The organism is Sorangium sp. KYC3313, assembly GCF_052075895.1.
GTDB lineage: Bacteria > Myxococcota_A > Polyangia > Polyangiales > Polyangiaceae > Sorangium > Sorangium cellulosum_B.
In genome coordinates, this window is the sequence record NZ_CP197255.1 from 10,023,187 (window position 1) to 10,138,529 (window position 115,343).

Annotated in this window: 91 protein-coding genes and 5 pseudogenes (2 of these 96 only partly in view); 63 read left to right on the forward strand and 33 right to left on the reverse strand. The window is 72.8% G+C overall.

The features are described from left to right. The 4 genes in view from ACSRUE_RS37970 to ACSRUE_RS37985 are tightly spaced (at most 9 nt apart) and all read left to right on the forward strand, a layout consistent with a single transcriptional unit that may run on beyond the window. Positions 1 to 1,882, forward strand: partial view of an iron-containing redox enzyme family protein gene (locus tag ACSRUE_RS37970; protein WP_441287841.1) — the 3' portion only. 395 nt of this gene lie to the left of the window's left edge; 1,882 of the gene's 2,277 nt are visible here — the last part of the coding sequence; its start codon lies off the left edge, out of view; its stop codon occupies positions 1,880 to 1,882. A gap of 9 nt (positions 1,883 to 1,891) precedes the next feature. Then, the gene (asnB, locus tag ACSRUE_RS37975) at positions 1,892 to 3,934 is read left to right on the forward strand and encodes an asparagine synthase (glutamine-hydrolyzing) (protein ID WP_441287842.1); all 2,043 of its coding nucleotides are present in this window, start codon (positions 1,892 to 1,894) and stop codon (positions 3,932 to 3,934) included. Next, positions 3,931 to 4,896 carry a diiron oxygenase gene (locus ACSRUE_RS37980; protein ID WP_441287843.1) on the forward strand — a complete coding sequence of 322 codons (966 nt, stop codon included), beginning with the start codon at positions 3,931 to 3,933 and terminating at the stop codon, positions 4,894 to 4,896. Before asnB ends, ACSRUE_RS37980 begins: the two co-directional genes overlap by 4 nt. After that, entirely contained in the window at positions 4,893 to 6,317 is a 1,425-nt protein-coding gene (locus tag ACSRUE_RS37985) for a phospholipase D-like domain-containing protein (protein ID WP_441287844.1), read from the forward strand. The genes ACSRUE_RS37980 and ACSRUE_RS37985 overlap by 4 nt, the downstream gene beginning before the upstream one ends. Positions 6,318 to 6,322: 5 nt before the next feature. Here ACSRUE_RS37985 and ACSRUE_RS37990 read toward each other — a convergent pair whose 3' ends face one another. Both ACSRUE_RS37990 and ACSRUE_RS37995 read right to left on the reverse strand, forming a co-directional pair. Beyond that, positions 6,323 to 7,111, reverse strand: coding sequence for a CPBP family intramembrane glutamic endopeptidase (locus tag ACSRUE_RS37990; RefSeq protein WP_441287845.1), 789 nt, complete (start codon positions 7,109 to 7,111; stop codon positions 6,323 to 6,325). Positions 7,112 to 7,326: 215 nt separating this feature from the next. Continuing rightward, a complete protein-coding gene (locus ACSRUE_RS37995) occupies positions 7,327 to 8,640 on the reverse strand; it encodes an MFS transporter (protein WP_441287846.1) in 1,314 nt (437 codons plus the stop codon). A 360-nt stretch (positions 8,641 to 9,000) separates the two neighbouring features. Here ACSRUE_RS37995 and ACSRUE_RS38000 point away from each other — a divergent pair, with 360 nt between their 5' ends. From ACSRUE_RS38000 to ACSRUE_RS38025, 6 genes are all read left to right on the forward strand, one after another. Then, a complete protein-coding gene (locus tag ACSRUE_RS38000; RefSeq protein ID WP_437769058.1) occupies positions 9,001 to 10,284 on the forward strand; it encodes a hypothetical protein in 1,284 nt (427 codons plus the stop codon). A gap of 155 nt (positions 10,285 to 10,439) precedes the next feature. Further along, positions 10,440 to 11,660, forward strand: a complete 1,221-nt coding sequence (locus ACSRUE_RS38005; protein WP_437769059.1) for a hypothetical protein — start codon at positions 10,440 to 10,442, stop codon at positions 11,658 to 11,660. Then, entirely contained in the window at positions 11,661 to 12,692 is a 1,032-nt protein-coding gene (locus tag ACSRUE_RS38010; RefSeq protein WP_437769060.1) for a diacylglycerol/lipid kinase family protein, read from the forward strand. A 122-nt stretch (positions 12,693 to 12,814) separates the two neighbouring features. Further along, positions 12,815 to 14,473, forward strand: coding sequence for a protein kinase domain-containing protein (locus ACSRUE_RS38015; RefSeq protein ID WP_441287847.1), 1,659 nt, complete (start codon positions 12,815 to 12,817; stop codon positions 14,471 to 14,473). A 7-nt stretch (positions 14,474 to 14,480) separates the two neighbouring features. Next, complete coding sequence (locus tag ACSRUE_RS38020) at positions 14,481 to 17,099, forward strand: Kelch repeat-containing protein (RefSeq protein WP_441287848.1); 2,619 nt, start codon at positions 14,481 to 14,483, stop codon at positions 17,097 to 17,099. After that, entirely contained in the window at positions 17,096 to 18,109 is a 1,014-nt protein-coding gene (locus ACSRUE_RS38025; RefSeq protein ID WP_441287849.1) for a hypothetical protein, read from the forward strand. Before ACSRUE_RS38020 ends, ACSRUE_RS38025 begins: the two co-directional genes overlap by 4 nt. 15 nt (positions 18,110 to 18,124) lie before the next feature. On the opposite strand, the gene ACSRUE_RS38030 is transcribed toward ACSRUE_RS38025, so the two are convergent. The 8 genes from ACSRUE_RS38030 to ACSRUE_RS38065 all read right to left on the reverse strand — a co-directional run bounded on the left by ACSRUE_RS38030 (position 18,125) and on the right by ACSRUE_RS38065 (position 25,414). Then, on the reverse strand, positions 18,125 to 18,601 hold the full coding sequence (locus ACSRUE_RS38030; protein WP_437299106.1) for a hypothetical protein: 477 nt from the start codon (positions 18,599 to 18,601) through the stop codon (positions 18,125 to 18,127). 367 nt (positions 18,602 to 18,968) lie between these two features. Continuing rightward, positions 18,969 to 20,099: a hypothetical protein gene (locus tag ACSRUE_RS38035; protein ID WP_441287850.1), complete on the reverse strand. Its 1,131-nt coding sequence runs from the start codon at positions 20,097 to 20,099 to the stop codon at positions 18,969 to 18,971. Between the two features lie 138 nt (positions 20,100 to 20,237). Then, positions 20,238 to 20,612: a response regulator gene (locus ACSRUE_RS38040; RefSeq protein WP_441287851.1), complete on the reverse strand. Its 375-nt coding sequence runs from the start codon at positions 20,610 to 20,612 to the stop codon at positions 20,238 to 20,240. Between the two features lie 42 nt (positions 20,613 to 20,654). Beyond that, positions 20,655 to 22,019: a HAMP domain-containing sensor histidine kinase gene (locus ACSRUE_RS38045; RefSeq protein WP_441287852.1), complete on the reverse strand. Its 1,365-nt coding sequence runs from the start codon at positions 22,017 to 22,019 to the stop codon at positions 20,655 to 20,657. After that, entirely contained in the window at positions 22,016 to 22,702 is a 687-nt protein-coding gene (locus ACSRUE_RS38050) for a response regulator (RefSeq protein WP_437769067.1), read from the reverse strand. The genes ACSRUE_RS38045 and ACSRUE_RS38050 overlap by 4 nt, the downstream gene beginning before the upstream one ends. A 58-nt stretch (positions 22,703 to 22,760) precedes the next feature. After that, the gene (locus tag ACSRUE_RS38055) at positions 22,761 to 22,997 is read right to left on the reverse strand and encodes a hypothetical protein (RefSeq protein WP_441287853.1); all 237 of its coding nucleotides are present in this window, start codon (positions 22,995 to 22,997) and stop codon (positions 22,761 to 22,763) included. Positions 22,998 to 23,011: 14 nt separating this feature from the next. Beyond that, positions 23,012 to 23,554 carry a Spy/CpxP family protein refolding chaperone gene (locus tag ACSRUE_RS38060; protein ID WP_437769069.1) on the reverse strand — a complete coding sequence of 181 codons (543 nt, stop codon included), beginning with the start codon at positions 23,552 to 23,554 and terminating at the stop codon, positions 23,012 to 23,014. A gap of 276 nt (positions 23,555 to 23,830) precedes the next feature. Then, complete coding sequence (locus tag ACSRUE_RS38065; protein WP_441287854.1) at positions 23,831 to 25,414, reverse strand: hypothetical protein; 1,584 nt, start codon at positions 25,412 to 25,414, stop codon at positions 23,831 to 23,833. A 281-nt stretch (positions 25,415 to 25,695) separates the two neighbouring features. On the opposite strand from ACSRUE_RS38065, the gene ACSRUE_RS38070 reads away from it, so the two are divergent. The 4 genes from ACSRUE_RS38070 to ACSRUE_RS38085 are packed head-to-tail and all read left to right on the forward strand — an operon-like array spanning position 25,696 to position 30,048. Continuing rightward, positions 25,696 to 26,217, forward strand: coding sequence for a hypothetical protein (locus ACSRUE_RS38070; RefSeq protein ID WP_437985617.1), 522 nt, complete (start codon positions 25,696 to 25,698; stop codon positions 26,215 to 26,217). After that, the gene (locus ACSRUE_RS38075) at positions 26,214 to 27,791 is read left to right on the forward strand and encodes a GMC family oxidoreductase N-terminal domain-containing protein (RefSeq protein WP_441287855.1); all 1,578 of its coding nucleotides are present in this window, start codon (positions 26,214 to 26,216) and stop codon (positions 27,789 to 27,791) included. Before ACSRUE_RS38070 ends, ACSRUE_RS38075 begins: the two co-directional genes overlap by 4 nt. 59 nt (positions 27,792 to 27,850) lie before the next feature. Continuing rightward, positions 27,851 to 28,936: a low-specificity L-threonine aldolase gene (ltaE, locus tag ACSRUE_RS38080; RefSeq protein WP_441287856.1), complete on the forward strand. Its 1,086-nt coding sequence runs from the start codon at positions 27,851 to 27,853 to the stop codon at positions 28,934 to 28,936. Then, the gene (locus tag ACSRUE_RS38085; RefSeq protein WP_441287857.1) at positions 28,933 to 30,048 is read left to right on the forward strand and encodes a tetratricopeptide repeat protein; all 1,116 of its coding nucleotides are present in this window, start codon (positions 28,933 to 28,935) and stop codon (positions 30,046 to 30,048) included. The genes ltaE and ACSRUE_RS38085 overlap by 4 nt, the downstream gene beginning before the upstream one ends. A gap of 40 nt (positions 30,049 to 30,088) precedes the next feature. On the opposite strand, the gene ACSRUE_RS38090 is transcribed toward ACSRUE_RS38085, so the two are convergent. After that, a complete protein-coding gene (locus ACSRUE_RS38090; RefSeq protein WP_441287858.1) occupies positions 30,089 to 30,475 on the reverse strand; it encodes a hypothetical protein in 387 nt (128 codons plus the stop codon). A 248-nt stretch (positions 30,476 to 30,723) separates the two neighbouring features. On the opposite strand from ACSRUE_RS38090, the gene ACSRUE_RS38095 reads away from it, so the two are divergent. From ACSRUE_RS38095 to trxA, 8 genes are all read left to right on the forward strand, one after another. Continuing rightward, positions 30,724 to 31,566 carry a hypothetical protein gene (locus tag ACSRUE_RS38095; RefSeq protein WP_441287859.1) on the forward strand — a complete coding sequence of 281 codons (843 nt, stop codon included), beginning with the start codon at positions 30,724 to 30,726 and terminating at the stop codon, positions 31,564 to 31,566. A 38-nt stretch (positions 31,567 to 31,604) separates the two neighbouring features. Next, complete coding sequence (locus ACSRUE_RS38100; RefSeq protein ID WP_441287860.1) at positions 31,605 to 33,569, forward strand: FHA domain-containing protein; 1,965 nt, start codon at positions 31,605 to 31,607, stop codon at positions 33,567 to 33,569. Next, positions 33,566 to 35,374 carry a Stp1/IreP family PP2C-type Ser/Thr phosphatase gene (locus ACSRUE_RS38105; RefSeq protein WP_441287861.1) on the forward strand — a complete coding sequence of 603 codons (1,809 nt, stop codon included), beginning with the start codon at positions 33,566 to 33,568 and terminating at the stop codon, positions 35,372 to 35,374. The genes ACSRUE_RS38100 and ACSRUE_RS38105 overlap by 4 nt, the downstream gene beginning before the upstream one ends. Positions 35,375 to 35,390: 16 nt before the next feature. After that, positions 35,391 to 36,485 (forward strand): S1 family peptidase, encoded by a 1,095-nt coding sequence (locus tag ACSRUE_RS38110; protein WP_441287862.1) that lies wholly within the window; start codon positions 35,391 to 35,393, stop codon positions 36,483 to 36,485. Next, on the forward strand, positions 36,485 to 38,086 hold the full coding sequence (locus ACSRUE_RS38115) for a trypsin-like peptidase domain-containing protein (protein ID WP_441287863.1): 1,602 nt from the start codon (positions 36,485 to 36,487) through the stop codon (positions 38,084 to 38,086). The genes ACSRUE_RS38110 and ACSRUE_RS38115 overlap by 1 nt, the downstream gene beginning before the upstream one ends. A gap of 16 nt (positions 38,087 to 38,102) precedes the next feature. Then, on the forward strand, positions 38,103 to 39,632 hold the full coding sequence (locus tag ACSRUE_RS38120) for an ABC transporter permease subunit (RefSeq protein ID WP_437769080.1): 1,530 nt from the start codon (positions 38,103 to 38,105) through the stop codon (positions 39,630 to 39,632). Next, complete coding sequence (locus ACSRUE_RS38125; protein ID WP_437769081.1) at positions 39,629 to 40,621, forward strand: ABC transporter permease; 993 nt, start codon at positions 39,629 to 39,631, stop codon at positions 40,619 to 40,621. Before ACSRUE_RS38120 ends, ACSRUE_RS38125 begins: the two co-directional genes overlap by 4 nt. Positions 40,622 to 40,783: 162 nt before the next feature. Beyond that, a complete protein-coding gene (gene trxA, locus ACSRUE_RS38130) occupies positions 40,784 to 41,425 on the forward strand; it encodes a thioredoxin (RefSeq protein WP_437745484.1) in 642 nt (213 codons plus the stop codon). 75 nt (positions 41,426 to 41,500) lie between these two features. Here the strand turns inward: trxA and larC are convergent, their stop codons facing one another. Together larC and larB are read right to left on the reverse strand one after the other, a co-directional pair. Next, positions 41,501 to 42,904, reverse strand: coding sequence for a nickel pincer cofactor biosynthesis protein LarC (gene larC, locus ACSRUE_RS38135; RefSeq protein WP_441287864.1), 1,404 nt, complete (start codon positions 42,902 to 42,904; stop codon positions 41,501 to 41,503). 68 nt (positions 42,905 to 42,972) lie between these two features. Then, positions 42,973 to 43,725, reverse strand: a complete 753-nt coding sequence (gene larB / locus ACSRUE_RS38140) for a nickel pincer cofactor biosynthesis protein LarB (protein ID WP_441287865.1) — start codon at positions 43,723 to 43,725, stop codon at positions 42,973 to 42,975. A gap of 165 nt (positions 43,726 to 43,890) precedes the next feature. Here larB and ACSRUE_RS38145 point away from each other — a divergent pair, with 165 nt between their 5' ends. Together ACSRUE_RS38145 and ACSRUE_RS38150 are read left to right on the forward strand one after the other, a co-directional pair. Then, complete coding sequence (locus ACSRUE_RS38145; RefSeq protein WP_441287866.1) at positions 43,891 to 44,664, forward strand: hypothetical protein; 774 nt, start codon at positions 43,891 to 43,893, stop codon at positions 44,662 to 44,664. Between the two features lie 91 nt (positions 44,665 to 44,755). Beyond that, positions 44,756 to 46,138 carry a TldD/PmbA family protein gene (locus tag ACSRUE_RS38150; RefSeq protein ID WP_437769085.1) on the forward strand — a complete coding sequence of 461 codons (1,383 nt, stop codon included), beginning with the start codon at positions 44,756 to 44,758 and terminating at the stop codon, positions 46,136 to 46,138. A 241-nt stretch (positions 46,139 to 46,379) separates the two neighbouring features. On the opposite strand, the gene ACSRUE_RS38155 is transcribed toward ACSRUE_RS38150, so the two are convergent. The 3 genes and pseudogenes from ACSRUE_RS38155 to ACSRUE_RS38165 form a co-directional block, all read right to left on the reverse strand. Beyond that, complete coding sequence (locus ACSRUE_RS38155) at positions 46,380 to 46,859, reverse strand: DNA-binding protein (protein ID WP_441293175.1); 480 nt, start codon at positions 46,857 to 46,859, stop codon at positions 46,380 to 46,382. Positions 46,860 to 46,898: 39 nt separating this feature from the next. After that, a pseudogene (locus tag ACSRUE_RS38160) lies at positions 46,899 to 47,009 on the reverse strand (DNA-binding protein); the annotation flags it as partial. 199 nt (positions 47,010 to 47,208) lie between these two features. After that, positions 47,209 to 48,819: a lamin tail domain-containing protein gene (locus ACSRUE_RS38165; RefSeq protein WP_441287867.1), complete on the reverse strand. Its 1,611-nt coding sequence runs from the start codon at positions 48,817 to 48,819 to the stop codon at positions 47,209 to 47,211. Between the two features lie 78 nt (positions 48,820 to 48,897). Here ACSRUE_RS38165 and ACSRUE_RS38170 point away from each other — a divergent pair, with 78 nt between their 5' ends. After that, complete coding sequence (locus tag ACSRUE_RS38170; protein ID WP_441287868.1) at positions 48,898 to 49,242, forward strand: helix-turn-helix domain-containing protein; 345 nt, start codon at positions 48,898 to 48,900, stop codon at positions 49,240 to 49,242. A gap of 42 nt (positions 49,243 to 49,284) precedes the next feature. Here ACSRUE_RS38170 and scpB read toward each other — a convergent pair whose 3' ends face one another. Together scpB and ACSRUE_RS38180 are read right to left on the reverse strand one after the other, a co-directional pair. Next, a complete protein-coding gene (gene scpB, locus ACSRUE_RS38175; RefSeq protein WP_441287869.1) occupies positions 49,285 to 50,892 on the reverse strand; it encodes an SMC-Scp complex subunit ScpB in 1,608 nt (535 codons plus the stop codon). Further along, positions 50,879 to 52,411 (reverse strand): segregation/condensation protein A, encoded by a 1,533-nt coding sequence (locus ACSRUE_RS38180; protein ID WP_441287870.1) that lies wholly within the window; start codon positions 52,409 to 52,411, stop codon positions 50,879 to 50,881. The genes scpB and ACSRUE_RS38180 overlap by 14 nt, the downstream gene beginning before the upstream one ends. Before the next feature lie 125 nt (positions 52,412 to 52,536). On the opposite strand from ACSRUE_RS38180, the gene ACSRUE_RS38185 reads away from it, so the two are divergent. The 4 genes from ACSRUE_RS38185 to ACSRUE_RS38200 all read left to right on the forward strand — a co-directional run bounded on the left by ACSRUE_RS38185 (position 52,537) and on the right by ACSRUE_RS38200 (position 57,475). Beyond that, positions 52,537 to 54,873 (forward strand): protein kinase domain-containing protein, encoded by a 2,337-nt coding sequence (locus tag ACSRUE_RS38185; RefSeq protein ID WP_441287871.1) that lies wholly within the window; start codon positions 52,537 to 52,539, stop codon positions 54,871 to 54,873. Between the two features lie 10 nt (positions 54,874 to 54,883). Next, positions 54,884 to 55,726 carry a hypothetical protein gene (locus ACSRUE_RS38190; RefSeq protein WP_441287872.1) on the forward strand — a complete coding sequence of 281 codons (843 nt, stop codon included), beginning with the start codon at positions 54,884 to 54,886 and terminating at the stop codon, positions 55,724 to 55,726. Between the two features lie 129 nt (positions 55,727 to 55,855). After that, positions 55,856 to 56,704, forward strand: coding sequence for a MaoC/PaaZ C-terminal domain-containing protein (locus tag ACSRUE_RS38195; protein ID WP_437769092.1), 849 nt, complete (start codon positions 55,856 to 55,858; stop codon positions 56,702 to 56,704). A gap of 51 nt (positions 56,705 to 56,755) precedes the next feature. Then, positions 56,756 to 57,475, forward strand: coding sequence for a peptidylprolyl isomerase (locus tag ACSRUE_RS38200; RefSeq protein ID WP_441287873.1), 720 nt, complete (start codon positions 56,756 to 56,758; stop codon positions 57,473 to 57,475). A gap of 72 nt (positions 57,476 to 57,547) precedes the next feature. Here the strand turns inward: ACSRUE_RS38200 and ACSRUE_RS38205 are convergent, their stop codons facing one another. After that, on the reverse strand, positions 57,548 to 58,708 hold the full coding sequence (locus ACSRUE_RS38205; protein WP_437769094.1) for a DUF6599 family protein: 1,161 nt from the start codon (positions 58,706 to 58,708) through the stop codon (positions 57,548 to 57,550). Positions 58,709 to 58,872: 164 nt separating this feature from the next. Between ACSRUE_RS38205 and ACSRUE_RS38210 the strand changes: the two are divergent. The 10 genes and pseudogenes from ACSRUE_RS38210 to gcvPA all read left to right on the forward strand — a co-directional run. After that, positions 58,873 to 59,025 (forward strand): annotated as a pseudogene (locus ACSRUE_RS38210) (pilus assembly FimT family protein); the annotation flags it as partial. After that, positions 59,026 to 59,556 (forward strand): pilus assembly FimT family protein, encoded by a 531-nt coding sequence (locus ACSRUE_RS38215; RefSeq protein WP_441293176.1) that lies wholly within the window; start codon positions 59,026 to 59,028, stop codon positions 59,554 to 59,556. It abuts the pseudogene before it with no gap. After that, positions 59,553 to 60,158 (forward strand): type IV pilus modification PilV family protein, encoded by a 606-nt coding sequence (locus ACSRUE_RS38220; protein WP_441287874.1) that lies wholly within the window; start codon positions 59,553 to 59,555, stop codon positions 60,156 to 60,158. The genes ACSRUE_RS38215 and ACSRUE_RS38220 overlap by 4 nt, the downstream gene beginning before the upstream one ends. A gap of 62 nt (positions 60,159 to 60,220) precedes the next feature. Further along, positions 60,221 to 61,528, forward strand: a complete 1,308-nt coding sequence (locus ACSRUE_RS38225) for a PilW family protein (RefSeq protein ID WP_441287875.1) — start codon at positions 60,221 to 60,223, stop codon at positions 61,526 to 61,528. Then, positions 61,522 to 62,121, forward strand: a complete 600-nt coding sequence (locus tag ACSRUE_RS38230) for a hypothetical protein (protein ID WP_441287876.1) — start codon at positions 61,522 to 61,524, stop codon at positions 62,119 to 62,121. Before ACSRUE_RS38225 ends, ACSRUE_RS38230 begins: the two co-directional genes overlap by 7 nt. 16 nt (positions 62,122 to 62,137) lie before the next feature. Then, entirely contained in the window at positions 62,138 to 65,761 is a 3,624-nt protein-coding gene (locus ACSRUE_RS38235; protein ID WP_441287877.1) for a pilus assembly protein, read from the forward strand. Beyond that, positions 65,758 to 66,300: a hypothetical protein gene (locus ACSRUE_RS38240; RefSeq protein ID WP_441287878.1), complete on the forward strand. Its 543-nt coding sequence runs from the start codon at positions 65,758 to 65,760 to the stop codon at positions 66,298 to 66,300. The genes ACSRUE_RS38235 and ACSRUE_RS38240 overlap by 4 nt, the downstream gene beginning before the upstream one ends. A gap of 96 nt (positions 66,301 to 66,396) precedes the next feature. Then, positions 66,397 to 67,518 carry a glycine cleavage system aminomethyltransferase GcvT gene (gene gcvT / locus ACSRUE_RS38245; protein WP_441287879.1) on the forward strand — a complete coding sequence of 374 codons (1,122 nt, stop codon included), beginning with the start codon at positions 66,397 to 66,399 and terminating at the stop codon, positions 67,516 to 67,518. Between the two features lie 88 nt (positions 67,519 to 67,606). Beyond that, entirely contained in the window at positions 67,607 to 68,008 is a 402-nt protein-coding gene (gcvH, locus tag ACSRUE_RS38250) for a glycine cleavage system protein GcvH (RefSeq protein WP_441287880.1), read from the forward strand. A gap of 56 nt (positions 68,009 to 68,064) precedes the next feature. Beyond that, positions 68,065 to 69,429: an aminomethyl-transferring glycine dehydrogenase subunit GcvPA gene (gene gcvPA, locus ACSRUE_RS38255; RefSeq protein WP_441287881.1), complete on the forward strand. Its 1,365-nt coding sequence runs from the start codon at positions 68,065 to 68,067 to the stop codon at positions 69,427 to 69,429. A gap of 193 nt (positions 69,430 to 69,622) precedes the next feature. Here the strand turns inward: gcvPA and ACSRUE_RS38260 are convergent. The 3 genes and pseudogenes from ACSRUE_RS38260 to ACSRUE_RS38270 form a co-directional block, all read right to left on the reverse strand. Then, positions 69,623 to 70,074: pseudogene (locus ACSRUE_RS38260) on the reverse strand (adenylosuccinate synthetase). A 450-nt stretch (positions 70,075 to 70,524) separates the two neighbouring features. Continuing rightward, positions 70,525 to 70,694, reverse strand: a pseudogene (locus ACSRUE_RS38265) (adenylosuccinate synthase); the annotation flags it as partial. 105 nt (positions 70,695 to 70,799) lie between these two features. Next, positions 70,800 to 71,003 carry a hypothetical protein gene (locus ACSRUE_RS38270; RefSeq protein ID WP_441287882.1) on the reverse strand — a complete coding sequence of 68 codons (204 nt, stop codon included), beginning with the start codon at positions 71,001 to 71,003 and terminating at the stop codon, positions 70,800 to 70,802. 50 nt (positions 71,004 to 71,053) lie between these two features. Here ACSRUE_RS38270 and ACSRUE_RS38275 point away from each other — a divergent pair, with 50 nt between their 5' ends. Further along, positions 71,054 to 77,779 carry a DNRLRE domain-containing protein gene (locus ACSRUE_RS38275; protein ID WP_441287883.1) on the forward strand — a complete coding sequence of 2,242 codons (6,726 nt, stop codon included), beginning with the start codon at positions 71,054 to 71,056 and terminating at the stop codon, positions 77,777 to 77,779. An 8-nt stretch (positions 77,780 to 77,787) separates the two neighbouring features. Further along, complete coding sequence (locus ACSRUE_RS38280) at positions 77,788 to 78,177, forward strand: hypothetical protein (RefSeq protein ID WP_441287884.1); 390 nt, start codon at positions 77,788 to 77,790, stop codon at positions 78,175 to 78,177. A gap of 303 nt (positions 78,178 to 78,480) precedes the next feature. Here the strand turns inward: ACSRUE_RS38280 and ACSRUE_RS38285 are convergent. The 4 genes and pseudogenes from ACSRUE_RS38285 to ACSRUE_RS38300 all read right to left on the reverse strand — a co-directional run. After that, positions 78,481 to 78,707, reverse strand: a pseudogene (locus ACSRUE_RS38285) (adenylosuccinate synthetase); the annotation flags it as partial. 246 nt (positions 78,708 to 78,953) lie between these two features. Further along, a complete protein-coding gene (locus tag ACSRUE_RS38290; protein ID WP_441287885.1) occupies positions 78,954 to 79,520 on the reverse strand; it encodes a hypothetical protein in 567 nt (188 codons plus the stop codon). Between the two features lie 37 nt (positions 79,521 to 79,557). Next, positions 79,558 to 80,331, reverse strand: a complete 774-nt coding sequence (locus ACSRUE_RS38295; RefSeq protein ID WP_441287886.1) for an esterase/lipase family protein — start codon at positions 80,329 to 80,331, stop codon at positions 79,558 to 79,560. A gap of 107 nt (positions 80,332 to 80,438) precedes the next feature. Continuing rightward, positions 80,439 to 82,490, reverse strand: coding sequence for a hypothetical protein (locus tag ACSRUE_RS38300; RefSeq protein ID WP_441287887.1), 2,052 nt, complete (start codon positions 82,488 to 82,490; stop codon positions 80,439 to 80,441). Between the two features lie 62 nt (positions 82,491 to 82,552). Here ACSRUE_RS38300 and ACSRUE_RS38305 point away from each other — a divergent pair, with 62 nt between their 5' ends. From ACSRUE_RS38305 to ACSRUE_RS38315, 3 genes are all read left to right on the forward strand, one after another. Then, positions 82,553 to 83,080, forward strand: coding sequence for a tetratricopeptide repeat protein (locus tag ACSRUE_RS38305; protein ID WP_437769109.1), 528 nt, complete (start codon positions 82,553 to 82,555; stop codon positions 83,078 to 83,080). A gap of 44 nt (positions 83,081 to 83,124) precedes the next feature. Next, positions 83,125 to 84,522 carry a Si-specific NAD(P)(+) transhydrogenase gene (gene sthA, locus ACSRUE_RS38310; protein WP_441287888.1) on the forward strand — a complete coding sequence of 466 codons (1,398 nt, stop codon included), beginning with the start codon at positions 83,125 to 83,127 and terminating at the stop codon, positions 84,520 to 84,522. Between the two features lie 161 nt (positions 84,523 to 84,683). After that, entirely contained in the window at positions 84,684 to 85,328 is a 645-nt protein-coding gene (locus ACSRUE_RS38315; RefSeq protein ID WP_441287889.1) for a Uma2 family endonuclease, read from the forward strand. Positions 85,329 to 85,384: 56 nt separating this feature from the next. Here the strand turns inward: ACSRUE_RS38315 and ACSRUE_RS38320 are convergent, their stop codons facing one another. After that, complete coding sequence (locus tag ACSRUE_RS38320) at positions 85,385 to 86,146, reverse strand: hypothetical protein (protein ID WP_441287890.1); 762 nt, start codon at positions 86,144 to 86,146, stop codon at positions 85,385 to 85,387. Next, entirely contained in the window at positions 86,143 to 86,454 is a 312-nt protein-coding gene (locus tag ACSRUE_RS38325; RefSeq protein WP_441287891.1) for a hypothetical protein, read from the reverse strand. The genes ACSRUE_RS38320 and ACSRUE_RS38325 overlap by 4 nt, the downstream gene beginning before the upstream one ends. 252 nt (positions 86,455 to 86,706) lie before the next feature. On the opposite strand from ACSRUE_RS38325, the gene ACSRUE_RS38330 reads away from it, so the two are divergent. The 11 genes from ACSRUE_RS38330 (at position 86,707) to ACSRUE_RS38380 (ending at position 100,592) form a co-directional block, all read left to right on the forward strand. Beyond that, positions 86,707 to 87,468: an SDR family NAD(P)-dependent oxidoreductase gene (locus ACSRUE_RS38330; protein ID WP_437769874.1), complete on the forward strand. Its 762-nt coding sequence runs from the start codon at positions 86,707 to 86,709 to the stop codon at positions 87,466 to 87,468. Next, complete coding sequence (locus tag ACSRUE_RS38335; protein ID WP_441287892.1) at positions 87,465 to 87,896, forward strand: RidA family protein; 432 nt, start codon at positions 87,465 to 87,467, stop codon at positions 87,894 to 87,896. Before ACSRUE_RS38330 ends, ACSRUE_RS38335 begins: the two co-directional genes overlap by 4 nt. A gap of 32 nt (positions 87,897 to 87,928) precedes the next feature. Beyond that, positions 87,929 to 88,471 (forward strand): MarR family winged helix-turn-helix transcriptional regulator, encoded by a 543-nt coding sequence (locus ACSRUE_RS38340; RefSeq protein ID WP_441287893.1) that lies wholly within the window; start codon positions 87,929 to 87,931, stop codon positions 88,469 to 88,471. A 46-nt stretch (positions 88,472 to 88,517) separates the two neighbouring features. Next, on the forward strand, positions 88,518 to 89,399 hold the full coding sequence (locus ACSRUE_RS38345; RefSeq protein ID WP_441287894.1) for an enoyl-CoA hydratase family protein: 882 nt from the start codon (positions 88,518 to 88,520) through the stop codon (positions 89,397 to 89,399). Beyond that, complete coding sequence (locus ACSRUE_RS38350; RefSeq protein WP_441287895.1) at positions 89,396 to 90,694, forward strand: acyl-CoA dehydrogenase family protein; 1,299 nt, start codon at positions 89,396 to 89,398, stop codon at positions 90,692 to 90,694. The genes ACSRUE_RS38345 and ACSRUE_RS38350 overlap by 4 nt, the downstream gene beginning before the upstream one ends. 2 nt (positions 90,695 to 90,696) lie before the next feature. After that, the gene (locus tag ACSRUE_RS38355; RefSeq protein WP_441287896.1) at positions 90,697 to 92,181 is read left to right on the forward strand and encodes an oxidoreductase; all 1,485 of its coding nucleotides are present in this window, start codon (positions 90,697 to 90,699) and stop codon (positions 92,179 to 92,181) included. Positions 92,182 to 92,183: 2 nt separating this feature from the next. Then, positions 92,184 to 93,887, forward strand: coding sequence for a benzoate-CoA ligase family protein (locus ACSRUE_RS38360; protein ID WP_441287897.1), 1,704 nt, complete (start codon positions 92,184 to 92,186; stop codon positions 93,885 to 93,887). 3 nt (positions 93,888 to 93,890) lie between these two features. Next, positions 93,891 to 94,685, forward strand: coding sequence for a creatininase family protein (locus ACSRUE_RS38365; protein ID WP_441287898.1), 795 nt, complete (start codon positions 93,891 to 93,893; stop codon positions 94,683 to 94,685). 565 nt (positions 94,686 to 95,250) lie between these two features. Further along, entirely contained in the window at positions 95,251 to 97,137 is a 1,887-nt protein-coding gene (locus ACSRUE_RS38370; protein WP_441287899.1) for an SUMF1/EgtB/PvdO family nonheme iron enzyme, read from the forward strand. Between the two features lie 180 nt (positions 97,138 to 97,317). Beyond that, positions 97,318 to 99,345, forward strand: a complete 2,028-nt coding sequence (locus ACSRUE_RS38375; RefSeq protein WP_441287900.1) for a L,D-transpeptidase family protein — start codon at positions 97,318 to 97,320, stop codon at positions 99,343 to 99,345. A 62-nt stretch (positions 99,346 to 99,407) separates the two neighbouring features. Next, on the forward strand, positions 99,408 to 100,592 hold the full coding sequence (locus tag ACSRUE_RS38380) for an acyl-CoA dehydrogenase family protein (RefSeq protein WP_441287901.1): 1,185 nt from the start codon (positions 99,408 to 99,410) through the stop codon (positions 100,590 to 100,592). Positions 100,593 to 100,700: 108 nt separating this feature from the next. Here ACSRUE_RS38380 and ACSRUE_RS38385 read toward each other — a convergent pair whose 3' ends face one another. The 4 genes from ACSRUE_RS38385 to ACSRUE_RS38400 form a co-directional block, all read right to left on the reverse strand. Beyond that, a complete protein-coding gene (locus ACSRUE_RS38385; RefSeq protein WP_044968202.1) occupies positions 100,701 to 101,318 on the reverse strand; it encodes an SAM-dependent methyltransferase in 618 nt (205 codons plus the stop codon). Between the two features lie 69 nt (positions 101,319 to 101,387). Continuing rightward, the gene (gene rplC / locus ACSRUE_RS38390) at positions 101,388 to 102,086 is read right to left on the reverse strand and encodes a 50S ribosomal protein L3 (RefSeq protein WP_441287902.1); all 699 of its coding nucleotides are present in this window, start codon (positions 102,084 to 102,086) and stop codon (positions 101,388 to 101,390) included. 368 nt (positions 102,087 to 102,454) lie between these two features. Then, entirely contained in the window at positions 102,455 to 102,862 is a 408-nt protein-coding gene (locus ACSRUE_RS38395) for a cupredoxin domain-containing protein (RefSeq protein WP_441287903.1), read from the reverse strand. Positions 102,863 to 102,992: 130 nt separating this feature from the next. Then, on the reverse strand, positions 102,993 to 103,739 hold the full coding sequence (locus ACSRUE_RS38400; RefSeq protein WP_441287904.1) for a Bax inhibitor-1/YccA family protein: 747 nt from the start codon (positions 103,737 to 103,739) through the stop codon (positions 102,993 to 102,995). A gap of 167 nt (positions 103,740 to 103,906) precedes the next feature. Between ACSRUE_RS38400 and ACSRUE_RS38405 the strand changes: the two genes are divergently transcribed. From ACSRUE_RS38405 to ACSRUE_RS38440, 8 genes are all read left to right on the forward strand, one after another. Continuing rightward, positions 103,907 to 104,548, forward strand: coding sequence for a hypothetical protein (locus ACSRUE_RS38405; RefSeq protein ID WP_441287905.1), 642 nt, complete (start codon positions 103,907 to 103,909; stop codon positions 104,546 to 104,548). Next, entirely contained in the window at positions 104,545 to 105,666 is a 1,122-nt protein-coding gene (locus ACSRUE_RS38410; protein WP_441287906.1) for a DUF4419 domain-containing protein, read from the forward strand. Before ACSRUE_RS38405 ends, ACSRUE_RS38410 begins: the two co-directional genes overlap by 4 nt. 286 nt (positions 105,667 to 105,952) lie before the next feature. Further along, entirely contained in the window at positions 105,953 to 107,206 is a 1,254-nt protein-coding gene (locus tag ACSRUE_RS38415) for a hypothetical protein (RefSeq protein ID WP_441287907.1), read from the forward strand. Between the two features lie 45 nt (positions 107,207 to 107,251). Further along, on the forward strand, positions 107,252 to 108,370 hold the full coding sequence (locus tag ACSRUE_RS38420) for a hypothetical protein (RefSeq protein ID WP_441287908.1): 1,119 nt from the start codon (positions 107,252 to 107,254) through the stop codon (positions 108,368 to 108,370). A gap of 25 nt (positions 108,371 to 108,395) precedes the next feature. After that, positions 108,396 to 110,831 (forward strand): DUF2169 domain-containing protein, encoded by a 2,436-nt coding sequence (locus tag ACSRUE_RS38425; protein WP_441287909.1) that lies wholly within the window; start codon positions 108,396 to 108,398, stop codon positions 110,829 to 110,831. After that, positions 110,828 to 112,567 (forward strand): pentapeptide repeat-containing protein, encoded by a 1,740-nt coding sequence (locus ACSRUE_RS38430; RefSeq protein WP_441287910.1) that lies wholly within the window; start codon positions 110,828 to 110,830, stop codon positions 112,565 to 112,567. The genes ACSRUE_RS38425 and ACSRUE_RS38430 overlap by 4 nt, the downstream gene beginning before the upstream one ends. A gap of 10 nt (positions 112,568 to 112,577) precedes the next feature. Beyond that, complete coding sequence (locus ACSRUE_RS38435) at positions 112,578 to 113,267, forward strand: DUF3540 domain-containing protein (RefSeq protein ID WP_441287911.1); 690 nt, start codon at positions 112,578 to 112,580, stop codon at positions 113,265 to 113,267. A 12-nt stretch (positions 113,268 to 113,279) separates the two neighbouring features. Beyond that, entirely contained in the window at positions 113,280 to 114,347 is a 1,068-nt protein-coding gene (locus ACSRUE_RS38440; RefSeq protein ID WP_441287912.1) for a S41 family peptidase, read from the forward strand. A gap of 19 nt (positions 114,348 to 114,366) precedes the next feature. Here the strand turns inward: ACSRUE_RS38440 and ACSRUE_RS38445 are convergent, their stop codons facing one another. After that, positions 114,367 to 115,343, reverse strand: the end of a protein-coding gene (locus ACSRUE_RS38445; protein WP_441287913.1) for a hypothetical protein. The gene runs 1,054 nt beyond the window's last position; only the last 977 of its 2,031 coding nucleotides appear in the window; its start codon lies off the right edge, out of view; it ends in the stop codon at positions 114,367 to 114,369.

Consider the following 115,343-nt stretch of genomic DNA (forward strand, 5'->3'; position numbering starts at 1 on the left):
GCACCACGGCGCCCTGTACGGCGCCGCGCTGGCCGCCGCGGGGCTCGCGCTGCCCGATCTCGCGAGCCCCGCCTTCGAGCGCTCCGTCTGCCTCGCCGACGCGGACTTCGCGCTCGCGATCCCGGGGCTCCGCGCCGCGCAGCGCGGGACCGCGAGGCTGCCCGAGGCGCTGGGCCACCACGCGGCGGCCACGGTGCTGGGCCCGCCCGCCGCGGTGCGCCGGGCCGCGTCGCGCGCGCGCTGCGACGGCCTGTATTTCGCCGAGCACGCGGAGGGCGCGGAGACGGCCCGCCGGGCCCGCGATCTCGCGCGACGGTGCCTCGAGGCGCACGCCGCGGGCGGGGCGCCGGACTGGCCGCGCGTGTGGCGCGGCGCGTGGTCGCTCTGGGCCGCGCGGCGCGCGTGGCTCGCGTCGCTCCGGCCCGCCGCGGCGCCCTCCGCGTGGGAGGCGATGCTGGCGCTCGTCGAGGAGAAGGCGCGCCACGCGTTCGGGTTTCACGGCCGCGTCCGGCTCGACGGACAGGCGCTGGATGACGCGCTCGATCCGGCGCGCCTCGACGCGCGCGGCATCCTCCTGCGCCTCGCGCGCTCGCGATGGATCGTGCCGGGGAGGCCCGACGAGAGCCCGCTCGTCACCCGCTCCGTGCAGTTCGGCGGCCCGATGTTCGGCGTGTTCACCGACGTTGAGGTCGACGTGATGCGCGCCTGGATACGCGCGCTGATCGAGGCGCCGGAGCCTCCGGCCGCCCTCCGCGCGACGCGCGGCGCGGACGAGCGCGCCGGCTCGCCGCGCGTCGCTCACGATGAGGCCTCGATCGACGGGAATCGTCGAGGATCCACCCCTCGCGCGCAGGAGCGCGCAGGGCTCCCCTTGCCGGAGCTGTACCACCGGCTGCTCTGCGCCCGCGGGCCCGGGGACGTGGACAGCGACGCGGGCGAGCTCGCGCAGGCGCACGTCGAAGGGGTGCTCCGCGAGGTGCACGGCGAGGTGACCCCCGCCCGGCTCGCCGCGGACGGGCGCTGGCCCTGGTCCGCCGCGGGGCTCTCGCGCTGGGTCGACGCGCGGCTGCGCGAGCAGATCTTCGAGGAAGGGCACGCCCACGCCCGGTCCACGGCGGGACCGCACGCGGCCCCACGCCCCGCGCGCGACCGCGCGCAGCCCACCGACGACGCGGGCATCGCGCGAGAGATCACGCGCGACGAGGCCATCTGGCTGCTCACCCAGCTCGCGCCGGCGGCCGTGATCGACGGCGCATGGCTCCAGGGCGCGACGGCCCCGGGCGCGTTCCACACGCCGGTCGCGGCGCTCCTGCTCCGGATCTACCGCGACGAGCTCGGGGCGGGCGTGCCCGCCCAGCACCACGGCAACGTGCTGCGCAGGGCGCTCGCGGAGCAGGGCGTGACGCTCCCGCCGTGCGACGCGCGCGCGTTCATCGAACGGCCCGACCTCCTCCCGCAGGCGTTCTCGATGCCCGTGCTCTGGCTCGCGTTCGCGCAAGGGTCCATGGCGCTCTGGCCCGAGCTGCTCGGCCTCAACCTGGCCATCGAGATGGCCGGCATCGGCCGCGGGTACGCGATGGCCGCCGCGCTCCTGCGGCGCCACCGGATCGACCCGTACTTCTTCGACCTGCACAACACCATCGACAACGCCGCGTCGGGCCACACCGCGTGGTCGATCGAGGCCATCACCCGGTTCATGGACGCCTGCGCTGCGCCCGGCGACGCGCTCGCGATCGAGCGCGCAACGCTGCGGATCTGGCGCGGGTACGCCGCGTACGCGCGCGCGAGCCGGCCGCTCGTGCGCGCCGTCGCGGTTCGCCTCGGCCCACGGCTCGGCTGGCGCTGGCTCCGGCGGCATCTGCTCGGGGACACGGGGAGGTAACGCTCGATCATGTGCGGCATCGTCGGAGCGCTGGACCTCGCCGGGCGACGCACGTTCGATCCCGCGCGCCTCGACCGCATGGCGGCGAGCGTGCGGCACCGCGGTCCGGACGACGGCGCCTCCTTCTCAGCGCCAGGGATCGCCATGGCCACGCGGCGCCTCGCCATCGTCGACGTCGCGGGCGGCCGCCAGCCGATGGCCGACGCGGGCGGCCGCGTGTGGGTCTCGTACAACGGCGAGCTGTTCAACCACGCCGAGCTGCGCCGCGAGCTCGCCGCGCGCGGGCACACGCAGCGCACGCGGTGTGACACCGAGCTGTGGCCCGGGCTCTACCTCGACGCCGGCGAGGGCGCCTTCTCCCGCGCGCGCGGGCAGTTCGCCGTGGCGCTCTGGGATCGCGAGGCGCGCACGCTGCTGCTCGGCCGCGACCGGATCGGGATCTGCCCGCTCCACTACGCGGTGGCGGACGGCTGGCTCCTCTGGGCCTCGGAGATCAAGGCGATCCTGGCGAGCGGGCTCGTGCGCCCCGAGGCCGATCCGGCAGGGATCGACCACGTCTTCTCGCTGTTCGCCGCGGGCACGCAGCGGACGTGCTTCCGCGGCGTGCGCTCGATCTGGCCCGGGCACTACCTCCGCGCGCAGGGCGGCGCGGTGGAGCAGCGGCGCTACTGGGACCTGGATTTCCCGGCCCAGGGCGAGGAGCGGCGCGTCGCCTCGCTCGACGCGCTGATCGAGGAGACGCGCGCCTGCCTGCGCGACGCCGTGCGGCGCCGCCTCGTCTCCGACGGCCCGGTGGCGACGTACCTGAGCGGCGGGCTCGACTCGACGCTGGTGCTCGGCCTCGCCCGGGAGGCCCGCGGCGACGCGCCCATCGCGTCGTTCACCGTGGGCTTCGACGGCGCCGGGCCCGACGAGCGCCGCCGCGCGACCCGCAGCGCGGCGCGCCTGGGCGCGCGGCTCGAGACCCTGGTGCCCTCGCCTGCGGAGATCATAGAGACGCTCCCGCGCTTGGTGGAGGCCGCCGAGGGCCCCGTGATGGACACGGCCGACGGGTGCGTGCTCCTGCTGGCCGAGCGCGCCGCGCGCCGGGGGTTCAAGGTCGTGCTCACGGGCGAGGGCGCGGACGAGGCGATGGGCGGCTACGTCTGGCACAAGACCCACCGCGCCATGGAGCGCCTCGCCCGCGTCCACCCCGCCCTGCCGCGCGCGATCCGCAACACGCTGGCCGAGCTCGCGGCGCCCGGCACACCCGCGCCCACGTTCCAGGACCATTTCGGCGACGTTCGCCCGAGCCTCCTCGACCTGTACGAGCCGCTCTCCCGCGCGCGCTGGCTGTTCTATTCGGATACGATGGCCGAGCGCGTCGCGGGCCACGATCCGTTCTCCGAGCTCGACATCGCGCCAGCGCGGATGCGCCGCTGGGATCCGCTGAATCGGTCGCTCTACGTGGAGTACAAGCTGATGCTGGCCGGACACCTGCTGGTGGGCAAGGGCGACCGCGCGGCGATGCGCTCGGGCGTGGAGCACCGCTACCCCTTCCTCGACGAGGCCTTCGTCGACCTCGCGAGCGGCCTCTCGCCGGCGTACAAGCTCCGCGGGCTGCGGGAGAAGTGGCTCCTCCGCGAGGTGGCGCGGCGGGTGCTCCCGCGCGACGTCGCCGACCCGCCCAAGGGCATGTTCAAGGCCCACGCGCTCTGCGCGCTCGGGCCCCAGCCCCGCTGGATCGCGCAGCTCGTGAGCCCCGAGTCGCTGCGCAAGACGGGCTACTTCTCGCCCGCGAAGGTCGCGCGCGAGCAGCGCTTCCAGCGGATCCTGCCCGCGCTCGCCCCGCGGCGGATCGTCGCCGACGGGAGCTACACCGCCGTGGTCACCACGCAGCTGTGGCACCACCTCTTCCTCGGCGGCGGGCTGTGCGAGCTGCCCGCGTGGTCGCCGCCGGCGCCCGCGGCCGCAGACGAGCCCGCGGCCGCAGACGAGCGCGCGGCCGCAGACGAGCGCGCGGCCGCAGACGAGCGCGCGGCCGCGTCGACCGAGAGGACGGTCCCATCGTGAGCCTCCAGCTCTCCGCCGATCCCGCGCTCGCGGGCCACGAAGGCGGCCCTCGCACGCCGCCCCACGACGGAGAGGCCGCCTCGAGGGAGGACCGGCTCCACACGGCGGTGCGCCGGCGCTGGGACCGCATCGACTGGACGCGCCCGATCCCGCCCGGAGCGCTGGTGATCCCCGAGGCGCACTACATGGACGTCGCGGACCTCGGGCTCACCGAGCGCCAGCGCGTCGCGATCAACCGGCTGTTCGCGTGCTTCACGTGCGAGCTGTTCATCCACTTCGAGGGCTACGTGATCCGGTACCTCGAGCGGTCGGCCCACCGCGCGCCGTACCTGTCCGCGCCCGTCGTCGCCCGCTTCGTCGCCGAGGAGCGCACGCACGCGGAGATGTTCCGCCGGCTCCTGCACAGGCTCCGGCCGGATCTCTACCCGGCCGACGCGGCCCCACCGCGCTTCCTGCGCTGGGGCCGGGGCGACGACGCGGCGCTGCGCCTCGCCCCGGCGGGCACGTTCTTCCTGCTCGCGTGGTACTTCGAGGAGATCACGCTCTTCGTGCCGCGGGCGATCGAGGCCCGGCCCGATCAGAGCGCGGCGCTCGTCGCCGAGATCATGGCCCTGCACGCGCGCGAGGAGGCGCCGCACGTCGCCATCGACGAGCGCGTGCTCCTGCACCTGAACGAGCGCTGTCCGCGCTGGCTCGCCGCGATCCAGACGGCCCTCGCGCTGCCCTTCCTCGCGTACGTCGACGGCGTGGTCGGCGCCGCCTGGCGCCGCCTGGTGGCCTCGGCCGGCAGCGAGCTGGGCCTCGACGCCGCGCAGCGGCGGCGGCTCGGCGCGCGCGCCCCGACGCAGTCCGATCGCTGGGGCACCGAGAGCTTCACGCGCAAGCTGGAGGGCCGCGGGCTCGCGGGAGCACGGCCCCTCTGCTGGGCGCTGCGGCGCGCGCTGCGCCCGGACGCCGCGTGAGCTCCGGGCTCGCGTACATCGGCGACAGCCACGGCATCCTCTCCGCGTGCCGCGACCTCATCGAGGCCGCCGAGCGGAGCGTCGTCCTGCAGATGTACCTCTTCGCGGCGAACGGCGACCAGACAACGCTGCTGCCGCGCCCGGGCGCGTTCCCCTACGCCGACACCGTCGCCGACTGGCTCATCGCCAAGAAGCGCGCGCGGCCCGACGTGACCGTCGTCGTGCTCCTGGACAGCAACACGCCCGCGAACCCCGCCCTGACGCGGCGCCGCGGCGCGCTGGTGCGGAGGCGCCTCGCGGACGCGGGCGTCCTCGTGCTGAACGCCTGCCTGTTCGGCGCGCGGTTCGACCGGCGCCGCCGGCTGCTGCCCCGGATGAACTTCCACCTCGACCACGCGCGCGTGCGCGTGCCGATCGAGGACTGGGTCGAGCGCCAGAACCGCTGGCAGGTGCTGCACAACGTCGAGGACCACCGGAAGAACCTGGTGATCGACGGCGGGCGCGCCGGCGCGATCACGTCGCACAACTTCATCGACGCGGCGTTCGACTGGCACGAGAACCTGTTCTGGCTGACGGGCGCCGTGGCCCGCCGGCTCTGGTGCGTGGCGATGGCGGCGATCGGCGAGGCGCTCACCATTCCGCAGGCGATCGGTGACGAGGGCCGCGCCGCGCTCCACGCGCTCGTGTCCGACGCCGCGCGCGCCGCGCGCGGGCCCGACGATCTCGGGACGGAGGGCGCCTCCCCGACGCCCACGCTCGCGCCGGTGCCGGGGTACGCCGGCGGCCTGCGCGTCCCCCTCCCGCCGCCCGGCGCGTTCACCGTCGTGGGCGACGAGACGTGCGCGCTCGTCGAGCACGAGGCGATCCGCGCGCGCCTCGCGGACCTGTTCGACGGCGCGGAGGCGGGCGACGAGCTCCTCGTCGCGACAACGTACCTCTCGGACCTGCCGGTGCTCGAGACGCTCGAGCGCGCGGCGGCGCGCGGCGCCCGGGTGCGCGTGCTGATCGACTCCATCGACGCGCTCCCGCTGCCGCCCGCGGCGGCGTGGCTCATCCGCAGCCTGGTCAACCACCACGGGATCACCCGCGCGATCGAGGCCGAGGCGCGGTGGCCGGATCGCTTCGCGCTGCGCGTGCACGACTCGCGCGGCGGGGCGATGATGCACCTCAAGACCGCGGCGCGGCTGGGCGCTCGGCCGATGCTCGTGGGCGGCCAGGCCAACTTCACGCCCAACTCGTTCTCGCGCGCGTGGCTCGAGACCGACCTCGAGACCCGCGATCCGGCCTTCGTCGCCGCGTTCGCGGCGCACTTCGAGCGGCTCTGGGATCTGCCCGCCTCGCGGCGCGCGCCCCGCGGCCGGGGGGCGTGGGCGCGCTCGGCGCTCCTGGGCGCGTTCGAGCTGCTCGGCCTCCGGCCCTGACGCGCTCAGCGGAGCATGCCGATCACCAGGGCGGCGATCGTCGCGTCCGCGACGACGTGCGCGAGCACGGGCGCAAGGAGCCCGCGGGAGCGCTGCCGCAAGAGGCCCAGCATCACGGCCCAGCTGCCCGCCAGGAAGACGCCCAGCAGCCCCCGCGGGAACCCGTGCGCGTGCTGCGCGCCGAACGAGGCGGCCTGCAGGACCACCGCGACGCGCGCGCCCCACGCCGCCGCGAGGCTCGGCTGGAGCACGCCGCGCCAGATCACCTCCTCCAGCGTGGCGTTCAGCACGGCGAAGAGCGCGCCTCCCGCGATGAGCACCGGCGTCGACACCTGGAGCAGCTCCGACCCGGTGATGTCGCGGAGGTCGGGCCGGGCGAGCGCGAGCCACCCGACGAGCGCGACCGGCGTGACGCCGCCGACGAGCGCCGTCCAGCGCTTCGGGAGCCCGCCGGCCGCGCGCCAGCCGTCGGGCGGGCGCAGCGCGGGCGCGAGCCGCGCGAGGCCGCCGTAAGCCGCGAGCGCCAGGATCATGGCGAGCTGCCAGACGACGCCGAGGCGCATCGCCACCACGATGCACGCCACGAGCGCCGCGACGGCGCGCGCCGGCCCCTGCGCCGCGCGGGCCGCGAGCAGCGCCACCAGGGCCGCGGCCGCCGCGACGGCGAGCGTCGCGCGCGGGAACGCGGGCGCGTCGAGCGCGGCCTGGAGCGCCAGGAGGCCGAGGGACACGAGGCTCAGCGCGCGGTCGGCGCGCGCCGCCGGCTCGGAGAGGGCGGACGAGGGCTCTTGCATCGGGATCGCGCGGACGAGTCCAATCTACCTGGTTCCACTCGCCAGAAGGCCGGCCAGGGATCCGGAGGGAGAATTCAACGCCAAGGCGCCAAGGCGCAAAGGCGCAAGAAAGACAAATGTCCTGCATTTTTGCGTCTTTGCGCCTTGGCGCCTTTGCGTTGAGCTCTCTCTCCGCTCGCGACGCAGATCCCTCGTGGGATTCCGACCCGCGGGAACTAGTCGCGCGGCACCAGGCGCGACAGGACGACCCCCGGGATCGACGCCGCGAACGCGATCGCGAAGAACGCCGTGAACCCCGCGCTGGCGGCCAGGTAGCCGCTCGCGCTGCCGGCGAACGTCGCGGAGACCGACATGAGCGCCGAGCCGATCGCGAAGTGCGACGACTTGTACCCGTCCACGCAGCGCCGCATCAGGAACACCGCGAGCACCGCAGTCCCGACGCCGGCGGCGAGCTGCTCGAGCGTGACGAGCGCGACGATCCACGGGAGCGCCGGCCGCGCCCACGCGAGCGCCACGTACAGCAGGATCGCCAGGCTCTGCACGAGCGCGATCGGGAAGATGGTCCGCGCGAGCCCCCACCGCTTGATGATCACCCCGCCGAGGATCGAGCCGGCGATCGAGGCGACCGTCCCGACGCCACCCACGTTGCCTCGCGCCGCCGTGTCGAGGCCGAGGCTCTTCAGCAGCGGCGACGACATCGCGAACATGAGCGCGTCCCCTGCCCGGTAGCAGAGGATGAACGCCAGGCTCGACGCGATCTGCGGCTGCCGCAGGTACACACGGAACGGCTCGATGTAGCGCCGCAGCCCGGTCGCTCCGGGCGCGGCGCCGGCTCCGGGCGTCGCGGCCGGGCGCGGCAGCCCCGCGGCGTGCGCGATCGCGAGCAGCGCGAGCCCGCCTGCCGCGACGGCGAACGCCGCGCCAAAGGACGCCCAGCCCGCGAACGCGACCAGCAGCGCGCCCGCGAGCAGCGCGAGCCGGTACGCGCCGACCCGCAGCCCGGAGAACGCCGCCTGCGCGTCCTTGTCGAGCGCCTGCAGGTAGAAGCCGTCGACCGCGATGTCGTGCGTCGCCGCGGCGACCGCGACCGCCCCGAACAGCGCCGCCACGAGCCATATCGCGCCGCTGTCCGCCGCCGCGGCGAGCCCGAGGACGATCGCGGCGAGGGCGATCTCGACCGCCACGAGCCAGCGCCGCGGGCTGCCGTGGAGGTCGACCAGCGGGCTCCAGAGGAACTTGAGGTTCCACGGGAGCCCGTAGAGCGACGTCAGCCCGATGATCTCCAGGCTCGCCCCCGCCGCCGTGAAGAACTCCCCCGCCACCTTGTGCGCGATCGCGTAGGGCAGGCCCTCGGCAAAGTAGGTCGACGAGATCCACAGGCCCCGGCTCGCCCCTCCCGCCGCCGCGTCGGGCGCCACCGCCGCGCCGGGCGCCTCCGAGGAGGCGCCACGCCTCGGCGCCTCCGCTCCCGGCTCGGGCAGCGCCGCGCGCGCCGGGGCCGCGGGCTCGACGGGCTTGTGGGATGTCACGGCAGCCTCCACGCCTTCTCCGGACCCTTACACGATGCGCCCCGGCACGGAGCAAGTTCCAGGACGCCCGACCGCGGCGCCCGACCGTGGAAGCAAACACGACGCCGTGAGGCCGCGAGGCCGCGAGGACGCAGCGGACGCCATCGCGAGCGACGCTGTGGTATCGGTCCGGCATCTGGTTTAAACGGTGAACTGCATGCGACGGGCTCACGCTCCCTCGGTGTCCCCCTGCCGTCACGGCGGCGACGCCGATCGTGGCGCTTCGTGCCGCTCCGGCCGTGCGGCCGCGCTCGCGCGCGCCGACCTCGCGCCGACCCGGCCGGCGCCTTGCCCATCTCCGGTCTTTCCGAGGGAGCCAGCGTGAACGAGTACACCCGGCGCGAGGAGGTCCGCGCCACCTTCATCGCCTCGGCCATCCTCGTCCTGTGCATCGCCGTGGCGGTCCTCCGGCTCGTCACCGTGGAGGGCAGGCTCGTCCCCGACCCGGGCGCGCGGCGCCAGGCCGAGGAGGCCGAGGCCCGCGTCGCGCCCGCGCGGGCGTGCGCCCTCGCCGGCGAGAAGCTGATCGTCGAGATCGACCTGTTCAAGGCCGCCGCGAAATCGGCGCGCATGCCCGACCCGGGCGCGGCGCCCCCCGCGCCGCCGCCGCCGCCGGCGACGACCACGAAGGGGCGCGCGCCCCGCAACGCGCCGCCGCCGCCGAAGCCCAAGGAGCCGGACAAGCAGGGCGCGTGGGCCTCCGCCCAGCCGCTCTACAAGCAGGTCAAGACCCTCGCGGGCTGCCGCGAGGCGACCGAGGCGCTCCTGGGGGCCCGGGTGAACGCCATCCCCGCCTGGGAGGCCATCACCAAGGCGGCCGCGATCACGCCGCCAGGCGCCGCGGAGGCCGAGCAGTTCGAGGCGGCGAAGCAGCTGCTCTCGCTCGTCGCCGACATCCCGGCCGACAAGGTCGCGCAGGCCACGAAGGACGCCGAGGCGGCGTTCAAGGCGAACGCGGAGCGCGACCGGGATCGCGCGGTCACCGCGATGGTCCGCGAGCCCCTGCCTCAGGGCGTCTTCTCGCGGCGCGTGGCCGTGAGCGTCGGCGTCGGGCTGACGGTCTGCGCCCTCTTCATCAGCTACCTGGGCGTGCGGGCCGCCTCGATGCGCCGCCTCGCGACGCTGCTCCCGCTGCGCGACGCGGTCCGCAGCGGACGCCCGGGCATGCAGGCCGCGGAGATCCTGAAGACCGCCGCGGCGCACAACAGCGGCGAGCCCGGCCTCGTGATCGGCGCCGCCATCGGCGGGTTCTCCGCGGCCCTCCTCGCCCCGAGGGACGCCGACCTGTTCGTCGCGGGCGTCATGGCGGGCCTCCTCATCGGCCTCGGCGCGCAGTGGGCCTTCCGCCTCGCCCTCGGCGCGGGCCGCTGGCGCGCCCGCACCACGGAGCTCGCCGAGGTCGAGAAGCCGGCCATCCCCATCGTGCTCGTCCTGAGCGGCGTGAAGCCCGGCCTCGAGCTCGAGTTCATCCAGTTCCTCCGCTCGCTGCCCCCCGGCGACGCCGCCGCGGCGGTCGAGAAGCTCGCCTCCCAGGCCGAGGAGCGCATCCTCGCCGCCGCCGACGCGGGCGCCGCCCTCACCCACGGGAAGCCGCCGCCAGGGTGACGCCGCCTGTGTGACGCCGGCCGGCGCAGGGGGCGCGCCTGCCCCTGCACGACCACGGAGCTCCCGCGGGGTGTCCCCGCGAACACAGCGCGGCGGCGCCCCTGCACCGAGCGCTCGATCCGCACGCCGTTCCATGGAATGGAGGCGCTCCCGACATGAGACACCCCCTGCAGGCCCGCCGGCCGTCCGGGCGATGGGCGCTCCTCTCGCTGCTCGCCGCCACCTGGTGGCTCGCCGCGCCGCCTGCAGCGGCGCAGGACACGGCCGCTCCGAACGCCGCGCCGCAGGCCGACAACGCTCCGCCCGCGACGCACGCCGCCTCGCTGCAGGCCGATGGCCCTCCGGCCGCGGCGCAGGCCGACAGCCTTCCGGCGGAGGGCGGCACGCCCCCGACGGACGGAGCCGCCGGGGCCGGCGCGCCGTCGGGCGGCGCGGGCGGTGCCGGCGGCGCGGGCGGCGCGACCTCGGACGCGCGCGATCCGGCCGAGCGCAGCGCAGCGCGGCGCGACAGGCCCGGGGCGACGAGCAGCCGCGCCACCCCCTCGAAGAAGCGCCGCGGCGACATCAACCCGTGCATGACGCCCGATCCGGGCTGGGGCGTCTACGACCGGTGGTCCCGCGCGCCCTCGATCGGGCAGATGATCATGCCCCACCGGGGCGGGGTCACGAAGCGCGGCGGCTTCGACGTCATCATCCACTTCCACGGCCACGAGGCGCTCCGGAAGGAGTTCGTGAAGACCGCCGAGGGCGCCGTCCTCGTCGGCATCGACCTGGGCATCGGCTCGGGCGCGTACTCGAGCGCGTTCTCGGCGCCGTACGTCTTCGAGAACCTGCTCGACAGCATCGAGCGCGCCGTCGCGAAGAAGACCGGCAAGAAGAAGGCCTACATCCGCAAGCTCGGCCTCTCGTCGTGGAGCGCGGGCTACGGCGCCGTCGAGCAGATCCTGCGGCAGCCGGCCGGCAAGCGGGTCGACGCCCTCGTGCTGCTCGACTCGCTCCACGCCGGGTACGCCGACGAGCGGCAGCACAAGCTCAAGGTCGCGCAGATCGAGCCGTTCATCGCGTTCGCGAGGCGCGCCGCGGCGGGCGAGGCGTTCATGTTCATGAGCCACTCCTCCATCCTGCCGCCCGGCTACGCGTCGACGGCGGAGACGGCGAGCTTCATCGTGCGGCAGCTGCGGGGCAAGCTGAGGGGCTCCTCCCGCGCCGACGTGCTCGGCCTCGACATGATCCAGCGCTTCGACCGCGGCGACTTCCACGTCCGCGGGTACACCGGCGACGACAAGCCCGATCACTGCGCCCACCTCGGCCTGATGGCGGACGTCGTGCGGGTCCACCTCAACCCGCGGTGGAAGTCGCCGCGAGGCCGGCGCTAGATGGGCGGCATCGGCGTCATCATCAACCCCCGCTCGCGCCAGAACCTGAGCGATCCCCGCGCGGCGGTCCGGCTCGCGCGCGCGCTCGGCGATCACGGCGTCGTCCGCACCGCGCGCTCCCGCGAGGACCTCGCCCGGATCGCGGAGGACTTCCGGAAGCTCGACATCGACGTGCTCGGCATCTCGGGGGGCGACGGTACGAACCACGTCACCATCACCGGCTTCCTCGACGTCTACGAGGACGAGCCGCTGCCGCCGATCGCCTTCCTGCGCGGCGGGACGATGAACACCGTGGCCAACGCCGTGGGCGTCCCCCGCGGGCGCCCCGACGGCCTGCTCGCGGGGCTCATCGCCCGCTACACCGACCGCGGCCGGCACCCGCTGCGCTGGGTCGAGCGCCACGTGATGCAGATCGGCGCCCACTACGGCTTCATCTTCGGCACCGGCTGCGTCCACGGCTTCATCGCCGAGTACAACCGCAGCGAGGAGCGGAACGCGCTCTGGGCCGCGAAGGTCCTCGCCAGCGCGAGCGCCGCCGTGCTCCTCAAGACCGCCACCCAGGTCGCCGCGCGCTGGGAGGGCCGCGTCCACTTCGAGGACGGCTCGGCGTTCCCGGACCGCGACTACCTCGCCGTCGCCGCCGGCACGGTGGACCAGATCGGCCTCGGGTTCCGCCCGTTCCACCGCCACGACGAGCGCCCGGAGAGCTTCCACATGCTGGGCATCCACACCTCCGCGCTGGGCTTCGTCAGGAAGCTGCCCGACATCTGGCGAGCGCGGCCGATGGGCGAGGCGCACACGTTCGAGAAGATCGCCCGGCGCGCGGTGCTCGAGGCCAGGTCGGGCGTGGTCCACTACGTCTGCGATGGCGACGTGCACGAGCACGCGGGCCCGCTCACCGTGCGCATCGGCCCGCGGGTGAAGATCCTCGTGGAGCACAAGGCCGGCCATCGCCCCGCCCGCGCCCGGCGCACGTCGCACGATGTGTGCACCCGCGGCGAGCGCGCGCATCCCTGCGGAATCGTACGCTGATCATGCATGGATCATGCGCTGACCATGCGCCGGCGGCGCGCCGGCGCGCGGGCAGGCAGCGACGTACGGGTGCGCGAGACCATGGCTGTGAGAGGCCAGCAAAGTTAGACTGCGGTCGCTCCATGCCGCCGCGCTCCTCCTCCGCGCCCGCCTCGACCCCGCGGCCCGAGGGCGCGAGCCGCTCGTTCGCCTCTTCGGCGGCGTTCCCGCGCGCCAGCGCTCCGGACTCGCTCGACCCGGAGCTGCTCGATCCGTCCCTCGTGACACCGCCTCCGGAGGCCGGCGCGCCGTCGCCCGCTCCGGGACGGGCGGCGCGGCGCATCTACCGTGAGGGAGACGTGATCGGCGGCAAATACCGCCTGCGCTACGTCCTCGGCGAGGGCGGCATGGGCATGGTGTGGCTGGCCCACAACGACGTCCTCAACATCGACGTCGCCATCAAGTTCATCCGGCGCGAGGTCAGCTCGACCGAGGCGACGGTGCGGCTCCACCAGGAGGCGCGCGCCGCCGCGCGGATCGATCACCCCTCGATCGTCCGCGTGATCGACTTCGGGGAGTCCGAGCACCGCGACCCGTACATCGTGATGGAGGTGCTCCGGGGAGAGCAGCTGGTCGAGGCGATCGAGCGCAGGAAGCGCTTCTCCCCCGCGGCGGCCCTCCGCATCCTCCTGCCCATCGCGAGCGCCGTCGCCGCGGCGCACGACCGCAGGATCGTCCACCGCGATCTCAAGCCCGAGAACATCTTCCTCGTGAAGAACGATCGCGGCGACATCACCCCGAAGATCGTCGATTTCGGCATCGCCAAGGTGTGGAGCGAGACGGCGAGCGGCGAGATGACCAAGGCGGGCACGGTGCTCGGCAGCCCCGATTACATGTCGCCCGAGCAGGCGCGCGGCATCACCGACGTCGACGGGCAGACCGACGTCTGGGCGTTCGCCGTGGTGCTCTACGAGACGATCACCGGCCAGAAGCCGTTTCAGGGCGGCAACTACCACGACCTCGTGGCGGCGATCCTCGTGAAGGATCCGACGCCGATCACCGCGCTCGGCGTGGGCGACGAGGCGCTGTGGGCCATCATCGCGCGCGGCCTCGGGAAGGAGCGCTTCAACAGGTGGCGGACCATGCGCGAGATGGGCGTCGCCCTCGCGCGGTGGGCGACCGAGAACGGCGTCGTGGAGGACGTGACCGGGACCTCGCTCGCCGTGCACTGGCTGAGCGACGGCGAGCAGCGGCCCCTCTCCGAGCGGCCGGCGGTGCGGGCGCAGCAGCGGCGCATCTCCGAGCGGCCGGCGGCGCGGGCGCGGAGGAGCGGCGAGGACCACCAGGAGGTCGCTGTACATCCTGTCCACCAGGAGGCCGCGCGCCAGACCGCGGATCGGCGGCGCGCCGCCGTCGTCGCGGCGGCGGGGCTGGCGACGCTCGTGATCCTCGGCGCCGCGCTGTTCTCCCTGCGCGCCATGACCGCGCGGGACGGCAGCGCCGAGCCCGCGCCCGCGGCGCCGCCCGCGGCGTCGCAGGGCCAGCCGCAGGCCGCCGCCGCACCATCGACCGAGCAGGGCCCCGCGCCCGAGAGCCGCCCCGAGCCGGCCCGCACGGCCGAGCCGCAGCCCTCGGCCGGCGCGGCCCGCGTCGGACCGGCGGAGAGCCCCACCGCGAGCGCCAACGCGCGGGAGCCCGCGCCGGCGCCCCGGAGCGCCGGCTCGCGACGGACCGCGCCCTCACGGGCGGGCGCGAAGACCTCTGGTGCTGCCTTGCCGGTCCCGGCCCGGCCGAACTTCTAGCGTCGCGATGTCTTCCAAGGAAAGCCCCGCGCGCGAGGCGCGACATCGAAGGCCCACGACCGGCGCGCGCTGGCCGCTGCTGCTCGCGCTGGCCGTGCTCACCGGCGCCTGCTCGCTGCTCGCGGAGAGCGCCCTCTCCGACAAACCTTCCGAGGGCGGCCAGGGCGCGAGCTCGACGGGCGGCGGCTGCGCGCCCGACTGCCCGGACGGCGCCTGCTGCGGCGGTACGTGCGTCGCGCTGGACATGGACCGGGAGCACTGCGGCGCCTGCGGCAACGCGTGCGGTGACGGGGAGTCGTGCTGCGGCGGGTCGTGCACCAACGTGCTGAACGATCCGTCGCACTGCGGCGCGTGCGGCGTTCCGTGCCCGCACACCCTCTGCGTGGGCGGCCACTGCTCGTCCGAGTGCGTCTTCGGCTTCGACAACTGCGACGGGAACGTCGTCACCAACGGCTGCGAGGTCGATCTCAAGAGCGATCCCGAGCGCTGCGGCGGCTGCTCGCTCCGTTGCCCCGCAGGCGCGATCTGCGACGGGGGGCAGTGCGCGTGCGCGCCGTCGCTCCTCGACTGCGACAACCTCCACGACACGGGGTGCGAGATCGACGGCTCCTCGGATCCCGCGAACTGCGGCGCCTGCGGCGTCACCTGCGGGCCGAACATGGAGTGCCGGGCCGGCGTGTGCGGGTGCGCGCCGGGGCACGCCGACTGCAACGGCTCGCCCGACGACGGCTGCGAGGCCACGCTCGGGACAGAGGCGGACTGCCGGGCCTGCGGGGATGCCTGCGCGAGCGGCATGATCTGCGATGGCCGCGGCGGCTGCGCCTGCGCGAGCGGGCGCCTCGACTGCGACGGCGCGCCCGGCTGTGAGGCGATCGCCATCGACCCGACGACCTGCGGCGCGTGCGACGTGCGGTGCACGCCGGAGGCGGCCTACTGCGACGGCGCGGCGTGCGCGGCCGGCTGCGCCGCCGGCCTCACCGCGTGCGACTCCTCGTGCGTCGACACGCAGGTCAGCCCGTTCCACTGCGGCGCGTGCGGAATCGCCGCGGGGCCGCACCAGCGCTGCGACCGAGGCGCGCTGGTGTGCGACGAGGGCTTCGCGGACTGCGACCCGGTCGCCCCGGGCTGCGAGTCCGATCTCACCAGGGATCCGCGGCACTGCGGCGCGTGCGGCACCGCCTGCAAGCCGGGCGCCGTGTGCGCCTCCGGCGCGTGCGCGTGCGGGGCGCTCACGCCGCGCGACTGCGGCGCGGCGTGCCGCGCCTGCTGCTCGGACGAGGACTGCTCGGACGGCGACGGCTGCACCGCCGACGTGTGCGAGGACGGCGGCGCGAGGTGCAAGAGCACGGGCTGCGCCGGCGGAGAGCAGTGCTGCAGCCTCGTCGCGTGCCGCCAGTGCTGCACCAGCGCGGACTGCAGCGGGGGCGAGATCTGCTCCGGCGGCGCCTGCATCCCGCCCTGCGGAGGCGGCCTCGTGGCCTGCGAGGGCGCGTGCGTCAGCCTGGGCTCGGCCGAGCACTGCGGCGCGTGCGGGAACGCCTGCCTGAGCGGGCGCGAGTGTCGCGCCGGCGAGTGCACGCCCGCGTGGGCCCCGATGACGAGGACCGGCGCGCCCGCGCCGCGGCAGATGGCCGCGGCGACCTGGATCGGGAACGCGCTCTTCCTGTGGGGCGGCCGCACGTTGGTCGGGGACGTGGGCGACGGGGCGCTCTACGATCCGGCGCGCGACACGTGGTCGGCGCTGGGCAACGAGGGCGCCCCCTCGCCTCGCGTGCTCGCGACCGCGGCGTGGACGGGCTCCCGGGTGCTCGTCTGGGGCGGCGGCTCGTTCGGGAGCCCGCTCGGGCTGTCCACCGGCGGCGTGTACGACCCGGCGGCGCGGACCTGGCGCGCGATGAGCACCACCAACGCCCCCGCGGCGCGGCGGATGCCGATCGGCGTGTGGACCGGCACGCGCCTCCTGATCTGGGGCGGCTCCTCGGGCGGCGCCCCGGTCGCCGGCGGCGGGCTCTACAACCCGGTCGCCGACGCATGGACGCCGGTCTCCAGCGCCGGCGCGGCCCCTGCGCGCGAAGGCGTCGCGTGGGCCTGGTCGGGCACGGAGCTCTACCTGTTCGGCGGGGAGGCCGACCAGGCGATCACGAACGAGGGGTACGCCTACAACCCCACCACCGACGTCTGGCGGTCGCTGCCCAGCGCCGACGCGCCGAGCCCGAGGACCGAAGCGTTCGCGGTCTGGATGGGCGATCGGCTCCTCGTCTGGGGCGGGCAGGACCAGGCGGGCGTCGCCCGCAAGGGCGGCGCGATCTACGATCCGGCGGCCGACGCGTGGCGCGGGATCGACGACAAGGGGGCCCCCTCGGAGCGCAGCCGCGTCGAGCGGCGCACCGGCTGGACCGGGTGGACCGGCGCGCGCGCCCTCGTCGCCGGCGGGCGGAGCGGCGTGACGCTCAGGCGAGACGGGAAGCTCTACGATCCGATGACGATGGCGTGGGGAGCGAACATGTCGGCCGCGAGCAAGCAGCACGCCTACGGCGTGGGCGTGTGGACGGGGACCGAGCTCATCTTGTGGTCCGGGCTCGAGGGGTTCTCGCTGGTGCCCGACGGGGAGCGGTTCAGGCCGTGACGCCGCGGCGGACGCGCGCGCCCTCGGGCGTCCTGGCGCTCCTCGTCGCGGCCGCGATGCTCGCCGCGCCCGCGCCCGCCGCGGCCCAGAGCGCGGCCGACGTCGCCGTCGCGCGCGAGATCTTCATCGAGGCCTCCGAGCTCGCCAGGCAGGGCCGCTGGGAGCAAGCGCGGGAGCGGTACGAGCGCTCGCTCGCGATCAAGCGCGCGCCGATCACCCTCTACAGCCTCGGGGTGGCCCAGCAGCAGACGGGGCAGCTCGTCGAGGCGCTCGAGAACTTCCGCGCGTTCCTGGTCGAGCCGTCCGCGCCTGCGACAAAAGGGTACGAGAAGCTCGCGCGGCAGGCGATCCAGGAGCTCGAGCACAAGGTCGCGGCGCTCGAGCTGCGGCTCTCCCCGGGCGACGCCGTCGGCCTCGAGGTGAAGATCGACGGCGTCGTGGTGCCCGCGGCGGCGCTCGATCGCCCGCGCCCGGTCAACCCCGGGGATCACACGGTGACCGCGAGCGCGCCGGGCTACCGCGACGCCGAGCGGAGCGTCGCAGCGGCGCCGGGGAGCCGCGCCGTCGTCGTGCTGAGCCTCGAGCGCGAGGTCGTCGCGCCGGCAGCGCCCGCCGGGCCGAGGGTGTCCTCGACGAGCGCTCCGGCGAGCGTCGCGCCGGCCAGACCGGTCCTGCGCGGCGCCGCGCCGGGCTCCGCGCCCGACGCTGCGTCGAGCCGCGTGGTGCCGATCGTGCTGCTCGCCGGCGGTCTGACCACCGTGGCGGCCGGCGCGGCCATCGGGCTGCTCGGGGTCGCGAGCGCGTCCGACGCACCGACGCGGGACGGGGACGCCGCCGACGCCGCGCGCGCCCAGGCGCTCGCGGGCGACATCGTCGCTGGCGCCGGCCTCCTCGCGGCGGGCGTCGGCGTGCTCGTGATGGTCTTCGACCGCGATCCCGCCGGCGCCCCGCGCAAGCAGCCCCCGCCGCGCGCCTCCCTCGACCCGTTCCGCCTCACCGTGCGCTTCTGACCTCCGACGCGGGAGCTAGGCCTTCGGCATCTCCCTGCGGTCGAGGTTCACCACCACGAACGCGCCGTAATTCAGGACCGTGAGCGAGTCCTCGTCCACGATGAGCACGCGGACGCACTGGGGCGGAGATGGCGCGAGCAGGTCGACGTACGGATCGAACGGCGCCTCGTCCACGGGCGGCAGCACGGCGTGCAGGAACTCGTGGAGCCGCGCGCGGTGGTCGACGAGGACGCTCGCGCCCGGCGCCTCCGCGCTGCCCCGCGCGTCGATCCGGAAAAACGCCCGGCGCGCCGCCGGGGACACGACGAGGATCGCCGCGTCCGTCACCTCGATCTCGCTGGACGTGCACAGCCGCTCGACGCGACGGCTCACGGCCTCCTCCACCGTCTGGAACAGCCGCAGCCGCCGGCGCTGCCCTTCCGTGAGGCCCGGCTCCTCGATGTAGGCCTCGAGGCTGCACCCGCGCATGTTCCGCTCGCACCCGTACGTCATGCGTCTGCACCGTGGCTCGGTCTGCTCACCCGCCTCTGGCAGCCGGGTCGGACAGCCGTCACGCCTCCCCGCACGGGCGCTCATGCACGGGATTAGCCAACACCCCCGGCAGCGCGGCGCCGCTCCAGGGTTGGTCGCGGCTGCCATGGTTTCCATGGCTCGCAGGCAGCGACCGGGACGCACGCCTGCGTCCAGGAAGGCAGCACGGCCGCGGGGCGGGAGATGCAGGCGCGAACGCTCGCACGGAAGTGCACAGCCACCAGGGCGATGCGCTCACACCGCCCGATGCGCGAGAGCCGCTCGTGTGCCCCGGGCGGCAGGGCGTGGCCCTGGCGAGAGCTGCCACGCCCTCGCCAGCGGACCGGCGCTACGGCGCTGCCGGCGATGCGAACTTCGCGGAGAGCTCCACCTGGGCCACGCTGCGCTGGGCGGCCTGCTGGGCGGTGGCGCCGGGCGGCACCAGCAATGCCTGGAGCCGCTGCGAGGCGTCGGCCACGCCGGGCACGAAGCTCGACGGCGACCAGGTGAGCGTGCCCTTGCCCGAGGAGTCGAGCCGGTCGATGGTCATCGTGATCTCCCCGTTCGGGCTCGGCAGCTTGAGGTCGGCCCCTTCCGCGTACTGGCGCGTGTCCACGCTGAGCGAGACGACGCCTCCCTCCACCTTCTCGATCTTGAAGACCCGGTACCGCAGCACCGGCAGCTGCGCGCCCGACGCCACCACGCGATCGGTGACCATCCAGTAGGCGCCTGCGCCGACGGGCTTGTCCGGGAGCGGCGGCGTGAGGAGCGTGATGGCCTCCCCGAGCGCGCCGATCAGCGGCTGGAGCCCTGGATCGGCGTCCTTGGAGAGCTCGAACCGGAGGTTGCCGACCGCGTTCGCCGGCGAGAGCTCGTACCGCAGCGCGCTCCCCTTCAGCTTCGCGAGCGCGTCCGCGAGCTGCTTGGGCGGGCCGCCGATCGACATCGAGGCGAGCGTCGCCGACGTGATCTTCGCGATCACGCTCGTCGGAGCCGCGCTCGCCGCGGGCGCCGCCGCGCCCTCCTTGGGTGCGTCGGCCGGCTTCTCCGCCTTGAAGCTCACGCCGAGCTCCAGGTTCGGCAGCCCCTGCGGCCCGCCCATGCGCAGCCCGAGCGTGATGTCGAGCTTCTGCTCGGATTTCGGGTCGATCTTCGGGGCGAGCCTGGCCCGCGGCTCGCTGCCGTCGCCGATGACCTCGATCTTGTAAGGCACGTCCTTCGGCAGCGCGGCGGCCGCTCCGGACGCCGAGAACACGCCGTTCTCCGGCGGCCCGTCCGCCGCGCCGCCCTCCGCCGGCCCCTTCTTCTCGGTGCTGCCCGACGCCGCCTCCGCGAGCTCCGCGCCCAGCTTGCCGCCGACGACGGGCAGCGCCGGGCCGGCGTCGAGCGCGCCGGCGTCGGCGGGGACCTGCGCCTTGCTCTTTTCCCCCTCGCAGCCCGCGAGCCCCGAGAGGGCGACCGCCGCGAGCGTCGAAGCCATGACCCAGCGCCACCGAGTGTGCATGACGGCCGGGTGTAGTCAAAACGGGCGCCATCTTCCAGCGCTCCGTCGCGTCGCGCGTCGCGCGTCGCACGTCGCACCGGACGGACGGCTCCGGTCGGGCCGGGGGGCCCCGCTTCAGACCCGCCGCGCGGCCTTGAGCCCGCCGATGTGCTCCAGGAGCTCGAGGGGCCGGAACGGCTTGGCGTAGTAGGCGGTCGCGCCGAGCTTCAAGGCGCGGGCGCGCGCCTCGTGATCGTCGAGGGCGCTGATCACGAGGATCGGCAGGCTCGAGGTGCCCGGGTGCGCGCGGAGGCGCTCGCAGACCTCGAAGCCATCCATGCTCCCGGGCAGCATCAGGTCGAGCAGCAGCACGTCGAAGGGCTCGGTCAGGGCGCGCTCCACCGCCTCGCGGCCGGTGCCCACGCCGATCACCTCGTGGCCGCTCGCTCCGACCAGCGCCTCGATCATGCGCCGGATCGCGTCCTGATCTTCGCAGAGGAGGATTCGCATGGTCGCGAGCACGGGGAGCGTCTCACCCGCCCCGTCGCGCGGTCAAGCGGGAACGCTACGCGCGGCGCTGGTTGGCGGACGCAGCGCGAGCTCGATGCCGACGCGCGCCCCGCCGCCCTCGCGGCGCTCGGCGAACGCGCGGCCCCCGTGCGCCTCGGCGATGCGCTTGCACAGCGCCAGGCCGAGGCCGAGCGAGCCGCGCTCGGCGCCGCTCTCGCCGCCCTGCGCCCGCTCGCGCCGGAAGAACGGCTCGAAGATGCGCGTCGCCTCCCCGTCCACGAAACCGGGCCCGCGATCCTCGACCTCGAAGACGACGCAGCGCTGGCCGCCGGGACGGACCCGCAGCCGATCGGCCCCGCCGGCGTGCGCGCGCGCGTTCTCCAGCAAGTTGGCGAGGGCGCGCGCCAGCAGCGTCGCGTCCGCCTGGAACGCCGGCGTCCCCTCGACGACCTCCAGCAGCGTCGGATCCAGCCCTGCGCGCTCCAGGGCGCGGATCCCGGCCTCGGCCGGGTCGAGGCGGGTCACGGTGAGGGCCGCGAAATCGAGGCGCGAGCTGGCCAGGAGGTCGCCGACGAGCGCGTCGATCTCCATGACCTCGCGGTCGAGGTCGTCGAGCACGCTGGCGCTCGGTCCGTTGCCATCGCGGGCCATCTCCGTCAGGAGGCGGATGCGGGCGAGCGGCGTGCGGAGCTCGTGCGACACGGCGGCGAGGAGCTCCCTCTGGTCGGCGATCTGGCGCTCGATGCGCGCGGCCATGTCGTTGACCGCCTCGGCGACGATGCCGACCTCGCCCTGCTGCCCGTGGCAGTCGAGCCGGACGCGGCTCGACAGCTTGCCGGCCCCGATCTCGTGCGCGACGTGGGCCAGATCGACGAGCGGGCGGGCGAGGCGGCGTGCGATGAGGCCCGAGGCCCCCCACATGACGATGGCCACGGCGAGCAGCGGCAAGGCGAACCGGAGCGACCCGCCGGAGCGGCCGCGCGCGGCGCAGAGGAGCACGGTGCCGAGCGGCCCCCCTTCGCCGCGGACCGGGGAGACCAGCGTCTGCGCCCTGCAGGGCTGGCCGTACCTGGCGAGCCGCCGCCCGGTCGCGTCGACGAGCTCCAGGTCAATCTCGAGATCCTCGGCGAACGTGCGGGCGAGGGCGTCGCGGGCCGCGGGATCGGCCCATACGCGCCCGAACTCGTGGGCCACGAACGACTGGGCACGGGCGTGCTCGCGCCGCCAGCCGGAGTTGCCGACGCGATCGATGGCCCCGATCGTGGCGACCGCGGCGAGCGCGGTGATCAGGATGGTCGCGCCGAACCACATGAAGATCCGGCGGTGCAGCCGCGCGCTCAGGAAGCGGCCGATCGAGACCTTGCGCCCGTTCTCGTAGAGCCAGGACCGGTACCTCCTCCTCCTCACGCGCGGTCCTTGGCGAGCACGTAGCCGACGCCGCGCACCGTCTTGATGAGCCTCGGCGACCTCGGATCGTCGGACAGCTTCTGCCGCAGGTGCGAGATGTGCACGTCGACCGTCCGCCCGCCGACGTTGACGTCGCCGCGGCCGGCCTCCTCGAGGAGCGCCTCCCGGGCGACGACGCGGCCGGCGCGCCGCGCGAGGGCGACGAGGATGTCGAACTCGATGCCGGTGAGATCGGTCGGCTTGCCCGAGACGGTGACGACGCGGCCGGGCACGTCGATGGCGATGTCGCCGGCCACGATCCGCTCGCCGGCGGCGTCGGGCGTGGCCCGCCGGAGCACCGCGCGGAGGCGCGCGAGCAGCTCGCGCGGGCTGAAGGGCTTCGCGATGTAGTCGTCGGCGCCGATCTCGAGGCCGACCACGCGATCGGCCTCGTCGCCGCGGGCGGTGAGCATGAGGATCGGCATCGAGCTCTTCTGCCGGATGCGGCGCACGACCTCGATGCCGTCCATGCCCGGCATCATCACGTCGAGCAGGACGGCGTCGAAGGTGCCCGCGGCGAGCGCCAAGAGGCCGCGCGCGCCGTCGCACGCGACGGTCACCGCGAACCCGTTCTGCTCGAGGTAGCTCGCGAGCAAGGCGTGGAGCCGTGTGTCGTCGTCGATGAGCAGGAGCCGCAGCGCCATGGAAGGACCCGGGGGGCAGGTGCGGCGGCGACCGGCCGCCGCTCACCCGTTGTATAGCTCAGGGGCCCGCGCCGGTGTCGGCGTCGGCCGCCGCGGGCGCGCGGACCGCGCGCGCGGCGCCCCGCGGCCAGGAGCGCTCGGCCTCGCGCGCTGCGTCCACGCAGATGGACGCGACGTGGCGCTGGAAGGCGTCGCGGCGGGCCTCCGCCCGGCAGCGCAGCGAGGAGAAGCCGGAGGCGTAACCGGCGACGGTGCCGAGCGCGAGCAGCGCGATGGTGATCTGGCGTCGCATCATGGTCTCGTCCTCCTTCACGCCCACCGGCCGTGGGTCCTGTAGGGATCGTCGCCGCGCCACCCGGCCCTGCCGGACCCCATGTCGCGGAACGCGGCCGGCCCGATCTCGATGAGATCGGCGAGCTGCTCGCGCTGGCGGTCCTCGAGCACGGCGTGGACCTTCCCGAGCGCGCCGACCGCCGCCCTGCGCAGCGACTCGATGGCCGTGTCGTGGCGCGCGAAGAGCTCGCCGAGGCGCGTCTCGTCGAAGCTCGGGCTCCGCATCGCCGCCGCGACGTCCGCGCGCGTGCTGCGGATCTCGCTCCGCTGCGCCTCAGCGGCGGAGCGGAGCTCGTCGATGGCCGCGACGATGACCTTCTCCTGCGTCGGCGTGGTGCCGAGCCGATCGAAGAGGAAGGACAGGAAGAAGCGACGGCGGAAGCCGTGCCCCCCGAAGCCGCGCCGCCCGAAGAAGCGCGGCCCAGCGCCCCAGGGCGCACCGCAGTCGTACCTGCAGCCGCGCTTCAACGTCATGACGAGGCCTATCAGGCAGGCCGTTCCAACCACGAATCCCAACATGGTGCGTACCCTCCGTGAGCGTCTCCGCCGTCGATCCGTGCACGGGGCATGTGCGCGCCGCTTCGGTTCGTCCGAACGCGGGCGCCGCCCCGGGCAGCAAGGACCGGAGCCGCAGGCGCGCGGCTCCGGGACACCTCGAAGCTGCGCAGCGCGTGTGAAGGATGTTCAGGAGCGCGTGTGAAGAAACATGAAGATCGCCGCGGGCAGCGCGGCGCGGCGCCATGACGGAGCGGCGCGCCATCCGCTCGCGGACGGCGCTCCGCGCTCCGGCGGCCCCTACTTCACCGACTCGACGTCGCCGATGTCGTCGAGGTCGTCCTTGGGTTTCCCGTCGCCGGAGGTCGCCCACGGATTCGTGCGCTCGCTCTCGGGTACGCCGCCGTCTCCGTCGTCGTCGTCGTCCTCCTCTTCGAGGTCGTCGAGCGACTCGACCTTGGCCCCGTCCGGCGAGGCGCTCGGCGCAGGCGGCGTCGACGCGCGCGGCACCGGCGGCGCGGGCGGCGTCGACGCGCGCGGCGCCGGAGGCACGGACGGCGTCGACGGGCGCGCCGCCGGAGGGGGCGGCGTCGATGCACGCGCCGGCGAGGCGCCAGGGTCGCTCGGGAGCCTGCCGCGCGACGGCTCCCCCCCCAGCGGTGAGACCGCCGCCGCGACGCCCGCCGCTGCGAGCGGCCTCGCGGCGATCGCGCTCGGCGGCGTGATGCTGCCGGTGGCCTTCGGCCCCGCGGGGGAGCCGGCCGGCGGGCTGCTCACCGACGCCGCGAGGCCTCCCGGCGGCGAGCCGGCCGCCCCGGAGGGCGCGGCGCTCGCGGCGGCCTTGCCGGCCTGGGCCGCGTCGGGCGCGCCGCCGGACGAGCCGGAGGCAGGCGCCGACACGGGCGCGCCGCCGGACGACACAGGCGCTGACGCCGCCGGCGCCGACACGGGCCCGCCGGACGCCGACGCCGCCGGCTTCGACACGGGAGCGGAGACCCCCGGCGCCGATGCAGGCGCAGCCCCGGCCGGCGGAGCGGCAGCGGGCGCGCCGCCGCGGCCGGACGAGAGCTCCACCGGCGCCGCCGCCTTCGGCGTGGCGGCCCGCGGCCCGTCGAAGCGCATGGCCTTCTGCGCGAGCTGCACCACGGGGAGGATGTCGCGCGGCGGGATGTTCGCAGCGATGACGTCCGGCCCGGCGATCGCGAGCTCGCCGTCGGCGTGGAACGGCACGCCCGGGCGTTCGCGCTCCTGCTTGAGCCGCGCGTTGTCGATGGCGACGCGGATCTCGAGCGGGATGCGGGTCTGCCACAGCCGGCCGTCGATCGCCGTGCGCACGTCCCACGGCGTCAGGATCGGCGTCCTGCCGATGCCCTCGAACGGGCTGCGATCCGCGAGCAGCGCCTTGAGCAGCCAGGCGACGATCTCCTGGAGCTGCGGCGTGTCCTGATCCCACGGCATCGAGTCCCGGAAGAACTGCCAGTAGCCGCCGGCCGGGCCGTACACCGCGAGATCGCGCGGGTCGAACGCGTCCTCGAACGCGCGCGGGGTGATGTCGCCCTCGTCGATGACGGAATCGATGAGCGCGCCCTGGAAGTCGGGCGTCTTGCGGCGGGCGGCCTTCGGCGAGAGGCCGGTGAGGGACGTCGTGATCTGCTGGCGCACGTCGCTGCGCTCGCGGAACCAGCCCATCCGCTCGACCGCGCCGAACTGCTCGCGCAGCTTGATCGGCGTCCACCACGGCAGATCGAGCTCGCGCAGCCGCGCGATCAGCTCGGCCACGAGCTGCAGCGCCGGCTCGCTCGCGAGGTGCACGCGCGCCTCTCTCCTCAGCGTCTCGTCGTCCTTGCTATCGGGATCCCGGTGCTGCAGCGATCGCTCCGCCATCGTTCCTCCGTGCTCCCCCGGCCGCACTGCTGAATACCAGAACCGGATCCGCGGCGGACAGCCAGCCCACGCGCGGCCGCGAAGAGCGATCCGCGCGCCGCGCTGCGCTGCGCTCGACGCGACACGGCGCGCGCCTTCCGCGGACCGTCAGGATGTCGTTCTGCAATGGCACGCGAACGGCCCGTCGGCGTGGCCGAGCCAAGCGCCCGGGATCACCCGACCGCGTCGCGCGCCGCCTTCGACCTCGGCGCCGCGTCGATCCGGGCTAGGCTCTCGCCGCCATGCAAGAGGACGGGGGAGGCAGCGCGCCCGAGCGCGCCGCGCGAGGGATCGAGCGGTGGGAGCGCGCCGGGCGCGGGCTCTCGCCGTGGGCGCGACGCGTCGCGTGGGCCGCCGCCGAGGCGATGCTCTGCGACGAGGACGAGCGCGGGGAGCTCGCCCCGCCGGGCGCCGAGGTGTGTGAGCGCGCGGTCGCGGCGCTGGATCTCGCGCTCGGCCAGGGCAGCCCCGAGACCCGGCGCAGCTTCGCGCTGCTGGCCGCTTGCCTCGAGCTGCTGCCGCCCTTCGTGATCGGCGCCTTCGGCCGGATGAGCCGGCTCTCGCTCGGCCGGCGGCTCGCGTACCTGGAGGCGCTCGAGTCGAGCCGCTCCGGGCTCCTCGCGATGCTGCTCCTCGCCTTCAAGGTGCCGATGTGCATCGCCGCCTTCGAGGAGGGCGCGGAGCTCGCGCTGACGGGCTTCGACCGCGAGAGCACCGCGGCGCGGCGCAGGCTGCCCGGGCTCGGCGCCGGGGGCGGCGCGTGAACGGCGGCGTCGCGTCGAGCGAGCCGATCGTCAGCGGGCGCGACCTGCCCGCGGGGTTCGACGAGCCGTGCGACGTCGTCGTGGTCGGCTCCGGCGCCGGCGGCGCGGTCGTCGCCGCGCTGCTCGCCGAGGCGGGGCGGCGCGTGATCGTGCTGGAGGAGGGCCCCTACGTTCGCCCTGACGACTACCAGCGCTGGAAGCCCAGCGAGTCGGTGCGGCGGCTGTTCCGCGAGGCCGGCCTGTTCACGGCGTTCGGCGTGGGCCAGACGCCGATGATCTCGCTCACCCTGGGGCGCGCCGTCGGCGGATCGTCGGTGGTGACCGGCGGGGTGTGCTTCCGCATCCCGGGCAGCGTCCACGCGCGGTGGACCCGCGACCTCGGCCTCGACGAGCTGTCGGAGCGCGCCCTCGAGGCGGCGTACGAGAGCGTCGAGCATCGGCTGCAGGTCCGCGAGGTCCCCGAGGCGCTGCGCTCCGCCTCGACGGCGCGGCTCGTCGAGGGGGCGAGCCGGCTCGGCATCCCGATGCGCCCGCTCCGCCGCAACACCGGCGACGCGTGCGAGGGCAACGGCCGGTGCAACTTCACCTGCCCCGCCGGGGCGAAGCGCTCGGTCGACGTCGCCTACCTGCCGTCGGCGACCGCACATGGCGCGCGCGTGGTCGCCGACGCGCTGGTCGAGCGCATCGCCGTGAAGCGCGGGCGCGCCGTCGGCGTCGAGGGGAGGCTGCTCGGCGGCGAGCCGGGGGCCCCGCCGCGCCGGTTCCGGGTGCGCGCGAAGGCCGTCGTCGCCGCGTGCGGCACGCTGCACACGCCGCTGCTCCTCCGCACGACGGGCGCGTTCGGGGCGAGCTCCGGGCTCGGCGACGGCGTGACGCTGCACCCCGCGGTGCGCGTGGTCGCCCGGTTCGACGACGCGCTGAACGGCTGGGACGGCGCGCTCCAGAGCGTCTACTCCGACCACTTCGACGCCGAGGGGATCAAGCTCGTCGGCGTCTACTCGGCGGTGAACGTGCTCGCGGCGGGCCTCCCAGGCGTCGGGCCCGCGCTGCGGCGCCGGGCCGCCGCGCTGTCGCGCTGCGCCGTCTTCGGCGCCATGATCCACGACGAGGGCGGCGGCCGCGTCCGCCCCGGCCCCGGCCGGGAGCCGCTCGTCTCGTACGCGATGGCGCCGCGCGACCTCGCGCGGCTCCGCCGGTCCATCACGATCCTCAGCGAGATGGCGCTCGCCGCCGGCGCGCGCGAGGTCTACACCGCGCTGCTCGGCGCGCCGCCGGTCACGTCGATGGACGCCGCGCGCGCGGCCGAGCGCGCGGCGTCCATCGACGCGCGCCGCATCGAGTGCATGGCGTTCCACCCGCTCGGGAGCGCGCGGGCGGCGAACGACCCGCGGCGCGGGATCGTCGATCAGAGCGGCGAGTGCTTCGCGCTGCCGGGGCTCTTCGTCGCCGACGGCTCGATCCTCCCCACGAGCATCGGCGTGAACTCGCAGGTGCCGATCATGGCGATGGCGACGCGCATCGCGTGGCGGATGGCCGAGCGGTTCCCGCGGCTCGCGGCGGCGAGCCCCGCGTAGCGGGCGCGGCGCCACGCGGTGCTACAACGTCGGCCGACGCCGACAGCCGAGGTTCCAGGATGCAAGCGACGATCGATCTCCGCTCCGACACCGTCACCCGACCGACCGCGGCCATGCGCGCCGCCATGGCTGCGGCCGAGGTCGGCGACGACGTGTACCGGGAGGACCCCACCGTGCGGGCGCTCGAGGAGCGCGTCGCGGAGCTCACGGGCAAGGAGGCGGCGCTCTTCGTGCCGAGCGGCACGATGGGCAACCAGATCGCGCTCCTCTGCCACACGCAGCGCGGCGACGAGGTGATCGCGGGCGAGGGCGCGCACTGCGCGTTCTACGAGAGCGGCGCCGCGCCCGCCTGGAGCGGCGTGCAGTTCGTCTTCGCCGGGCGCGGCGGCCTGTTCAAGGCGGCCGACGTCGAGGACGCGATCAAGCCGCCGCAGTACTACCTCCCGCGCACGCGCCTCGTCGCGATCGAGAACACCCACAACCGCGCGGGCGGCCGGGTCTTCCCGCAGGAGGACGTGCTCGCCATCGCGTCGGTCGCGCGCGCGCACAGGCTCGCGCTGCACCTCGACGGGGCGCGCCTCTGGAACGCGGCGGTCGCCGCCGGTCGGACGCCCGCCGAGCTCGCCGCGCCGTTCGACACGGTGAGCGTCTGCTTCTCGAAGGGCCTCGGCGCGCCCGTCGGCTCCGCGCTGTGCGGCGGCGCCGACGTGGTCCGCGCCGCGCTTCGCTTCCGGAAGATGCTCGGCGGCGGCATGCGGCAGGCCGGCGTGCTCGCGGCCGCCGCCCTGTACGCCCTCGCGCACCACCAGGGCCGCATCGCCGAGGACCACGAGGCCGCGCGCGCCATCGCGCGGGCGATGCGCGCGGCGGCCCTTCGCGCGGCGGCGCCGTCCGCGACGATCGAGGAGCCCGAGACGAACATCCTCTACATCGAGACGCCCGGCGTCCCGGCGGAGCGGCTCGTCGAGGCCGCGCGGCGGCGCGGCGTGCTCGTGGGGGCGACGGGTCGGAGCGCCGTCCGCGCCGTGACCCACCTCGATCTCGCGCCGGAGCAGGTCGCGCCCGCGGCGAGCGCCCTCGCCGAGGCGCTCGCCGAGGTGCTGGCGCTGCCGCGCGATCGCGGCGCCGAGGGCGCGCGCGCATGAGCCGCCGCCCCACGAACGCCCCCGCGCCGGCACTCGCCGTCGCGATCGCGATCGCCGCGCTGCTCGGCCCCGCGTGCGCGCCGGTGCGCGGCGACGCCTACCTCACCGCGATGACCGCCGGCGAGCGCGCCTACCACGCGGGGCGCTACCGCGAGGCGGCCCGCTCGTTCGACGACGCCGCGTCGCAGGCGCTGCGCGTGAAGGACCGCGACGAGGCGCGCCTCATGCAGGCGCGCTCGTTCGAGCGCGCGGAGTCCTGGGGCGAGGCGCGCGCGTCGTACGAGCGGCTGCTCGCCGACTCGCCGCGCGGGCCGCGCTCGGAGCGCGCGGAGTTCGAGCTCGCCGATCTCGCGATCGAGCACGGCGACGCGGACGCGGGCTACGCGATGCTGCTGGCGGCGACGCTGCGCCGCCCGTCGCACGGGCTCGCGCGCAACGCGCTGAAGCGGCTCATCCAGCGCGAAGAAGACCGCGCCGGCGCGGCGGGCGCGCTCGCGTGGCTGCGGCAGCACGGCCCCGCGCTCCGCGGGACGGAGCTCGATCAGGACGTCGCCTACCACACCGCGCTCCTCCTGGAGCGGAGCGGCGATCGCGAGGCCGCGCTGCGCGCGCTCGTCGCCGCCGCGCGCGCGCACCCGTACCCCGTCGGCAGCTTGACGGACGACGCCCTGTTCCACGCGGCGGAGCTCGCCGCGTCCCTCGGGCGCCCCGAGGAGGCCATCGGCTACCTGAGGGAGATGCTCTCCGCGCGCGAGCCGGCCGTCACCGGCAGCTACGACCGCGGGAAGTTCGACGACGCGCAGCTCGAGATCGCGCGCCTCTACCGCGACGCGCTCGGCGATCGCGCGGCCGCGCGCCGCGAGCTGCGCAAGCTCTATACGGACCACCCCGCGTCCATCCTGCGCGACGACGCGCTCTGGGCCGAGGCGAAGCTGTGGCGCGAGGAGGGCCGGAGCAAGGAGGCGTGCGCCACCGCAGCCCAGATCGTCCGGGAGCTCCCCGAATCGCGCTACGCGCGCTGCGCGCACGCGCTATGTCCGTCGCTCCCGGCGGCGCCTCGCCCGTGCGCGGACTACATCCTCCGCGAGCTCGACGAACGGAAGGACCCCTGACGCGGGGACGCCGCGCGGCGCGTCGCCGCGCCGACCGCGCTCAGTCGTCCTCGTCCTCGGGCTCCAGCTCGGCGTCGTCGTCCTCGTCCTCGTCGTCGTCGTCGGCGAGGTCGTCGTCGTCGGCCTCGTCGAGGTCGTCGTCGTCCTCGCGCGGCTCGTACTTCAGATCGATGCCGATGTCGCCGAGCTGGGTCTCGAGGAGCTCGAAGAGCTCGTCCACGTCGTCGCCCCCCCACTCGTCGAGCACGTCGGTCAAGAACTCAAAAAAATCGCCGCTGTCCAGACGACGCTCGATCTCTTCGACCTGCTCCTCCGAGAACGCCTCGAGGACGTCCTCGCGCAGCGCTTCGGTGTCGCCTTCCTCAACGGCATCCGCCGCAGAGAGGCGGATCTGCTTTACGGCACGCTTGTCGAGGTGAATCTCCATGAAGGTGGCTTCGTTTAGGCGACCCTCGCAGCTGCCGTCAAGCGGCGTATGGTGTCGAGCTTCAAGAGACCGCTCGCCTCCCCCTCCCGTCGCGTCTTTTCCTGGGGGCGCGGCGGGCGCGCAGCGGCGCGGACGTGCCCCAGGCGGCCGCGCGCGCCCACGTCGGAGGTCGGCGCCGGCGCGCCCCAGCGCCCGCGCCGCGGAGGAGCGTTGCCGGCGGCAGATCTCTCGCGTATCTCAAACAACTCGTGCGTTTGCGATCTCCGCCCGGCGCGCTCTGGGCCGCGACCACCGCGGCCGGCGCCCTGCTGTCCTTGACAGCGCGGGCCGCGCCTCCGCACCCCCGGGCCGAGGGCGCTGTCCACGGCGCCGCGCCGGGCGCTCCCGCCGGCGACCGGACGGGCGGAGGCCCCGGCGAAGGGGCCGAGGGCGGCCGCGCCACGTCCGCCGGAAGCGCTCGGCTCGACGCGGCGGGGGAAGAGGCCGCCGCCGACCAGCAGCCATCGCCCGCCGTCAAGCCGCGCGTCGAGCTCGCCTCCCGGCCGCCGCCGCTGCACGTCGAGTACGTGCAGTACGGCGTCGCCCTCGTGGCCGAGATGAGCCTCGATCCTGGCGCTGCCTGCCCGCGCTCCGGGCCCTTCTACGCGTGCATCCTGGGCAGCGGAGGCGGGCTCGCGATCCGCGGCGGATACCGGTCGCCGGGCCCCTGGTACTTCGGCGGCGCGTACCAGTTCACCAAGATGGACTCGAGCAACCTCTACCGGCTTGGAATCTTCCAGCAGCTCCGGGCCGAGATGAGGTACCTGCCGGACATCGGCTACCGGGCGGCTCCCTACTTTTCCGCCGGGATCGGCGGCGTCGCCTACGGGAACGAGTGGGGCGTCGAGACGGGCGGCGCGCTCATCTTCGGCGGCGTCGGGGTCGAGCTGGAGGTCTCGCGCCGCGCGGTGCTCGGCGTCAGCTGCGTGTACCGGCCGGTGCTGCTCGCTGGCTGGAGGGACACGGCCAACTACGACCGGGCCACCGCCATCGCGCAATTCGTCGGCTTCGAGCTCCTTCTCGAAGTGCGGACCGAGGTCGGCCGGCGCTGAGCGGTTCCCCTGTCCGCTCGAGAGAACGCACCGGCTACTTGACTCGACCGTCGCTCCGCGGTCCCCTCGGCAGCGTGATCTGCGATGTGTGCGGCCGCGACAACGCTGGCGATCTGACGTTCTGTCAGGATTGCGGTCGACGGCTGAAGGCTCGAGAGGCGCGGGTCGTCCCGCCGACGCCGCCGAGCGGCTTGCCGCAGGTGTCGCTCCCGGCCCTGCCGGCGGCCGCGCAGGCCGAGACGCCGCCGGCGAACGACGCCCGCGCGGCCGCCAGGGCGCCGGGGCCTCGTGGCGCGCCGGGGCGCCTTCGCCCGGAGGCCCCCGTGTTCTCCTTCAGCCCGCTCAGCTCGGCGAGGACGGAACCAGCGATGCCGGCGGTGCACGGCCGCGCCGAGGGCGCCTCGCGCCCGGCGCGCGAGGGCGCCGCGACGCCGGCTGCTGGCGCGCTGGACAGCGCGATCCAGATGGTGCCAGCCCTGCAAGGGGCGAGGGCCACCGAGCGGGGTGACGCGCCCGCGACGCCCTCGATCACCGACGCGATCCTGGGGCTCTCCTGCGCGAACTGCAACGGGGAGAACCCTCCGGGCTACCGCTTCTGCGTGACGTGCGGCGCGGCGCTGAACAGGAGAGATGGCGGAGCGCCGGCGGGCGCCCCGCAGCCGACGAGCCAGGTGTCGAAGCGCGCCAGGGGAGAGCGCGGCGAGCCAGGCGCCGCGCTCTCCCCTGGCGCGCCGTACATGGCGCCCCCGCCCCACGAGGAGATCGGGACGACCGCGCGAGGTCTCCACGACGTCACGCCCGCCGCGCCTCGGCACGCGCCGCCCGCGGAGGCTGCGCCGCCGCCAGCGGCGCGCGACGAGCGCTCCGGCGCCGGAGACGCGCATCAACGGGTCGGCGCGCCGGCCAGGCCGGCTCCGCCCCCGCTGCCCCCGGTCGCCCTGCCCCCAGCGCGGCTGCCCCCGCCCGCGGCCAGCGGGAGCAACGCGGACAAGATCGTCGGCTCGCCGGTGGTCGACATCGCGTCGTCGCAGCGGGCCCCCGCCCCGCCGGTCGAGTGCGCGCGCTGTCGCGGTCAGTGCCTGGCGGGCACGCGGTTCTGCAAGTATTGCGGTGCGCCCCTCGAGGGCGAGCGGCCCGCCTCCGAACACCCGCAGCCCGCGCCCGCGCCCGCCCCGGACGCCCGGCGCGACCCGCAGCGGCCCCCGCAGAAGGCCGAGCCCGCCGGGCCGATCTCGACCGAGGCGAGCAACGCGCCGCCAGCTTCCCAGCGGCCGCTCGCGCCGCTGCGCGCGTCCCTCTCGGTTCGCCCGCCGGCGTGGGTTCCAGCTGACACCCAGCCGACCCGAGCGCTCGAGGGCAAGCTCATCGTGATCGTCGAAGACGGGACCGAGGGGAAGAGCTTCCCCCTCGCGGGCCCGCAGATCGACATCGGCCGAACCGAGGGGGACATCCTCCTCGAGGACGACCAGTACGTCTCGCCGCGGCACGCGCGGCTCATCCCGCAGGAAGGGTCCTGGGTTCTCCGTGACCTGGGCAGCGTCAACCGCATTTACCTCCGCATCCGGAAGACGCACCCCCTCCGAGATGGCGACTTGCTCCTCCTGGGCCTCGAGGTGTTACAGTTTCAGACCGTGAACGACGGCGAGCGAGGCCTCGGCCATGCCATCCAGCATGGAACGTTGCTGTTTGGCTCGCCCGCCATCCACCGCCGGGCGAGACTCTGCCAGCGGACGGTGGAGGGCGTGACGCGGGACGTGTACCACCTCTACCGGGATGAGACGGTGATCGGACGGGAGACGGGAGACATCGTATTCACGGCCGATCCGTTCCTCTCGCGACGCCACGCCGCCATCCGGAGGAACCCGGCCACGGGGGAGTTCTCGCTCAGCGACCTGGACTCGTCGAACGGGACCTACGTCGCCATCCGCGAGGACGTCAGCCTCCTCGATCGCGATTTCGTGCGCATCGGGCAGCACCTGTTCCGCGTGGATCTCCACCGATGAGCGACCAGACCGTCCGCGAAACGCCGACCGAGGCGCTGGAAGTCGAGGGGCTCCCCGGCGCGACGTCCGCAGGAACCGACTCGAGCAGCCACGCCGGCAAGGCGCTTCGTGACTCCCCGCACGGCGCCGCGTCGCTCGAGTCCGGCAAGGCGGGGTCTGTGGAAGCAGGCAAGCCCGTGAACTGGAAGCCCCCGCCGCCCAAGACGCGCCCGGCCGCGAACGCCGCGCAGAAGGCTGGCATCTCCGTGAAGCCCGTGAAGGCGCCCAGCACATCGAGCCCGGAGAAGGTCGGGCGGAAGCTCCCTCCGCCGCCGCGGGTGCGGCTCACCGCCGGCGGGTCGCGCGAGGAGGACGCGGATGGAAGCGCCGCACGGTCGGACGACCCCGGAGACGCTGTGACCCCCGATGTGCCGCCGGCCGCCGCTCAGGCGCACGCCTCCCTCGCGGCCGCGTCGTACGACGGCGCGCTCGACGAGACCCCTGCCGCGGAGGCCCACAGCGACGCTGCCGGGCGCTTCGCGGGCGAGGCGCCGGGGGGTGGCGAGCCGGACGAGGGCGGGCAGCGCCCCGACGGCATGGACGGCGCGGCGACGCCGCCCGACGAGCCGCGTCGCCCCGAGGTCGTGCTGCGGCTGTTCGGCCGGACCGACGTGGGCCAGGTCCGCGAGCACAACGAGGACAACTTCATCGTCGCGGATCTCACGAAGGCGAGCCGCGGCCTGATGGAGATGGATCGCTACCAGGTCGTCGGCGAGCGGGGCGCCCTGCTCGGCGTGTGCGACGGCATGGGCGGCGCCGCGGCCGGCGAGGTCGCGAGCCAGCTCGCGGTCGACATCATCTACCAGCGGATGAGCGTTGCCGGTCCCCCGGAGGACCACGACGAGCTCGCGGCGCGGCTGGTGCAGGCGATCGAGGCGGCGGGCCTCCGGATCTTCAGCGAGGCGAAGCTCGATCGGACCCGGCGGGGGATGGGGACCACCTCGACCATCGCCGCGCTGATGGACGATCACCTGTTCCTCGGCCAGGTCGGCGACAGCCGCGCGTACGTCCTCCGCGGCGATCGGCTCGTGCAGGTGACGCGCGACCAGTCGCTCGTGAACCAGCTCATCGAGGCGGGCCAGCTCACCGAGGAGGAGGCCGAGACCTTCGAGCACAACAACATCATCCTCCAGGCGCTCGGCACCGCGGACTCGGTGCAGGTCGACCTCACCTTCGTGGAGCTCAAGCGGGGCGACACGCTGATGCTCTGTTCCGACGGGCTCTCGGGCATGGTGCGGAACGAGGAGATCCGCGAGGTGCTGCGGAGCGTCGACGATCCGATCGAGGCCTGCAAGGTGCTGACGGATCGGGCCAACCAGGCCGGCGGGCACGACAACATCACGGTCGTGGTCGCGAAGTTCGACGGCGACGGGCTCGCCTTGCCGGAGATCGAGGACATCGAGGACCTCCGCTACCAGAAGTACGCGCTGCCCGAGCACCTCCTGGCCCAGAACGCCGCCGCGTCCGAGCCGGCGCGCAAGGTGAAGGAGCTCGACGAGAAGAAGATCTCGCAGCGCCCTCCCTCGCCGAAATCGTGGCTGAGCAGCGCGGACGGCGACATGGACGACGACGGGGACGACTACGACCACGTCGCCTCGCCCCTGCCGGCCGACGACGCGCTGGACGAGCGCAACGCCCGCGCGCCCGTCCAGGGCGACGAGCCGATCATGATCCCGACCGACGGCGCGCCGCAGTGGCTGGTGATCTTGATGATCGTGAGCGCCGTCGCGTGCGTTACCATCGCCGGCTACTACCTGCTTCGTTAGGGTACGCGTAGCGCACGTGCGCGCGCCCCCCACCGCGATGCTGCGCAGCAACGACAAGCGCGGCCGGCAGAATCCGGCCGCCCCGCAGGAAGAGTGGCCCCCCGGGCGCCCGGACGCGGACGGCCGCGTCGACGTCGAGACCGCGCAGCGCATCGTCAAGGATGCCGTCGTGCAGGCGATGCGGCGCGAGGAGAAGGCGCTCGCGCTCGTGCGCGCCAAGGCGGACGAGGCGAGGCGCAAGGTGTCGCGCCACAACCTGATCCTCGGGCTGGGCGTCGCCGCGGCGCTCGTCGCCGTGGCCGTGGCGTTCGTGGTCACGTACCGGTCGCGCCAGGCGGCCGACGCGCTGGCGCGCGAGGTCGGCCTCGGGATCGCGCCCGCGGCGCGCCCGTCGGGCGCGATCCCGGAGCAGGTGCTCTCGGGGCGCGCCATCTTCGAGCAGAACAGGCTGGCGCTCTACGTGATGGGCTACAAGGTGGACAACCGCATCGGCGGTTGCTGCTCGGCGTTCGCCATCGCGCCCGATCTGCTCGCGACGAACGCTCACTGCGTCCGCGACTGCCGCGCCCGCGGCGGCACCTCGATCGTCACGCAGAACGACTCGATGGGGAAGATCCGCTTCCCCATCGTCGCGATGTCGGCCCACCCGGCGTACAAGCCGGGGCAGGCGGGCGCCGGCTCGCCGGACGTCGCCCTGCTCCGGATCGCCGGCAAGGCGACGCGCACGGTGAAGCTCGCGAACGACGCCGAGCTGCGGGCCATCGGGCCGGGCGACGACGCCTACGTCATCGGCTTCCCCGGTCGCCTGATGGACCCGCTGAGCCCCTCGGCGACGTTCCTGCAGGGCCGCATCGGGCGCGTGACCGGCATCGACGAGGAGGCGACGACGCCGGACCGCGCCGTCCTGATCCAGCACGACGCCGTCACGCGCGGGGGCAACAGCGGGAGCCCCATCTTCAACCAGTACGGGCACGTCATCGGCATCCACGCGGCGCACATCGACGACGAGGACGATGTCACGATCGACGGCCGGAAGGCGACGGTGACGCAGAGCTCGCCGTTCCGCATCGGGATGCGGATCGATCTGCTGAAGGGGGTCCCCGCGCCGTGATGCTGCGCGTCGTACACACCTTCGGGCGCAACGCCGGTTCTGTGGAGATCCATGACCGGCGCGCGGTGCGCTTCGGTCGAGCGCCGGACAACGACGTCGTCTTCGACCCGAACCACGATCGCGACGCGAGCAGCCACCACGCCGAGGCGCGCCTCGAGGCGGCTGGCTGGGTGCTCTACGACCTCGACAGCCGCAACGGGACCTACGCGGGCGGGCAGCGGATCAAGCGGCACCCGATCGCGTCGGGCGACGAGATCACGTTCGGCGCCAAGGGCCCGCGGGTGCGGCTGGAGCTCGTCGAGCGCCGCACGTCGGGTCCGCCGCAGGCGCACGCTGTGGCGCATCACCCCTCGCCTGCCGCGGCTTACCCTGCGCCAGTGACGGGCCATCCCGCGCCCGCTGCGTACCCTATGCCTGCTGCGGGCTACTCCGCGCCCGCTGCATACCCGGCGCCCGCTGCGTACCCCGCGCCCGCTGCGTACCCCGCGCCCGCTGCGTACCCCGCGCCCGCTGCATACCCGGCGCCCGCTGCATACCCCGCGCCCGCTGTCGCCCCCCCTGGGCACGTCCCGGCCGCGCCGCCGGCCGGAGCTCGGCGGGTCGGCGAGCGGACGATCGCCATGATGATCTCCTCCGCCGTCGCTGCCGCCACGGGGCGCGCGAAGCCCCGCGGCACCGTCGAGATCAACGCCATGCTCCACAAGGAGGTGCACGCCGCGACGGCAGGCCAGCGCCGCACGACCTACATCCTCGCCGCGCTCCTCGCGATCGCGCTCGCCAGCCTCGCCGCGCTCATCGTCTACAACCGCTCCTCCCACGACGAGATCAGCCAGCTGCGGGAGGAGCTCGCGGGCCTCTCGCCGGAGGACCCCCGGCGCAAGGAGATCGAGCGCCGCCTCGGGACGCTCCACCCCTCGAACGCCAACTTCGGGCGCAACCTCCACGACCGCTCCAGGAAGGGGATCTTCATGCTCGCCGCCGGGCGCGAGGGGTTCTGCACGGCGTTCGCGGTGCGGCCCACCGTCCTCGTCACGAACGCCCACTGCATCTCCGCGGCCAAGCGCCGCGGCGGCACGATCGCGGCGCTCGAGAACGAGGGGCGGGGCCAGATAAGCTTCGCCGTGACCGGCATGCGGACGCACCCGCAGTACCGCGACAGCGCGGATCAGCTCACCCCGGACATCGGCACCGTGACGATCGCGGGGCGCGCCGCCGCCGTGCTCGAGCTCGCGACGCGGGAAGAGCTCGCCGCGGCCGGCGCCGGCGACGACGTGTACCTGATCGGCTTCCCGGAGCGGCTCACGGACACCGCGAACCCCGTCGCCACGTTCCTCGCCGCCAACATCGGCCGGATCACGGGCGCGAACGGCCGGCCCGCGCCCGCGGCGGAGGCCTGGCTGATCCAGCACGACGCCCGCAGCACGAGCGGCATGAGCGGGAGCCCCATCTTCAACGGCCAGGGCAAGGTCATCGGCATCAACGCCGGCGGGTACCTCGAGGGCAACGACGAGACGATCTCTGGCCAGAAGATGGAGGTGGTAAAGGCCTCCCCCTACAAGTTCGGGATGCGCATCGACCTGCTCGACGCCATCCTGCGCTGACTCCCGGCCGAGAGAGATGCTCCGCCACGCGCTCCGCAGGCTCCTCTGGACGCTGCCGACCCTCGTCGGCGTCTCGCTGCTGACCTTCTTCGTGCTCTCCTTCGTCCCCGATCCGACGGACGACCCGCTCCTCGCCAGCTCGCTCTCCAGCGCGGAGCTCGCGCGGCTCCGCCGGGAGCGCTTCCTCGACCTGCCGCGCTTCATCAACCTGGAGCCGCGCGACGTGCGCCTGCGCGCCCTCGCGGCCACGCAGGCCATCGCGGCCGGCGGCGACGACGCGGCGGCCGCCGCCGACGAGCTGCGGCGCCTCGGCGGCGCCGCGCTGCCGCACATCCTGCCGCTCGACGCGCTCGCGCCCGAGCCGCGCACCCGCGTCGCGCTCGCGCTCGCGCCCGTCGCGGCGCGGATGGGCCTGCCGCGGGCCGACGACGCCGCGGACCCGGCGCACGCGGTCGCGTTCTGGACGCGCTTCTGGGACGACCGCGGCATCGAGTTCCGGAGCGCGTCGGTCCGGAGCGCCGTGCGGCGCCTGGTCCGCTACGGCTCCGCGTCGCGCGCCGCCGAGCTGCTGGAGCTCGACACGTTCGCCCTGCAGGCGGTGATCGCCGCGCTGCAGCCGCCGCGCGACGCCGCGACGCTCGAGCAGGCGCGCGCCCTCGCCGACGTCGCGGCCCACATCGCGGAGATCGACGACCGGATCGCCCCGGGCGACGACCTCGCGGAGGCCCGCGCGTGCGTCACGCGGTGGAAGTCGTTCTGGAACGTGTACCGCAGCGACTTCGAGGTGTTCTCCGGCCCGGCGCAGCTCGCGGCGACCGTGCTCGAGACCCGTTACGGCAAATGGGCGCTCGGCGCGGTCACCCACCGGCTCGGCGTCGCGGCGACCGGAGAGCCGGTGCTCGACGAGCTCGCCCGGCGCGCGCCCGTCACCCTCGCGCTCGTCTTCGGGGCGATCGCGCTCGCCTACGCCGTGGCGATCCCGCTCGGCGCGCTCAGCGCGGCCTCGCAGGGCCGGCGGAGCGACTCCGCGATCGCGGCCGCCGTGCTCACCGCCGCCGTCCTCCCGACCGCCGTCGTGGCCGTGGCCGCCGCGCTCCTCTCGGGCGGCGCGCGGTCGCTGCTCCTGCCGACGAGCGTCATCGCGCTCTCGCTCGTCGCCGCGCCGACGCGGCAGCAGCGCGCCGCGCTCGTCGCGGTCCTCGCGCAGGACTTCGTCCGGGCCGCGCGGGCGCGCGGCGCGGGCGCCGCGCGCGCCATCGCCGTCCACGGGCTCCGCAACGCCGTGCTCCCGGTCGTGACGCTCGCCATGCTCGAGCCGCCGATGGCGCTCGGCGGCGCCTTCGTCGTCGAGCGCGTCTTCGAGCTCCACGGGCTCGGCGAGCTCACGCTCCTCGCCGTGCAGGCGCGCGACGTGAGCTGGCTCATGGCCATCTCGATCGGCGCCGCGGCCATCGCCGCGCTCGGCGTGATCGCGACCGATCTCGCCTATGTGCTCGTCGATCCGCGGCTCGGCCCGGCGGTGCTCTCGCAGAGGAGCGAGGCGTGACCCACGCGACCGCGTTCCTCCGCCGGATGGTGGGCAGCAAGCGCGTCGCCATCGGCGCCGTGCTGCTCGGCGTCCTCGCCCTGCTCGCCATCTTCGCCGAGCTCCTCGCCGCCCCCGCGCCCATCGCCTGCTTCAGGCCGGGCCGCGCGGAGATCCTGCCCGCGGTCACCGAGGGCGCCGCGCTCGAGTCGCTCACCGAGGCCGAGCTCAGGGTGCGCTTCGAGGGCTTCGCGATCTGGCCGCCCATCCGCTACGGCCCGGAGCAGCGCACCGACGCCGGCCCGAACGCGTCGCCGTCCCTCGACCACCCGCTCGGCACGGACTTCGAGAGCCGCGATCTCGCCGCGCGGCTGATCTACGGCGCGCGCACGGCGCTCGGCCTGTCGCTCAGCGCGGTGCTCGTGGGCATGTTCCTCGGCGTCGTGCTCGGCGGGCTCGCGGGCACGCTGCGCGGCGTCTGGAACGACGGCCTCGTCCGCCTCGTCGAGACGGTCGACACCTTCCCGGCGATCCTCGTCGTGGCCATCGTGCGGGCGATCGAGCGCGAGCCCTCCGCGCTGTCGCTGGTGCTCGCGGTCGCCTTCGTCCGCTGGGCGGAGATCGCGCGCCTCGTGCGCGCCGAGGTGCTGCGCGCGTCGAGCGAGGAGTACGTGACGGCCGCGCGCGCGCTCGGCAGCACCCGGCTGCGCGTCTTCTACCGCCACATCCTCCCGAACGCGCTCGGCCCCGTGATCGTGAGCTCGGTGCTCGGCGTGGCGTCCGTCGTCCTGCTCGAGGCGGCGATCTCGTTCCTCGGGATGGGCGCGCCCGCGCGCGTCGCCTCGTGGGGGGAGACGCTCGGCCAGGCCGCGCGGCACCCGAGCGAGATCCGGCTGCTCGTCTTCCCTTTCGTGCTGCTCCTGGCGACGGTCGGCGGCTCTTACCTCATCGCCGACGCCCTGCGCGACTCCATCGATACACGCACCGTGCGCGCGCGCGTCCCGCGCTGACGGGCGGGGCGCGGGGGCCGCACGTCCGCGGACAGCCGCCGGACGTGCAGCGCTCTCGCGCGCCGAAATTGCGCTGAAATCGCGTTCATCTCCGCGATCTCGGCGGCGGAGCCCTCGCGCCGCTCGATCTCGCAGGAAAGGCCCGCTATGAATTCGCCCGCCATGGCCGTTCCCGAGATCAACGAGCAGGAGTTCGAGCGCGAGGTGCTCCGCAGCGAGTTGCCCGTGCTCATCGATTTCACCGCCACCTGGTGCGGACCGTGCAAGACGGTCGCGCCGGAGGTCGACGCCATCGCGCGCGAGCTCGAAGGCAAGGCCAAGGTGGTCAAGGTCGACATCGACCGGTCGAAGCGCATCGCCACCACGCTGCGCATCCAGGCCGTCCCGACGTTCATGGTCTTTCATCGAGGCCGCCCGGTGGCCGCCGAGCAGGGCGTCCTCAACCGGAAGCAGCTCCGCGAGCTGCTCGATCCGTTCCTCCCGCGCGCCGAGGGCGCCATCCGGGCGGCCGAGCTGGCGCAGCTGATCCGGGAGGGCCAGGTGGTCCCCGTGGACACGCGCGAGAGCCCCGCCTACGGCCGCGCCCACATCCCGGGCGCGGTGCACATCCCGATCGAGGAGATCGAGGGCCGGCTCGCCGAGCTCCACATGCTGGCCGGCGCGCCCGTCCTCTATTGTCGCTCCGGCGACAGGTCGAAGGACGTCGCCGCGAAGCTCGCCGAGGAGGGCGTGCCCGTCGCGTTCCTCGAGGGCGGCTTCCTCTCGTGGGAGGCCGAGGCGCTCCCGATCCAGCGCCCCGACTGACCGCTGCCGCAGAGGGGGACGCGGCGCCGCTCGGCGAGCTCGGCGCCGCGCGGCAGCCCCCTGCGCGGCGCGGCGTCACCCCTTGGCGGCCGACAGCGCCGCCGACACGACCTCGCGCACCGGCACGCCGTGCGTCCTCGCCGCCGCGGCGCAATCGTCGAACTCCGGCTTGATCTGCGGCGGCCCGAACGGCCCCTCGCTGATCTTCACCCGGATGGCTCCGTACGCCGTCTGCACCGTGGTGATCCGCCGCGGCCGCTCGGTGCGCGCGACCGGGATCTTCCGTAGCCCGATGCTGGTCGTCTCGCGGAGCAGCGCCGTCGCGACGGCGTCGGCCTGGGGGGCGGCCGCGAGCGCCGCGATCGTCAGGGCGGGGCGCCCTTTCTTCATGGTGATCGGCGCCGCCCAGGCGTCGAGCGCGCCCGCCGCGAACAGCGCCTCGATCGCGTGCCCTGCCACCTCGCCCGTCAGATCGTCGACGTTCGCCTCGACGATCACGTGCGACGCGCTGCCGGGGCTCTCGTCTCCACCGCCCGTGCGCGTCCCGAGCACGACCCGCAGCAGGTTGGGGCGGTCCGGCAGCTCGCGCTGACCGGCGCCGAAGCCGATCCGATCGGGGGCGAACGTCGGCCAGCGCTCGAACCGGGTCGCCAGCGTGGCGATGATGGCCGCGCCCGTGGGCGTGACCAGCTCGGCGTCGAGCTCGACGCCGTAGGTCGGGACGCCGCGGAGGCACGCGACCGCCGCGGGCGGCGGCAGCGGGAGGATCCCGTGCCGCGCCTTCACGAACCCGCGCCCCATGGGCAGCGGCGATCCGACGACCTCCGCCCCGATGTGCACGATCGCCGCGGCGGAGCCCACGATGTCGACGATCGCGTCGACGGCGCCGACCTCGTGGAAGTGCACGTCTTCCAGGCGGATCCGGTGCACGGCGGCCTCCGCCTCGCCGAGGCGCCGGAAGATCCGGCGTGCCAGCGCGGCGACGGGCGGATCGAGCGGCGCGGCGGCGAGCATGGCGTCGATGGATCCGTAGGTGCGCTCCGGCTGCGGCGCCTCGACGTGCACGTCGAACGAGGTCGCCACGATGCCGCTCCGATGGGCGTGCCCGCGGTGCAGGTGGAACCCATCGAGCGGCAGCGCGGCGACAGCGCGCTCGATGACGAGGAGGGGCACCCCGAGATCGAGCAGCGCGGCGATGGTCATGTCGCCCGCGATCCCGCTGAAGGCGTCGAAGAACAGGACCTTGCCCGTGCCCGCGCCCTCCTCGAGGAGCGGCGCGCGCGGATGGTCGTGCGCGTGCCCGTGATCGTGATGGTCCCCGTGCGCGTGCCCGTGATCGGCCCCATGCGCGTGCCCGTGGTCGTGATGGGCCCCGTGCGCGTGATCGTGGTCGTGATGGGCCCCGTGCGCGTGATCGTGATGCCCCCCGTGGTGGTGCTCGTCCCCGTGCGCGTGGTCGTGATCGTGCCCGTGTCCCATCTCTCGCCTTCTCCGTTCCCCGGGCGCCTTCGCAAGCGCGGCGCTCCCGCGGTCGCGCTCGTTCCGCGCTACTCCTTCGGCAACATGCGATGCGCCACCATCGCCGCGCCGAAGCCGCTGTCGATGTTGACCACGGCGACCCCGGAGGCGCACGACGTGAGCATGGCGAAGAGCGCGGTGAAGCCGCCCAGGGCAGTGCCGTAGCCGACCGACGTCGGCACCGCGATCACCGGCGCCGCCACGAGCCCGCCGACCACGCTGGGCAGCGCGCCTTCCATGCCCGCGACCACGATCACGGCCGACGCCTTGCGCAGCTCCTCGACGCGATGGAGGAAGCGGTGCAGCCCCGCGACCCCCACGTCGTACAGCCGCTTCGCCTCGAGGCCCACGGCGCGCAGCGTCTCGATGGCCTCCTCGGCGACCGGCAGGTCGCTCGTGCCCGCGGTCACGACGGCGACCGCCCCGGCGGTGCGCCTCGGCGGCGGCGCGACCTCGATGCTGCCGGTCCGCGCGAGGGGCACATAACGGAACGCGGGCAGGAGCGCCGAGACCGCCGCGCCCTTCGCGGCGTCGACCCGGGTCACGAGCACGTTCTGCCCCGCCCCCGAGATCTCCCCGGCGATCAGGGCGATCTGCTCGGGGGTCTTCCCTTCGCCGAAGATCACCTCGGGGACGCCCTGCCTGAGCGCGCGGTGGTGATCGACGGTCGCGACGCCCAGGTCCCGGAAAGGCAGCCCTCGGAGCGCATCGAGCGCCTCCTCCACGGCAAGCTCGCCGGTCCGAACGCGCTCAAGCATCTCCCGGACGAGGCGCGGCTCCATGTGCGCAGCCGCTTAGCGCGGCGGCGTTCCCAGAGCAAACGTTCCGCCCGGCCTGGCCAGCCGCGCCCGGAGGAGCCCTGGTGAGGGCCGCTCGAGCCGCCCTGGTCAGGAAAAGGTCCAGGCACTTTGCTCAGGAGGGGGCGACAGGACTACTTTCGGCGCCGCGTGCCCGCCTTCGTCGCTCCCCTCGTCGGCTTTGCTCTCGGTGCGCTGCTCGCCTGGTTCAGCGCAGCAGCCCCTCACCGCCTGGGCGCGCTGCGCGCGTCGGAGCCTCGGCTGGCGCCGGGCGCGCGCGCTCGGCCGCTCGCGCTCGTCTCCTTGTTCGCCTGCCTCGTCTTCGCGCCGGTCTGCGCGTACTTCCTCGTGTTCGCCCCGGACTGGAGCTTCGCGTACCTCCTCGACACGCGCCGCATCCCGTCCGCCGTCGACCTCGTGCTCGTCCTCGTCAATGCCGCCTCGGTGCCCGCCGGGTTCGCGGCCGCGAATCGCTCCGCCGGGAGCGCTGGCGGCAGGTGGACCGCGCAGCGCGCGGTCCGCGCGCTCGTCGTCCTCGCCGGCGCGCCGCTGTCGATCGCCCTGGTCGCCGTCCTGGCCCTGTCCCGGCGGCTCGCGCTCGACGGCACCTACCGGCAGGTCGAGGGCGACTTCGGCGTCCACCCGGTCGCCGGCGGTCCGCTCGGTTATGCGCTCCTCTGGATGTACACCATGCTGGCCGGCGGCTTCGCGGTCACCGTGAGCGCCCTGCTCCGGCGGGAGCCCCGGGGCGGCGCGCCGAGGGCCGAGCCCTCCCCCGGCGCGCGCCCCCGCGCCGTCCCGAGTGAGCCAGCGCCTGAGGTCGTTCCGCCCCGGCCCGCCTCGACACCCCCTCAGCGGCGGCTCGGCGTCGGCGGCGGCGGGCGCTCCAACGGCAGCGGCGGGGGCTCCAGCCGGCCGGGCTGAGACGCCTCTCCGCGCGCACGGGGATGCGCGCGGAGAGGCGCCCGCGTCACCGCGTTGACGGAGCCAGCCCGCTCCACCACCCTGTCGCCCCATGTCCGAACGAGCCCGCGTGGAGCAGCAGGTCGAGGAACTCATGGAGCTCGCCGAGCAGGTCGTGACGCGCGCCAGGAAGGGCGGCGCCGACGTCGCGGAGGCGATCGCCCGCTCCGGCTCCGAGCTCACCACCAAGGTGCGCCTCGGCGAGCCCGAGCTCGTCGAGGAGGCCGTCCACAAGGGCCTCGGCATGCGGATCATCAAGAAGCAGCGCGTCGCGCTGACCTCGACGTCCGACCTCACGCCCCGCGGCATCGATCGCTTCGTGGCGGACGCGCTCGAGCTCGCCGACATCTCCCAGGAGGACGCGTTCGCCGGCCCCGCCGATCCGGAGCTCATCGCCAAGGGGCCGTTCCCCGCGCTCGATCTCTACGATCCCTCGGGCGGCGAGGTCACGGCCGCGCAGGCGATCGACATCGCGCGCCGAGGCGAGCAGGCCGCGCGCGACGCCGACCCGCGGATCACGAACAGCGAGGGCGCGACGTTCTCGCGGAGCGCGGGCGCCTTCGCCCTCGTCCTGTCCGGCGGGTTCCGCGGCGGCTTCGCCGGCTCGTACGCGCAGCTCGTGGTCTCCCCGATCGCCGACGACAGCGGCGACAAGAAGCGCCGCGGCTTCTACTTCACCGGCCGGCGCCACCTCGCCGACCTGGACGCCCCGGACGCCGTGGGCCGCGAGGCGGCGCGCCGGACGCTGCGCAAGCTCGGCGCCCGCAAGGTGGCGACCTGCGAGGCGCCCGTCGTCTTCGACCCGGACGTCGCCCGGTCGATGCTCGGGTTGCTCGGCTCCTGCATCATGGGCAGCTCGATCTGGCGCAAGTCGAGCTACCTCGTCGGCCGCGAGGGGACCCGCATCGCCAGCGATCTCATCACGGTCGTCGACGACCCGCTGATCCCGCGCGCGCCCGGCTCGCGCCCGTTCGACGGCGAGGGCCTCCTCGCCCGGCGCAACGTCGTGGTCGAGCAAGGCATCCTGAAGACGTACCTCTGCGACAGCTACAGCGGCCGGAAGCTCAAGCGCCCGCCGACCGCCAGCGCCTCGCGCGGCGCCGGCGGCGGCGTCGGGCCGTCCACGTCGAACTTCCTCCTCCAGCCCACCGCCACGCCGGCGGCGGAGATCGTGCGTTCCACGCCGCGCGGGCTGTACGTCACCGAGATGATGGGCTTCGGCTTCAACGCCGTGACCGGCGACTTCTCCCGGGGTGCGTCCGGCTTCTGGATCGAGAATGGGGAGCTCGCTTATCCCGTGAGCGAGGTGACCATCTCACTGAACCTTGACGAGCTCCTGCAGCGGATCGACGCCGTCGGGGACGACCTGGATCTCCGGACGTCGACGTGCTCACCGACGTTCCGGGTCTCCTCCATGACCATCGCTGGAAGCTGAAGCGCCTCCGTCCGAGGAGCCGTGCTCCTCGGGCGCGTCTTTCTCCAGGAGACTCCGAAGCGGACTCGACTGCGGGGTTGCGAGCGACCCATCAACCGGCCCCGGGTTGTGCTGCAGGAGGGGGTTCTGACCCCGGCGGCTCGCTCTGCAGTGCTGCGGCTCCTGGCGGAGCCTCCTCGGGCGCGACCGGCCGTCCCAGCCCAGCCTCTTCTGCTGGGCGTAGGACGGCCGGGGCCCTGGCTCAGCGCGAGGACCCGCCTACGACGAGGCTCCGCGGCGGCTCTTCCGACGCCGGACCGCTCGCCGCCTGGAGGGGCGCCGCCGCCTGCGCGGCCGCTTCGGGCATGAGGAAGCCCTTCAGCTGCTGCGCGTCGCTCCGGCCGATCCGGCCGACGAACGACGGCAGGCTGATCGGCTCATCCGACAAGGCGACGAAGGTCCCCTGAGAGTTCGCTCGGTGGAGCGCCTCGAAGAGGGAGGGGACGTCCACGTCGCTGGACACCGCCCGCACATCGACGATGTACACGTCCGCGGGGTCCGCCCCCGCGAAGATCAGCGCGTCATACGGGTGGCTCGCGTGCCGGATGGGCACGCCTTCCCCGAGGGCTCGCGCCACGTGGGCCATCGTATCCTTGGTGCCGATGGCCATCATCGACTTGGAGGTCGCCTTGGCGAGCTCCCGGGGCACCGAATAGCCCCATGCACGGAGGAACTCGGCCACGTCCGCAGCCTTGAAGCGCAAGTGTCTCCCCGGCGTACGGAAATGGGCAATCCTCCCCCGATCTACCCAGTTGTGGATTGTCTTCAAGTCGACCTCGCACAAGGCTGCGAGGTCCGATGCCGTCAACAGCTTTTCACGAACACCAGCCATCGCCGAACTCCACGCGAAAGGCACCTGCCGCACAGCTCGCGTTCACAGCGCGGCAGCGTCTCCTCAGGTGGCGGCCCCCCCACCCGTCTGTCTACTCGATTGAAACCTAGCTCTCATAGACGGGTCCGTCACCCGCTTTGCTCGAATTTTCTCGGCCCCATGGCGAGTTCGCCCCGCGCGGAGGCAAACTCCCCATCCTTCAGGGGATCTCCTGGTTCATTATGTTCACGCGACCGGGCGTCGGCCAGCTGGTCGTGAAGGAGCCAGCCGAGCCGTCTGGAGCGCGCGGAGCGACGCGGGCCAGGCTCATTCCCGGCTTTGGCACGGGCGCGGCGGGCGACCTGGACAAGACAGCACCTCCTCGATCCTTCAATTTGAGCGGTTCTCCCGAGTTCGACAGCCCGTGGCTGCCAAGTTTGGGGACGCGGAGAAGAAGCGTCTCGGAAGGAGGCGGAGGGTCGAGCTCATCGTCAGAAACGTAGTCCTCGTTGACGACCAGGGCGTACGCGCCGGGCATGAGCGAAATAGGGGGCAATTCGGTTTCACCACCCACATCGGCGAGTACAACCCCTGTGAGCTCCGCAGGGGCGTCACCGTCATTGTAGAGCTCGACCCATTCCTGCCCTGGCTCTGGCCCGACGGGGTTCGCCAGCACCTCGTTGATGATCACATGGGGCATGGGCGCGAGCGTCATGGCCGAGAACGCCCGGCGCTCCACGACCCCGGCGTTGTCGATGGTCGCAATGGCGAGCTCCACGGGGCTCAAGGGCAGCAGGGGAGCGAGGACGAACGGCTCGCCCGGCGGTACCGCGAAGACTTCGTCGAACCCCGCGCCCGCGATGGCCCAGAGCAGCGGCGCATCCGCCGAACGAACGAGGATCCGATCGTCGGCGACCCGAGCACAGCCCGGCCCGAGCGCGAGCTCGTCCGGCGCACACGCCGCCGCGATGGCGGGAAGCGGGTCCGATTCCAGCACAAACGGACGCGGATCGAGGCTCACTGCCGTCGGCTCGCCCGGGAGCGCGACGGGAGGTCCCACGAGGCGCACGCCGTCTGCCTCGGGCGGCGCCGTGGCGGTTGGCGCCCCTTCGAAGCGCAGGCAGCGCGCGCCGATGTCGTCGACAGCGCCGCGGCGCAGCTCGCCCGCCGGTCCGCCAGGCGCGAGTGTCGCCGCGGCGAGCACCTCCGGGAGGGGTGCGTCGCCGCACCACACCCCCAGGCCGAGGGTCGCGCCGGCGTCGGGCGGCGGCCAGAGCCGTGGGAGCACGGGCGGCGAGCCCTCCGTGGCGATCTGGATGTGGTGCGAGAACACAGGGCTGCTGCTCGCGATGGCGTAGGTCTCCCCGGGCGCGAGCGGGGCGAGCGGCGCCACGGTCAGCGAGAGGTCGCCGGGGGGTGTCCCGTTCAGCCAGGCGATCGAGGGGACGACGCGCTCCGAGAGCGCCATCGACAGCTCGCCTCGCTCTATCTGCCGGAGGTGCGCCGCGCTGAGCTTGCCGCGGACGACCAGCGCACGGGCGGGATCGACGCTCTCGAGAGCGGCGCCGGGGAGGAGCACGCGCGCCCGCAGCACGGGAGGCGCGGCGTCCAGCGGCGCGGCGGGCTCGATCTGGAGCTCGGGGCCCGGGTCTGCGGGGACGGCGACCTCGGCGTCCTCTTCGTCACCGCCTTCATCGAGTTGCGGGGGGACGACGAGCTCCGGCGCGCAAGAGAGGGGTGAGGCCACGAGCGGCGTGAGCGTGAGCGCAAGCGGCAGCGCGCGGAGCGCGCGGGGAGTCCACGAGGGGCGAATCGGGTAGCGATGGGTCATGACGCGGAGTTCGGCGGGAGCTCGCTGCCGGTTGCTCGGCGTCGCTTTCTTTTTTCGAGGCCGCTACCCTCGCCCCGCATGGCCCCCGAGGACATCAAGAAGCTCCGGCAGGAGCTCGGCTGCACGGCCCGCGAACTCGCCGGAGCGCTGGGCATCGAGCAGGAGACCGTGCTCGCATGGGAGCACGGAGATCTCTTTCCCACGAAGCGCTTCGTGGGAATGATGGAGGAGCTGCGACGAAAAGGTCCGGAGGCGATCCCCCGCAAGAAGAAGAGGCAGATCGCCGCCTCGCCGCTCCAGGTGCTCGCCGATCCCGAGCTCTGGCGGCTCTTCCGCAAGCTCCTCGCCCACCCCGAGCTGAGGAGCGCCGCAACGAAGCTGGCCGAGGCCTATCCGGATCCGACGGATGCTCCACCGCCGTGAGCGACGGGGCGACGCGCTGAACGTTCAGACAAGGCGGAACGTTCAGTCTTCGTCCTCGTCCTCATCCTCGTCTTCGTCCTCATCCTCCTCGTCTTCGTCGTCCTCATCCTCCTCGTCGTCCTCGTCCTCGTCGTCCTCGTCGTCCCCGTCCTCGTCGTCCCCGTCCTCCTCTTCGTCGTCCTCGTCCTCGTCCTCGTCCTCGTCCTCGTCCTCGTCCTCGTCCTCGTCTTCGTCGTCCTCGTCGTCTTCGTCGTCTTCGTCGTCCTCGTCGTCCTCGTCGTCTTCGTCGCGCCGTTCCTCCGCGACGTCGTTGGCGTGCTGGAAGGCGTTCTTTTCAGCAGGCTCACCAAGCCCTGCGTCCGCTCCCACGACAGAGATCTCCTCAGACATTTCGTCTTCCCTTGCTTCCATCGCGACCTCTCCCTCCCCCGGCGCAGCAGACGACGCGCCGACGTCTTCCGATAGGTTCTCGCCCGCACTGGCGACGCTCGTCCGGAGCGATCCCTCCGCGCCGGCGAAGCTCTCCTGTCCCGGTGTCACCACCCCCGTCTCGGGCGGCTCTTCGCCGAGCTCACGCTCATAGGCACGGCGCGACTCCTCGGTCAGCTCGGTGAACTCGCGCAGGGTGGGCAGCTCGCCGAGCGCCTTCAGGCCGAAGAACTCGAGGAACTGCGCCGTCGTGCCGTACAGCATCGGGCGCCCAGGCTCGTCCTTCTTGCCCAGGATCCTCACGAGGTCACGCTCCAGGAGCGACTTGAGCGCCGCGCCGGAGTCCACACCGCGGATCTCGTCGATCTCGGGCCTCGTGATCGGTTGCCGGTACGCGACGATCGCGAGCGTCTCGGTCTGGGCGCGAGACATCTTGACCGGCTTCTGCTCTGTCACCTCGCGAACGAAGGGCGCAAATGCGGGGCTCGTTCGAAAGACGTACCCTCCGGCGACCTCGTCCAGACGAAATCCTCGTCCGTCGTACTCCGCGACGAGCTCGGCCAGCAACTCTCGCACGACGCGGTGCTCTGCGTTCGCCGAACGCGCGAGATCGCGGGCCGGCACCGGTCGCTCCGCCACGAAGATGAGCGCTTCCAGCACTCCCTTCAGGTGCTTGCGCGCGACGGCAGAGAGCCCGGGCACCGTGGTTGCGCTCCGGACAGGAACGTCGGCGCGGCGCGCCGGATGACCGAGCTGGCCCCATGCGCCGGCGCGGAAGCGGGCGACCGGATCTTGCCGTGTCCCTTTCGGCGCGCGCGGCTCCTTCTTCCCGCCCCTCGGCCGCTTCGTTCCGCCGAGCCACGCGTGCGCCGCCGCCCTCAGCCGCGCCGGCGTGGCCTGCGCGCCTGCCTTCGCCGGCGTGCCCTGCCCTGCCGTCTTCGGCGCGCGCGGCTCCTTCTTCCCGCCCCTCGGCCGCTTCGTTCCGCCGAGCCACGCGTGCGCCGCCGCCCTCAGCCGCGCCGGCGTGGCCTGCGCGCCTGCCTTCGCCGGCGTGCCCTGCCCTGCCGTCTTCGGCGCGCGCGGCTCCTTCTTCCCGCCCCTCGGCCGCTTCGCTTCGGCGAGCCATGCGTGCGCCGCTGCCCTCAGCCGCGCCGACGCGCCCTGTCCTGTCGTCGTCTTCGCTATGCGCCGCCGCTTCGCCGCGGCATCAGCCACCGTCACGGCCACTCCCTGCGTCTACTTCATCCACCTCTGTCGGCGGCGCTGCGAAGTCCTCTGCTGTCGAGCGCGCGTCCGGGCCCACAACCGCATCGCGCTCCGCCTCTTCCGGAGCCGGACCGGCATCGGCTTCCACAGCGTCCACCGCCGGCTCGCCCCCGGCGACGTCGTGCGCACGGTTCGTCTCCTCCGCCGTCCCGGGAAGCGCCGTCCCCGAGGCTTCGCCGCGCGATTCCTCAGCCGGCTCGGCCAGCTCCGGGCCCGTCGGTTCGCCCACGGGATCGATCAGCTCCGGCCATGCCGGTTCGCTGCTCGACGCCTCCGCTGCCTCCGCGGGCTCCGGTTCTGCCTCCACGACGCTGACGTCCTCCATCGGCTCGACCTCCGGTGCGCCGCTCGGCGCCCCCGCGAGCTCCGCTTCCGACGGTCCTCCGTGCGTCTGCTCGACCGGCTCGACGAGCTCCGGCCCAGCCGGCTCGCTCCGCTCCACCTCGACCTCGACCTCGGCGGCAGCAGGCGGCACGCCTGCCTCCTCGCTCCCCGCTGTCTCGATCCGCTCCGCCACCGGCGCGCCATCCTCGAATCCGTCATCTGCGACCGGCGCGCCGTCGGCGACCGCGAGCTGGATGTGAATCGGCGCCAGCGAGTCCGTCTGATGGACCCGGATGAGCCTCAGCTTGCACATCTCGAGCACGGCCAGGAACGTGATGACGACCTCGAAGCGCGGGATCACTCCCCCCTTCGAGACGCTGTCGAGCAGCAGATCCTCGAACCGCATGGCGCGCCGCGCCGAGAGCTTCTCCGTGAGCTCGACGATGCGATCCGTGATGCTGATGCGATCGAAGACGACCTCATGATCAATCTGGACGTTCGTCCGCTTCAGCACGCGCTCGAACGCGTCCAGCAGGCTGAAGATCGCCGTCGGCGCGAACGGAGCCGGGCCCTTCGGCACCTCGATCTCGCTCATGCCGCGCGAGAACACGTCGCGCCCGAGCGTCCCGCGCTCGGCCAGGTCGGCCGCGGCGACCTTGTACTTCTGGTACTCCAGGAGCCGCCGGACGAGCTCCTCCCGCGGATCCTCCTCCTCACCCGGCATCCCGTCGTCGTCCTGCCCCGCAGGCACGCTCGGCAGGAGCATCTTCGACTTGATGTGCGTCAGCGTCGCCGCCATCACGAGGTACTCGCTCGCGAGGTCGATCGAGAGCGAGCGCATGATCTTCAGGTACTCGAGGTATTTTTCCGTGACGAAGCTCACGGGGATGTCGAGGATGTCGAGCTCGTGCTGCTGGATGAGGTGCAGCAGCAGGTCGAGCGGCCCCTCGAACGTGGGGAGCGTGACGACGTACTCACCCTCGCGCGGCCCTGCATCGGCCGCCGGCGAGGCGACCTCCCGGGGCGGCGAGGCGGCCTCCCGGGCCAGCGAGGCGGCGGCCTGGCGCGCGGCGGGCGCAGGGGCGGCGCCCGCGTTGCCGCGCCCTTTCCCGCTGCGCGCCCGTGCTGCACCCGCCTTGGAGCCGCTCACGCCGCGACCGTAGTCGCAAGGCGCCGGTCGGTCCACGCCCGAGCGTCCTCGGGCGCAGCGGCGCGCCGAAACGCCGCTCCGTCCGAGAATTTATGGCGGGAGCGGTGCTAGGATCAGCGCCGTCGATGGAGCCGTCCCCCGCGAAGAGCTGCCCCTCGTGCGGCGAGCGCTACGACGCGGGCGTCCTCTACTGCCCGCGCGACGGCACCCCGCTCGCGAGCTCGCGCAAGAGCCCCACGTTCGGCGCCGCGGAGCGCGACCCGTACGTGGGCATCACGCTCGGGGGGCAGATCCAGACCCGCCACCTCATCGGCATCGGCTCGATGGGCCGCGTCTACCGCGCTTTCCAGGCCGGGATCGAGCGTGACGTGGCCGTCAAGATCCTCCACCGCGAGCTCAGCAGCAACGCCGAGCTCGTGAGCCGCTTCCACCGCGAGGCCAAGATCTCGAGCCGGCTCGTCCACCCGAACGTCGTCCAGGTCCTCATGACCGGGAGCGTCCCCCCCACGGCCGACCCCCGGATCGGCGGGGAGCTCTACCTCGTCATGGAGCACCTCGACGGCATCTCGCTGCTCTCCGCGCTCGCCGCGGCAGGGGCAGGCGGCGAGAGCGAGGCGCTGCCGCTCCCGAGGGCGCTCCACATCGCCCTCCAGGTGTGCGACGCGGTCGGCGAGGCGCACGCCCAGGGCATCGTCCACCGGGATCTCAAGCCCGAGAACATCATGCTCGTCCGCCGCGGCGAGGACCCGGATTACGTGAAGGTGCTCGACTTCGGCATCGCCCGCCTCGACTGGGCCGACAAAGCGATGACCACCCAGGCGGGGCTCATCTTCGGCACCGCCAAGTACATCTCGCCCGAAGGCGCCGAAGGGCAGCGGGTCGGGCCCCCGGCGGACGTCTACTCCATCGCGACGATGCTGTACCAGTGCCTCGCGGGGCGCGCCCCGTTCGAGGGCGACTCGCCCGTCGCGCTCCTGGTCCAGCACACGCACGCCCCGCCCGCGGACCTGCGCAGCATCGCGCGCTCCAGCTACGTGCCCGAGCCCATCGCGCGGATCGTGATGCAGAACCTCGCCAAGAAGCCGTCGGAGCGGGCCCCCGACGCGCGCGCCCTCGGCCGCGACCTCGCCCTCGCCGTCCGGGCGAGCGGGCTCGACCCCGATGAGATCGCCGCCCAGCCCGGGCTCCTGCGCGCCAGCGCGGTCATGAAGCTGGCCTCGAAGTCGCGCACCAAATCGCTCGACCTCTCCCCCGCGCTCGCCGCCCAGATCGGCGGCATCGCCGCGCCGACGCTCGAGAGCGCCCACATCGGCGACCTCGATCCCCGCCTCCCGGGGGGCGAAGCAGCGCGCTACAGCGACCCCGCGTCGTACCGCCGCGAGAGCGACCCCGCGTCGCATCGCCGCGAGGAGGAGCGCTCCTCCTCCAGCGGCGTCGAGCGCGCTTCGTTCAGCTCGATGAGCTCGGCGCCCTCCTGGACCACGCCGCTCGCAGCGCCGTCCCAGCCCGAGCGGCCTTCGAGCGGCGCGCGGTCCGGCGGCGCGTTCGCCGAACCGGGGGAGCGGCTCGACGCCGGAGCGCGCGCCTCGTGGAGCGCCGCTCGCCACGGCGGCGCGGCGGACGAGCCCGCGCGCACGGCGATCGGCCTCGGCATCGATCCCATGCGGGACGCCGCGCCCGTCCCGTCGACCATGCAAGGCGTCGAGTCCGCGGCGCGGCCGCTCCCCCGTCGGGCGATGATCGCGCGCGCGACCGCCCTGCTCGCGTGCGCCAGCGCGGTGGGGTTCGTCGTGTTCCTCGGCGGGCGGCACCTCGGCGCCTTCGGGGGGCCGGCCGCGCGCGACACCCTCGAAGCACACATCGAGCGCGCGCGCGACTGCATGGGCAGGCACGCCTGGGACACCCCGCCCCGCGAGAACGTCAAGGAGATCGTCTCGCAGGCGCTCGCGCGGTGGCCGGGAGACGCGCGCCTCGCCGAGCTCCGCCGCGAGTCGTCCGAACGCATCGTCGCCGACGCCCTCGGGCGGAAATACGCGGGCGACAGGGCCGGCGCCATCCGGCTGGCGAAGCTCGCGCTCGAGCTGCAGCCGGCGCTCACCACCGCCCAGCACCTCGTCGCCGAGCTCTCCGGCGGCCCGCCGGGCGCCGCCCCGGCGCCGCCGCCTCAGGTCGCTCCACAGAGCTCGGCGCCGCAGGTCGCAGGCCCCGAACGCAGGCCTGCGCCGCGCCGCCCCGCGCCGGCCGAGGTCCGCGGCGCTCCCCAGGGCCAGCCGCCGGCGCCCGCCCCCCGGGGCGCGCCGGCCCCGTCTCCGACGCCGGGCGGCGCGGGTACGCCCGACAGCACAGGCGCCGCCTCGCCGCCGGCCAGCGCCGCGCCTGCGCCGGTCCTTCCGCCCTCGCCGCCGCCGCTGCCCACGGACGCCGCCTCGCCGTTCCCCTCGTCGACGGGTCCTTGGTTATAATCCGGAGAAGGTGAGTCCAGCCGGCCGGTACCTGACGTCGCAAGCGCCCGCCAACGCCCGCGCCGGGCAGGGCGGCCGGGCAGCGCTGGCGGGGCGTGGCAGCGCGCGAGCGACGAGCGCGCGCTCGCGCGGCGCCGCGTGCGCCGCCGCGCTCGCCGCGCTGCTGATCTCCGCCCCCGGCCGGGCCGACGAGAGCAGGGCCGCCCGCCGCGCCGTCGCCGCGCGCGAGCGCGGTTTCCCCTACACCATGGTGGAGGTGAGCAGCGGCGTGATGACGCTCCCGGGCGCCGACGTCTGCCCCGTCTCGCTGGCTCCGGGCGCCTGCGAGCAGGGCGAGACGAGCGTCTCCCTCGGCATCCACAACCTCTACCGCTTTCGCGACATCGGCTTCGGCGCGGGCATCTTCTGGGCGGCGACGCTGACCTCCGACGCCGCGCGCGGCGCGCCCGGCCTCGAGCGCGATCACGCGCGCAGCTACTTCATGCTCGACGGGCTGTTTCGCTACTACGCCCTCCGCGTCCGCAGCTCGGAGTGGTGGGCCGGCGTGACGATCGGCGGCGTCGTCGTCAACGACTCGTGGTCGGTCGAGGCCGATCGCAACCCGTACTCGGACACGGCGTATGTCGGGCCCAGGGCCGCGACGCTCGGCACCGAAGGTGTCGCCGCGGGGCTCGCGATCGGCGGCGACTGGGCCTTCGCCGACAACTGGAGCGTCGGGAGCCACATCCGCTACTCGAGCTGGTTCCTCCCCGAGCAGCGCAAGGTCTCCCCGACCGGCGATCTCGCCTCGCTCTCCCAGCGCGTCGACATGTTCAACATCGGCGTCCTGATCGCGTACCGCCTCGCGCTCTGACGCCGCGCCATGCGCCGCCTGCGGCGCATCACGCCCTGACGCCGCGCTCCGCTCGGCGGGCGGCAGTTGACGCGACATCGCCAGGTCGGTACGCCTGCCCGGCCGTTTCCATCCTGCGAGGAGCCCCCGATGCCGCTGAATCTCTCGAAGGTCGGCTACACGACCCAGCCCAGCGCGTTCACCTTCAACTGGAAGACCCTGGCCACCTACGCGCTCGGGATCGGCGCCAAGCGCGAGGAGCTCGAGTACCTGTACGAGGGCACGCCGGGGGGCATGAAGGTCTACCCCACGTTCGGCGTGATCCCCTCCCAGGGGACCGTGTTCGAGGCGCTCGAGGTGGCCGGGGCCGAGCTGGCGCTCATCGTCCACGGAGGGCAGACGCTCCGGGTGCACCGCCCGATCCCGACGAGCGGGACGCTGTTCACGACCGCCACGCTGGCGGGCATCTACGACCTCAAGAAGTTCGCGCAGGTGATCGTCGAGACGAAGACCACGCTCGACGGCGAGCCGCTCTTCGACACGGTGTGGTCGATCATCGTGCGCGGCGTCGGCGGCTTCGGCGGGCCGCGCCCGCCGCACGCCGAGTCGGAGGCCCCCGTGCCGAAGGACCGCGAGCCCGACTGGGTCGTCGAGCAGGCGACGGCGCCCGAGCAGGCGCTGCTGTACCGGCTCTCGGGCGACGAGAACCCGCTGCACGCCGATCCGGAGGTCGCGGCGAAGGCGAGCTTCACGCAGGGCCCCATCCTGCACGGCCTCTGCACGTACGGCTTCGCGGCGCGCGCGATCATCCAGAAGGCGGCGGGCGGCGACGCGAGCCGGCTGCGGGCGTACGGCGCGCAGTTCCGCAAGCCGGTGTGGCCGGGCGACACCCTCATCACGCGGGGCTGGGCGCTGGCCGGCGGCAAGGTCGCGGTGGTCACCTCTGTCAAGGATCGCCCCGATCCGGTGCTCACGAGCGCGTGGGCGGAGATCGGCTGACGGCCGGCGTGGTCGCGTGCTAAGGGCCGAGGCCCGGATCAGGGAAGCGTTATGAGCAAGACGAGCGAGAAGGACAGGGCCAAGGACGACGAGGACCTCGACGACGAGGCCGAGTCGACCGACGAAGGCAACGACGACGACGAGGAGGAAGAGGCGAAGGCCACCGCGGCCCGCGGCCGTGGACACGGCCACGCGCACGACGACGACGACGCGGAGGACGACGGCGCCGAGCCGGAAGATCCGTACTGGTGGGCGCCGCACGCCGTGCTCAGCGCGCTCGTGCTGATCGGGCTCCTCGGCTTCTTCGGCATCTTCAACAAGACGCCGCTCGCCCGCCTCGCGGCCCCCGTTGCCCCGGAGCCCGACGAGCACGAGCACGCCATCGCCGCCGCTCCGCCGCCCGCTCCCACGCCCCGCCCGGCGCAGTCGGCGCAGGCGCCGAGGGAGATGTTCGGCGCGAAGCACCTGCTCGTCATGTACAAGGGGAGCCGCCGAGCGCCCCCGACCGTCGAGCGCACGAAGGACGAAGCCAAGGCCCGCGCGACCGAGGCCATGACGAAGGCCAAGGCCGATCCGAGCAAGTTCGCGGACGTCGTGAAGGAGTACTCGGACGAGCCGGGCGCGGACAAGCGCGGCGGCGACCTCGGCAAGTTCCCGAAGGGCGCGATGGTCCCGGAGTTCCAGGCGGGCCTCGAGAAGATCAAGGTCGGCCAGGTGAGCGACCTCGTCGAGACCGCGTTCGGCTACCACGTCATCCTCCGCACGCAGTGAGCGCGCGGCGCCACCGGGGCCGCGGCGCCGCAGCGTCGCGAGCCCCGGGCGGCTCGACCCCTCCCGCTGCGGTCAGCGCGCGGGCGCGGTGACGAGCTTCTTCAGCCTCGCCGTCTTCTCTTCCTTGGTCAGCGTCAGCTTGGCGTGCTCGTCGGCCGTCATGCCGTTGCGGAGCACGCGGGCCTCGTCGCCGACGCCGTAGACGGTCTTGTCGGCGCGCGCGAACACCCACTCGGTCGCGGAGCCCTCGCCGTCCTTGTTCATGAGGCGCACCGAGCCGTCGCCGATGCCCTTCTCCCTGGCCGCGCCCGGCAGCTTCGCCAGCGTCGACACCACGTCCTTGGCCTGGTCGACGTCGTCGCGCACGACCGCGACCACCCGGTAGCGCTTGTCGACCTCCTTGTAGTAGCCGAACGCCCCGGGCCCAGCGCCATCCACCCCGAGCACGTCCTTGGTCTCGTAGCGGATCCCGAGCGGGATCATGTTGTCCTTGGGCAGCGCCGCCGCGGCAGGCGGCAGCGACGGCTCGCCGGGCAGCTTCGCGCCCATCTCCTTCACGAGCCCAGGCAGGACCTTCTCGCTCGACGACTTGAGCGCCGCCTCGGCCAGCGCCTCGTCGTTGTAGGTGATCTCGGCGAGGTACTGCCCGCGCCAGAGGTACGCGTTCCCGACCCCCATCGCGGCCGCGCCGCCCCCCTCGATCGCGCGGGGCGTCGCCTCGTCGGCGGGGTCGCCGTCGCCCACGGTGCGCTTCGTGAACATCCCGTAAGCACCCTCCGTGGATCCGAATTTCGAGAGGTGGACGTCGACGGTCGCGGAGCCGCCCTCGCCGCTCACGTACCGCGCCTCGACCACCCGCCGCACGCCGAATCCCTTGTAGATCTCGCACTCTCCGTCGAACATGTCGCAGATGCTGTCGAGCGGCAGGGGCGCCGATTCCCCGAACGTCTTCTCCCCGCCGTTCGGGTCGAGGCAGAACCCGCCCGTCGTGCGCGGGAAGAACGGCGCGCTCGCCGCGTCGCCGATCGTCCCCCCGCCGCCGGCGCAGGCGGCCGGCTTCGCGGCCGGCGGAGGCGGCGGCGGCGCGCCGAGGGGCTCTTCCTTCTTGCTGCAGCCCGAAGACAGCGCGGCCACGAGCGCGCCGGCGAGCAGCGCGCAGCTCCGCGCACGGGAGCGCGACGGCTCCCCGGGGCACGCGCGGGTCGCGCGGGTCGCGCGGGTCGCAGCTGACACGCTGTGGTCCAATGGGCCTCTCGGTGAACACCTTTCGGGCGGGAATCGCATGGCCTGTTCGCCTTGCACCTTTTTTCATAGCGCCGCAATCGTTAGCGCCCGCGGCGAATCGCTTTGAGAGATTCACCATGAAGTTCAATGACTTAGCGGCCACCTCCGAGGGCATGCGGCTTGCCTTTGCCGATCCTTTGGTGCGCCCTCCCTCCTGTTCGCGACCTCCTCCTCGTGATTCCGATCGACCGCGGGCCTGCGCTCCGGGGCAGCGCGCGCTGCGCCGCCGTGGCGCGCGCGGCTTCACCCTGCCGGAGCTGCTCGCGGTGGTGGTCCTCATCGGCATCCTGGCCGCCGCGGCGTCGCCGAGCTTCGTGAGCGGCATGCGCGATCGCCGCGTGAACCGCACCGCGATGGAGATCAGCGGGATCTACCGGCTCGCGCGCTACCAGGCGATCGGGCGCGGGGCGGCGGTCCTCGTGCGGTGGACCGCCTCGACAGGCGCGTTCCAGGTGCGGCAGGCGCAGGTCGACAACATCGCCGCCGGCGCGCTGATCGCGACGAGCTGCCTCAGCGTCGCCGACTGGATGGACCCGGCCCAGACCGACTCGGTCACGACGCTCCAGACCATGGGCATCGACCTGGCGGCGATGCAGCTGCTCGATCCCGCCGGTGTGGCGCAAGACAACGCCGACGTCTGCTTCACGCCGCGGGGGCGGACGTTCGTCCGCTACGACGCCGCCGGGGCGTTCGCGCCGCTGCTCGGCGCGCTCCGGGTGAACGTGACCAACACAAGGACCGGCCTCCTGCGCTCGGTCTTCGTCCCGCCGAACGGCGTCGCGAGGCTCGGGCTGTGAGCGCGGCGCGTGCGAGGAGGGCGGCGGGCCGCGGCTACACGCTCATCGAGGTCATGGCGGCGCTCGGCGTGCTGGCGATCGGCGCCACCGGGGTGCTCGCGCTGCAGAAGGCGACGCTCATCAGCAACACGAACGCGCGCAACCTCACGATCGCCAACAGCATCGCCATCACCTGGGCAGAGCGGCTGCGGGTGGACGCGCTCCAGTGGAACGATCCCATGCGGGTGCCCGACATCAGCAGCGACACGGACTGGCTCGCGCTCAGCACCACCGCCCCGTTCACGAAGGTGACCCCCACGGAGATCACCGCGCTCGGGTCGCCGAGCGCCGACGTGCTCGGGGCCGACATCTACCCGGGCGACACGTCGGCGTCCGCGTTCTGCACGCACGTGCGCTTCCGCCAGTTCACCGATCCCGTGTCGGGCACGCCGATCTGGGACAGCCTCCTCCGCGCCGAGATCCGCGTCGTCTGGGAGCGCAGCGGGGACCCGATCAACTGCACGATCACCACCCCGTTCGACGTCGACACGGACCCGGGGCGCTTCGGCGCGGTCTACCTGACGACCGGCGTGCTCCGGAACACGAGCGAGGACAGGCGATGACGACGAGCCGACGCACCACCCGCCCGCGCGCGCGCGCCTCAGGACAGCGAGGCTTCACGCTCGTGGAACTGCTCGTGGCCATGGCCGCCGGCCTCGTCGTGTCGCTGGCGGCCTTCCTGCTCTCGAAGAACGCGACGCGCTTCTTCCAGAACGAGGCGAGGGCCTCCGCCTCGCACCTCGCGGCGACGATCGGGCTGAACCGGCTCACCGCGGACCTGCAGCGCGCGGCCTACCTCTCGTCGCCCAACATCCTCCAGGACCCGGAGGTCTGCCAGGTCCCGGCCTCGCCGGTCGGCCTGGCGCGCCTCGCCGGGATCTCGATCCTCGGTCGAGGGTCGGAGCTCGCCCACGGGGCGGAGCTCAACCAGAGCATCGCCAACGGGCTGCACCCCGACTCCATCATCATCGGCGGCAGCTTGAACAGCACCGAGCTGTTCGAGTTCAGGAAGATCAGCGATGAGTCGGGCAACTGGATCGTCGAGCTCAACCCGAACAGCTCCGCCGTGCAGCGCACGCTCGCGCGCGAGCAGGGCGGCGGGCAGAGCCTGACCCAGATCTTCGCGCCTCGCCGCTTCCTGCGCATCATGGTCCGCGGTCAGGAGAAGTTCCTGTACGGCGTCATCGATCAGGTCAACGTGGTCGGCACTCCGCCCCTCGAGATCCGCATCATGCTGAAGGCTGATCCCGGCCTGCCGACGCTTGTCGGGCTCGCCGATTGCGGCGTGACCCCCGGCGGCTCCACCGGCGACGGAGGATGGGTGAACGTCGTCTCCCGCGTCCGCTACGACATCCGGAGCCTCCGCGGCAAGGGGACGCCCTACGACGCTCTCGTGGCGCCCATCACGACGGAGCTCGGGACGCTCACCGGCGACAACGGCCGCACAGAGCTCGTGCGGGTCGAGCTCGGCGAAGAGGATCAGGAGCTCCCGGGCACGCTCGAGCTCATCGCGGAGTACGCCGTCGATCTGAAGTTCGGGATCTCCGTCGCGCAGGAGAGCACCGTCCCTGGAGTGACCAACCCGCAGATCACGCGGTATCCCATCATGGCGACCGACAACGCGCTCGTGTACAGCACCGCCGCCGCGCTCGATGCTGGACCGCCCGGCACGCCGCAGCGCGTGCGGTCGGTCCAGGTCCGGCTCTCGACCCGAACCCGGGCGCCCGATCGCGACGTCGCCCTCACCTTCCCCGGGAGTTCCGATGGCATGGGCCCCGATGGCCGCAGGTTCAGGTTCCTGATCCCCGGTGTCGTCGCCGGCGCCGACATGTACATGGACACCGCGCCCTCCGGATCGCCGCCGGTCTACGCCCGGATGCGCACCCTCTACGCCGACATCGCGCTCCCCAACCAGGCCTACGTCCCATGGTGAACACAAGCATCGCCCGGTCCCGACGGCGCTCCCGCGAGCGGGGCGCCGCCGTCTTCATCGTCGTGCTGGTCATCACGATGCTCACCGCGATCGGCCTGTTCGCGGCCCACGCGGCCACGCTGTCGACCATCGCCAGCGGCCACGAGCGCCGGATGACGCAGACCCACTATCTCACCGAGTACGCGATGCAGCTCGCGATCGCCGAAATCGAGCAGAAGGGAGGCCTGGAGATGATCCCCAGGTCGACGAACTGCTCGGTCATCACCAACGAGTGCTGGCCGCTCCTGCCGCACACGTTCGACGCGGCAGAAGAGCTCCTGGAGCCGCCCGCGGCCGGCCCGCCGGAGACGCCGGGGAGCCTTGGTCGCGCCGACGTCCAGTGGATCGCCAAGGTGGAGATCACTGATAAGATAAGGCCTGCGATAGGGAACCGCGCCGGCAGCGACATGGGCGGCCCCAACCCGGTGAGCGTCGATTACTGCACGGTCACCATGAGCGCGCGGCTCATCGCCTGGCCCGACGGCTCTGTCATCGCGACGGCGGGCAGCCAGGAATCCATGTCCGTCGTTGCCGATATCCTTTGCTCGAAGTGACGAACCGGAGCGCACGATGCGAAACCTGACGAAGGTCCTTGTCACCATGAGCTCCGCAGCGACGCTCGGCCTCGTCGCGGGGCGCGCGCGCGCGCAGGCCATGGATGTGGAGCCGCCGCTGCCCAACGTGCTCTTGCTCGTCGACACGTCGGGCTCGATGGAGAAGACGGTGGCGGGCGGGGAGCCGGACTGCAACCCGGGCACTCCCCCCGCCTCCGAGGCCCTGAAGAGCCGCTGGACGAAGCTCGTCGAGTCGCTCACGGGCCCGATCCAGGACTTCAGCTGCGTCGCGCAGCCCCGCACGAGCACCGCGTTCGTCAGCGAGTTCAGCCTCGGGGGAGAGCCGCCCTACGACAGGAACTACTACATCCCGTTCCATCGCATGATCTCGGGCCACTGCACGAAGGGCCCGGGGGCGACCTACGATCTGGTGGGAGAGCATCGCTGGGACAACGCGGCCACGCCTTGCACGACGCCGTTCACGCAGCTCAACGCCGGCCTGCTCGACGTCTACCAGGACCGGATCCGGTTCGGGCTCATGACGTTCGACACGCTCCCCGACGCGAGCACCGGGCTCCTCTCCGGCGCTCCCGATCCCGTGGGCGGCATGGAGGGGATGTGGAGCTACTTCCTCGGGTTCGATAGCGGCACAGGATACCCGGCGCGGGGCAACCCGCCCGCCTGCGCTCCCGCGGACATGGAGGTCGGCGCCAGGAACCCGTCCGCGCCGCTCTGGGAAGGGCCGCTCATCCCCTTCCCGACCTACACGGCGGACACCACCGAGATCCGCAGCGTGAACGAGAGCATCCAGAACGCGCTCATCGCGATGCGCCCCTACGGCGCGACGCCGCTCGCCGGGATGCTGTCGGACGCGCGCGACTACATCCGCGACGACACCTCGACCTGGAAGAGTCGGCCGCTCGGGCCGCGCGACGATCCGTTCATCAGCGGCGGCTGCCGCAAGACCTCGATCGTGCTCATCTCCGACGGCGAGCCGAACCTCGACCTGCGCCCGAGCTGCGCGCAGGGCACCGGCCCCGGCCCCGAATTGACGGGCTGTCCCTACGAGGAGCCGCAGGTCATCGCCCAGTCGCTCAACTCCCACACCAACCCGAACCGGCGCGTGCCGACCTATACCGTCGGGTTCGGCCTCTCCACGGAGGCGGGTACCGACTGCTCGACGATCTCCTCGGCCGATTTCCTGGCCGGCGGGCGCTGCGACGGCGCGTCCGGCGCGCTCAAGGCGTGCTGCACGCTCTCGCGCATCGCCATCGAGGGCGGGACCGACCGCGGCTATTTCCCGGACGACGCCAACGAGCTCTCCGCGGTGATGTCGCGGATCTTCGCGCAGATCGCCGCGAACTCGACGAGCCGCACCCTCCCCGTCTTCGCCAACGCGACAACGACCGCGAACAACGGCAGCACCGACGAGGGGGTCGCCTACCAGTTCGCCTCCTCGTTCAGCCCGCCGCCGGACGGCTCGCTCTGGAGCGGCAACCTCGAGCGCAAGCGCTTCGTCTGCGAGGCCGTGAGCGGCGTCATGACGACGCAGCTGAAGGACATCGACCCCGGCAAGGGCGATGACTTCGCGGCCAACGTCAACTCGAACACCGGGCAGCCGCGGCAGTTCTTCACCGTGATCGGCGAGCTGGACACCACCGCGCAGCGCATCTGGTCGAGCCGGAGCATCCGCCCCGCCGACGTCGCCACGGACGGGCTGGGCAGCTACGCGGGCACGATGACCAACGGCGGCGCGCTCGCGCAGGCGACGGCGTTCGCGACCGCTCTCTCCAGCGCGTCCCGCGCGCTCGATCTCGATCCCAGCGCGCCCGTCCCGCCGCAGTGCTCGGGCGGGCTGCAGGCGACCAACGCCGCGGACTGCGCCCGGCGCCTCATCGAGTGGGAGGTCGGCGCGCCGATGCCCTCGGGCGTCGCCTCCCGCGAGGGCAACGTGCTCGGCAGCATCTATCACTCCACGCCGGTCGTCGTGGGGCCGCCGAACGACTACATCCCCGACGAGTCCTACCGGGCCTTCGCGGAGAGCCCCGCTCAGAAGACCCGGCCGCTCGTGCTCTACACGGCGACGACCGACGGGCAGCTGCACGCCTTCCAGGTGGCCGCGGCAGACGCAGACGACGATCTCAAGGTGGACAAGGTCGCGAACAACGAGCTCTGGTCGTTCCTGCCGCCCCACGTGCTCCCCCGGCTGCTCGCGACGTTCAACCAGCAATCGCTGCTGCTCGACGGTGCGCCCGTCGTGAAGAACGTCGTCTTCGAGCGCACGTCGGCGCAGGTGAGCAGCGCCAACGCGACCTGGAAGACGGTGCTCGTCGCCAGCGGCGGCGCGGGCGGCAGCTTCTACTACGCGCTCGACGTGACGAACCCGAAGGCGCCGCAGTTCCTCTGGCAGCTCTCCACGGACGATAGCGGCACCCCACTGTTCGGCGACGCGACGCCGACGCCGGCGATCGGCATGGTGGAGATGCAGGACGAAGGCGAGATCAAGGAGATCGCGGTCGCCATCCTGCCCGGCGGCTCCGCCCCGCTCGACACGAGCCAGCCCGCGTGCAACCGGCAGAACGCGACGCCACCGCTCTTCCACCCGACGGGCACCCTGGAGGTCCGCGACTCGGTCCGGTGCTGGGGCAGCGCGGGCACGGGCGGCCCCGTCGGCCCGTCGCGCTCGCTCACGATCGTCCGGCTCGACACGGGCGAGATCCTCCGCACGTTCCGGGGCCGCGTCGACGAGGCCCCGGGCGGGCTCGCCTTGCGGACCACGCGGGTCGACTTCGACTCGCCGATCACCGGCGTCCCCGTGCCGTTCCCGGCGGGCGTCGGCGAGGTCGCCGAGCGCATCTACGTCGGCGACGCCGACGGGACGCTCTGGCGCGTCAGCCTGACGAGCACCAACCCGGACAACTGGACCGTGGACCTCGCCTGGGACGCGTACTCGTTCCCGGGCGACACCCCGGCGAGCAGCCAGCCGATCCAGACGACGCCGATCGTGAGCACCGATCCGCTCGGCAACAAGGTCATCCTGTTCTCCACCGGCGATCAGGAGGCGTTCACGGCGAGCGGCGCCATCGAGACGCGGGTCTGGTCGATCACCGAGCGACCGCACAACACAAGCCTCCGCTTCAGCGAGAACTGGGTCGTCCCCTTCACGGGCGGCGAGCGCGTGACCGGGCCCATCTCCCTCTTCAACGGCTGCGCGTACTTCGCGACGTTCAGGCCCGTCGCGCCCGGGACCTACGCGTGCGCGGACGGGCGCGGCGCGATCTGGGGCGTCGACTACCTGCTCGGCAACACGGACTCGCCCGCACTCCCGAACGGCTGCCTCGTCGTCGATCCGCTCGCGGATCCGGAGCGCTCCGAGCAGCAGTCGCCGGGCACGATCGTCTTCGGCGTGGCCGTGACCCAGAAGCCGACCTGCGTGGAGACGGCGGAGTACACCGATGACTACTTCGGCCAGCAGACGATCGTCCGGCACTCCACCCCGCCCGAGTACCAGCTCGTGTTCCACACCGGCGCCGCGGGCGACGCGGACGCCCAGGGGGGCGCGACGCGAACGAGCACGAGGACGCTGCAGCGGCCGCGCAAGGTCGTTAAGATCGACTCGTGGGCCACCCTCATCGAATGAAGCGAGCCAGCCTGTCGCGCGCCGCCGGCGCGCTCGCCGCGCTCGTCGCGTGCGCTTCGGCCGCGCCCGCCTGCCGCAGCGACGCCGGCGCGCCGGCGCCCGCGCCGCAGGCGAGCGAGGCCGCAGCCCCGAAGCCGCCGGTCGACCAGGCGCTGCCGGGCGAGCTCGCCGAGGGGACCGAGCAGGCGTTCGGCCTGCCCATCCCGCGCCGCATGAAGGTGCGCGCGCGCTTCCCCGATGCCGTCTTCGCGGTCGGGGAAATCCCAGCCGAGCGGGTGGCGAACTACGTGCGCACGCGCGTCCTCGCCGGAAATGTCGAGACCGGGCCTGCGAAGACGATCTTCTCGCGCGCCACGGTGAAGAGCGCGCCGCAGCGGATGATCCGGATCGAGGTCGTCTCGCGCACGCACGTCTCGGAGCTCGTCGTCCGCGACGAGACCCGGCCGCCCGCGGAGCAGGGCCTGTCGGTCGAGGAGCGCTGGCGCCGCAGCGGGCTCACGCCGACCGGCGAGGTGATCGATCCCACCCGCCTCGAGTGAGCGCGGCGGCGGCGGCCTCGACCTCCCGCGCCGCGGGGGCCGTTGCACCAGCCGGCGCCAGTCGACATCTCCGACCTTTCGAAGTAGATCGCGGCCGTGTCGACCAAGCCGCTCCCCACCGCTCCGCTCCGAAGGACGCCGCTCTACGACGAGCACATCAAGCTCGGCGGCCGCATGGTCCCGTTCGCCGGCTGGGAGATGCCGGTCCAGTACAAAGGCGTCACCGAAGAGCACAAGGCGGTGCGCACCGCCGCCGGGCTCTTCGACGTCTCGCACATGGGCGAGATCATCCTGAGCGGCGAGCACGCCGGACAGGTGGTCGACCACCTCGTCACGAACGACGTGAAGAAGCTGGAAGACGGCCACGCGCTCTACACGTGCGCCTGCAACGAGGCCGGAACGATCCTCGACGACCTCATCGTGTACCGGATCGACGCGCGGCAGTGGCTCATCGTCTGCAACGCGTCGAATCGCGACAAGATCTCCGCCCACATCCGGGGCGCGGCGCAGGGCCACTGCAGCTTCGAGGACGCGTCGGATCGCACGGCGATGATGGCGCTCCAGGGGCCGAAGGCGCTCGACATCGTCGCGCTCGCGGGCGGCGACGGCCCTGCGCTGCGCGAGCTCGCGCCGTTCCACTTTCGCGACGCGACGCTCGCCAACGTGCGCTGCACCGTGGCCCGCACCGGCTACACCGGCGAGGACGGCATCGAGATCTTCTGCTCGCCGTCCGACGCGCAGCGGCTCTGGCGCGCGCTGGCCGAGCTCGGCGGTCCGCTCGGCCTCGAGGCGACGGGCCTCGGCGCGCGCGACACGCTCCGCCTGGAGGCGCGCCTGTCGCTGTACGGCAACGACATCGACGAGACGACGAACCCCATCGAGGCGGGCCTCGGCTGGGTGGTGAAGCTCGACAAGGGCGATTTCGTGGGGCGCGCGGCGCTCCAGCGCATCAAGGACGAGGGCCCCGCGCGCAAGCTGGTCGGCTTCGAGATGACGGGGCGCGGCATCGCGCGCCACGGCTACCCGCTGCTCGACGTGAGCGGCGCGAAGGTCGGCGTCTGCACGAGCGGCAGCCCGGGGCCGACCGTCGGCAAGAACATCGGGCTCGGCTACCTGCCGGCGCCGATGGCGGCGGTAGGGACCGCCTTCCAGGTGGACTGCCGCGGGCGCACGGTCGAGGCGGTCGTGGTCAAGACCCCGTTCTACAAGCGGGCCTGACCCGCGCCGAGGCGCGCCGAGGCGGGCCGAGCCGAGCGACCGCGCGCGGCGACCAGAGATCCAGGTTGGCAAAGGGAGAAGAAGTCACATGGCGAGCGACAATGTCCGAACGGACCGGCGGTACACGAAGGATCACGAGTGGGCCAAGCAGGAGAACGATCTCATCGTGATCGGGATCACCGCCTTCGCGGTCGAGCAGCTCGGCGACATCACGCTGGTCAACCTCGACGTGAAGCCGGGCGACACGATCACCGCGGGCACGGCGTTCGGCACGATCGAGAGCGTCAAGACGCTGAGCGATCTGTTCGCGCCGGTGAGCGGCAAGATCCAGCGTGTGAACGCGGATCTCGAGAGCCGCCCCGAGCTCGTCAACGAGGACTGCTACGGCGCGGCGTGGATGATCGAGGTCGTGCCCTCGGACCAGGGCGAGCTCGGCACGCTCATGGATCCTGACGCCTACGGCGAGCTCCTGAAGACCGCGGCGCACTGAGCGCCGCTCCCCTCCGCGTTCTGCATCACCCTTCCCGTTTCCCGCTGCACAAGACCATGCGCTACCTGCCCCACACGCCCGAGGAAATCAGCGAGATGCTGCAGGCCGTCGGCCTGTCGTCGCTCGAGGAGCTCTACAGCGCGATCCCGAAGGAGGCGCGCCTCACGCGCCCGCTCTCGATGGAGCCTTCGCTCGACGAGGCCTCGCTCATGCGGCACCTCGAGGAGCTCGCCGAGAAGAACCGCGCAGCGCGCATGCTCTCGTTCCTGGGGGCCGGCGCCTACGAACACCACTTCCCGCCGGCCGCCGATCAGCTGCTGCTCCGCAGCGAGTTCTACACCGCGTACACGCCGTACCAGCCCGAGGTCTCCCAGGGCACGCTCCAGGTGATCTTCGAGTTCCAGACGATCGTGAGCGAGATCCTCGGGCTGCCGATCGCGAACGCGTCGATGTACGACGGCGCGAGCGCGCTCGCGGAGGCCGTGCTGATGGCCCGCCGGCTGACGGGGCGCGAGCGCACGGTCCTGTCCGGGGGCGTGCACCCCGACTATGTCGGCACGGTCGAGACGTACGTGCACGGCATCGGGTCCGGCAAGGCGTCGCTGGTCGGGGTCGACGTCGGCCGCGACGGCACGGCGGACGTCGAGGCGCTGACGCGGGCGATCGACGAGACGACCGCCTGCGTGGTGGTTGGCTATCCGAATTTCTTCGGCGTCGTGGGCGACATCCGGAAGGTGGCCGAGGTGTGCCACCAGAAGGGCGCGCTGCTGATCACGGTCACCCTGGACCCGTACGCGCTCGCGCTGCTCGAGTCGCCGGGCGCGCTCGGCGCCGACATCGCGGTGGCGGAGGGCCAGCCGCTCGGGCTGCCGCCGCAGTACGGCGGCCCCAACGTCGGGCTGTTCGCGTGCCGGAACGACCGCAAGTACCTCCAGCAGGTGCCCGGCCGGCTGGTCGGCGAGACGGTCGACAAACACGGGACCCGCGGGTACGTGCTGACGCTCGCGACGCGCGAGCAGCACATCCGCCGCGAGCGGGCGACGAGCAACATCTGCACGAACAGCGGCCTCTGCGCGACGGCGGTCACGATGCGGATGTGCATGCTCGGCAAGCGCGGGTTCGTGGAGGCGGCGAAGCAGTGCCTCGCGAAGGCGGAGCACCTGAAGCGGGAGATCGCGCGGCTCGACGGGTACTCGCTGCCGATGTCGGCGCCGACGTTCCACGAGTTCGTCGTGAAGGTCCGCGGCGGGGACGCGGGGCGGCTCACGCGGGCGCTCGCCGAGCAGGGGATCATCGCGGGGCTCGATCTCGGGCGGATCGACGCGCAGCGGCGGGACGAGCTGCTGGTCGCCGTGACCGAGCGGCACAGCCGCGCGGATCTCGATCGGCTGGTGGCGGGGCTCGCCGGGTTCACGGGCTGAAGCGGAAGAGGCGGGGCGGGTCGGGGAGTGCCGAGCTGCCCCGCCCCGGCCGAGCCCGGAACGCACCGGCGTCGCTGCGTTCAGAGCACGTCGGGCGCAGGCGGCGCCGCGGGGCCCGGCTTGACCTTCGCCTTCATCTTGCGGTGCGCCACGCCGAGCCGGACCAGGAAGTCGCGCCGGGGGCGGGAGCGCCTCATCGGGCCGATGCGCCGGGGATCCGCCCGGCTCGCTCCACTCGGTCACCTGCTCGATCACCGGCTTCGCCGTCGCGATCTCGTCGATCGGGAACTCCCGCGTGCGCCGCCGACGGCGTGTCGTAGGCGACGCACACCTTGAGCTCCGGCGTGCCGGTCAGCACGTCGAGCTTGGTGAGCGCGATCCCGTCGAGGCCGTTCACGCGCGCCACGTAGCGCAGCGCCGGCAGGTCCAGCCACCCGGTCCGCCGCAGCCGCCCCGCCACCGAGCCGTGCTCGCCGCCTACCGACCGGAGCCGCTCGCCGAGCTGGCCGTCGAGCTCGGTCGGGAACGGCCCCTCGCCCACGCGCGTGCGTACGCCTCCGCCAGGCCGAGCACGCGGCGGATGCGCGTCGGGCCGACCCCGGCGCCGACGCACACGCCGCCCGCGATCGCCGAGGACGACGTCACGAACGGGGACGTGCCGAGATCGAGGCGATGGTTCGGAGGCGGCGCGCCTGCCGATGCGCTGAAATCGTGCTGGGGAGCGGGCAGATCTGGCGGCTTTTGTGGCGGGGGCGCGCTGTCTGTTATCGGCTGTAATTGCTATTTACTCGTCGCTCTGGTCCCTTCGCGCCCGCGGAGGAAAGCAATGGCGCCGGGGAGATGGGTGAAGCGGAGAGCGCTCGCGTGCTGCGCTCTGGTGCTCCTCGTAGGGGGGCATGTAGCTCCGGATCGTCGGACGATGAGGGGCTGCGCGGTACGGCGAAGCTCGCGGTGGGCGCCGAGGACGCGACGTGCGTGACGATCCGGCCCGGTACGGCCGGCGCGGTGGAGGACGGGACGATCTGGGAGACGTTGACGACATGGATCGACTCGACCGTGCTCCTCCGGTCGGGCGCGCTAGCCGGCTTTGGCGTGCGGCACGCCCGTCTCCTTCTCGACCAGCTCCACATCGTGCCGCGCCGCCGCGGGCAGCTCCATCACGGAGCGGGCGCTGTCGATCGGCTCGCTCCACTCGGCCACAATTCCAGCGCCGGCTTCGCGGTCGTGATCTCGTCGCTCTGGAGCTCCCGTGCGCGCCCCGACGGCGGGATCAGGCGCGCGCCTGGATGCGGCCCCAAGACACCCGGATTCGCTTCGCATGACAAAACGTGGAGTTCAGTTTTTTTGAATGTGGAGCTCCCAGGTGGCTCCTAAGGTGCGCCATCAGTCCTGCTCGGCGCAATACCGTTCAGTGTAAAAATCAATAACAAGGCGCAGGGCGACAGCGCTTGGTTGGTAATGCTTTGCGGTTCAACGCGTCCGCCATCCAGCGGTGACGCGCAGCAGTTCTCTTTTCTCTTCTTCAATAAGGAGATATTGAGTGAGACATCACGAGCCATCATCCCTTCGACCACTAGGATCCATCAGGGTCTTACGCAACGCTTGGCGGAGGTACTCCCTGCTGATGGGGGGTGTCCTGTTCAGCGCAACTGCGATCGGCTCCGCGTGCAGCTCGAGCTCACCGGAGGAGGAGCTGCACGGCACCGCGAAGCTCGCGGCGGGCACCGAGGACCCGACGTGCGTGACGATCCAGCGCGGTACGCTCGGCGCGGTTGAGGACGCGACGATCTGGGAGACGTACCCGGCCTGGACCGACTCGACCGTGCTGCTCCGCACGGGCACGCTGGCCGGCTTCGGCGTGCGGCACGCCGTCCTCCGCTTCGACCTCTCGCCGGTGCCCACCGAGGCGCAGGTCGTCTCCGCGACGCTGCGCCTCCGGCAGATCTACCGGGACGATACCAGCACCAGCAGCATCAACATCCACCGGATCCTCTCGCCGTGGACCGAGCCGACAGTGACCTGGCAGAGCCTGGCGAACGGTACCGATTTCAACCCGGCGATCGCGGCGTCATTTCAGTCGCTTCCCGGCGCCGGCATGCGTTCGGCCGATCTGACCGCGCTCACCGCGGCGTGGCTTGCGGGGACCACCCCGAATCACGGCGTGTTGCTGGAAGAGGCGCCGGTCCTCACCACCTCCTTCCGGAGCAGCGAGGAACCGAATGTGGCCGAGCGGCCGAGCCTCGAGGTCTGTTACACGACCGCGCCGACTTGCACCGGCACGCTCGACGACGGCGACGCGTGCACGACCGATACCTGTGACCCGGTGCTGGGTATTCTGCATACGCCCATCTCGACCGACGACAGCGACCCGAGCACGATCGACACGTGCGACCCGGCGACCGGCACGGTGGCTCACGTCGCCTGTCCGGCGCTGGACCCGACCGTGGCCACGCGGCTCATCGACGCCGTGGGCTGCATCTACCAGGGGCCGAACGCGCCGCAGACGGGTGTGACGGCGACGATCGCCCCGGCCTCTGTGGCGGTCGTCAAGGGCAAGGTCGCGACGCGAGCGGGCGTTCCGATCTCGGGCGTGAAGGTGAGCGTGCTGCACCATGACGCGGGAGACGCGGAGAGCTACGGGCAGGTCCTCACGCGCGCGGACGGGGCCTTCGAGCTGGTCGTGCGGGGAGGTCAGCCGCTCACGATGAAGTACGAGAAGGCCGGCTATCTGCCGGTGCAGCGGCAGGTTGGCACCCAGTGGCAGCGCTGGTCCGAGGCGCCCGACATCGTGCTGATCGAGAGCGATCCCGTGGTGACGCCGGTCGCGCTGGGCAGCGGGGCCGGGGCGCAGGTCGCACGCGGGAGCGTCCAGACGGACGAGAGCGGCACGCGCCAGGCGACGCTGCTCTTCCCTTCGGGCACGACGGGGACGATGACCGTGCCGGATCCGAACGGCCCGCCGGGTGCGACGATGACCGTGGCGCTGCCGGCGGAGGTGCACGTGCGCGCGACCGAGTACACGGTCGGCCCGAACGGCCCGAAGGCGATGCCGGGGACCCTGCCGCCGACCAGCGGGTACACGTACGCGGTGGAGCTCGGGCTGGATGAGGCCGTGGACGCCGGGGCGACGAAGGTCGAGTTCAATCAGCCGATCCCGTTTTATGTCGAGAACTTCCTCGATTTCCCGGTGGGGATGCACGTGCCGCTCGGCTATTACGATGCCGAGAAAGGGGCGTGGGTGCCGGCGAACGACGGGCGCGTCATCGAGATCCTCGCTGTGAGCGGCGGGGTAGCGTCGGTCGACATCGACGGTGACGGCGCGGCCGACGACGCGAGCAAGCTCGGCGCGCTCGGGATCAGCGCCGAGGAGCTCGAGCAACTCGGCGCGCAGTATGCGGCCGGGACGAGCCTCTGGCGATCCCTGGTCACGCACTTCACCCCGTGGGACTGCAACTGGCCGTTCGGTCCGCCCCCTGGCGCTGGGCCGCCCCCCGGTCCTGACGACGACGACGACGACGACGGCGACGGGGGCGGCGACGGCGACGGCGACGGCGACGGCGACGGTGACGGTGACGATGACGGCTCGGACCTGGACGACCCCAGCTGCGAGTCCGGATCCATCATCGAATGCGAGAGCCAGAGGCTCGGGGAGCGCTTGCCTGTCGTCGGGACGCCGTTCAACCTTCACTACAAGAGCGATCGAGCCGAGGGACTCAACCGGTCGGCGTATCGGCTCGCGATCCCCCTGACGACGTCGGCTGTACCCCCCAACCTCGAGCGCATCGACTTCAAGGTGACCGTGGCTGGGAGGACATTCGATTTCAGCGTCGACTGCCCCTGCTCGCCGAACCAGGGATACACATTCGACTGGGACGGGAACGACGCGTTCGGGCGCATAGTCCCCGGAACGCAGCCGGTCACGGTGGACATCGAGTACGTTTACCGCGGGGTCTACTTTGTGCCCGCCGCGCAGGGGGCGATGTCGAGCGGCTCCGGCTCCGGCTCCGGCTCCGGCGGCGGCGGCTCCGGCGGCGGCGGAGGTCCCCGGTCCTTCGCGGCTCCTTCCAACGTGGTCATCACGGGAAGCAGGACGCGGGAGGAGGTCTCCCTGGGCCGACGCTGGGAGAGCACGCTCGGCGGCTGGAAGAATGGCGCGGCTGCGCTCGGCGGCTTCAGCTTGAGCCCCCACCACTTCTATGAGCCGAGCACGTCCACGCTCTACCTTGGCGATGGCTCCCGTCGCACGGCCCGCAACATGATCTCCATGGTCCGGCGCATCGCCGGCGACCCATCTCCTCCTACGATAAGCCCCCCCACCGCCGAGGGCGCCCGCGCCGACTCGGTGCAGGTTACGCGCCCCTTCGGAATCGCGGTTGGACCGGACGGCAGTATCTATTATTCCGAGGCGCCCCGCATTCGAAGAGTTGCGCCTGACGGATACGTTACCACGATCGCCGGTGTGTATGGTCAATCAGCGTACAATGGCGATGATCAGCCTGCTACGCAGGCCCACTTGACGGACCCCAGGCAACTCGCGATGGGGCCCGACGGTAGCATCTATCTCGTCGATACCCGGCGCATCCGCAAGATCTCGCCAGATGGAATCATCACCACCGTCGCTGGCAATGGCTCTTTTGGCGGCACGATGCCGCCCGACGGCGCGCTTGCCACCTCCGGTCCGCTGGACAACAGCGGCGCTAATGCGCATGGCATCGTCGTGTCCAGTGACGGAAATCTGTACATCGCCCTCAACAGGGAAGTCCGCAGGGTGGCACCTGACGGGACCATCGTGACGGTTGCAGGTACGTTGGACCCCCAAGCTGGGGGCTATGCCGGCGACGGCGACGGCGGCCCCGCTGTCCAGGCCCGGTTTGCTGCGATCCGGGGCGTGGCGGTCGGACCGGATGGATCGATCTACATCTCGGATGCAACTGGGGGGGGAGAGGTCGTCAACCGGATCCGGCGGGTCGATCGCAACGGGATCATTACCGCGATCGCGGGCAACGGCGGGACGACCATCTCGAACGACGGCTTGCAGGCCGTGTCGGTCTCAATCGGTGTTCCTGGCTCGTTGGCCGTTGGACCGGACGGTAGCGTGTATTTCGCCGCAGACCACTCCAGCAACGTGTCCAACCCGAACAAGCTCATCCGGCGCATCACGCCCGCTGGGGTTCTCACCACGGTCGTTGGAAACCGAGCTCCTCGTTCTGCGCAGTGCTCCATCTCGCCGTGTGGTATCGGCGGCCCATCGACCGCGGCGTGGCTCCGGAATGGTACGACGACGTTGGCCCTCGCCCCGGATGGCAGCCTGATGTACACGGACTCCGCTGTCAGCAACGGCAACCCCTATCGTACCATCATCGGCCGGTACGACATGGTGCTCCCCGGGATCATTGCGGCCGACATCGCCATCGCGAGCGACGATGGGACCGAGGTGTACATCTTCGACCCGCAGGGGAGGCACCTCGCCACCCGTGACGCGCTCCTCGGCACGGTGCTCTACCAGTTCGGCTACGATGCCGCCGGGCGGGTGCTCACGATCACCGATGTCGACCAGCAGGTCACGACCATCGAGCGCGACGCGGACGGTGACCCGACGGCTATCGTCGCGCCCACCTTGCAGAGCACCTCGCTCACGCTCGATGCCGAGGGCTACCTCTGGAAGGTCACGAATCCCGCGAACGAGACGACCACGCTCTTGTATTACCCGAACAGCGGCCTGCTCCAGTCCCTGGAGGACCCGCTCGGCCGGCTGCACGAGTTCGAGTTCAACGCGAAGGGGCGCCTCATCAGGGACGAGGATCCGGCGGGCGGCTACAAGCAGCTCACCCGGACCGAGACGCCCGACGGCCACCGTGTCACGGTCACGACTGCGATGGGGTTGACCCGTGGGTACGAGGTTGCGACGCTCCCGGACGGCAGCAAGCAACGCATCCGCACCGGCACGAGCGGCCTCTCGACCGTGGAGCAGATCAGCACGAGCGGCGCCAGGACGGTTACTGTGCCCGACGGCAGCGCGGTCTCCGTCGAGGTCAAGGGAGACCCGCGCTTCGGTATGCAGGCGCCCTACCAGAGCCGGCAGACGCTCACCACGCCTCTCGGAAGAACGAGGCAGGTCACCAGGGAGCGCTCGGTTACGCTGTCGGACCCCAGCGATGCGCTGAGTGTCTCCATGCTCACCGACACGACCACGATCAACGGGCGTCAGTTCACGCGGGTCTTCAACAAGACCACGAACACGGTCGTGTCCACGTCGCCGTCGGGGCGACGCGAGACGACGACCTTGAACGCCCAGGGACGGGTCAGCCGCATCGAGCTGCCCGGGATCTTGCCGGTCAACCTGACGTATCATCCCGATGGGCGGCCCCACACCTGGTCCCAGGGGACCAGGACTTGGACGTTGACGCACGACGACGACGGCGGGCTGGCGAGCGTGATGGATCCGCTGCTCCACACCGAATCGTTCATCCGCGATCCTGCGGGACGGGCGACACAGACGACAAGGGCCGACAGTGAGATCGTCGGGGTGAGCTACCACGCAGACGGCCGTGTCCACACGACCACGCCCCCAGGCAGGCCGGCGCACACGTTCAACTATACCCCCGCTGCTCTGCTGGAAGAATACCTGCCCCCCGGGGCCGGAGGCGCTCCCGCGGCGACATCCTGGTCGTACGACCTGGATGGCCAGACGACGAGCTCGACCCGTCCGGGCGAAGCCTCCACCATCTACACGCGGGATCCTGTCACGGGACGGCTCAGCCAGGTGACGATGCCCCTCGGCCTGGGGACGATCGGTTATGGCTACCATCCGACGACCGGCAATCTGGAGACCATCGCGGGGCCGTCGGGCCTCACGCTGGGCCTCAGCTACGATGGCGCGCTCCTGACCACCCGGACGTGGACCGGCCCTGCCTTCGGGAGCGGCTCCGGCACGGTGCACTGGACTTACAGCCATGAGCTCCGCGTCGACAGCGAGACGGTCAACGGCGGCGCCGCCGTGAGCTTTGTTTACGACAATGATGGCTTCCTCAGCCAGGCCGGCGGCCTCACGGTGCGCCGGCACCCGCAGAACGGCCTGTACACCGGGAGCACCGCAGGCGTCATCATCGACACCGTGACGCCCGACGCCTACGGCGCCGTCCAGGCGTACGTGGCGCAGGCGGGCGGCTCAGCCATCTACGAGGTGAGCTATACGCCGGACGCCCTCGGGCGTATCGATCTACGGACGGAGACGATCCTCGGAGAGACCCACTCGTACGACTACGATTACGACGAGGTCGGCCGGCTGACCGATGTGGTTCGAGACGGCGTGCTCGCGGCGCACTACGACTACGACGCGAACGGCAACCGGCTCGCGCGCACGTGGCCGGCGGGGACCGAGAGCGGCACCTACGACGACCAGGACCGGCTTCTGACCTACGGGACCAAGACGTACGGGATGAGCCCCGCGGGCGACCGGACCAGCGTCACCGACACAGCGACGGGAGCAACGACGACTCTCACGTACGACGCCGGCGGCAGCCTGCGGTTCGCCGAGCTGCCGGACGGCACCGAGATCACTTACCTCATCGACGGCGAGGGCCATCGCATCTGGAAGCAGAGGAACGGGATAGCCGTCCAGGGCTTCCTCTACCGGAGCGATCTCCAGCCGGCAGCGGAGCTCGATGGCAGCGGCAGCGTCGTGGCACGCTTCGTCTACGGCAGAGACAGCAACGTGGCAGATCTCATGATCAAGGGAGGCTCGACCTACCGCATCCTGACCGATCACCTCGGCAGCCCGCGGCTGGTCGTGAACACCGCGACGGGCGCCGTGGTGCAGCGGATGGATTTCGACGAGTTCGGCCGCGTGCTCCTCGACACCAATCCGGGCTTCACGCCGTTCGGGTTCGCCGGTGGGCTCTACGACCGCGACACGGGGCTCGTGCACCTCGGGTCCAGGGATTACGACGCGGAGGCGGGGAGGTGGACTGGGAAGGACCCGATCCGGTTCGGCGGCAGGGACAACAACCTCTACGCCTATGCGAGCAACGATCCGGTGAACTGGACCGACGCCACCGGTCGCTCGAAGTTCGACAAGCTGTACGGGCTATCCAAGAAGTTCTGGAACTGGTACCACAGGCAGGTCAAGCGCGGTGGCGACGCGGATCTCAGCAAGGAGGAGGCGGAAGACCTCTACAGGGAATGGAAGGAGCTCGGCGAGCCTGGTCCGGACAGGAAGAAGGGCAGCAGGGGTGACGGCGACGGCGGTCTCGGCGGCCTCGGCGACCTCTTCGACTGGCTGATCCCGTTCCCGCCCGTGCCGATCTGCCTGCTCAATCCGGAATCGTGCGGATGCACGCCGGAAGCTTAGGTGTCAGTATGACCACGGTTGTGCTCAGGGTTCAGGGTAAACATCTCGATGTGGAGCAGTGCCTGACGTGGATTCCAGAGACCGCGCTCGAGAAGGTCTGGCGCGCGGGCGAAGGGCGACACGGCGGCAAGATCAACGCCACATCCGGGTGCAACATCCTGCTGTCCGAGAACGAGGACACGTCGCTCGCCGTGGAAGAGGCGATGCGGGTGTTTCTCTCGATCGCGCCACGGATTGCTGCGCTGGTGCAGTCCGGGGCGACGGCCGTGGTCGACTTCGCGCTGTTCATCGGTGACATGGGCGCCAGCTCCATCCAGCTCGATCCGGGCGTGCTGCGCTCGGTAGGACAGCACGGCGTGAGCATCGTGGTCAGCGCGTACCCCTGCGCCGACCCATGAAGACCCTCCAACGCACCTTGCCTGGGCTCGCGCTCGCTAGCCCGGCACCGTGACGCTCCGGCCGCTCCCATCCAATTCCGACCGCAGAGCCCCGACGGAATCGACGCGCCTGCCGGCGCGCCCGTGACGTGACGGGGCGGCGGTCGTCGCTCCTCCCGGTCTTTCAGCTGGGAAGCCAGCCCCGACCCCCTTTTCCCCTCAGTGCTCGCCCGCGATCGCCGGCGAGCACTGACCAGGCCGCCGTTCCGGCGGTCGAGGCGGCGGGTTATCGCGCACGATCCGGTGAGCCTAGATCCCGCCCCCTCACCCGAACGCGTTGCGCCGCACGATGGTCGCGTCGCGGTCGGCGCCGACCGACACCACGTCGACCGGCACGCCCGTCTCCTTCTCGACCATCTCCACGTAGTGCCGCACCGCACGTAGTGCCGCACCGCCGCGGGCAGCTCGGTCACCGACCGCGCGCCGTCGATCGGCTCGCTCCACTCGGCCACCGACTCCAGCGCCGGCTTCGCCGTCGCGATCTCGTCGACCCTCCGCGCGTGACATTCGATCCGGCGAGGCGCAACGTGAATGAACGCGAGGAGGAGGATAGCGAGCGCAGCGACGACATCCCTGACGCCCCCCTGGCCGCACCCTACCGGGGCACGACTTCGCCGGTCAACCGGCGTCGGCGGCGCCAATGCGCGTCGCGCGCCCGGTCCTCGACCGCCCCCTCGACTGCCCCCTGCCCGCCTTGATGGCCCCCATCGTGTCCGGAGAGATGCGTCGCGCGCCCCTCAGCGCGAGGCGACGTCCTGCCCGCGCTGCTGCGCGGGGAACGGGTTCGGCCACACCGGCAGGAGCGACTGCCGGTAGACGGTGAGGCGCAGCAGGTCGACGCCCACGATGGCGGCGAACGCCATCGCCTTGTCGGTCCCGTAGCTCCCCTGGAGCGAGAGGCTGATGCCGAGCGGCGCCCCCAGCGTGAGCGCGCCGGCCACGCCCGTGGAACCTGCGCCCCAGAAGCGGCGGTAGCCGCCCGCGTCGAGGGCGAGGCCCAGCTGGCCAGCCTGGAAGCCGCGCGTCGCGACCCGGGCGAGCAGCGCGAGATCGATGCCGCTGTCGAGGATCGGCGTCGCGCGCATCAGGCCGCCGACGATGACGGGCGCGTCGGGCGTGGTCCCGACGCCGACGTCGCATGACAGCGCGCCGTCGAAGACGAGGTCGCTCTCCCCCTGCTTCCAGCCGACCGCGCCGGCGCCCACGAAGGTCCACGCGGAGGCGTCCGCGCGCGAAGGCGAGGACCAGGCGAGCGGGGCGAGCAAGGCCCCGAGGGCGGCGAGGCAGGCGATGGGCGAGCGCACGCGAGCGAGCTACCACGAAGCGCCGAGCGGCGATAGGTCAGCGCGCGGGGCCGCGCCGCTCGACGATGCGCCGCGCCACGAGCGCGGCCACCTCGGGATCGAAGAGGAGCGAGTTGTGCCCCCGCCCCTCTATCACCCGCACCTCGCCGCCCGGCAGCGCGTGCGCGATGGGCGAGCGGACCAGCGTGTCGGCCCCCGCGACGATCGACAGGTGCGGGACGCTCGACCGCGCCGTCCCGAGGAGGACGCGCCGGAGGACCGGGCTCGACGCGTCGAGATCGCGCGCGCCGCCGAAGCCGAGCAGCCCTGCGCGCGGGATGCCGCCGAACGGGCTCGCCATGGAGATGGTCTGCGCGACGCGCGGATCGCCGACCTCCTGCGCGAAGAAGCGGCACACGATGCCGCCCATGCTGTGGCCGACGAGGTGCAAGCGCGCCCCGTCCGGCAACGCCGCGACGAGCGCCTCGAGGCGCGCCGACAGCGCCTCGACGCCGGGCCCCGGCGCGTAGGACATCGTCGCCGTGTGGACCGACCACGACGGCTCGGCGCGCGCCGGGTCCGTCCGGCCGCGCGCCCGCGAGGCGCGAGACATCGCGGCGTGGCGCTCGATCGCCGTGCGCAACGGCCGGAGGACGCCGGCGGAGGCGAAGAGCCCGTGAAGGATGACCACCACCTCGTCGCCGTCGCGCGCCCCGTCAGGGATCACCGGCGCGAGGGTGTCGTACGGCAGGAGGACCGCCTGCCTCGCGAACGAGGCCACCTCCCTGCCAGCTGTCGCCGCGAAGGCCGACGCACGGAACCACCTCGTCACGTGGTGGCTCTTACCATGGATCCGTCGCGCGACGTCCCCGTGGCTCGCGACGCGCTGTGTCGCGGGCGCGCGCCACGAGGGCGCCGCGCGGGCGGCAAGGAGGCCGATCACGGCCGAAGCAGCCAGACATGGAAGCTGCGGAACGTCCCCCGGAGCGCGCGGATCCGGACGATGTCCCCCGGCGCGACGTCGCGCAGCGGCACCCGGATCTCGGACCAGCGGTCCGGAGGGCGCTCTGGCACCTCGACGCGCGCCTCGTCCGCGGCGCGCTCGATCGCCACGCCGATCGCGATCGGGCCGCCCCCGTCGGTGCGCAGCGCGAGCACGGCGGGCCCGCGGGCGCTCGCGGCGGCCGCGGCGGCCGCCCGGATTGCGAACGACTGCTCGCGCCCCTCGGGGATGATCCTGCCGGCGTCGAACCGCGGCGCACCGCCGCCGTCGCTCCCGTCCCGCAGCACGGCGCCGACGACCCAGCCGCCGCGCGGCGACGGGAACGCGTAGCCGTGCGCCCGCTCGTCGACCAGGTCGGCGATGTCCAGTTCGTCGATGGCCCCGTCGCGGCGCTCCCCCGGCGGCGCGAGCGCCGACCAGTCCGCCTCGTAGATCACCTTCTCGTCCGCGGCGCACATCACGTTGTCCTCGATCTTCACCGCGTCGACGCGCCGGCCGAAGACGTCCGCGAGCCCGCCCCACCACGAGGGGTACAGGGCGAAGACGTCGGGCCGCTCGGCGGCGTCGAGCCGCTCGATGAGCTCGACAACGGCCGGCACCCCGTGCACCGAGGCCCGCGCGAACGGCATCCCCCGGTACCCGCCGAGCCCGAGCCCGTCGATGGCGGGGATCCCCGACAGGTACGGGATCGCGCCCGCGTCGCCGAGCAGCACCCGCCGAGGCCGCGGCTCGCGCGCGGCCAGGCGCCGCGCGACCTCGACCTGCTGCCCGGCGATGTTGGCCGAGGAGCGGGCGAAGTGGTCGATCTGCCGCGCGAACCAGGCGGAGGGCGCCGCGAGGGCCGCGAGCGCGAGCGCCGCGGCGACGCCCGCCGCGAGCCGCCCCCGCCGCGCGAGCGCCTCGGTCCCGAGGGCCGCCGCGACGAGCAGCATCGCGAGCGCCGGGGCGGCGTAGCGGAGGTTCTGGTAGCGCGCCGTCGCGTTGAGCGCGACGAGGAGCAGCGAGCCGTAGGCGCCGATCAGGAGCGGCACGGCGAGGCGCCGCGCGCGCCGGTCGAGCGCCGCGATCGCGCCGAGCAGCGGCAAGAGGAGGGCGTAGGACGGGCCGCCGAGCGCGCTCTCCAGCGCCTGCACCCGCAGCGCGGCGAGGTTCTTGATCACCTCCAGCGCCTTCTCGAGCGGCGCCGGGTACGGGTTCGCGAGGATGAGCTTGCGCACCGCCCCCGCGGCGCTCCACTCCCCCGTGAGCGCGCGGTTCGCGGCGGCCTGCGCGGCGAGGAGCAGCGCGGTCGGCAGGGACGCGCGCGCGAGCGACGCCGCCGCGCCCAGCGAGCCCGCCGCGTGGGCCACGGCGACCGCGAGCGGCGCCGCGAGCGCGACGGCCTCGGGCCGGGTCGCGACGAGCAGCGCGGCGAGGAGCCCTGCCCGGAGCTGCTCGGCCGGGCGCTGCGCCGGCGGGGCGAGCTCGGCGCGCCGCACCGCGACGAGCGCTCGGCCCATCACCGCGCCGAGCAGCGCGACCTCCATCCCGGAGAACCAGCTCCAGTCGAGCAGCGGCACGGCCACGACGAAGAGCGGCGCGGCCCAGGCGACCCAGCGGGAGTACGGGGCGCCGGGCCCGCCGCGCGGATCGAGCAGCCACCGGAGCGAGCGGCAGAGGTCGAGCAGCGCGGCGCACGCGAGGAGCGCGGCGAAGAGGCCGAGCCACGCGCCGCGAAAGCCGAGCAGGTACCCGGGCGCCAGGGCGAAGGGGTACGCCAGGCTGGTCCCGCCCGAGGAGTAGCCGTTGCCCGGGATCCACGAGAACGGGTGGCCCAGGGCCGCGGCGCGGGCGAACCCGAAGTGGATGTAGACGTCGTCGAGGGGCGCCGGCCAGACGCCGCCCGTCCTGGCGAGCGCGGGCCCGTAGAACGCCGCGGCGGCGCCGAGCACCGGGATCGCGGCGCTCGCGTGCCACAAGAGCAGCCGGATCCGCGGCGGGCGCCTCACGGCCCGGCCGGTACCACGAAGGAGCCCGGGACGGCGCGCCGATTCTGGCTAGACTGCGCGCCATGGTGCTCAGAGCCGTGGTGGACGAATCGATCGACGCCGCCCACTGGGAGGCCGTCGAGGAGGCGGCCGAGCTCCTGCAAGAGGAGCAGGTCCAGGAGGCGCTCGTCGTGCTGCGCGACGTGATCAAGGCCTCCCCGTCGAACCCGTACGCGTACAACCTGCTCGGGCACGCGCTCTACGAGCTCGGCCAGCTCGAGCCGGCGCGCGACGCGTACCGCGCCGCCGTGCGGCTCGCGCCGAGCTTCCTCGGGGCGCGGGTGGCCCTGTCGCACGCGCTCCGTCGCCTCGGCGACACGGACGGCGCGATCGCGCAGGCGAAGGAGGCGCTCCGCCGGTTCCCGAAGGACGGCGAGGCGATGCACGCGATGGGGCTTTCGTACGCGGCCCGCGGCAACCGCGCGCTCGCGCGGAAGCACCTCCAGGGCTTCCTGGACGCGGGCCCGGAGGTCGAGGCCGCCATGGAGGTGCGGCAGATCCTCGAGATGCTCGGCGTCGGGGGCGACGACGAGCCGCTCCAGTTCGAGTAGCCTTCCCGGCGCGCGCGCGCGGCGCGCCGGAGGCAAGGAACTCGATGGCGACCACCCCGCACTTCGATCTCATCATCATCGGCACGGGGCCGGGCGGCGAAGGCGCCGCCATGACGGCCGCGAAGCACGGCAAATCGGTCGCGGCGATCGAGCGCTACACGCGGGTCGGCGGGGGCTGCACCCACTGGGGGACGATCCCCAGCAAGGCGCTGCGCCGCGCGATTTACCACATGAACCTGATCAACCAGAGCCCCATCTACAAGCGGATGGATGTGGTTCCGGAGTACCCGTTCGCCGAGCTGCTCGCGAACGCGAACCGCGTCATCGACGAGCAGGTCGACCTGCGGGAGAGCTTCTACGACCGGAACCGCGTCCAGCTCGTCCCGGGGCAGGCCAGGTTCGTCGATCCGCGCACGATCGAGGTGGAGGGCGACGGCGGCCAGCGCCGGCGGTACACGGCCGACAGCTTCGTCATCGCGACCGGCTCGCGCCCGTACCGGCCGGCCGACATCGACTTCAGCCACCCGCGCGTCTTCGACAGCGACACGCTGCTGCGCATGGATCACACCCCCCGGAGCATCACCATCTTCGGGGCGGGCGTCATCGGCTGCGAGTACGCGTCGATGCTGCGCAACATGCAGGTCGCCGTGAACCTCGTGAACACGCGCGCCCATCTGCTGGAGTTCCTCGACGACGAGATCACCGACGCGCTCGGGTACCACTTCTGCGACAAGGGGATCCGCGTCCTGAACGGCGAGGAGCACGAGGCGGTCGAGGCCACGAAGGAGGGCGTCGTGCTCTCCCTGAAGAGCGGGAAGAAGCTCCGGAGCGAGGTCTTCCTCTGGGCCAACGGGAGGTCGGGCAACACGGCCGATCTCGGCCTGGAGAGCGTCGGCATCACGCCGAACAAGCGCGGTCAGCTCGAGGTGAGCGAGACCTTCCAGACGAGCCAGCCGCACATCTACGCGGTCGGCGACGTGGTCGGCTTCCCGGCGCTCGCGAGCGCGAGCTACGACCAGGGCCGGTACGCGGCCAGCCACCTCTGCGGCCACGCCGACGACAAGCTGGTCCGGGACATCCCCACGGGCATCTACACGACGCCCGAGATCTCGTCGCTGGGCAAGAGCGAGCGGGAGCTCACGGCGGAGAAGGTGCCCTACGAGGTGGGGAAGTCGACGTTCAAGACGCTCGCGCGCGCGCAGATCACGGGCCAGCAGGTCGGGATGCTGAAGCTGATCTTCCACCGCGAGACGCTCGCGCTGCTCGGGATCCACTGCTTCGGCGAGAACGCCGCGGAGATCATCCACATCGGGCAGGCGATCATGTCGCAGCCTGCGCCGCACAACTCGATCCGGTACTTCGTGAACACGACGTTCAACTACCCCACCATGGCCGAGGCCTACCGCGTCGCGGCGCTCGACGGGCTGGGGCGCGTGTTCTGAGGGCGCGGCTGCCGGGCGCGCCCGGGCCCGCCCCTGGCAGCGTCCGGCGAGGCCGTGGCGCGCGTCAGGGCCGTCGAGGAGGACAGCGGCGCGCGGGCGCTCGGATCGGCGGTTGCCAGCGCGCGGCCCGGCGGTGATACTCCGCAGAGGAGCACGCTGTCATGGCCGCCGCTGCACCCCTCCTCGCCCCCCCTGCCGGCGCCGCCGACGCTGTCGCGGCGGACGGCTCGGAAGACCAGCTCTTCGTCGTTCATGACGTCTCGTGGGAGCAGTACGAGGCCATCCTGGCCGCCCTCGGCGACCGGGCTGGCGTGCGGGTGACGTACTGCGAGGGAGTGCTGGAGCTGATGAGCCCGGGCGGACCGCACGAGGGACGGAAGACGATCCTGGCCCGCCTCGTCGAGGCCTACGCGGAGGAGGCGGAGCTGCCGCTCAGCGGGTACGGCAGCATGACCGTCCGCAAGAGGCTCGCGCAGCGGGGGGTGGAGCCGGATGAGTGCTACGTGCTCGGGACGGTCGAGGACGGGGAGATCCCGGAGCTCGCGATCGAGATCATCGAGAAGAGCGGGACGATCAACAAGCTCTCCGTCTATGCGGGGCTCGGCGTGCCCGAGGTCTGGTTCCTGAAGAAGGGGAAGCTCTCCATCCACCTCCTCGGCCCGGACGGCTACGCGGAGGCCGGGCAGAGCCGGCTCCTGCCGGGGCTCGACGTCGCGGGGCTGACGGAGTTCATGTTGCGCAAGGGGGATCAGACGACCGTGGTGCGCGCGTGGCGCGCGTGGCTCCGGGAGCGGGGCGCCGGGTGAGCTCGGTCCGCTGAGCGAGGAAGCGCCGTCCACCGAGGCGCTTCGAGGCCAGCCCCCTACCCCCCGCCGCTCGCCCGCGCCGCGCACGCCGCGGCGATCGCCTCCGACCCCGCCTCTCGCGCCACGATCTCGCACGCGCGCCACGCCGCGAGCCGCTCCGGTCCCCCTGAGCCCCGCGGCGCCGCCGCGACCCGCGCCTCGACCGAGCGCGCGAAGGCGTCCAGCGCCGCCTCGTCCCCGCGCTCCGACAGGAGCGCGCCCAGCGCGAGCGCCGCGTGCGCGACCTGCCGCTCCGCGCCCGGGTACATCTCCTCCGCGAGCGCCTCGACGAGCGCCGGGAGGTCGCGGCGCGCCGCGGCCTCGCGCGCCCGCACCTCGGGCGCCGCGGCCTCGGCCCCTGCGACGCCGAGGCGCCGCTCCAGGTAGCCGACCACCGAGCGGGCGACGCGCTGGAACGAGGCGAGCCCGTCGGTCGGCGCCTCGAGCACGCCGCCCCCGGCGCGAGCGCCCGCGACATCGAGGTCGAGCACGATGACGAGATCCTCCCGCTCCCCGATGACCAGGAGGTCGTGCGCCCAGTCGAGCGAGCGCTCCTCCGCGAGCCACGCGGTCGCCCGCGCGACGTCGCCGCGCGGCAGGATCAGCGTGCCGTCCGGGAGCGCGATGCCGTCCGCCGCCGCGTAGAGCGCCGCGAGATCCGGCGGCTCGGCCAGCGCGAGGGACCACGCGCCCGCCCCTGCCGCCGGGGGCCGCGCCTCCACGCCGGCGCATGCGAGCAGCGCGGCGACGCGCGACGCGAGCACGCCGGCCGCGCTCACGGCGCCCGCCCCGGCAGCTGCAGCGGCGCGCCCATCGCCAGGGCGTGCACCTCGATGCCGCGAGGCGGCGCGTACGTGTCGCCGGTGCCATCCGGCTCGATGCCCTCGGTCATGTGGATGCTCTTCGTCGCGAAGCCGTCGCGGGGCGCGACGAACAGGCGCGCAGCGTAGTGGATCGGATCGACCACGTCGACGATCGACTGCGCGAGCGAGATCGCGGGGTGGAGCTCGTGCTCCGCGCCCCGGCGAGCCCGGAGCAGCCGTCGAGCCGGACCATGCCGCCCTCGCGGCGCAGATCGTTCGGCCACGCCCGCTCTGGTCTTCGTCCATGCTCTCCGCCCACTACGTTCCAGACGACGACGCGCCGCGCACGCCACGCACGCCGCGCGCCAGACGAGCGAGGCGATCGAGGAGAGCGAGGCGATCGAGGAAAACGAGGCCGAGCCGCGCGTTCCGTCGCGAGGTGGCCGACGCCGACCTCAGCAGACGGGCGGCGCTGCGAGCGCAGACGAGGGTGACTTCGCCTTGTGCTTCATATATATATGATTTAGGTGCTCCGGATGTCCCTGGAAGGCAGGATCGCGCTCGTCACGGGCGGGGGTCGCGGCATCGGCCGGGCGATCGCCGAGCGGCTCGCGCAGGGCGGCGCGCGCGTCGCCGTCGCAGGCCGCACGCAGGCCGAGATCGAGGAGACGGCGGCGGCCATCGGGGGCGTCGCCGTCCGGCTCGACGTCGGCGATCGCGAGGGCGCGCCGCCGGCGATCGCCGCGCTCGAAGCCCAGCTCGGGCGCATCGACGTGCTCGTCAACAACGCGGGCGTCGCCGAGAGCGCGCCGTTCGACAGGACCAGCGACGCGCTCTGGGACCGCATGCTCGCGGTCAACGTGACCGGCGCCTTCGCGCTCTGCCGCGCCCTGATCCCGAAGATGATCGCGCGCGGGTTCGGGCGCGTCGTCAACGTCGCCTCGACCGCCGGGCTCGTCGGGTGCGCCTACTCGACCGCGTACTGCGCGTCGAAGCACGCCCTGGTCGGCATGACCCGCGCCATCGCGCTGGAGATCGCCCGGACGCCGGTGACCATCAACTGCGTCTGCCCCGGGTGGGTGAGCACGAGGATGGCGGACGAGGCGATCTCCCGCATCGCCGAGAAGACCGGGCGGGGCGAGGACGCGGCGCGGCGGTCGCTCGAGTCGATGTCGCCTCAGGGCCGGATGGTCGAGCCCGGCGAGGTCGCGCTCGTCGTGGCGATGCTCTGCAGCGACGAGGCGCGCAGCATCCATGGCCAGGCGATCCCGGTCGACGGGGGGCAGGTGATGCGGTGAGCGGCGCTCTCGAGATCGTGCAGCCGGCCGGGTGGCCTGCGCCGCAAGGCTACGCCAACGGCGTCGTGACGAGCGGCAGGACGCTGCACATCGCGGGGCAGATCGGGTGGGACCCCGCGTCCGGGCAGCTCCGGAGCGACGATCTGGCCGAGCAGTTCGCCCAGGCGCTCGACAACGTGCTCGCGGTCGTCGCGGCCGCCGGCGGGGAGCCGGGCGACGTCGCGCGCATGACCGTCTACGTGACCGATCTCGAGGCGTACAGGGGCTCGCTCCGCGCGATCGGCGCCGCGTGGCGGGCGCGGTTCGGCAAGCATTTCCCGGCGATGGCCCTCCTCGGCGTCGCGGGGCTCGTCGAGCGGCGCGCGCTCGTGGAGATCGAGGCCGTCGCGGCGCTCGACGCGCGCGGCGGGGGCGAGGGCGGCCCGTGAGGCGCGGGGCGCCAGCGAGGCGGCCGCTCGCCGTGGTCCCCCCGCCGGAGAGCGCGCGCGGCAACCAGGCCGCCGTGCGCGCCTGGGTGCGCATCCTCGCGGTCCACAAGCGCGCGCTCGCGGCCATCCGGGAGGACCTGGAGCACGAGATGACCCTCCCGCGCTTCGACCTCCTGGCGAACCTCGTGCGCAGCGACGGGCAGACGCTCGCGTCGCTCTCCCGCAGCATGCTCGTCACGGCGGGCAACCTCACCGGGCTCGTCGATCGCGCGGCGCGCGACGGCATGGTCGAGCGGCGGGCCGACCCGAGCGACCGCCGCGCGTGGCGGGTGCACCTGACCGCCAAGGGGCAGCGCGCGTTCCGCGACGCCGAGCGGCGGCACGCCGCGCGCGTGGCGAAGGTGTTCTCCGGGCTGAGCCCGGCCGAGCTCTCCACGCTGACGCGGCTGCTCGATAAGCTGCGCACCACGCTCCGCGAGCCGGACATGCCCGTCCCGTCGCGCCCCGGCAGCGCCCGCGCGCACGCCGAGCGGAGCGCGCGGAGCCCCCCGCGGCGCACGCGGACGAAGCCCTGATCTCGCGAGGCTCGCGTCCGGCGCGCGCCGGACCCAGGAGATGCCCATGACCCTCACTCCCCGCTCCTTCCATCTCGAGCTCAGCCGCGGCGTCGCGGAGATCACGCTGAGCCGCCCCGACCGCCTGAACGCCCTCACCTTCGAGGTCTACGGCGAGCTCACGGCCACGTTCCGCTCGCTCGAGCGCTCGGCCGCGCGCGCGGTCGTGCTCACCGGAGCGGGGCGCGGCTTCTGCTCGGGCGGCGACGTCGAGGGGATCATCGCCGAGCTGTTCGCGCGCGACGCGCGGGGGCTGCTCGAGTTCACCCGCGCGACCGGCGCGCTCATCCAGAGCATCTGCGAGCTCCGGCGCCCGGTCATCGCCGCCGTCAACGGGGTCGCCGTCGGCGCGGGCGCGGTGATCGCCGCCGCGTGCGACCTGCGCATCGCCGCGGCGAGCGCCCGCTTCGGGTTCATCTTCCCCAAGGTCGGCCTGTCCGGCGCCGACATGGGCGCCTCGTACCTCCTGCCCCGCATCGTCGGCCGGGGGCGCGCCGCGGAGCTGCTCTTCTTCGGCGATCTCATCGGCGCCGACGAGGCGCTCCGCATCGGCCTCGTGAACCGCGTCGTCGCCGACAGCGACGCGCTGGGCGTGGCGCGCGGCTGGGCCGAGCGCCTCGCGCGCGGGCCGGCGTTCGCGCACGCGATCACCAAGCAGATGCTCGAGAGCGAGCGCACGATGCCCCTCGCCGCCGCGATCGAGGCCGAGGCGCAGGCGCAGGCCATCTGCATGGCCCACCCCGACTTCCGCGAGGCCCACGAGGCGAACAGGGCGAAGCGCCCGCCGCGCTTCGAGGGCGCCGACCTGGGCGACGCGCCGGCCGCGCCCGGCGACGCCGACGCGCCCCCCACCCCGCGGTCCACCGGCCACGAGGCGCACCGCGTATGAGCGGGCTCGCGCTCTCCTCGGCCGAGCTCCCCGTCTTCTTCGAGGAGCGCCACGCCGCGCTCGCCGCGCGCCTGACGCCCGAGGCGCTCGCGCCGCTCGCGCCGCTCGTCGAAGCGCGCGACGCCGCCGCCCTGGCGCGCAGCATGGGCGAGCCGCTCGGGCTCTACGCGCACCTCGTCCCCGAGGCGCTCGGCGGCGCGCCGAGCGGCGGCGGCCTCCCCGCGGACGCGACCGCCATCGACGTGCGCTCGCTCGTCCTCATCCGCGAGGCGCTCGGCCAGGTCGCCCCGCTCGCCGACGCGATCTTCGCGGTGCAAGGGCTCGGCTCGTACCCGATCGTGCTGGCCGGCAGCGACGCGCAGCGCCGCGCGATCCTGCCCGACGTGCTCTCGGGGCGGCGCATCGGGGCCTTCGCGCTGACCGAGCCCGAGGCGGGCAGCGACGTCGCCTCGCTGAGGACCGAGGCCCGCCGCGAGGGCGACGGATGGGTCCTCGACGGCGAGAAGGTGCTGATCTCGAACGTGCCGCTCGCGCACCACCTCGTGGTCTTCGCCCGCACGGGCGCGCCGCCCCACGACGGCGGCGGCGGCGCGGCGCGCGAGCGCGAGCGCGGCGGCGGGCGCGCCGCGATCACGGCGTTCCTCGTCGACAGCGGCGCGGAGGGCGTCGCCTCGGAGCCGCTCCCGATGTCGGTCCCGCACCCGATCGGCCGGCTCCGCTTCGAGCGCTGCCGCGTGCCGGACAGCGCGCGGCTCGGCGAGGTGGGCGGCGGCTTCAAGCTCGCGATGCGGACGCTCGACGCCTTCCGGATCTCGGTCGGCGCGGCGGCGAACGGGATGGCGGCGCGCGCGCTCCGCGAGGCGATCGCGCACGTCACGCGGCGGAGGCAGTTCGGGGCGCCCCTGTCCGAGCAGCAGATGGTGCGCGCCTACCTCGCCGAGATGGCGACCGAGCTCGACGCGGCCCGCCTGCTCGTCGCCCGCGCGGCCCACAAGCGCGACACGGCGCCGGAGAAGACGGCCGGCCCGGCGGCGCGCGTCTCGACCGAGGCGGCCATGGCGAAGATGTTCGCCACCGAGGCGGCGCAGCGGATCATCGACCGCGCGGTCCAGCTCCACGGCGGCATGGGGGTCATCGAGGGGACCGAGGTCGAGCGGCTGTACCGTGAGATCCGGCCGCTGCGCATCTACGAGGGGACGACGGAGATCCAGAAGCTCATCATCGCGAAGGGCATCCTCGAGCGCGCCGCCGCGGAGACCCCGGCCGACGAGCGCGCTCGCGACGGGGCGCGGTAGCCATGTGGAGGCCGCCGGAGAGGATCCGCCACGCGCTGCCCCGCGAGGAGCCTAAGGCCGCGGGCGAGGCGGCGCACGCGCGCCTCTTCTCGCCGCTCCGCCTCGCCTCGGGCCTCGAGCTCGCCGAGCGCTCGTGGGTGCCCGCGATGGTCCCGTGGCGCGCGACGGAGGAGGGCGTCATCACGCAGGACGTGCTCGACTGGTACGGCCGCTTCGCCGAGGGCCAGCCCGGCGCCCTCGTGGTCGAGGCGACCGGGATCCGCGACGTGCCGAGCGGCCCGCTGCTCCGCGCCGGGCACGATCGGTTCGTCCCGGGGCTCCGGGAGCTCGTCCGGACGGTCCGCGCGCGGAGCGCCGGCAGGACGCGCGTGTTCCTGCAGCTCATCGACTTCCTCCGCATCCGCAGGCGCCCGGCGAAGGACAGGTTCCTGCGGGAGTTCCTCGAGATCACCGGCGCGCACCGGCGCGCCCTGTCCGAGGCGCTCGGGGAGCCGCCGCTCCGGGACGCGCCGGAGATCGAGGTGCGCGAGCGGCTGCTCGCGCTCGACGACGCGCGGCTCGAGGCCGTGCTCGCGCCCCGCGAGCTCGAGGCGCTGCGCTTCGGCGAGCGCGAGCGCGTCACCGACGTCGCGCTCCCTCACATCCGCGATCTGCCGCGGACGCTGCCGGGCCTCTTCGCCGAGGCCGCCGTGAGGGCGCGCGAGGCGGGCTTCGACGGGGTCGAGCTCCACTACGCGCACGCCTACACCATGGCCTCGTTCCTGTCCGCGCTGAACACCCGCCCGGACGGCTACGGCGGCGATCGCGAGCGCCGCGCGCGCCTCCCGCTCGAGGTCTACGCGGCGGTGCGCGCCGCCGTCTCCGCTCGCTTCACGGTGGGCTGCCGCTTCCTCTGCGACGATGTCATCGCGGGGGGCAGCCGGGTCGACGACGCGGCGTTCTTCGCGCTCGCGTTCGCGCGCGCCGGCATGGACTTCCTCTCGCTGTCGACCGGCGGCAAGTTCGAGGACGCGAAGCAGCCCAAGGTCGGCGAGGCCGCGTACCCCTACACCGGCCCGAGCGGGTACGAGTGCATGCCGACCGCGCTCTCGGACGCGGCGGGGCCGTTCGGGCGGCAGGTGCCGAAGCAGGCGCAGATCCGGCGCGCCCTGCGCGAGGCCGGCCTCGGGACGCCGGTCGTCGTGGCGGGGGGGATCTGCACGTTCGCCCAGGCCGAGGCGATCCTCGCGCGCGGCGAGGCCGATCTCATCGGGGCGGCACGGCAGACGCTCGCGGATCCCGACTGGTTCCTGAAGGTGCGGCTCGGGCGCAGCGGAGAGGTCCGACGTTGCATCTATTCCAATTACTGCGAGGCGCTCGATCAGCGCCACCGGGCCGTGACGTGCCAGCTCTGGGATCGCGAGGGGCTCGACGAGCCGGGGGTCGCGACCACGGAGGACGGAAAGCGGCGGCTCACGGCGCCGCGATGGAGGCGAGAGGAGGCGTGACGATGACCGCACCGACGTTCCCTGACGAGCTCAACCTCGCCGACTACTTCCTGTTCGATCGGCTGCGCGAGGGGCTCGGCGACAAGGTCGCGCTGCTCTTCGGCGATCAGCGGCACACCTACGCCGACGTCGCCGAGAAGGTCCGGATGCTAGAGGCGCACCTCGCCGTCGAGGGCGTCGCGCTCGAGCAGCGGGTGCTCATCGTCCTGCACGACTCGCCCGCGTTCGTCTGGGCCTTCTTCGCGGCGCTGAGCCACGGCGCGGTCGTGGCGATGGGCAACCCCGAGGCGCCCGCGCCCGACCTCGCGCACCTCGTCGAGTACACGCGGGCCGCCGCGGTCGTCACGATCCCGCGCGTGGCCGAGGCGCTCGCGCTTCAAGGCGCGCTCGCGGCGGCGAACGTCCGCACCGTCGTGCTGGTGCCCGAGGTCCCGACCGGCGGCGATCTCGAGGCCGATCTCCCGGTCCCGCCGGCCCTCGCGGCGCTGCGGGGCACCTCGCTCCGCGGCGCCCTCGCGCAGGGGCGCGCGGCGCTCGCGGCGAAGCGCGCCCCGGCAGGCCCCCGCCCCACCCGGCGCGACGACATCGCCATCTGGCTCTTCACGTCCGGCTCCACCGGCAGGAGCAAGGCGGCCATGCACACGCACCGCGACTTCGCCTTCAACACCGAGCGCTACGCCAAGGCGACCGTGGGCTACCGCGAGGACGACATCACCGTCTCGGTGCCGCGCCTCTTCTTCGGCTACGCCACGGGCACCAACCTGCTGTTCCCCTTCGCCGTCGGCGCGACGTCGGGCCTCTTCGTCGAGCGGCCGACGCCGGAGTCGCTCGCGCGGTACATCGAGCGCTATCGCCCGACGGTCGTCACCAACGTCCCGACGATGATGGGCAAGCTGCTCGATGACGACGACGCCCGCGCGGCGCGCGGCGCGCCGCGCCTCGACCTCGCCAGCGTCCGCTTCCACCTGTCCGCGGGCGAGGCGCTGCCGCCGGCGCTCCTCGAGCGCTTCCGCGCGCGGTTCCACGCCGACGTCTATGACGGCATCGGCTCCGCGGAGATGTTCCACATCTACTGCACGAACCGCCCCGGCGACGTGCGTCCGGGGTCGCTCGGCCGCGTCGTGGAGGGGTACACGATCAAGATCCTCCCCTCGGACGCGGCCGGGCCGGGCGCGCCCGAGCTCCCGCCCGGCGAGACCGGCGTCATGTGGGTGAAGGGCGACTCGGTCGCGCTCGGCTACTTCCAGGATCGCGAGAAGAGCTGGGGCACCTTCCACGGCCACTGGTGCCGCACCGGAGATCTCTTCCGCATGGATGCCGAGGGCTACCTCTGGTTCAGCGGGCGCGCCGACGAGCTGCTCAAGGTGGGCGGCGTCTGGGTCGCGCCGGTCGAGGTGGAGGAGTGCCTGACCGAGCACCCGGCCGTCAGCCTCGCCGCGGTGATCGGCGCCGAGGAGGCGGGCCTCGTGAAGCCGAAGGCGTTCATCGTGGTCCGCGACGACGCGCGCGGCCGCGTCGCCACCGACGAGGGGAGGGCCGAGCTCGCCGGGGAGCTCAAGGCCTTCGTGAAGGACCGGCTGAGCAAGCACAAGTACCCGCGCTGGGTCGCTTTCGTCGATGACGTCCCCAGGAACGATCGCGGCAAGGTCGATCGCAAGGCGCTCCGGCAGCGCGAGGCCGCCGGCGAGACCCCGGCGGGCCTGTAGACCATGCAGGCCGCGCCGCGCCTCGCGGAGCTCACGACGGAGGAGCTCGCCGCGCTCCTGTCGGGCGGCGCGCCGTGCGTCGCGCTCGTGCCGGTCGGGTCGGTCGAGCCGCACGGCCCGCACCTGCCGCTCGGCACGGACACGCTCATCGGCGAGGCCGCGGCCGAGCAGGCCGGCCGCCGGCTGTGGGCGCGCGGCGTCGCCGCGCTCCTCGCCCCGCCCGTCGGTTATGGCGTGACCGACTTCGCGGCGGGCTTCGCCGGCGCGATCTCGATCCCGGCGCCCGCGCTCACCGCCTTTCTGCGCGCCGTCGCCGAGGCCTACCTGTCGGCCGGCCTGTCGCATGTCTGCTTCATCAACAACCACCTCGAGCCGGCGCACGACCGCGCCGTGCGCGCCGCCACCGGCGACCTGCCCCTGGGCCGCGCCTCGGTCGCGTGCCCGCTCGCGCGCCGCTGGGCACGGACGCTCACCGCGGAGTTCCGGAGCGGCGCCTGCCACGCGGGCCGTTACGAGACCTCGCTCGTCCTCGCCGCGGCCTCCGCGCTCGTCCGGAAGGACATCGCCCAGGCCCTGCCGGACCTCGACCTGAGCCTGTCGGAGGGCATCAAGGCAGGAGCGAAGAGCTTCCGCGCGCTGGGCATGGACGCCGCCTACACGGGATCTCCGCGCGAGGCGTCCGAGGAAGAAGGCCGCGCGCTGCTCGATCTGCTCGCGACGATGATTGTCACCGAGGTCGAAGAAGGCCTCTCCAGCGCTTCCGGCCACGAACCCGCGCCAGGAGAAAGCAGCAGGTAAACCAGCGAGCGTTCAGGTAGACAAAGCAGGCATCTCTGCTCCAGCACCCCCCCTCACGCTCGCCTGAACGGCAGAATCCGCCATCGACTCACGCGCCCCTGCAAGCGGATCAGGCCGATCAAGCGGATGTGGCTGCTCATGCCGCGCGGCACGCGCAAGACGTGAGAGGACACGGGCAAGACGCGAGCAACCACGGGCGAAACGTGAGCGACATTGCAAATACGCCTCGCGGCGCTCGACAAGCACCAAGGACTCGAGCAATAATACCTAGTTTTGCTCCGACACCACAAGCAACATCACCAGATTTTCGACAACGACCCTCGGTTCCCAATTGACGCCTTCAATTCCAAGTCGTACAACGGTATCGTTTTCCTCGCGCGCTGTTTGACGCCAGAACGATCCGACGGCTGACCTGATGAAGGTGATGCTTTACGGCGCGCAGGTAGATGGTGGTTTTGGCGGGGGCGCTCTCTGGCGTTCCTGCGCGACGGCATCACACGCAGCCTCGCGGGCGGAGCTGGCCCGACGACGCGGATCGGAGAGCATCATGAGGAATCGAACGATCATGAGAGGGTCTCGGCATCTGCTCCTGGCGTCTCTCGCCGCCGCCTCCGGCGCGGCGCTCGCCGGGTGCGTCGGCGCACAAGGCGAAGATGGGGAGCTGCTCGGTGAGGCGCAGCAGGCCGCGACGGTCTGTGTGACTCTCCAGCGCACCGGGTCGACGGGCGTGGTCCGGGATGCCCTCATCAATTCGACCTATCCCAACTACACACCCACCGGAGCCGACATGTACGCTGGCGAGAGCTCCGGCTCCCAGCTGCGTGGGCTGATCGCGTTCGATCTCTCGTCGATCCCTTCCGACGCCACCGTCGTCTCGGCGGATCTCTACCTCAACATCGGCGCCTCGACCCCCGACGTGATGCGCGTGCACCGGGTCACGACGCCCTGGGACGAGAACACCGTGACGTGGAACTCGCACTCGAGCGCCTGGGATCCCACCGTCCTGGGAACCCTCACGGCGAGCTCGGGATACACGTACGCTTACCACACGGTCAGCCTCACCAGCACCGTGCAGGACTGGGTGAACGCCCCCGACACGAACGAGGGTGTGTTCTTCGAGCAAACGATGAATCGCACCCACGTCCGAACGAGCGAGAGCTCGGTGGATCGGCGGCCGTATCTCCGCGTCTGCTACGACAGCGAGACGGGGGGCTCGACGGCGACGTCGAGCAGCTCCAGCGCCTCGACGACCTCCGCCACGACGTCGAGCTCCAGCTCCTCGACGACCTCCACCACGACGTCGAGCTCCAGCGCCTCGACGACCTCCACCACGACGTCGAGCTCCAGCGCCTCGACGACCTCCACCACGACGTCGAGCTCCAGCGGCGTGGGCGGCGCGGGCGGCGCGGGCGGTGCCGGCGGCGCGGGGGGCTCAGGTGGCGCGGGCGGCGGAGGCGGGGGCGGCGTGCCTGGCCTGCCGATCAGCTGCAACAGCAGCACGCCTGGCGCAGGTGCCAATTGCGGCGTCGAGGGGAGCGATGACTGCTGCTCGACCCTTCCGGTCCCGGGCGGCACGTTCAACCGGCTCAACAACGCGGGCCTGCCGGCGACGGTCAGCAGCTTCTACCTCGACAAGTACACGGTCACGGTGGGGCGCTTCCGGCAGTACCTCGAGCAGACCGGCGGCCCGACCCAGGCCAACCCGCCGGCCGCCGGCGCGGGTGCGCACCCGAAGATCGCGAACAGCGGCTGGGACCCGTCGTGGAACACGTATCTCACGGCCAACACGAGCGCGCTCAAGACGGCGCTCATCTGCGATCCCTATGGATGGCCGTCCTGGAGCGACACGCCGGGAGCCAAGGAGAAGAAGCCGATCGTCTGCGCGACGTGGTACGAGCTGTTCGCGTTCTGCGCGTGGGACGGCGGCCGGCTGCCGACCCAGGCGGAGATCAACTACGCCTCTGCCGGCGGCGACGAGCAGCGCATCTTCCCGTGGGGCGGCACGGGCTTCGAGAGCATCATCGGCGTCAACCAGGACGGCTCCACCGATGTCACACGGTATGCCTCCTGGTGCTGCCAGGGCGACGGCACGGTCGCGGGTGATGGAACGAACCGCTGCCTGGTGGAGCCGTACCCGAGCAACTATCCCTGCGCGCACTCGGATCTCACGGACGTCGGCAAGTTCCCCCAGGGCGCCGGGCGGTGGGGGCAGCTCGACCTGGCCGGCAACGCGTACAAGGCCACCCGTGACGGTTCGGATAACTATCAGCTGCTGACGCCCTGCAACGACTGCTCGCGGCTCGACAACACCTCGAGCGCACGCTTCATGCACGGCGGCAGCTTCCTGGCCGCCGGGTACAAGCAGACGACGGACTTTCGGGCTTCCTACGCGGGCACCTCGCGGCGCTACTACGTCACGGCGACGTGCGCGCGCGATCTCCCCACGCCGTGACGCCGCTCCAGCCGGCGGCGCGGCGAGGCGACCGCGCGCCGCCCTGGTGAAGCCGGCGGGCGCGGAGCCGCCGCACACCGCGCCAAGGCGCCCGCCGGCCCTGGCGGGCCTCCCAGGCGGGCGCCGCCTGCCGGCGAGCCGCTCGCCCCGTGCCCTTCCGCTCTCCTGAATGATCCCCCCTTGAATTTGGCCCTCGCCGGCGCCTCCTGGTACGCGCGCTCCATGCGCGTGAGAGGCGTTTTCCTCCTGCCGGCGATGGCGCTCGCGACGCTGAGCGTGAGCTGCCCGCGCCCTGCCTCCGAGCCCGCCGCGACGTCCCCGGCCCCTGCGCCCGCCTCCGCCGTCACCGCGCCGCTCGCCGAAGCCGCGCCCGCCGTCGCTGTCGCTGCCCCGGCGCCCTCCGCCGCCCGCGCGGAGGACGTCGCGCCGCCCGGCGAGGAGGCCGCGATGGCGCCGGGCGCGCTCGCCGCGGCGCCGGGCGGCGACCCGCTCGCGTTGCCGGCGCTGCCGCCGGAGCTCGTCGATGACGGATCCGACGCGCTGCCCGAGCTCGATCCTCCCCCGGCCACCGCGCCGACGGCGGCCGAGGAGGAGGTCCACGAGCTCGCGAGCGTCGCCAGGGAGACGTGGATCTTCGCCGAACCGCGCTGGACCAGCCGGCGCATCGGGTACCTGCGCGCCGGCGCCGTTGTCGCGCGCAGGCCGGAGCCGTCCGGCAGGACGTCGTGCGCCGACGGCTGGTACCACATCGAGCCGAACGGCTACGTCTGCATCGGCGCCAGCGCGACGCTCAACATTCACGACCTCGCGGTCGAGGCATCGTCTCGCCGACCGGTCCGCCGGTTCGCCTCGCCCACCTTGCCGGTCGTTCGTGGCGAGGCCGCGCTTGCCGCGACGCAACCGGGCGAGACCGTACTTGCCGCGACGCAGCCGGACGCAAACGCACTTGCCGCGACGCAGCCGGGCGCAAACGCACTTGCCGCGACGCAGCCGGGCGCAAACGCACGTGCCGCGACGCAGCCGGACGCAAACGCACTTGCCGCGACGCAGCCGGACGCAAACGCACGTGCCGCGACGCAGCCGGGCGAGACCGCACGTGCCGCGACGCAGGCAGGAGACGCGACAACCCTGCTCGGCGGCCTGCCCTACACGTACGTGATGTCTCGCTCCCCCACCCCGCCGCTCTATGCGCGCCTTCCGGACGAGGACGAGCAGCGCGGCGCCGAGCCCGACCTCGCCGCGCACCTGCGCCGCGCCGCGACCGCCGCGCGCGCGCCCGACTTCGTCGCGCCGCCGCCTCCGGACGCGACCCCCTCGGTCCTGCTCTACGGGCGGCCGGCGCCCGGGCTCGCCGGCGATCGCCGCTCGCCCGGCGCGCTCGTCCTGGGCCGCGCCCGGACGCGCTCCGGCTTCGCCCTGCTCTCGACGTTCGATCACGACGGGCGCCGCTTCGGCCTGACGACCGACCTCGCCGTCCTGCCGCTCGACCGCACCCGGGTCATCCGGCCGAGCGCCTTCGCCGGGATGGCGCTCCCGGAGGGCGTCCCCTTGCCCGTGGCCTTCGCCAGGCGCCGCCACGCCGCGCGCCTCGTCCCGGGCGAGCGCGGCGGCGTCACCCGCGCCCCGCTCCGCTTCCGCGAGGCGATCCCGCTGTCCGGCGCCTCGCGGCGCCTCGGCGGCGTCGACTACCTCGAGGCGCGGGACGGCTCGCTCGTCCGCTCGGACGAGGTCGTGCGCGTCGACCCGCTCCCCCGGAACCCCGCGTGGGCGGTGCGCGGGCGGAAGTGGATCGACGTCTCGATCGACAAGCAGAGCCTCGTCGCCTACGAGGGCACCCGCCCGGTCTACGTGACGCTCGTCTCGACGGGGGCGGACGGCCTCGGCGATCCCAAGACGACGCGCTCCACCATCCAGGGGCTGTTCCGCATCCACACGAAGCACGTCACGGTCACGATGGACGGCGACGAGGAGGACGAGGATCCGTTCGACTTCCGCGACGTGCCTTTCGTCCAGTACTTCACGGAGGGCTTCGCGTTCCACGCGGCCTACTGGCACGACGATTTCGGCACCCCGCGCAGCCACGGTTGTGTGAACCTCTCTCCGCTCGACGCCGCCTGGCTGTTCGAGTGGACGACCCCCGAGGTCCCGGCCGAATGGCACGGCGCGCTCTCGCTACGGAAGGGCACGCTCGTCTCCATCCGCCCCTGAGCCGGCGGCCCGCCGGCGCTGCCCCTTCCGCGCCGCGCGCAGGCACGCTACACGCTCGCTCCATGGCCACCCAGGAGCCCCTCTCGCTCGATCAGCTCATGGCGTTCGATCCGCTGCTCTCCGAGGAAGAGCGCATGATCCGCGACGCCGTCCGTCGCTTCGTGCGCGAGCGGTACCTGCCGCGCGCCGCGGACCTGTTCGCGCGCGAGGAGTTCGCGACCGACCTGATCCCCGAGATCGCCGCGCTCGGCCTGCTCGGGGGCTCGCTGACCGGCTACGGCTGCGCCGGCATGAGCTCGGTCGCTTACGGCCTCGCGCTGCAGGAGCTCGAATATGGCGACAGCGGCCTGCGGAGCTTCGTGAGCGTCCAGGGCTCGCTGGCGATGTACCCGATCTGGAAGTACGGCTCCGAGGCGCAGAAGCAGCGCTGGCTGCCGAGGATGGCCGCCGCCGAGCTGATCGGGTGCTTCGGCCTGACGGAGCCCGACAGCGGGTCGGATCCGAGCTCGATGAAGACCCGTGCCCGGAAGGACGGGAGCTCGTACGTGCTGACGGGCACGAAGATGTGGATCACGAGCGCGCCCATCGCGGACCTCTGCGTTGTGTGGGCCAAGGTCGATGACGGAGGGGCCGAGTCCATCCGCGGCTTCGTGGTGGAGCGCGGGATGAAGGGGCTGGAGACCCCGCTCATCCACGGCAAGATGAGCCTGCGCGCGAGCCCGACCGGGGAGATCGTGCTCAACGAGGTGCGCGTGCCGGAGGAGAACATGCTGCCGGGCGTGGTCGGCCTGAAGGGCCCGCTCGGCTGCCTGACCCAGGCGCGCTTCGGCATCGCGTGGGGCGCGCTGGGCGCCGCGCGCGCCTGCTACGAGACGGCGGTCTCCTATGCGCGCGAGCGCGTCCAGTTCGGCCAGCCGATCGCGTCGCGTCAGCTCATCCAGTCGGAGCTCGTCGAGATGGCGACGGAGATCGCGAAGGGGCAGCTCATGGCGCTCCACTTCGGGCGGCTGAAGGACACGACCGGCATCAGCCCGGTGCAGGTCTCGCTCTGCAAGCGGAACAACGTGGGCTGGGCGCTCAAGATCGCGCGGACCGCGCGGAGCGTGCTCGGCGCGAACGGGATCCTGCTCGATTACCCGGTCATCCGGCACATGCTCAACCTGGAGAGCGTGTACACGTACGAGGGCACCGACGAGGTGCATTGCCTGATCCTCGGCAACGCGATCACGGGACACAATGCGTTCTGAGGGGATATCGGCGGGTGCTCGGATCGGATTGACGGCCGAGGACGCCAAGAGAAGAGAGGAAGCTCAGGATACCTCTCTTCTCGGCTTTTCCTGAGCAGTGACAGGCGCCTACCCCGTCTTCCCCGCCGCCTTCCGCTTCAGCCCGACCAGGAAGATCTCCACGCTGCTCGCCCGCGTCCCCTCGGGCCGGATGCTCCGGACCTCCTCGCAGAGGTTCCGCAGCGCGTCCCGGGCCTTCACGAAGTCCTCGCTCATGAAGATCTTGCCGACGAACGCCCCGCCCGGCGCGAGCAGCGCCTCGGCCACGGCCACGGCGCGCATGAACAGCTCGTAGCTCCGGGCCTGGTCGGCGATCTTGCTGCCGCTCGTCGCGGGCGCCATGTCCGACAGCACCACGTCGTACGGCGCAAACTGCGCGAGCGCCTCGTTCGTGAGCGACAGCGCGTCGCCCTGCACCACCGTCGCCTGCGGGCCGAACGCCGCCGTGATCGGCGACAGATCCACCGCGAGCAGCTTGCCCCCCGCGCCGATCCGCTGCGCCGCGTACATCGACCACGACCCCGGCGCGGCGCCCAGGTCGAGCACCCGCTGGCCGGGGCGGAGCAGCCGCACCCGGCGATCGATCTCCTCGAGCTTGAAGACGCTGCGCGCAGGGTAGCCCTGCGCCTTCGCCGCCTTCGTGAAGGCGTCAGGGCGCTTGTACGGGTTCTTCGGCTTCTGCGACACGGAGGGACACTCGGCGGGCACGACCGGCGGGGCGCTCGCTCATGGGAGCTGCCCCGCCGGCGGCCGGGCTCAGCCGCCCTTCTTCTTGGTCGGCTGCTGCACCGGCACGATCCCCTTGCCGCCGCGCTTCTTCACGGCGCCGCGGATCGTCACCAGCTGGTTCTTCGGGCCGGGGACCGGACCCTCGATGAGGATCAGGTTGTCCTCGGGGAGGAGCTTCGCGATCTTGAGGTTGAGCGCGCTCACCGTCTCGTCGCCGTAGTGGCCGGGCATCTTCAGGCCGGGCAGCGTGCGGCCGGGGGTCATGTTCGTACCGATCGAGCCGCCGTGGCGGAAGTACTCGTGCGTGCCGTGCGAGCTGACCGCGCCGGCGAAGCTCCACCGGCGGATGACGCCGCTGAAGCCGCGGCCGCGCGAGCGGCCCTGCGCGTCCACCCGCTGGCCCACCTCGAAGATCTCGTCGACCTTGAGCGTGCTGCCGAGCTCGTACTTCGCCGCGTGCTCCGGGCTGCAGCGCAGCTCGCGCACGATCCGCTTCGGCGTCTGCCCCGACTTCTTGTACGCGCCGGCGAGCGGCTTCGTCGTGTGCTTCTCCGCCCGCTCGCCGAGGCCGAGGATGAGGGCGCTGTAGCCGTCCTTCTCGAGCGTGCGCTTGCCGATGACGACGCAGCCCGCCTGCACGACCGTGCAGCGCAGGACCTCGCCCGTCTCGTTGAAGATCTGCGTCATGCCGATCTTCTTGCCGATGATGCCGGGATGCTGATTCATGATGGGATCGCCTTGCTCGCTCCGTCTGGGGTGGCTGAACTGGCTCCGCGCGGCGCGCCGCGAGAGCGATCCCCTCGGCGCGCCTCGTCACGAGCCGGTTCGGAGCGAAGAACCGGGGCGGTTTCCCGCCGGGCACGTTGGGGGGCGCAGAGCTTACTCACGGGGCCCCCAAAGGGAAGCGAAAACCACCGCCACAACGGTAATACAGACCACATCAAGCCGAGACGCGCCGTGTCACACCCGCTCGAATCGACCTGGCCGCTCGAATCGACCTGGCCGCTCGAATCGACCTGGCCGCTCGAATCGACCTGGCCGCTCGAATCGACCTGGCCCACGCAGGCGCGCGCCTCGCGACGGGCGCGGCCGCGTCACGAGCCGACCACGTTGATGGTCGCCTTGACCATCGCCATCCAGCACTGAAGCACCATCTTCCCCTCCTTCTGCGGGGTGATGGCCACCTCGACCTGCGTGTTCAGCGGCAGGTCCTTCTCGATCTTCAGATCGGGAATCGCGATCGCCTTCAGACACTCGCTCTTCGTCGTCCGCGTGAAGCGCAGCACCACGGGCTCTCCCTTCTTCAGCTCGATCGTCGACGGGGAGAAGCCGCTGTCGTTCACCGCGATGTCGATGCGCTTGACGCTCGCCGGCGCGGCGAGCTCGGCGGCCGCCACCACCACCGGCGCCTCCTCGGCGGGCTTGTTGCAACCGAGCAAGGAGAGCGATGAGAGCGATGAGAGGGAGAGGGCAAGCGCGGCGACGAGGAGCTGAAGGCTCATGGTCAGCGCGTTCTTACCCGGCCCAAATGGCGCGTCAAGCCGCCCTCCAGCCGTCCGCCCCGGGCGAGAGACCCAGGGACAGCCGGGGGCGGACGGGCGCGCGCCGCGACGTGAACGCGACGCGGCCGGCTCAAACGTGGCGGCCCGAGAGGATCTGCAGAATCGACGAGAAGAGGTTGATGAAGTTGAGGTAGAGGTCGAGCGCGCCGCCGACCGGGTCCTCTTCGCTCGAGTGGAGCAGGCGCGACGTGTTGTAGAGGACGTATCCCCCGAACACGAGGACGGACACGCTGGCGATCGCGAGGCCGAGGAGCGTGCTCCCGAGCAGGGCGTTCAGCAGCATCGCGCCGAGGACGACCATGGCGCCCATCACCAGCCCGCTGGCCATGAACGACAGGTCCTCCCTCGTGAGGAAGACCCCCAGCGTGAGGCTCCCGAACGTGAGCACCGTCAGGATGAAGGTGTCCCGCACCGGGGCCGACGACAGGGTGCCGCCGAGGCCCGCCGCCGCCTGGGCCATGTAGAGCGCAGGCGCCGCGGTGACGCCCAGGACGGCCGCCATCCCGAAGAGCGCGAGGACGTTGACCCCGGGGATCTTGCGCACCGCGCGCGCGCCGAACATCACGCCGAACACGACGCCCATCGAGAGGATCGGGTGCTGCGCGAAGAGCTCGACCAGCGGCGGCATCGCGCGCCCCAGCGTCCCCTCCTCCACGTCCGGCGCCCCGATGTACAGCGCGCACATGGCGCCCAGGGAGGAGACGACCAGGCTCGCCGTGAAGAGCCCGTACACCTTCTTGAGAAAGTCGATCCGCAGCGCCAGCTTCGGGCTGGCCGATACGCTCGCCCCGAGGGGACTCGCCTGGCGTGAGTTCATCTGCTGCGCTCCTCCTTCGGGGCGTATCGCCGCGGCTGCACGAGCGCCTAGTCGTGCACCATTCACCACGGACATGCAACACCGCCCCGGCAAAGCCCCCGGGCATCTGTTGACCGCAAAAAAATCACGCTCCAGCGGCATCGCGCGTATGGAGGAGCCGGCGCGGCGTGAACGGCGCGCCGACATCGCGCCAGCTTCCGACGAAAAGCAGCCTGGATCCAGAGAAAATCCTCTCGATTCCGGTTAAACACAGCCTGGATCCAGAGGATAAGCTCTCGATGCCGGTTAAACACAGCCTGGATCCAGAGAAAACGATCTCGATTCCGGTTAAACACAGCCTGGATCCAGAGAAAACGCTCTCAATGCCGGTTAAACACAGCCTGGATCCAGAGAAAACGCTCGGTTCCGACGACACCCCGCTCGGCTGCGACGAGGACGCGCTCGGCTGCGACACCAGCGCCGGGCGACAGCGCCGTCGACGTGGCTGCGCGCGCCGTGGGAAGGACGAGAACGAACTCCTGTCTTCTCAAATGTCCGGAAGAACGACCGCACTCGCCTCCCAGCGGACCCGGAGCACGACCGCTCGCGACCCATCGCCAATCGATGCTCGGGACAAGCACCTTGCCGGGCTCCAGCGCTTACGCCGGACAGCAGAAATGTGCCGCGCCCGGGCGCGCTCCGCCCCATGCAGCGACGCCGCGGTGGGCGCCAGCGCGCGGCCCGTTGTCGCGCGCCGCACGCTCGTGTACGAAGGACAGCGAAGGATCACGAGCGCGCCGCGCAGCCCTGGAGAGGACGAGGTCTCATGAACGTCACGACGATCGCCGTTGCCGACGTCGAGCCCGCAACGGCGCCGTTGCCGGGATTCGATAGCGAAGCTTCGGTGCAGAGCCTGCTCGTCTCGAGGATCGAGGCCTCCTACCGCCACCGCCTGCCCCTCGTGGGACGCACGGACCACCACCCGCTCGTCCAGGCCGCCCATACCGCCTTCACCCAGCGCTATCCCCTCGTGCTCTCGCCCGACGTGGTCTGGCTCTGCCTGGCGCGCGGCTTCACGTTCCACCTCGCCGCGAACGACGAGCAGCGGCGCCGCTTCCTCCCCGACGATCACGAGTTCTCGCTCGTCGTCGATCGCCGGGACTTCACCCTCGGTGAGGTGAACCCGTGGCCAGCTTTGTTTCCGGACTTTTCCAGGCAGATTTCGGCGCGGGTCGGCGCGCTGCGGGACCTCGTGACCTCCAATTTCTCCACCACGGGGCCAGTCGAGCGGGTGTCGTCGGAGCTCACGGTCGCGACCCCGCTCGCGCCGCACCACGCGTGGGAGCCGCCGTTCCCGGGCGACATGGTGTTCCCGCGGCGCGGGATCCCGCGCGTGTACCTGCTCGGCACGTCCGACGACTGGCGCTGGGTGCGCCAGCGCGTGGCGATGCTCGGCTCCGTCGGGCAAGATCGGTGGACCCGCGCGCTCCTGCCCGTGCTCGACCAGATCGCCGCCTCGGCGGAGGGGCGCGCCGACACGATGTTCTGGCGCGCGTTCTTCCGGTACGAGAGCTCGGCCGACGAGCTGACCGGGTGGATCCACGTGCTGTTTCCCTACCTGCGCGCGTGGCCCAACGACTACTTCGCCCCGAATCCCTATCTCGAGAGCTGGCACGAGCGATGGCGGACGGCGGAGGCCCGGAGCGACGCGCTCGGGGGCCTCGGGACCCCGCAGGGACCAGGGCTCTCCGAGCTGCCGCCCGGCCTGACCAGCGCCCAGCTGCGCTTCATCGACGGGAGCAGGCGCGAGCACCCCATGGAGTTCATCAGCGGCCTCATCGGCGTGACGCAGGATCCGCACTCCCTCGCGCTGCTGCCGGAGTTCGTCTGGGCCATCGCGCACCAGGCCCCCGAGTCGGCGGCGCAGCGCCCCGCCGAGGCCTCGTGAGCCACGCGGCCCCGCTCGCCGCGCGCCCTACGGCGATTTCCGCCCACCTCTGCACCACACCGAGCAGAGCGGCGGTCACCCGCACAGGAGACGGGCCCAGATCGGCGTTTTCGGCGCGGAAGCGCACTCCGGTGCGCTGAGCACCGAAAACGCCGAGGTGGGCCCGTATCCGAAGCGGGTGACCGTCGCTCTAGTTCGGCGTGGACGGGCGGCTCACCGTGTCATAGGATTGCGCGGTCCGCGACACGGCGACGCCGTGCGTCGTCCATCACGCTCGGAGGCTCCAGTGTCCGGAGGCAAGTTCGCGCTCCTCGAAGTACCGGATCTGAATGGTGGGGAACCGTCCTACCTGCGCCTCGGGGCCGCCGCGCCGCTCGGCGAGAGCGCGGGCGACGATCTCGCCGAGCGGATTCAGACGTTCACCGACGACGACCGCAAGCGGGACGGCTCGCCCGATTTCGTGCCTGTGGGCGAGCGACAGGCCGAGACCGCGAAGCTGCACACGAAGGGCGGCTGGCGCGATCACACCGACGGCAACCGCATCTCGACCACCAAGGGCGACAAGGTCGAGGTGATCGGGGGGAACTACCGCCTGCTCATCCTCGGCCGCGGGGAGCACCAGGCGGGCTGGGACGTGTCGGGAGGGCACGTCACCGAGGTCAGCGAGACCTTCGGCGGCGGCACCACGATCGAGTGGGTGCAGAACTACGGCGGGACGTGGAAGGTCGTCGAGACGACCATCAAGGGCGAGGTGCGCACCCTCTACCACGGCGACGTCTACGACCATTACTTCGGGAAGGTCAAGGAGAGCCAGACCGGCACGGACACGTTCCCCACGCTGGATGTCACCGACGATTTCATCGATGACAAGAACCCGCCCTCGCCCCAGGCGATCCCGACGGAGAACCCCACGATCGTCGACAGGACGTGGGCCAAGAGCATCAAGTCCTATACCGGCTCGGAGAAGCTGCCGGTGCCGTCGATCACCGACGAGACCTGGGCGGAAGTGATGGTGTCGAAGACGAACGCCACCTCGATGACCGACGAGACGACGGTCAAGGCGGAGTCGAAGTCCACCATGAAGGCCGCGTCGATCACGTCGTCCACCAAGGTCGATGGGACCATGGATGACCGCACCGAGGCCGACATCATCAAGAGCTACACGAAGGCGAGCAAGATCGTCTCCGAGACCCACGCCGACACCGAGGACGATATGTACGGCGACGCGGACTCCTACACGCAGGGCAACAGCAAGACCGTCGTCGCGGGGATCGAGACGACGATCAACCTCGGCATGGTCAACGAGGTCGTCCTGGGGGGGATGATCGAGGCGACGCTCGGCGCGGAGGTGACCTTCACGGCCGGCGGCATCGTCGACGTGACCGTCGGGCTCAAGGCGGATTTCAGCTTGACCGGGAGCATCGAAGTCTCCGCCGGCCCCAAGCTCGAGATCAGCCCGGCGGGCGTGGAGCTCCACATGAGCAAGACGGAGATCGCGCTCGCCAACAAGGTCGTCTCGGCGTTCCACCTCTTCGTTTGAGGGCGCGGGCACCACGCTCCACGCGCCACCGGATACGGAGCTCCCATGGCCGGCGATGGCAAGTACGGTATCCTCCATGTGCCTGATTTCGGCGACGGCATGTCGTCGTACCTGCGCATCGGCGCGGCCGAGGGCGACGAGTACACCTGGCGAGATCACACCGACGGCAACCGGATCATCACCACGCGGGGCGACAAGGTCGAGGTCATCGGGGGCACCTACAAGATGACCGTCCTCGGCCGCCGCGAGTTCGAGGGCGGCTGGAAGGCGGAGGACGGGCAGATCAACGAGAAGAGCATCACCTTCCACGGGTCGGGCGAGTTCGACTTCATCCAGGGCCCCCGCGGCGAGAAGCGCCTGCGCGAGAAGACCGTGAAGGGCGAGGTGCACACCACCTACCACGGCGATGCCTTCGAGTTCCATTACGGCAGCAGGCTGGAGAGCGTCACCGGAAGCGACAGCCCGCCGCGCAACCTGGACGAGATCACGGAGCCCTGGGGGCTCCCTCCATCAGGCGTCCTCGGGGAGAACCCCACCATCGTCGACAGGACGTGGGCCAAGAGCATCTCGTCCTATACCGGCTCGGCGAAGCTGCGGGTGCCCTCGATCTCCGACGAGACCTGGGCGGACACGATGGTGTCGACGACCCACGCCACGTCGATGACCGACGAGACGACCATCGAGGGACCGTCGAAGTCGACGATGAAGGCGGGGTCGATCACGACCTCGACCACGGTCACCGGGACCATGGATGACCACACCGAGGCCGACGTCATCAAGAGTTATACAAAGGCGAGCAAGATCATCTCCGAGACCCACGCCGACACCGAGGACAAGATGTACGGCGACGCGGACTCCTACACGCAGGGCAACAGCAAGACCGTCGTCGACGGGATCGAGACGACGATCAACCTCGGCATGGTCAACGAGGTCGTCCTGGGGGGGATGATCGAGGCGACGCTCGGCGCGGAGGTGAGCTTCACAGGCGGCATCTCGGCGAGCGCCACAATGGGCCTGGAGGCGTCCGTCACCGTCGCCGCGTCGCTCGATGCCAGCATCGGGCCCACGCTCTCGATGGGGACGGAGAAGCTGAAGGTCACCCTGGACCGGGGCAAGGTCGTGCCCGTCAGCACGAACATCGCGGCAGTCCACCTCATGACGTGACGCGCAAGCGCGGCGACCCTCACGGATGGCGAACAAGAACCTCACCCCGTTCCTCTTCGGCAGCAAGGTCACCTCGCGGAGGCCGCCCCAGCCGGAGATGACCCTGATCGTCCGGGCGAAGTTCACGCTCGAGCCCGGAGCGCCGCTCTCCCTGCCCGAGGGCCACCCGGCGCTCGCGCAGGAGACGCTGCGCGGCGACGTGTTCCACGACGACGATCACGAGCAGACCGGCGAGTGCCTGTACCCGAGCGATCTGGCGGACTTCAAGCCCCACGCCGACGTGCTCCTGATCGGCACGTGCCACACGCCGGGCAAGGCGCGCATGACCGAGTGTCCGGTGCGGTTCGGCGTCGGGTCCTGGTCGAAGATCCTGCGCGTTGTCGGCGAGCGCGTGTGGATGGATGGCCTGCTCGGGCCCGCCATGAGCGATCCCGTGCCGTTCGACCGGATGCCGCTCGGCGATCGGCGCAGCTTCGGAGGGCCGGGGCACCCGCTCAACCCGGTGGGCAGGGGCCACGGGACGCGCGAGCTCCCCAACGTCGAGGGCGCGGACGATCTGCTGCTGTCGCGCTCGGATCGGCCGGCGCCCGCGGGGTTCGGGCCCCTGTCGCCGAACCGGCCCGATCGGCGCGCCCGGGTCGGGAAGAACTACGGCAAGGCGTACCGAGAGAAGCGAGCGCCATACTTCGCCGACGACTTCGACTGGACCTATTTCAACGCGGCCCGGCCCGATCAGTGGCTCCCCTACCTGCGCGGGGACGAGGAGCTCCTGTTCCAGAACCTCCACCCCGACGCGGAGGTCTTCCGGTCGCGGCTGCCGGGCCTCCGGATCCGCGTCTTCGCGAACGACGCGGAGCGCGGGTTCCGGGAGGTGCCGATGCACCTCGACACGCTGCTCGCCAACCTGGACGAGGGGGCCCTGTTCCTCACGTGGCGCGGCCTCACGGAGGTGACCGACGACGACCTCTCGCGCGTCACCACGCTCGTCGCCTCCGAGCCGCTCGACGGGCCGGCGCTGCCCGAGGAGCATTACCGGGAGATCCTCGCGCGCTTCGAGGCCGATCCGCTCGAGATCGAGGAACAGCTCGCGCCGGAGCTCAAGGAGGAGTGGGGGGCGCTGCAGGCGCTGCAGAAGAAGGGCGACGGCGCGGCGCCGGGCGACGGCGGCGACGCGGCGGGGCTCGACCCGCTGTCGGCGCTGCTCAAGGCGCGGCTCGGCGACGTCGCGAAGCCGCAGCAGGAGAGGATCGGCCGGGCGATGGCGGGGCTCGCGGGCGTCGCGTTGCCGGGGGGCAAGGTCCTCGGCAGCGTCATCGCGGAGGCGCTGCGCAACCTGCCGAAGGCCTCGCAGGCCCTGCCGCCGATGAGCTCCGGCGCGTCGCCCATGCTGATGGACGCGGCGCTCCGGACGGCCTTCCGGCGCGTCGCGCGGGCGGTGGAGGCGGCGAAGGCGCTCGCGGCCGCGCGCGGGGCGCAGGTCCCGGCGCTCGCGGCGTGGGACAAGCTCGCCGGCGATCCGAAGCTCGCGTCGATGGGCCTCTCCATGGCCCCGCCGCGGCCGCCCGGGCAGATCGGGCCAGGGAGCGACCTCCGCGACCAGGACCTGAGCGAGCAGGACCTGAGCGGCCGCGACCTGACCGGCGCGGACCTCACGGGCGCCCTCCTCACGGGCGCCAACCTCCGGGGCGCCAGGCTCACGCGCGCCATCCTGAAGCAGGCCGTGCTGTTCGACGCCGACGTGAGGGAGGCGGATTTCACGGGCGCGGACCTGAGCCTCGCCACCCTGCAGAGCGCCTGGGCAGAGCGCGCCGTCTTCCGCGGCGCCACGCTGGAGGGCACCACGTTCGACGGCGCGCGGCTCATGGAGGCCGATCTCTCGGGCACGCAAGGGTCGCAGCTCGTGTTCTCGAGGGCGGACATGACGGGGGCCGTCGCGCGCGGGGCGGCGTGGGCCGTGGCCTTCCTGGAAAGCACCGTGCTCGAGCGCGCGGACCTGTCGCAGGCCTCGCTCACGCGGTGTTTCGTGTCCAAGGTCAAGGCGACCTCCGCCACGTTCGCGGGCGCCACCCTGACCGGCACGAGCTTCTCCGGCTCCGACCTCACCGGCGCGGTCTTCGCGGGCGCGCGGGGCGACGGGAGCGTGTGGATGGGCGCGACCCTCACCGGCGCGGATCTCAGCCTCGCCGTGATGACGGGCGCCCTCTTCATCGAGGCCACGGCCGACGGCGCGAGCTTCTTCGGGGCCAACGTGCGGGGCGCCCGGTTCGACCGGGCGGACCTCACGCGCGCCGACTTCACGCGGGCGAACCTCTTCGAGGCGGACCTGCTCAGGGCGCGGGTCCCGGAGGCGAAGTTCGTCGACGCGAACCTCTACGATGCAAAATTCTACGAGACCTCGGGATCCGGCTGTGATTTCAGGGGGGCGAACCTGAAGAAGTCGACGCTGGAGCGAGATCGATGACCCCGGACGAGCTGAGGGCGCTGCTCCAGGCGGGCGAGGCGCTCGAGGGCAGGACGCTCGGCGACATGGATCTGCGGGGGGCCGACCTCCGCAAGGCGCGGCTGCGCGGCGTGAAGCTCGGGCGGGTGCAGCTGGAGGGCGCGGACCTCTCGGGGGCCGATCTCCGCGGCATCAAGATGGCCTGGTGCGCGCTCCGCGGCGCGGACCTGTCGGGCGCCGATCTCCAGGGCGCGGCCGTCGCCCAGAGCGACCTCTCGGGCGCGAACCTCGCCGGCGCGAACCTCACGGGGGCGAGCCTGGTCCGCGGGCAGCTGACCGGGGCGAACCTGCGCGGCGCGCGGCTCCAGGAGGCGAACCTGGCCGAGTCGAAGCTCGCCGGGGCGGAGCTGTCCGGGGCGACCCTGAAGGGCACGCGGCTCGACCTGGCCGACCTGTCGGGCGCGGCGCTCGACGGCGTGACGATCTCGCAGTCGTCGTTCACGCGGGCGGATCTCTCGGGCGCCTCGCTGTCGCAGGCGCGGATCGAGAGCTCGTCGTTCGCCGAGGCGAACCTGACGCGGGCCGACCTGTCGGGCGCAGAGCTCGACACGGTGGTGTTCCTGAAGGCCGATCTCCGGGAGGCCGTGCTCCCGAAGAAGCTGACGAAGACGGTGTTCGACGGCGCGCGCCTCGGCCGGCTCGACCTCTCCGGGGCGGACCTCGCGGGCGCGGCGCTGGACGGGATGGACTTCGCGGGGGTGAGCTTCGAGAACGCGAACCTCACGCTGTCGTCGCTCCAGGGCGCGGACCTCCGGGGCGCGAGCTTCCGGGGCGCGACGCTCGACCAGACGGTGCTCGCGGGCTGCGACCTCACCGGCGCGGACTTCCGGGGCGCGACGGTGAGGTCGTGCATGCTGTACCGGGCGCGGCTGCCGGGCGCGGATCTCTCGGGCAAGGACCTCGAGATGGTGGTCTTCAAGGAGGCCGATCTCTCGGGCGCCGACCTGTCCGGCTCGCGGCTCGTGCGCTGCGTGCTGGAGGGGGCCAACCTGACGGGCGCGAACCTGACGCGCGCGCTCGTCTCGCAGACCACGCTGCGGACCGCGGTCGTGGAGGGCGTCACCTTCGAGAAGGCGATCTTCGACTGCGTGGACTTCTCCGGCGTGGACCTGACGCGGGCGCCGCTCTCCGGGCTGACCCTCTCGCGGTGCTTCTTCGCGCTCGGGAACCTCGCGGGGATGGACCTGTCGGGGTGCAACCTGTCGAACTGCGACTTCACCTCGTGCAACCTGGAGCGGACCCGGCTCGACGGCGCCATCCTGGCGAACGCGAACTTCAAGGGGGCGAACCTGCGGCAGGCCTCGCTGGCGGGCGCGATGGCGAAGGCCGCCTTCTTCGGCGAGGGCGTGCTCGCCGGCGCCGGGCTGACGCAGGCGATGCTCCGCAATGCGATCTTCGTGAAGGCCGATCTCTCGGGGGCGAACCTCGCGGGGGCCGACGTCCGGGAGACGGTGATGCACGAGGTCCGCGCGGCCGATGCGCTGTTCGTGGGGGTCAAGGCGCACCACGCCGATCTCTCGCACGCGGACATCTCGGGCGCCGACTTCACCGGGGCGGACCTGCACTGGGCGAACCTGCACCACGTCCGCGACGAGAAGACACGTTATCTCGATGCCAACCTCGCCACGGCGAGGCGCACGGACGTCGATCGCCTGGAGGCCGAGGCATGGATGCCGCCCGAGCGGCGCTCGCAATGAAGGAGGAGCGATGTCGATGGGAGCCATGAAGGAGAGCGATCGCGCGGCGGCCGTGCGGGTGGACGCGCCGGCGGGCGAGGAGCACGCGCCTCGGGCGTACGGCGCGCGCGGCGCGGACGTGCTGCGGATCGGCCTCCCGCGGGCCGGGGCCGCGGCGGCCGACGGCGCGGGCCGGGACGGCGCCGCGGCGCTCCCGAGCGAGTACCTGGGCCCGGGCCGGGTCACGGCGGCGGAGGGGGGCGCGATCGCGGTGGAGCTGCCGGGCGGCCAGCCGGTCGCCGTCGAGATGGCGCTCGCGCTGCCTTACGAGCCCGCCGTGGGCGACACGCTGCTCGTCATCGGCAGGGAAGAGCGCTACTACGCCATCGGCGTGCTCCACGGCGCGGGTCGGACGGTGCTGTCGCTCCAGGGGGACGTGGCGCTGCACGCGAGGGACGGAGAGCTCTCGCTGTCCGGGGACAAGGGCGTCGCGATCCGGGGGCCGGAGCTCGAGGTGCAGGCGGGCAAGATCCGGATGGTGGCCGACGCCGTGGTCCAGCGGTTCACCTCGATGGTCCAGCGGGTGAGCGCGCTGCTGAGCGTGCAGGCGAGCGAGTCGCACACGATCGTGGAGAAGACGGCCTTCACGAAGGCGAAGAACGCCACGATCCTGACCGAGGAGACGGTCACGGTGAACGGCAAGCAGATCCTCTTGGGATAGGAGGCCGGCGCGATGCTCCCTGCGAACAACAAGTGTACCGGCATGAGCGCCAGCTTCCCCGACGTGTGCATGTCGCCTGCGCTCGGCCCGTTCCCGTTCCCCAATTTCGACCCGAACGCGGTGAGGTTCCCGTTCTCGTTCAGCGTGTGGTTCTCGATGGGGCCTGCGCTGAGCCTCCTGGCGCGCGCGATCATCACGCTGGGCGACTGGCTGGGCACGCTGCACTGGACCTTCATGGGAACAGGCCAGTACACGTTCGGCAACGTGCGGGTCTTCATCAACTATGCCCCCGCCACGACGCACCTCTCTCCGAGGTCCGGCAACAACTACAACTGCTTCATCGGCGTCCAGGTGTTGCCGAGCGTGACCAACGTCTTCATCACGTACAACGCGGGCAGCGCCGGGGGCGCGCGGCCCGACGGCGCCCCGATGCTGGCCGATCTGGACGCGCTGGTCGCGTCGCTCCACCCGTGCGGCGGCGCGTCGCCCGTCGAGAGCGTCCAGCTCGAGCCGGGGGTCGGGTACGTGAGGATCCGCACCTTCTCGCTGGACGTGCCCGCCCGGGTCCACACGGCGCTGAGGGCGCTCGCGGCCGGAGGGCTGGAGACGCTCGTGCTGGATCTGCGGGACAACCCCGGTGGGGAGCTGACGGCGTTCCTCGAGCTCGCGGGCGACTTCCTGGAGCCGGGGAGCGTCCTCGGGAGGGCGATCGACGCGGACGGCGACGAGATCGTGTACCGGTCGAGCCACCGGGATCCGTGCCGCGCGCCGCTGTGGATCCTGGTGAACGGCGGGACGGCGTCGGCGGCGGAGCTCTTCGCCGGCTGCCTCCAGTGGCACGGGAGGGCGGTCGTTGCGGGGGAGCGCACGTACGGAAAGGGAACGGCGCTGAAGGTCGCGGCGGATCCGGAGGATCACGCGCCGGTCCTCGCGCCGGCGGCGAGGATGGTCCTGCCGGGCGGAGAGCCGATCCACGGGACGGGGATCCGGCCGGATGTCGAGCTGGGGGCGATTGAAGGGGCCGATCGTGGCGGGGAGCGGCGATCGCTGATGGACTTGATCGCCGGCGCGAAGGCCTGAGCGCGAGCGGCCGCTCGGCTCAGGGGCGTACCGCGAGGTACACGGTGCTCCAGAGCTGCGCCGCGTTCGACTCGTCGTGGTGCAATCGCTCCGCGCCGAAGGGGACCAGCTTGTAACAGCCGCCCTCGAAGGCCCAGCTCCAGAGCTCCCGCGTGCTCGCCTCGCGCGTCGCCGCGATGACCTCCCAGAGCGCGCTCCGCGCCCGCTCCAGCGCGCCCCGCGCGCGGGCCGGCAGATCGCCGCGGCCGAGCTGCCGCTCGAGGCCCGCGGCGAGCATCGCCTGCTGCCACGACCAGGTGACCGTCCCGTGGTAATGGGCCGCCGTGAAATCCCTCTGGATCGCCGGATCCTGCGCGAACGCGGGGTTCGCGACCAGGATCCCCACCGGCGTCCGCAGGCCGGCAGGGAACGGGCGGATCAGGCGGCCCGCGATCGCCTCCAGCGCAGCGGGCGGCGGCTCTGTGAACAGGAGGACGAAGCTGTCGTCGGAGTGCATGACGGGAATCGGCTTCCCGTCGTCGTCGAGCGCGAGGGCAGGAAACGAGAGCGTCCCCGAGAGCGACGCGAGCGCCGGCGCCGCGTCCAGGCCCAGCGACGCCGCATAGGCCGACACGCGCCGCCTGGCCTCGTCCTCCGGCAGCTCCACCTGGAAGAACACGCCGGCGTCCTTCCACGCGCGCGCGAGCCGCTCCGCCCGGCCGGCGCGCTCCGCGTCCGCGCCGAGCAGCGGGCTCGCGAGCAGCCGCGCCGACGCGCGGAGCGCGGCCGGAACCAGCGCGGCGTTCACGTCGTAGGGGATCCGGCCGCCCGCCAGGCCCTCCTCGCTGTCACGCCACTCGCCGACCTTCATGCCCGCCTTGAGCCGGATCAACTTCATGGGATCCCCCGTCTCGGCGAACGGGGCGGCGAGGTGGAGCACGAGCGCCACGTTCCGCGCGAGCGCCTCCGCATACGTGTCGCCCCCCGGCGTCCGGCGCGACAGGAACTCGGCCGCGC

Bases quoted from the DNA above. Each gene is read 5' to 3' on its own strand.
- asnB (WP_441287842.1), top strand. From the start codon at position 1,892: ATGTGCGGCATCGTCGGAGCGCTGGACCTCGCCGGGCGACGCACGTTC.
- ACSRUE_RS37990 (WP_441287845.1), bottom strand. From the start codon at position 7,111: ATGCAAGAGCCCTCGTCCGCCCTCTCCGAGCCGGCGGCGCGCGCCGAC.
- ACSRUE_RS38005 (WP_437769059.1), top strand. From the start codon at position 10,440: ATGAGACACCCCCTGCAGGCCCGCCGGCCGTCCGGGCGATGGGCGCTC.
- ACSRUE_RS38010 (WP_437769060.1), top strand. From the start codon at position 11,661: ATGGGCGGCATCGGCGTCATCATCAACCCCCGCTCGCGCCAGAACCTG.
- ACSRUE_RS38015 (WP_441287847.1), top strand. From the start codon at position 12,815: ATGCCGCCGCGCTCCTCCTCCGCGCCCGCCTCGACCCCGCGGCCCGAG.
- ACSRUE_RS38020 (WP_441287848.1), top strand. From the start codon at position 14,481: ATGTCTTCCAAGGAAAGCCCCGCGCGCGAGGCGCGACATCGAAGGCCC.
- ACSRUE_RS38030 (WP_437299106.1), bottom strand. From the start codon at position 18,601: ATGACGTACGGGTGCGAGCGGAACATGCGCGGGTGCAGCCTCGAGGCC.
- ACSRUE_RS38035 (WP_441287850.1), bottom strand. From the start codon at position 20,099: ATGGCTTCGACGCTCGCGGCGGTCGCCCTCTCGGGGCTCGCGGGCTGC.
- ACSRUE_RS38040 (WP_441287851.1), bottom strand. From the start codon at position 20,612: ATGCGAATCCTCCTCTGCGAAGATCAGGACGCGATCCGGCGCATGATC.
- ACSRUE_RS38050 (WP_437769067.1), bottom strand. From the start codon at position 22,702: ATGGCGCTGCGGCTCCTGCTCATCGACGACGACACACGGCTCCACGCC.
- ACSRUE_RS38055 (WP_441287853.1), bottom strand. From the start codon at position 22,997: ATGATGCGACGCCAGATCACCATCGCGCTGCTCGCGCTCGGCACCGTC.
- ACSRUE_RS38060 (WP_437769069.1), bottom strand. From the start codon at position 23,554: ATGTTGGGATTCGTGGTTGGAACGGCCTGCCTGATAGGCCTCGTCATG.
- ACSRUE_RS38065 (WP_441287854.1), bottom strand. From the start codon at position 25,414: ATGGCGGAGCGATCGCTGCAGCACCGGGATCCCGATAGCAAGGACGAC.
- ACSRUE_RS38070 (WP_437985617.1), top strand. From the start codon at position 25,696: ATGCAAGAGGACGGGGGAGGCAGCGCGCCCGAGCGCGCCGCGCGAGGG.
- ltaE (WP_441287856.1), top strand. From the start codon at position 27,851: ATGCAAGCGACGATCGATCTCCGCTCCGACACCGTCACCCGACCGACC.
- ACSRUE_RS38085 (WP_441287857.1), top strand. From the start codon at position 28,933: ATGAGCCGCCGCCCCACGAACGCCCCCGCGCCGGCACTCGCCGTCGCG.
- ACSRUE_RS38090 (WP_441287858.1), bottom strand. From the start codon at position 30,475: ATGGAGATTCACCTCGACAAGCGTGCCGTAAAGCAGATCCGCCTCTCT.
- ACSRUE_RS38105 (WP_441287861.1), top strand. From the start codon at position 33,566: ATGAGCGACCAGACCGTCCGCGAAACGCCGACCGAGGCGCTGGAAGTC.
- ACSRUE_RS38115 (WP_441287863.1), top strand. From the start codon at position 36,485: ATGCTGCGCGTCGTACACACCTTCGGGCGCAACGCCGGTTCTGTGGAG.
- ACSRUE_RS38120 (WP_437769080.1), top strand. From the start codon at position 38,103: ATGCTCCGCCACGCGCTCCGCAGGCTCCTCTGGACGCTGCCGACCCTC.
- trxA (WP_437745484.1), top strand. From the start codon at position 40,784: ATGGCCGTTCCCGAGATCAACGAGCAGGAGTTCGAGCGCGAGGTGCTC.
- larC (WP_441287864.1), bottom strand. From the start codon at position 42,904: ATGGGACACGGGCACGATCACGACCACGCGCACGGGGACGAGCACCAC.
- larB (WP_441287865.1), bottom strand. From the start codon at position 43,725: ATGGAGCCGCGCCTCGTCCGGGAGATGCTTGAGCGCGTTCGGACCGGC.
- ACSRUE_RS38150 (WP_437769085.1), top strand. From the start codon at position 44,756: ATGTCCGAACGAGCCCGCGTGGAGCAGCAGGTCGAGGAACTCATGGAG.
- ACSRUE_RS38165 (WP_441287867.1), bottom strand. From the start codon at position 48,819: ATGACCCATCGCTACCCGATTCGCCCCTCGTGGACTCCCCGCGCGCTC.
- ACSRUE_RS38170 (WP_441287868.1), top strand. From the start codon at position 48,898: ATGGCCCCCGAGGACATCAAGAAGCTCCGGCAGGAGCTCGGCTGCACG.
- ACSRUE_RS38185 (WP_441287871.1), top strand. From the start codon at position 52,537: ATGGAGCCGTCCCCCGCGAAGAGCTGCCCCTCGTGCGGCGAGCGCTAC.
- ACSRUE_RS38195 (WP_437769092.1), top strand. From the start codon at position 55,856: ATGCCGCTGAATCTCTCGAAGGTCGGCTACACGACCCAGCCCAGCGCG.
- ACSRUE_RS38200 (WP_441287873.1), top strand. From the start codon at position 56,756: ATGAGCAAGACGAGCGAGAAGGACAGGGCCAAGGACGACGAGGACCTC.
- ACSRUE_RS38230 (WP_441287876.1), top strand. From the start codon at position 61,522: ATGGTGAACACAAGCATCGCCCGGTCCCGACGGCGCTCCCGCGAGCGG.
- ACSRUE_RS38235 (WP_441287877.1), top strand. From the start codon at position 62,138: ATGCGAAACCTGACGAAGGTCCTTGTCACCATGAGCTCCGCAGCGACG.
- ACSRUE_RS38240 (WP_441287878.1), top strand. From the start codon at position 65,758: ATGAAGCGAGCCAGCCTGTCGCGCGCCGCCGGCGCGCTCGCCGCGCTC.
- gcvH (WP_441287880.1), top strand. From the start codon at position 67,607: ATGGCGAGCGACAATGTCCGAACGGACCGGCGGTACACGAAGGATCAC.
- gcvPA (WP_441287881.1), top strand. From the start codon at position 68,065: ATGCGCTACCTGCCCCACACGCCCGAGGAAATCAGCGAGATGCTGCAG.
- ACSRUE_RS38275 (WP_441287883.1), top strand. From the start codon at position 71,054: ATGGGGGGTGTCCTGTTCAGCGCAACTGCGATCGGCTCCGCGTGCAGC.
- ACSRUE_RS38280 (WP_441287884.1), top strand. From the start codon at position 77,788: ATGACCACGGTTGTGCTCAGGGTTCAGGGTAAACATCTCGATGTGGAG.
- ACSRUE_RS38305 (WP_437769109.1), top strand. From the start codon at position 82,553: ATGGTGCTCAGAGCCGTGGTGGACGAATCGATCGACGCCGCCCACTGG.
- sthA (WP_441287888.1), top strand. From the start codon at position 83,125: ATGGCGACCACCCCGCACTTCGATCTCATCATCATCGGCACGGGGCCG.
- ACSRUE_RS38315 (WP_441287889.1), top strand. From the start codon at position 84,684: ATGGCCGCCGCTGCACCCCTCCTCGCCCCCCCTGCCGGCGCCGCCGAC.
- ACSRUE_RS38330 (WP_437769874.1), top strand. From the start codon at position 86,707: ATGTCCCTGGAAGGCAGGATCGCGCTCGTCACGGGCGGGGGTCGCGGC.
- ACSRUE_RS38345 (WP_441287894.1), top strand. From the start codon at position 88,518: ATGACCCTCACTCCCCGCTCCTTCCATCTCGAGCTCAGCCGCGGCGTC.
- ACSRUE_RS38350 (WP_441287895.1), top strand. From the start codon at position 89,396: ATGAGCGGGCTCGCGCTCTCCTCGGCCGAGCTCCCCGTCTTCTTCGAG.
- ACSRUE_RS38355 (WP_441287896.1), top strand. From the start codon at position 90,697: ATGTGGAGGCCGCCGGAGAGGATCCGCCACGCGCTGCCCCGCGAGGAG.
- ACSRUE_RS38360 (WP_441287897.1), top strand. From the start codon at position 92,184: ATGACCGCACCGACGTTCCCTGACGAGCTCAACCTCGCCGACTACTTC.
- ACSRUE_RS38365 (WP_441287898.1), top strand. From the start codon at position 93,891: ATGCAGGCCGCGCCGCGCCTCGCGGAGCTCACGACGGAGGAGCTCGCC.
- ACSRUE_RS38370 (WP_441287899.1), top strand. From the start codon at position 95,251: ATGAGAGGGTCTCGGCATCTGCTCCTGGCGTCTCTCGCCGCCGCCTCC.
- ACSRUE_RS38380 (WP_441287901.1), top strand. From the start codon at position 99,408: ATGGCCACCCAGGAGCCCCTCTCGCTCGATCAGCTCATGGCGTTCGAT.
- rplC (WP_441287902.1), bottom strand. From the start codon at position 102,086: ATGAATCAGCATCCCGGCATCATCGGCAAGAAGATCGGCATGACGCAG.
- ACSRUE_RS38395 (WP_441287903.1), bottom strand. From the start codon at position 102,862: ATGAGCCTTCAGCTCCTCGTCGCCGCGCTTGCCCTCTCCCTCTCATCG.
- ACSRUE_RS38400 (WP_441287904.1), bottom strand. From the start codon at position 103,739: ATGAACTCACGCCAGGCGAGTCCCCTCGGGGCGAGCGTATCGGCCAGC.
- ACSRUE_RS38410 (WP_441287906.1), top strand. From the start codon at position 104,545: ATGAACGTCACGACGATCGCCGTTGCCGACGTCGAGCCCGCAACGGCG.
- ACSRUE_RS38420 (WP_441287908.1), top strand. From the start codon at position 107,252: ATGGCCGGCGATGGCAAGTACGGTATCCTCCATGTGCCTGATTTCGGC.
- ACSRUE_RS38425 (WP_441287909.1), top strand. From the start codon at position 108,396: ATGGCGAACAAGAACCTCACCCCGTTCCTCTTCGGCAGCAAGGTCACC.
- ACSRUE_RS38430 (WP_441287910.1), top strand. From the start codon at position 110,828: ATGACCCCGGACGAGCTGAGGGCGCTGCTCCAGGCGGGCGAGGCGCTC.
- ACSRUE_RS38435 (WP_441287911.1), top strand. From the start codon at position 112,578: ATGTCGATGGGAGCCATGAAGGAGAGCGATCGCGCGGCGGCCGTGCGG.
- ACSRUE_RS38440 (WP_441287912.1), top strand. From the start codon at position 113,280: ATGCTCCCTGCGAACAACAAGTGTACCGGCATGAGCGCCAGCTTCCCC.